This window comes from Marinobacter lutaoensis (genome assembly GCF_001981305.1).
In the GTDB taxonomy this organism is placed as follows: domain Bacteria; phylum Pseudomonadota; class Gammaproteobacteria; order Pseudomonadales; family Oleiphilaceae; genus Marinobacter; species Marinobacter lutaoensis.
On record NZ_MSCW01000006.1, the window covers coordinates 1 to 115,343 of the forward strand.

Annotated in this window: 92 protein-coding genes, 1 pseudogene, 1 CRISPR repeat array and 1 riboswitch (1 of these 95 running past the window's edge); of the genes and pseudogenes, 57 read left to right on the forward strand and 36 right to left on the reverse strand. The window is 64.1% G+C overall.

Annotation, left to right across the window (positions count from 1 at the left end; all coding sequences use genetic code 11):
- Positions 1-287 (reverse strand): annotated as a pseudogene (locus BTO32_RS08270) (formylglycine-generating enzyme family protein); the annotation flags it as partial.
- A 221-nt stretch (positions 288-508) separates the two neighbouring features.
- On the opposite strand from BTO32_RS08270, the gene BTO32_RS08275 reads away from it, so the two are divergent.
- The 23 genes from BTO32_RS08275 to cas6f all read left to right on the forward strand — a co-directional run bounded on the left by BTO32_RS08275 (position 509) and on the right by cas6f (position 27,790).
- Complete coding sequence (locus BTO32_RS08275) at positions 509-1,603, forward strand: AI-2E family transporter (protein WP_139339052.1); 1,095 nt, start codon at positions 509-511, stop codon at positions 1,601-1,603.
- A 141-nt stretch (positions 1,604-1,744) separates the two neighbouring features.
- On the forward strand, positions 1,745-2,890 hold the full coding sequence (locus tag BTO32_RS08280) for an alcohol dehydrogenase catalytic domain-containing protein (RefSeq protein WP_076724169.1): 1,146 nt from the start codon (positions 1,745-1,747) through the stop codon (positions 2,888-2,890).
- Positions 2,887-3,930: a proline racemase family protein gene (locus BTO32_RS08285; protein ID WP_076724170.1), complete on the forward strand. Its 1,044-nt coding sequence runs from the start codon at positions 2,887-2,889 to the stop codon at positions 3,928-3,930. The genes BTO32_RS08280 and BTO32_RS08285 overlap by 4 nt, the downstream gene beginning before the upstream one ends.
- A gap of 78 nt (positions 3,931-4,008) precedes the next feature.
- Entirely contained in the window at positions 4,009-5,658 is a 1,650-nt protein-coding gene (locus tag BTO32_RS08290) for an AMP-binding protein (protein ID WP_076724171.1), read from the forward strand.
- The gene (locus tag BTO32_RS08295; RefSeq protein WP_076724172.1) at positions 5,655-6,077 is read left to right on the forward strand and encodes a PaaI family thioesterase; all 423 of its coding nucleotides are present in this window, start codon (positions 5,655-5,657) and stop codon (positions 6,075-6,077) included. The genes BTO32_RS08290 and BTO32_RS08295 overlap by 4 nt, the downstream gene beginning before the upstream one ends.
- Before the next feature lie 79 nt (positions 6,078-6,156).
- A complete protein-coding gene (locus BTO32_RS08300) occupies positions 6,157-6,954 on the forward strand; it encodes an ABC transporter ATP-binding protein (protein ID WP_076724173.1) in 798 nt (265 codons plus the stop codon).
- Positions 6,951-7,673: an ABC transporter ATP-binding protein gene (locus tag BTO32_RS08305; RefSeq protein WP_076724174.1), complete on the forward strand. Its 723-nt coding sequence runs from the start codon at positions 6,951-6,953 to the stop codon at positions 7,671-7,673. The genes BTO32_RS08300 and BTO32_RS08305 overlap by 4 nt, the downstream gene beginning before the upstream one ends.
- 73 nt (positions 7,674-7,746) lie before the next feature.
- Complete coding sequence (locus BTO32_RS08310) at positions 7,747-8,961, forward strand: ABC transporter substrate-binding protein (RefSeq protein ID WP_076724175.1); 1,215 nt, start codon at positions 7,747-7,749, stop codon at positions 8,959-8,961.
- Between the two features lie 90 nt (positions 8,962-9,051).
- Complete coding sequence (locus BTO32_RS08315) at positions 9,052-9,939, forward strand: branched-chain amino acid ABC transporter permease (RefSeq protein WP_076724176.1); 888 nt, start codon at positions 9,052-9,054, stop codon at positions 9,937-9,939.
- A 2-nt stretch (positions 9,940-9,941) separates the two neighbouring features.
- A complete protein-coding gene (locus BTO32_RS08320) occupies positions 9,942-10,937 on the forward strand; it encodes a branched-chain amino acid ABC transporter permease (protein WP_076724177.1) in 996 nt (331 codons plus the stop codon).
- 85 nt (positions 10,938-11,022) lie between these two features.
- Positions 11,023-11,679: a CerR family C-terminal domain-containing protein gene (locus tag BTO32_RS08325; RefSeq protein ID WP_076724178.1), complete on the forward strand. Its 657-nt coding sequence runs from the start codon at positions 11,023-11,025 to the stop codon at positions 11,677-11,679.
- The gene (hlyD, locus tag BTO32_RS08330) at positions 11,676-12,653 is read left to right on the forward strand and encodes a secretion protein HlyD (RefSeq protein WP_076724179.1); all 978 of its coding nucleotides are present in this window, start codon (positions 11,676-11,678) and stop codon (positions 12,651-12,653) included. The genes BTO32_RS08325 and hlyD overlap by 4 nt, the downstream gene beginning before the upstream one ends.
- Entirely contained in the window at positions 12,650-14,332 is a 1,683-nt protein-coding gene (locus tag BTO32_RS08335) for an ATP-binding cassette domain-containing protein (RefSeq protein ID WP_076724180.1), read from the forward strand. The genes hlyD and BTO32_RS08335 overlap by 4 nt, the downstream gene beginning before the upstream one ends.
- Entirely contained in the window at positions 14,325-15,422 is a 1,098-nt protein-coding gene (locus BTO32_RS08340) for an ABC transporter permease (RefSeq protein ID WP_076724181.1), read from the forward strand. Before BTO32_RS08335 ends, BTO32_RS08340 begins: the two co-directional genes overlap by 8 nt.
- Position 15,423: 1 nt before the next feature.
- Positions 15,424-16,506: an ABC transporter permease gene (locus BTO32_RS08345; RefSeq protein ID WP_076724182.1), complete on the forward strand. Its 1,083-nt coding sequence runs from the start codon at positions 15,424-15,426 to the stop codon at positions 16,504-16,506.
- A gap of 117 nt (positions 16,507-16,623) precedes the next feature.
- Positions 16,624-17,769: an HlyD family secretion protein gene (locus tag BTO32_RS08350; RefSeq protein WP_076724183.1), complete on the forward strand. Its 1,146-nt coding sequence runs from the start codon at positions 16,624-16,626 to the stop codon at positions 17,767-17,769.
- Positions 17,766-19,292: a DHA2 family efflux MFS transporter permease subunit gene (locus tag BTO32_RS08355; protein ID WP_076724184.1), complete on the forward strand. Its 1,527-nt coding sequence runs from the start codon at positions 17,766-17,768 to the stop codon at positions 19,290-19,292. Before BTO32_RS08350 ends, BTO32_RS08355 begins: the two co-directional genes overlap by 4 nt.
- 129 nt (positions 19,293-19,421) lie before the next feature.
- Positions 19,422-20,399 (forward strand): type I-F CRISPR-associated endonuclease Cas1f, encoded by a 978-nt coding sequence (gene cas1f, locus BTO32_RS08360; protein ID WP_076724185.1) that lies wholly within the window; start codon positions 19,422-19,424, stop codon positions 20,397-20,399.
- Positions 20,396-23,698, forward strand: coding sequence for a type I-F CRISPR-associated helicase Cas3f (gene cas3f / locus BTO32_RS08365; RefSeq protein ID WP_076724186.1), 3,303 nt, complete (start codon positions 20,396-20,398; stop codon positions 23,696-23,698). Before cas1f ends, cas3f begins: the two co-directional genes overlap by 4 nt.
- A gap of 222 nt (positions 23,699-23,920) precedes the next feature.
- On the forward strand, positions 23,921-25,216 hold the full coding sequence (gene csy1 / locus BTO32_RS08370) for a type I-F CRISPR-associated protein Csy1 (protein ID WP_076724187.1): 1,296 nt from the start codon (positions 23,921-23,923) through the stop codon (positions 25,214-25,216).
- Positions 25,209-26,186: a type I-F CRISPR-associated protein Csy2 gene (gene csy2 / locus BTO32_RS08375; RefSeq protein ID WP_076724188.1), complete on the forward strand. Its 978-nt coding sequence runs from the start codon at positions 25,209-25,211 to the stop codon at positions 26,184-26,186. Before csy1 ends, csy2 begins: the two co-directional genes overlap by 8 nt.
- Position 26,187: 1 nt before the next feature.
- Positions 26,188-27,225 carry a type I-F CRISPR-associated protein Csy3 gene (gene csy3 / locus BTO32_RS08380; protein ID WP_076724189.1) on the forward strand — a complete coding sequence of 346 codons (1,038 nt, stop codon included), beginning with the start codon at positions 26,188-26,190 and terminating at the stop codon, positions 27,223-27,225.
- A gap of 1 nt (position 27,226) precedes the next feature.
- Positions 27,227-27,790: a type I-F CRISPR-associated endoribonuclease Cas6/Csy4 gene (gene cas6f / locus BTO32_RS08385; RefSeq protein WP_076724190.1), complete on the forward strand. Its 564-nt coding sequence runs from the start codon at positions 27,227-27,229 to the stop codon at positions 27,788-27,790.
- A gap of 138 nt (positions 27,791-27,928) precedes the next feature.
- A CRISPR array of direct repeats spans positions 27,929-30,178; the repeat unit is 28 nt; unit sequence CTTCGCTGCCGCGTAGGCAGCTGAGAAA.
- A gap of 92 nt (positions 30,179-30,270) precedes the next feature.
- On the opposite strand, the gene BTO32_RS08390 is transcribed toward cas6f, so the two are convergent.
- A complete protein-coding gene (locus tag BTO32_RS08390; RefSeq protein WP_076724191.1) occupies positions 30,271-31,623 on the reverse strand; it encodes an APC family permease in 1,353 nt (450 codons plus the stop codon).
- Between the two features lie 137 nt (positions 31,624-31,760).
- On the opposite strand from BTO32_RS08390, the gene BTO32_RS08395 reads away from it, so the two are divergent.
- Entirely contained in the window at positions 31,761-33,452 is a 1,692-nt protein-coding gene (locus BTO32_RS08395) for a DUF3592 domain-containing protein (protein ID WP_175618651.1), read from the forward strand.
- Here the strand turns inward: BTO32_RS08395 and BTO32_RS08400 are convergent.
- The 13 genes from BTO32_RS08400 to BTO32_RS08460 form a co-directional block, all read right to left on the reverse strand.
- Positions 33,430-34,194, reverse strand: a complete 765-nt coding sequence (locus BTO32_RS08400; RefSeq protein ID WP_076724192.1) for an SGNH/GDSL hydrolase family protein — start codon at positions 34,192-34,194, stop codon at positions 33,430-33,432. The genes BTO32_RS08395 and BTO32_RS08400 overlap by 23 nt on opposite strands.
- A gap of 5 nt (positions 34,195-34,199) precedes the next feature.
- Positions 34,200-35,825, reverse strand: a complete 1,626-nt coding sequence (locus BTO32_RS08405) for a phytoene desaturase family protein (protein WP_076724193.1) — start codon at positions 35,823-35,825, stop codon at positions 34,200-34,202.
- Positions 35,822-36,445, reverse strand: a complete 624-nt coding sequence (locus BTO32_RS08410; protein ID WP_076724194.1) for a TetR/AcrR family transcriptional regulator — start codon at positions 36,443-36,445, stop codon at positions 35,822-35,824. The genes BTO32_RS08405 and BTO32_RS08410 overlap by 4 nt, the downstream gene beginning before the upstream one ends.
- A gap of 171 nt (positions 36,446-36,616) precedes the next feature.
- Positions 36,617-38,305 carry an AMP-binding protein gene (locus tag BTO32_RS08415; protein ID WP_076724195.1) on the reverse strand — a complete coding sequence of 563 codons (1,689 nt, stop codon included), beginning with the start codon at positions 38,303-38,305 and terminating at the stop codon, positions 36,617-36,619.
- A gap of 53 nt (positions 38,306-38,358) precedes the next feature.
- On the reverse strand, positions 38,359-38,934 hold the full coding sequence (locus BTO32_RS08420) for a peroxidase-related enzyme (protein WP_076724196.1): 576 nt from the start codon (positions 38,932-38,934) through the stop codon (positions 38,359-38,361).
- A 65-nt stretch (positions 38,935-38,999) separates the two neighbouring features.
- Positions 39,000-39,908, reverse strand: coding sequence for a hydroxymethylglutaryl-CoA lyase (locus BTO32_RS08425; RefSeq protein WP_076724197.1), 909 nt, complete (start codon positions 39,906-39,908; stop codon positions 39,000-39,002).
- Positions 39,908-41,896, reverse strand: coding sequence for an acetyl/propionyl/methylcrotonyl-CoA carboxylase subunit alpha (locus tag BTO32_RS08430; RefSeq protein ID WP_076724198.1), 1,989 nt, complete (start codon positions 41,894-41,896; stop codon positions 39,908-39,910). The genes BTO32_RS08425 and BTO32_RS08430 overlap by 1 nt, the downstream gene beginning before the upstream one ends.
- Positions 41,897-41,901: 5 nt before the next feature.
- Entirely contained in the window at positions 41,902-42,705 is an 804-nt protein-coding gene (locus BTO32_RS08435) for an enoyl-CoA hydratase/isomerase family protein (protein WP_076724199.1), read from the reverse strand.
- Between the two features lie 14 nt (positions 42,706-42,719).
- A complete protein-coding gene (locus BTO32_RS08440; protein WP_076724200.1) occupies positions 42,720-44,327 on the reverse strand; it encodes a carboxyl transferase domain-containing protein in 1,608 nt (535 codons plus the stop codon).
- Positions 44,328-44,434: 107 nt separating this feature from the next.
- Positions 44,435-45,601 (reverse strand): isovaleryl-CoA dehydrogenase, encoded by a 1,167-nt coding sequence (locus tag BTO32_RS08445; protein WP_076724201.1) that lies wholly within the window; start codon positions 45,599-45,601, stop codon positions 44,435-44,437.
- A 55-nt stretch (positions 45,602-45,656) separates the two neighbouring features.
- The gene (locus tag BTO32_RS08450) at positions 45,657-46,097 is read right to left on the reverse strand and encodes a MerR family transcriptional regulator (RefSeq protein ID WP_076724202.1); all 441 of its coding nucleotides are present in this window, start codon (positions 46,095-46,097) and stop codon (positions 45,657-45,659) included.
- 193 nt (positions 46,098-46,290) lie between these two features.
- Positions 46,291-47,883, reverse strand: coding sequence for a fatty acyl-CoA synthetase (locus BTO32_RS08455; RefSeq protein WP_076724203.1), 1,593 nt, complete (start codon positions 47,881-47,883; stop codon positions 46,291-46,293).
- Positions 47,884-47,997: 114 nt separating this feature from the next.
- Entirely contained in the window at positions 47,998-48,858 is an 861-nt protein-coding gene (locus tag BTO32_RS08460; protein WP_217697014.1) for an AraC family transcriptional regulator, read from the reverse strand.
- Positions 48,859-49,030: 172 nt separating this feature from the next.
- Between BTO32_RS08460 and bktB the strand changes: the two genes are divergently transcribed.
- The 5 genes from bktB (at position 49,031) to BTO32_RS08485 (ending at position 54,961) form a co-directional block, all read left to right on the forward strand.
- Entirely contained in the window at positions 49,031-50,218 is a 1,188-nt protein-coding gene (gene bktB / locus BTO32_RS08465) for a beta-ketothiolase BktB (RefSeq protein ID WP_076724205.1), read from the forward strand.
- A 110-nt stretch (positions 50,219-50,328) separates the two neighbouring features.
- Positions 50,329-51,090 carry an SDR family NAD(P)-dependent oxidoreductase gene (locus BTO32_RS08470; RefSeq protein WP_076724206.1) on the forward strand — a complete coding sequence of 254 codons (762 nt, stop codon included), beginning with the start codon at positions 50,329-50,331 and terminating at the stop codon, positions 51,088-51,090.
- Between the two features lie 23 nt (positions 51,091-51,113).
- On the forward strand, positions 51,114-52,265 hold the full coding sequence (locus BTO32_RS08475; protein ID WP_076724207.1) for an acyl-CoA dehydrogenase family protein: 1,152 nt from the start codon (positions 51,114-51,116) through the stop codon (positions 52,263-52,265).
- 21 nt (positions 52,266-52,286) lie between these two features.
- Positions 52,287-53,468, forward strand: a complete 1,182-nt coding sequence (locus BTO32_RS08480; RefSeq protein ID WP_139339047.1) for an acetyl-CoA C-acyltransferase — start codon at positions 52,287-52,289, stop codon at positions 53,466-53,468.
- A gap of 149 nt (positions 53,469-53,617) precedes the next feature.
- On the forward strand, positions 53,618-54,961 hold the full coding sequence (locus BTO32_RS08485) for a sodium-dependent transporter (RefSeq protein WP_076724209.1): 1,344 nt from the start codon (positions 53,618-53,620) through the stop codon (positions 54,959-54,961).
- A gap of 40 nt (positions 54,962-55,001) precedes the next feature.
- Here BTO32_RS08485 and BTO32_RS08490 read toward each other — a convergent pair whose 3' ends face one another.
- A complete protein-coding gene (locus BTO32_RS08490; protein WP_076724210.1) occupies positions 55,002-55,280 on the reverse strand; it encodes an ACT domain-containing protein in 279 nt (92 codons plus the stop codon).
- Positions 55,277-56,977, reverse strand: a complete 1,701-nt coding sequence (gene ilvG / locus BTO32_RS08495; protein WP_076724211.1) for an acetolactate synthase 2 catalytic subunit — start codon at positions 56,975-56,977, stop codon at positions 55,277-55,279. The genes BTO32_RS08490 and ilvG overlap by 4 nt, the downstream gene beginning before the upstream one ends.
- A gap of 330 nt (positions 56,978-57,307) precedes the next feature.
- On the opposite strand from ilvG, the gene BTO32_RS08500 reads away from it, so the two are divergent.
- Both BTO32_RS08500 and BTO32_RS08505 read left to right on the forward strand, forming a co-directional pair.
- A complete protein-coding gene (locus tag BTO32_RS08500; RefSeq protein ID WP_076724212.1) occupies positions 57,308-58,390 on the forward strand; it encodes an efflux RND transporter periplasmic adaptor subunit in 1,083 nt (360 codons plus the stop codon).
- A gap of 3 nt (positions 58,391-58,393) precedes the next feature.
- Entirely contained in the window at positions 58,394-61,468 is a 3,075-nt protein-coding gene (locus BTO32_RS08505) for an efflux RND transporter permease subunit (protein ID WP_076724213.1), read from the forward strand.
- Between the two features lie 12 nt (positions 61,469-61,480).
- Here the strand turns inward: BTO32_RS08505 and BTO32_RS08510 are convergent, their stop codons facing one another.
- Positions 61,481-63,106, reverse strand: coding sequence for a methyl-accepting chemotaxis protein (locus BTO32_RS08510; RefSeq protein ID WP_076724214.1), 1,626 nt, complete (start codon positions 63,104-63,106; stop codon positions 61,481-61,483).
- Positions 63,107-63,179: 73 nt separating this feature from the next.
- On the opposite strand from BTO32_RS08510, the gene BTO32_RS08515 reads away from it, so the two are divergent.
- Positions 63,180-63,950: a pseudouridine synthase gene (locus BTO32_RS08515; RefSeq protein ID WP_076724215.1), complete on the forward strand. Its 771-nt coding sequence runs from the start codon at positions 63,180-63,182 to the stop codon at positions 63,948-63,950.
- Here the strand turns inward: BTO32_RS08515 and BTO32_RS08520 are convergent.
- The 3 genes from BTO32_RS08520 to BTO32_RS08530 form a co-directional block, all read right to left on the reverse strand.
- Complete coding sequence (locus BTO32_RS08520) at positions 63,932-65,431, reverse strand: amidase (RefSeq protein ID WP_076724216.1); 1,500 nt, start codon at positions 65,429-65,431, stop codon at positions 63,932-63,934. The genes BTO32_RS08515 and BTO32_RS08520 overlap by 19 nt on opposite strands.
- Positions 65,432-65,515: 84 nt before the next feature.
- Positions 65,516-66,295, reverse strand: coding sequence for a co-chaperone DjlA (gene djlA, locus BTO32_RS08525; protein ID WP_076724217.1), 780 nt, complete (start codon positions 66,293-66,295; stop codon positions 65,516-65,518).
- Between the two features lie 44 nt (positions 66,296-66,339).
- Positions 66,340-67,626, reverse strand: coding sequence for an MgtC/SapB family protein (locus BTO32_RS08530; RefSeq protein WP_076724218.1), 1,287 nt, complete (start codon positions 67,624-67,626; stop codon positions 66,340-66,342).
- Positions 67,627-67,915: 289 nt separating this feature from the next.
- On the opposite strand from BTO32_RS08530, the gene BTO32_RS08535 reads away from it, so the two are divergent.
- The 7 genes from BTO32_RS08535 (at position 67,916) to BTO32_RS08565 (ending at position 76,928) form a co-directional block, all read left to right on the forward strand.
- Positions 67,916-69,403: a SulP family inorganic anion transporter gene (locus BTO32_RS08535; protein WP_076724219.1), complete on the forward strand. Its 1,488-nt coding sequence runs from the start codon at positions 67,916-67,918 to the stop codon at positions 69,401-69,403.
- Between the two features lie 74 nt (positions 69,404-69,477).
- On the forward strand, positions 69,478-70,329 hold the full coding sequence (locus BTO32_RS08540; RefSeq protein WP_084206814.1) for a universal stress protein: 852 nt from the start codon (positions 69,478-69,480) through the stop codon (positions 70,327-70,329).
- Positions 70,330-70,503: 174 nt separating this feature from the next.
- Positions 70,504-71,655 (forward strand): cyclopropane fatty acyl phospholipid synthase, encoded by a 1,152-nt coding sequence (gene cfa, locus BTO32_RS08545; RefSeq protein WP_084206815.1) that lies wholly within the window; start codon positions 70,504-70,506, stop codon positions 71,653-71,655.
- Positions 71,656-71,861: 206 nt separating this feature from the next.
- Complete coding sequence (locus BTO32_RS08550; RefSeq protein WP_084206816.1) at positions 71,862-73,457, forward strand: peptide ABC transporter substrate-binding protein; 1,596 nt, start codon at positions 71,862-71,864, stop codon at positions 73,455-73,457.
- Positions 73,458-73,465: 8 nt separating this feature from the next.
- Complete coding sequence (oppB, locus tag BTO32_RS08555; protein ID WP_076724222.1) at positions 73,466-74,392, forward strand: oligopeptide ABC transporter permease OppB; 927 nt, start codon at positions 73,466-73,468, stop codon at positions 74,390-74,392.
- 7 nt (positions 74,393-74,399) lie between these two features.
- The gene (locus BTO32_RS08560; RefSeq protein ID WP_076724223.1) at positions 74,400-75,284 is read left to right on the forward strand and encodes an ABC transporter permease subunit; all 885 of its coding nucleotides are present in this window, start codon (positions 74,400-74,402) and stop codon (positions 75,282-75,284) included.
- An 18-nt stretch (positions 75,285-75,302) separates the two neighbouring features.
- The gene (locus tag BTO32_RS08565) at positions 75,303-76,928 is read left to right on the forward strand and encodes an ABC transporter ATP-binding protein (RefSeq protein WP_217697018.1); all 1,626 of its coding nucleotides are present in this window, start codon (positions 75,303-75,305) and stop codon (positions 76,926-76,928) included.
- Positions 76,929-76,956: 28 nt separating this feature from the next.
- Here the strand turns inward: BTO32_RS08565 and BTO32_RS08570 are convergent, their stop codons facing one another.
- Genes BTO32_RS08570 through BTO32_RS08580 form a run of 3 tightly spaced genes read right to left on the reverse strand, consistent with a single transcriptional unit; the run spans position 76,957 to position 79,294 of the window.
- Positions 76,957-78,150, reverse strand: a complete 1,194-nt coding sequence (locus BTO32_RS08570; RefSeq protein WP_076724225.1) for a BaiN/RdsA family NAD(P)/FAD-dependent oxidoreductase — start codon at positions 78,148-78,150, stop codon at positions 76,957-76,959.
- 41 nt (positions 78,151-78,191) lie between these two features.
- The gene (locus BTO32_RS08575) at positions 78,192-78,998 is read right to left on the reverse strand and encodes a PhzF family phenazine biosynthesis protein (RefSeq protein WP_076724226.1); all 807 of its coding nucleotides are present in this window, start codon (positions 78,996-78,998) and stop codon (positions 78,192-78,194) included.
- Positions 78,995-79,294: a hypothetical protein gene (locus BTO32_RS08580; RefSeq protein ID WP_076724227.1), complete on the reverse strand. Its 300-nt coding sequence runs from the start codon at positions 79,292-79,294 to the stop codon at positions 78,995-78,997. The genes BTO32_RS08575 and BTO32_RS08580 overlap by 4 nt, the downstream gene beginning before the upstream one ends.
- Positions 79,295-79,497: 203 nt before the next feature.
- Here BTO32_RS08580 and BTO32_RS08585 point away from each other — a divergent pair, with 203 nt between their 5' ends.
- A complete protein-coding gene (locus tag BTO32_RS08585) occupies positions 79,498-80,907 on the forward strand; it encodes an aminotransferase-like domain-containing protein (RefSeq protein ID WP_076724228.1) in 1,410 nt (469 codons plus the stop codon).
- Here BTO32_RS08585 and BTO32_RS08590 read toward each other — a convergent pair.
- Together BTO32_RS08590 and BTO32_RS08595 are read right to left on the reverse strand one after the other, a co-directional pair.
- The gene (locus BTO32_RS08590; RefSeq protein ID WP_076724229.1) at positions 80,904-81,548 is read right to left on the reverse strand and encodes a response regulator transcription factor; all 645 of its coding nucleotides are present in this window, start codon (positions 81,546-81,548) and stop codon (positions 80,904-80,906) included. The genes BTO32_RS08585 and BTO32_RS08590 overlap by 4 nt on opposite strands.
- Complete coding sequence (locus BTO32_RS08595) at positions 81,541-83,046, reverse strand: PAS domain-containing sensor histidine kinase (RefSeq protein ID WP_076724230.1); 1,506 nt, start codon at positions 83,044-83,046, stop codon at positions 81,541-81,543. The genes BTO32_RS08590 and BTO32_RS08595 overlap by 8 nt, the downstream gene beginning before the upstream one ends.
- 152 nt (positions 83,047-83,198) lie before the next feature.
- On the opposite strand from BTO32_RS08595, the gene BTO32_RS08600 reads away from it, so the two are divergent.
- Together BTO32_RS08600 and BTO32_RS08605 are read left to right on the forward strand one after the other, a co-directional pair.
- On the forward strand, positions 83,199-84,827 hold the full coding sequence (locus tag BTO32_RS08600; RefSeq protein WP_076724231.1) for an acyl-CoA synthetase: 1,629 nt from the start codon (positions 83,199-83,201) through the stop codon (positions 84,825-84,827).
- A gap of 95 nt (positions 84,828-84,922) precedes the next feature.
- Entirely contained in the window at positions 84,923-86,299 is a 1,377-nt protein-coding gene (locus BTO32_RS08605) for a solute carrier family 23 protein (protein ID WP_076724232.1), read from the forward strand.
- A 307-nt stretch (positions 86,300-86,606) separates the two neighbouring features.
- Here BTO32_RS08605 and BTO32_RS08610 read toward each other — a convergent pair whose 3' ends face one another.
- From BTO32_RS08610 to BTO32_RS08620, 3 genes are read right to left on the reverse strand one after another with little or no spacing between them, the layout of a single operon-like run.
- Complete coding sequence (locus BTO32_RS08610) at positions 86,607-87,101, reverse strand: hypothetical protein (protein ID WP_076724233.1); 495 nt, start codon at positions 87,099-87,101, stop codon at positions 86,607-86,609.
- Positions 87,092-88,441, reverse strand: coding sequence for an ATP-binding protein (locus BTO32_RS08615; protein WP_076724234.1), 1,350 nt, complete (start codon positions 88,439-88,441; stop codon positions 87,092-87,094). Before BTO32_RS08615 ends, BTO32_RS08610 begins: the two co-directional genes overlap by 10 nt.
- Positions 88,431-89,096 (reverse strand): response regulator, encoded by a 666-nt coding sequence (locus BTO32_RS08620; protein WP_076724235.1) that lies wholly within the window; start codon positions 89,094-89,096, stop codon positions 88,431-88,433. The genes BTO32_RS08615 and BTO32_RS08620 overlap by 11 nt, the downstream gene beginning before the upstream one ends.
- 163 nt (positions 89,097-89,259) lie before the next feature.
- Here BTO32_RS08620 and BTO32_RS08625 point away from each other — a divergent pair, with 163 nt between their 5' ends.
- The 8 genes from BTO32_RS08625 to BTO32_RS08660 all read left to right on the forward strand — a co-directional run bounded on the left by BTO32_RS08625 (position 89,260) and on the right by BTO32_RS08660 (position 97,753).
- Positions 89,260-90,564, forward strand: a complete 1,305-nt coding sequence (locus tag BTO32_RS08625; protein WP_076724236.1) for a ferredoxin reductase family protein — start codon at positions 89,260-89,262, stop codon at positions 90,562-90,564.
- A 76-nt stretch (positions 90,565-90,640) separates the two neighbouring features.
- The gene (locus BTO32_RS08630) at positions 90,641-91,024 is read left to right on the forward strand and encodes a PepSY domain-containing protein (RefSeq protein WP_076724237.1); all 384 of its coding nucleotides are present in this window, start codon (positions 90,641-90,643) and stop codon (positions 91,022-91,024) included.
- Between the two features lie 72 nt (positions 91,025-91,096).
- Positions 91,097-91,567: a DUF2271 domain-containing protein gene (locus BTO32_RS08635; RefSeq protein ID WP_076724413.1), complete on the forward strand. Its 471-nt coding sequence runs from the start codon at positions 91,097-91,099 to the stop codon at positions 91,565-91,567.
- Positions 91,568-91,589: 22 nt separating this feature from the next.
- Positions 91,590-93,815: a PepSY domain-containing protein gene (locus BTO32_RS08640; protein WP_076724414.1), complete on the forward strand. Its 2,226-nt coding sequence runs from the start codon at positions 91,590-91,592 to the stop codon at positions 93,813-93,815.
- Between the two features lie 204 nt (positions 93,816-94,019).
- A complete protein-coding gene (locus BTO32_RS08645) occupies positions 94,020-94,865 on the forward strand; it encodes a metal-dependent hydrolase (RefSeq protein ID WP_076724238.1) in 846 nt (281 codons plus the stop codon).
- A gap of 92 nt (positions 94,866-94,957) precedes the next feature.
- The gene (locus BTO32_RS08650) at positions 94,958-95,926 is read left to right on the forward strand and encodes a DegV family protein (protein ID WP_245820308.1); all 969 of its coding nucleotides are present in this window, start codon (positions 94,958-94,960) and stop codon (positions 95,924-95,926) included.
- Positions 95,927-96,044: 118 nt separating this feature from the next.
- On the forward strand, positions 96,045-97,100 hold the full coding sequence (locus BTO32_RS08655) for a hypothetical protein (protein WP_076724239.1): 1,056 nt from the start codon (positions 96,045-96,047) through the stop codon (positions 97,098-97,100).
- A 20-nt stretch (positions 97,101-97,120) separates the two neighbouring features.
- Positions 97,121-97,753, forward strand: a complete 633-nt coding sequence (locus BTO32_RS08660; RefSeq protein WP_084206817.1) for a LysE family translocator — start codon at positions 97,121-97,123, stop codon at positions 97,751-97,753.
- 3 nt (positions 97,754-97,756) lie between these two features.
- On the opposite strand, the gene fdxA is transcribed toward BTO32_RS08660, so the two are convergent.
- Together fdxA and mutS are read right to left on the reverse strand one after the other, a co-directional pair.
- Positions 97,757-98,080: a ferredoxin FdxA gene (gene fdxA, locus BTO32_RS08665; RefSeq protein WP_076724241.1), complete on the reverse strand. Its 324-nt coding sequence runs from the start codon at positions 98,078-98,080 to the stop codon at positions 97,757-97,759.
- Between the two features lie 164 nt (positions 98,081-98,244).
- Positions 98,245-100,899: a DNA mismatch repair protein MutS gene (gene mutS / locus BTO32_RS08670; protein ID WP_076724242.1), complete on the reverse strand. Its 2,655-nt coding sequence runs from the start codon at positions 100,897-100,899 to the stop codon at positions 98,245-98,247.
- Positions 100,900-101,242: 343 nt separating this feature from the next.
- Positions 101,243-101,357, forward strand: a riboswitch (guanidine-I (ykkC/yxkD leader).
- A 63-nt stretch (positions 101,358-101,420) separates the two neighbouring features.
- Between mutS and BTO32_RS08675 the strand changes: the two genes are divergently transcribed.
- The 7 genes from BTO32_RS08675 (at position 101,421) to atzF (ending at position 110,992) form a co-directional block, all read left to right on the forward strand.
- Complete coding sequence (locus BTO32_RS08675) at positions 101,421-102,461, forward strand: putative urea ABC transporter substrate-binding protein (protein ID WP_076724243.1); 1,041 nt, start codon at positions 101,421-101,423, stop codon at positions 102,459-102,461.
- Positions 102,462-102,503: 42 nt separating this feature from the next.
- Positions 102,504-103,322 carry an ABC transporter permease gene (locus BTO32_RS08680; RefSeq protein WP_076724244.1) on the forward strand — a complete coding sequence of 273 codons (819 nt, stop codon included), beginning with the start codon at positions 102,504-102,506 and terminating at the stop codon, positions 103,320-103,322.
- The gene (locus BTO32_RS08685; RefSeq protein WP_425435223.1) at positions 103,316-104,116 is read left to right on the forward strand and encodes an ABC transporter ATP-binding protein; all 801 of its coding nucleotides are present in this window, start codon (positions 103,316-103,318) and stop codon (positions 104,114-104,116) included. The genes BTO32_RS08680 and BTO32_RS08685 overlap by 7 nt, the downstream gene beginning before the upstream one ends.
- On the forward strand, positions 104,103-104,819 hold the full coding sequence (locus BTO32_RS08690) for an urea amidolyase associated protein UAAP1 (protein ID WP_076724246.1): 717 nt from the start codon (positions 104,103-104,105) through the stop codon (positions 104,817-104,819). Before BTO32_RS08685 ends, BTO32_RS08690 begins: the two co-directional genes overlap by 14 nt.
- A 10-nt stretch (positions 104,820-104,829) precedes the next feature.
- Positions 104,830-105,471 carry an urea amidolyase associated protein UAAP2 gene (locus tag BTO32_RS08695; RefSeq protein WP_076724247.1) on the forward strand — a complete coding sequence of 214 codons (642 nt, stop codon included), beginning with the start codon at positions 104,830-104,832 and terminating at the stop codon, positions 105,469-105,471.
- Between the two features lie 83 nt (positions 105,472-105,554).
- Complete coding sequence (uca, locus tag BTO32_RS08700; RefSeq protein ID WP_076724248.1) at positions 105,555-109,181, forward strand: urea carboxylase; 3,627 nt, start codon at positions 105,555-105,557, stop codon at positions 109,179-109,181.
- On the forward strand, positions 109,172-110,992 hold the full coding sequence (atzF, locus tag BTO32_RS08705; protein WP_076724249.1) for an allophanate hydrolase: 1,821 nt from the start codon (positions 109,172-109,174) through the stop codon (positions 110,990-110,992). The genes uca and atzF overlap by 10 nt, the downstream gene beginning before the upstream one ends.
- Before the next feature lie 135 nt (positions 110,993-111,127).
- Here the strand turns inward: atzF and BTO32_RS08710 are convergent, their stop codons facing one another.
- From BTO32_RS08710 to BTO32_RS08730, 5 genes are all read right to left on the reverse strand, one after another.
- Entirely contained in the window at positions 111,128-111,952 is an 825-nt protein-coding gene (locus tag BTO32_RS08710) for an HAD family hydrolase (protein WP_175618652.1), read from the reverse strand.
- A complete protein-coding gene (locus BTO32_RS08715) occupies positions 111,952-112,764 on the reverse strand; it encodes a carbohydrate ABC transporter permease (RefSeq protein WP_076724250.1) in 813 nt (270 codons plus the stop codon). The genes BTO32_RS08710 and BTO32_RS08715 overlap by 1 nt, the downstream gene beginning before the upstream one ends.
- A 9-nt stretch (positions 112,765-112,773) precedes the next feature.
- Entirely contained in the window at positions 112,774-113,646 is an 873-nt protein-coding gene (locus BTO32_RS08720; RefSeq protein ID WP_076724251.1) for a carbohydrate ABC transporter permease, read from the reverse strand.
- 78 nt (positions 113,647-113,724) lie between these two features.
- Positions 113,725-115,002 (reverse strand): ABC transporter substrate-binding protein, encoded by a 1,278-nt coding sequence (locus BTO32_RS08725; RefSeq protein ID WP_076724252.1) that lies wholly within the window; start codon positions 115,000-115,002, stop codon positions 113,725-113,727.
- On the reverse strand, positions 114,992-115,343 hold the end of the coding sequence (locus BTO32_RS08730) for an ABC transporter ATP-binding protein (protein WP_076724253.1). The gene runs 692 nt beyond the window's last position; 352 of the gene's 1,044 nt are visible here — the last part of the coding sequence; the start codon falls outside the window, past its right edge — the gene reads right to left on this strand; its stop codon occupies positions 114,992-114,994. The genes BTO32_RS08725 and BTO32_RS08730 overlap by 11 nt, the downstream gene beginning before the upstream one ends.

A 115,343-nucleotide genomic window follows, 5' to 3' on the forward strand; every position in this document is an offset into this window, starting at 1 on the left:
TCGGTGTCGTAATCGATCTGGCACATTTGGGTCGAGCCCGGCTCACAGGGCATGCCGAAGTCACCCATGACGAAGGTACCGCCTTCGATGAACACCATGTTGTCCAGAGCGCGAACCACCAGCTGGGTGACTTCGTGCTGTTTGCGGGTGGACAGGTCCGGATGATGTTCGGCGACCCGGGCCCGGATGTCGTTGATCTCCGACGGGGACAGGGACTCGCTGGTGATGGTTGGAGACGAGCAGGCGGTGAGGCCGGCCAGAAGGGTAAAGAGAACCGTTCTGCGCATAATTATGGGTATCCTCCCCAGAACGCGTTTCATCCTTGATTACCGGGGCATTCTAGCGCTCTGGAATGCTCGTGTCACCCGGGGGTGGCGGGAGGTCTGGCTGCGAAGGTCGCCGGCGTTGCTTGGGGCTGTAGGCAAGGTTGGCCTGTCGGGCGGCGGGCAGTAGACTGGTGCCTTTCCAATACACTGTCTGGAGGGGCCCGCAGACCATGGACGAACCGATGCCGGAACGCTCGACGAAGCACGAGGAGGGCGCGCGCCCCTGGGTCTCATCGGATCTGTCGACACCGGTGTACGGTCTGTTCACTCTGGGCATCCTGTACACCTTGTATCTGGCCCATCAGATCATCCTTCCGATCGTGCTGGCGGTCCTCGCCAGCCTGCTGCTGTCACCTCCGGTTCGCAAGGCTTATGTGAAGTGGCGCGTGCCCCGGGTCGTCAGCGCTCTGGTGATGGTGTTGCTGTTGCTGGCGCTCCTCGTTGGCGTGGGGTGGGCGGTGGCGACCCCGGCTCTGGAATGGGCGGAACGGGCACCTCAGGGATTGTCGAGGCTGCTGGTGGGGGAGAGCCCGATTCGGCAACAGCTTGATCGGGTGGCCCAGTCGGCGGAGGAAGTGGAGCGGTCGGTGCAGGAGTTTTCGGATTCGGGTGGAGAGGCGACCACCACGGTGGTACTGCAAACGGAGTCCTGGCGCAGCCAGGTGTTGGCGCAGGCGCGTAACCTCGTGGCCGGCCTGGCTCTGACGTTGGCCCTGACCTATTTCCTGCTGGTCAGTGGTGACCGGTTGATCCGCAACCTGGTCCGGCAGCTGCCCAGGCATCAGCGTAAGCGGGTGTTGCGGATAACCCATGACTCCCAGCACCAGATTGCCCAGTACCTGTGCGTGCTGGGCGTCAGTAACTCTTCCGTCGGCGTGATCACCGGTCTGATCTGTTGGGGCATTGGTTTGCCGGACCCGGCCGTCTGGGGCTTGGTCGCCGGTCTGGCGCGTTTTGTTCCCTACCTGGGCAACGTGCTGACACTGACGCTGCTGGCCCTGGTCTCGGTGGTTACCCTCGATGCCTATTGGATGATGGCGCTGGCGCCCCTCAGTTTCATGGCCCTGACCACGGTGGTGGGCTTTTTTCTGGAGCCGTGGATTCACGGCTTTCGCATGGCCATTAACCCGGTGGTGGTGTTCGTGTCGATCTTCTTCTGGGGCTGGCTCTGGGGGCCGGTGGGGGTACTGCTGGCGGTGCCCCTGATGACGGTGATTCAGGTGGTCCTGAAACAGATCCCCCGCCTGCGGCCGGTGTATCGGGTCATTGCCCGCTGAATACCCGCTGGGTCGGTCAGGGGTACCGGATGCCCGAAACCGGCCCTGACACGCCGGCCGATCTTTCCTATCCTGACCGTTTGAACGTCATTCACCGGGTCGTTGGTCGGCCCGGTCCATGGACAGGAGGTGATCGTGCCTATGATCCCGCGCACCATGAAAGCCATGGTTCTGACCGGTCACGGGGGCCTTGAGGCTTTGGAATACTGGGAGGTGCCGACACCCAGGCCGGCCCCGGGCGAAGTGCTGGTTCAGGTGACCGCTACCGCCAAGAACAACACGGACCGCAAGGCGAGGGAAGGGCTGTATCCCACCCGCAAGGGGGAAGTGACGTCCTTCCAGATGGGGGGCAGGCCCACTCTGACATTTCCCCGTACCCAGGGCGCCGACGTGGCCGGCCGGGTGGTGGCCGTGGGCGAGGGCGTCGACGAAAGTCGCATCGGCGAGCGGGGACTGCTGGATTTCAACCTTTATGCCGACGACCGACGGGACATCAACCTGACTCCGGACTATTACGGCCATGGGGCTGATGGCGGCTACGCCGAGTACGTGGCCGTGCCCTCGGACCAGTTTCATGCCATTCCCAATCCCGAGCTGAGCGATGCCGAAGTGGCGGCTCTGGGCCTGTGTTCGTACCAGACGGCCCTGCACATGCTGACAGCTGCCGATGTGCGGGCCGGCGAGCGCGTGCTGGTGACCGGTGCCAGCGGCGGTGTCGGTACCGCGCTGATCCAACTGTGCCGGATCCTGGGGGCCGAGCCCTATGCCCTGAGTACGCCGGACAAGGCCGAGGCCCTGCTTGGTTTGGGTGCCAAGGCGGTGCTGGACCGCTCCGACATGGCGGGTTTCGTGGCGCGGGTGAAGGCGTTGACCGGAGGCAAGCCGATGGACGCGGTGATGGACCTGGTTGGTGGTGATATGACCGACCGCTTCATCGACGCCATGATCTTCGATATGAACGCCCGGGACACCTACCCTCGTCTGAGCATTGCCGGTGCCAGCGGCGGCAACCTCAGTGAAATCCTGTGGACCCGCATCTATCTGTACCAAGTGCGGATCTTCGGCGTCTCCCACGGTACCCGGGACGAGGCCGAGCGGCTGATCAGATGGATTCGCGAGGGCAGGCTTAAACCCGTGCTGCACGGTACTTTCCGGCTGTCCGAGCTGCGCCGCGCCGAGGCTTATTTCGTGAACCGGGGCAGCCGTTATCTGGGCAAGATCGTTATCGTGCCCGACGCGCAGTGGCCGGCACATGGACAACGCCATGCCCTGGAGGCCGACGCATGAAACCGGAGCTGAGCCTGCAGTTGCTGGACACCCACGCCGGTGGCGATGTCAGCCGTATTGTCACCGGGGGAATTGACCCGCTGCCCGGCAGGACCGTGCGTGAGCAGATGGCGTATCTTCGGGATGATGCCGACGGTGTGCGCCGGTTGCTGCTGGCGGAACCCTACGGCATCCCGGAGATGTCGGTGGACCTGCTGGTTCCCGCCACCGACCCCAGGGCCGCTGCCGGATACATCATTATGGAGGTCATGGGGTACCCGATCTATTCCGGTTCCAACACCATCTGTACGGCCACCGCGGTGCTGGACGCCGGATGGGTGCCCAAGCGGGAGGGACGGCAGCGGTTTATGCTGGAGTCCCCGGCGGGGCTGGTCCAGATCGAGGCGGTGGTGCGGGACGGGGTGGTGGAAGCCGTCACCTGTGGCGGACTGCCCAGCTACATCCACACCCACCGCGCCCATATCGAGGTGCCGGACCTGGGCCGGGTGACGTACAGCGTTGCCTACAGCGGCGGATTTTACGCGCTGGTGGATGCCGCTGAACTCGGCTTCGACCTGACTCTGGACGAAGAGCGCGCCCTGGCGCGGACGGCCCATGCCATCGTGGAGGCCATCCAGGCCGAACAGGGGTTTTCCCACTACACCCTTGGGGATGTCGGCCCGCTGCCGTTCCTGCATTTCATGGGGCCGGAGGAACGGGTGGCGGAGGGTTACGTCCGGTCCCGTTCCGCCACCTACGTGCACCCGGGCGTGATTTGCCGCAGCACCACCGGCACCGGGACCTCTGCCCGCCTGGCCCTGATGAACCACGAGGGTCGCATCCGCCCGGGCGATCGCCTGGAGACCGTATCCCTGCGGAACACCGGATTTATCGGCCAGTTTTCCTCCGAAACCAGGGCGGGCGGCTACCGGGTGGTCAACAACACCATCACCGGACGGGCCTATGTCCTGGCGCGCTCGGAAATCGTCGTCAACTGTGACGACCCGCTGGTGGAATGCGACGGCCTGCACCACATTCTGTCGAGCCGGAACTCAACCTAAAGTTTACCTTTACGTAAAGTGCGGCCTGTGCTAAATCTGAACTCGTGCAATCGACCATAACAACAACAGGAGTTCACCATGAGCCTGCCGAACTACGCCGACGTATATGAGAATTTCGACCCCGACGCCCTGGCGGCGGAGATCCTGGACGGTCGCCTGGATACCGGCCTGAACGTATGCCATGAGATCTGCGACAAATGGGCGGCGGACCCGGGCAGGGTGGCGCTTTATTATGAAACCTCCGAGGGTGGTGATGGCACGCTGACCTTCGCCCAGCTGAAGGCCGCCTCGGCGCGCTTCGCCAACTATCTGCATGCCCAGGGGATCGGCAAGGGCGACCGTGTGGCCGGGTTGCTGCCCCGCGGGCCAGAACTGCTGATGGTGATTGCCGGCACCTTGCGCGCCGGTGCCGTCTACCAGCCCCTGTTTACCGCCTTTGGTTCCGGTGCCATTGAATACCGGCTGGAGCGGGCCGGCACCCGGCTGGTGGTCACCGACCCGGCCAACTACCCGAAGCTCGGTGACGTGAAGAACTGCCCGCCGGTGCTGTGCGTGAATGCCGCCGAGGCCGGTGCCGGGGTTCCAGATTTCGCCGAGACCCTGGCCGCGCAGTCCGACCGGTTCGACCCGGTCATGGTTACCGGCAACGATCCGTTCCTGCAAATGTTTACCTCGGGCACCGTCGGCAAGGCCAAGGGCGTGGCCGTACCGGCCAGGGCGCTGTTGCCGTTCTATGTATACATGAAGTACGCCATTGACCTGCGCGAGGAGGACCGCTACTGGAACGTGGCGGATCCGGGCTGGGCTTACGGCCTGTACTACGCAGTGGTCGGACCCTTGCTGATGGGGCATGCCACCCACTTTAACCCGGGCGCGTTCACCCCGGAGTCCACTTACGACATGATCCGCAAGTACAGGATCACCAACCTTGCCGCCGCGCCCACCGCCTACCGTTTGCTCAAGGCCAACGATCACGTCCTGCCGCCGGGTGAGAATCTGGGGCTGCGAGTGGCGTCCAGCGCCGGCGAGCCGCTAAACCCGGAGGTGGTCAACTGGATCCGCGACCGTCATTTCTGCCCAGTCAAGGATCACTACGGCCAGACCGAAACCGGCATGACCTGCTGCAACTTCCACGGGCTCGAACACCCCACCCGGCAAGGCTCTATGGGCTATTCCGCGCCGGGGCACCGGGTCGTGGCGCTGAACGAGAAATACGAGGAAGTGGGCGAGGGCGAGATCGGCCAGCTGGCGGTGGATCTCAACGCCTCGCCGCTGTTCCAGTTCGACGGCTACACCTGGGGCGAGAAGGACCCCTTCGTCAACGGTTACTACCTGACCGGCGACATGGTGATCTGCCATGGTGATGGCAGCTACTCCTTCAGCGGCCGGGATGACGACATCATCACCACCGCCGGTTACCGGGTTGGCCCCGCCGATGTGGAGAGTACCCTGCTGGAGCATCCGGCGGTGGCGGAATCCGGGGTGGTGGCCAAGCCGGACGAGAAGCGCGGTGCCATCATCAAGGCATACGTGGTGATCAAGGCGGGGCAGGAGCCGGCGGATGAGCAGGCTCTGAAGGACGAGCTGCAGGAGCTGGTGCGCCGGCGCCTGTCGACCCATGCCTACCCGCGCGAGATCGAGTTCGTGGACGAGCTGCCCAAAACGCCGAGCGGCAAGATCCAGCGTTTCATCCTGCGCAATCGGGCCAAGGAAGAGGTTGAGGCATGAAGGTCTCGCTGGAGGAACTGAAACGGTTTCTCACCGAGCAGTTCCCGCAGGGGGAAGCGTTCGGCACCCTGCAGGCGCTGGGGGACGGCTGGGCGGAGATGCGCCAGGAAGTGGACGCGTCTCACCTGCGGCCCGGAGGCACAGTCTCCGGGCCCACCATGATGGCGCTGGCGGACGTCGCCATGTACGCCGCGCTGCTCAGCCGGATCGGCCTGGTGCCGCTGGCGGTGACCACCAATCTCAACATCAACTTCCTGCGCAAGCCCGTGGCGCACGCCGCCATCCGGGCGCGGGCCAAGTTGCTGAAGGTGGGGCGCACCATGGGGGTGGGTGAGGTGTTCGTCTATTCCGAGGGCATGGAAGAGCCAGTGGCCCATGCCACCCTGACGTATTCGATTCCGCCGGAAAAATACCGCTAGCAGGTATTGACGTTTACGTATACGTCAATTTAATCTGTGAAAGTTGAAAAATACAACAATAACAAAAGGCAGATTTCGTATGACCGAAGCCTACGTGCTTGAAACACGGAACCTGGTCAAGGAATTCAAGGGATTCGTCGCCGTCAATGACGTCAACCTGAAGATCCGCCAGGGCGACATCCATGCCCTGATCGGCCCCAACGGCGCCGGCAAGACCACCGTGTTCAACCTGCTCACCAAGTTTCTGATCCCTACCCGCGGGCAGATCCTCTACAAGGGAGAGGACATCACCGCCCTCAAGTCCGCCACCATCGCCCGCAGGGGGGTGGTCCGGTCCTTCCAGATCTCGGCGGTGTTTCCCCATATGACTGCGCTGGAGAACATCCGCGTCGCCCTGCAAAGCTTTGAAGGCAACTCCTACCGGTTCTGGCAGTCCGGCCGGCGCCTGAACAGGCTCAACGAACGGGCCATGGAACTGCTGGACGCGGTGGGACTGACCGAGTTCGCCAACACCACCACCGTCGAGCTGGCCTACGGCCGCAAACGGGCGCTGGAGCTGGCCACCACCCTGGCCATGGAACCCGACGTGCTGCTGCTGGACGAGCCCACCCAGGGCATGGGCACCGAGGACGTGGAGCGAGTGGTGGCGCTGGTGCGCAAGGCCGCCGAGGGTCGTACGGTTCTGATGGTGGAGCACAACCTGAGCGTGGTCAGCAAACTGTGTGACCGCATCACCGTGCTGGCCCAGGGGGCGGTGCTCACCGAGGGTGACTACGCCACCGTGTCCGCGGACCCCCGCGTCCGCGAGGTCTACATGGGGACCGAGTCCAGCGGCGAGCGGGGCGCCGCGCCATCCGTTCCGGAGGCCGCCTCATGACCCATGCATCGAATCGCGAATACGAACAGCTCCGGATTTCAGGGCTCCATGCCTTCTATGGCGAGTCCCATATCCTGCACGGCATCGACTTGGTGGTGCATCGTGGTGAGCTGGTCACCCTGCTGGGCCGCAACGGCGCAGGCCGCAGCACCACCCTCAAGGCCATCATGAACATGGTGGGCCGCCGTACCGGGTCGATCATGGTCAACGGCGAGGAAACCATGGCCTGCGCGCCGCATCACATTGCCAGGTTGGGTGTCGGGTATTGCCCCGAGCATCGGGGCATTTTTTCCTCACTCAACGTCCAGGAGAACCTCACCCTGCCGCCGGTGGTGCGCAGCGGTGGCATGAGCCTGGAAGAGATCTACACCATGTTCCCCAATCTCTATGAGCGTCGCTTCAGCCAGGGCACCAAGCTCTCTGGCGGTGAACAGCAAATGCTGGCGATGGCGCGCATTTTGCGCACCGGCGCCAACATGCTGTTGCTGGATGAAATCACCGAGGGCCTGGCCCCGGTGATTGTGGAGAAACTGGGGGACGTGCTGGTGGCCCTGAAAAACAAAGGGCTGACCATCGTCCTGGTGGAGCAGAATTTCCACTTCGCCGCGCCGTTGGCCGACCGCCATTACGTGGTCGAACACGGCCAGATCGTTGAGGAAATCCGTGCCGATGAGCTCAGTGCCAAGCAATCGGTGCTGGACAGCTACCTGGGGGTCTGACCTTCCGGACGGCTGGTTTGAAACACGACAACAACAACCCGAACCAACGCAAGACAGTAGCGGAGATACAACAATGACAATGATGAAAAAGCTTCTGACCTCAGCCGTTGCCTCAGCCCTCATGGTGGGTGGCGCCCAGGCCGATATATCCGACAACACCATCAAAATCGGCTACCTGGCCGATATGTCCGGTACCTACCGCGACTTGGCTGGCCCGAATGGCCTGGCGGCGCTGAACATGGCGGTCGAGGACTTTGGCGGTAAGGTCAACGGCGCCAAGATCGAAGTGGTGAGCGCCGACGACCGCAACAGCCCGGACGTCGCCTCCAGTACGGTCCGCCGCTGGCTCGAGAACGACGATGTGGACCTGGTGGCCGGACTGGTGGCCTCATCCGTGTCCATCGCTGTCAGTGACATCCTGGAGGAGAACGACAAGCTGGGCATCGTGTCCGGTTCCGCCGCCTCCAGCATCACCAACGAGCACTGCACGCCCAACCACATCCACTATGTCTACGACACCTACCCGCTGGCCAACGGCACCGCGAGCGCGGTGGTCAAGGAAGGGGGCAAGTCCTGGTTCATTCTCACCGCCGACTACGCCTTCGGTCATGCCCTGGAAAGTGACGTGACCCGGGTGGTGGAAGCCAACGGCGGCGAGGTGATCGGGACCCTGCGTCACCCGTTCCCGACACCGGATTTCTCCTCCTTCATCCTGCAGGCCCAGGCCTCGGGCGCGGACGTGGTGGCCCTGGCCAACGCCGGTGCCGACACCACCAACGCCATCAACACCGCCAGCGAGTTTGGTATCACCCAGTCCGGCCAGACACTGGCAGCGCTGCTGCTGTTCCTGACCGACGTGCACGCCCTGGGCGTGGAAGCGGCCCAGGGGATCCAGCTCACCACCGGCTGGTACTGGGATATGAATGACGAAACCCGTGCCTGGTCCGACCGTTTCATGGAGAAAACCGGCGTCCGGCCGACCATGGTGCATGCCGGTATCTACTCCAGCACTCTGCAGTACCTGAAAGCGGTGGAGGCCACCGGTTCGGACGATGCCCAGACCGTGCGTAAGCACATGATGGAGACCCCGATCAACGACATGTTCGCCAAGAACGGCCGCATTCGCGCCGATGGCCGTATGGTGCACGACATGTACCTGGCCGAGGTGAAAACGCCGGCCGAGTCCAAGAGCGAGTGGGACCTGTACAAGATCCTGCGCACCATCCCGGCGGACGAAGCCTACCGTCCGCTCTCCGAGAGCAAGTGCCCGTTGGTTAGCAGTAAATAACCGGGCCAGCCCCGGGTCCGGCCACCGGCCGGTTTCCCGGGGCTCCGCAACGGCGACAACAACCTCCGCGCTGCCTCTGGAGTTTGCAACATGACCATGATTTTCGGTGTGCCCCTGGCGGTCCTTTCCGGGCAGCTGCTGATCGGGGTGATTAACGGCGCCTTCTATGCGCTGCTGAGTCTTGGCCTGGCGGTTATTTTCGGCCTGCTCAAGATCATCAACTTTGCCCATGGGGCGATGTACATGCTCGGCGCCATGGCAACCGTCATCCTGTTCGACGCCCTGGGCGTCAATTACTGGGTGGCGCTGTTCCTGGCCCCGCTTCTGGTCGGGGTGTTCGGCATGCTCGTCGAATACTTCCTGCTGCGCCGCATTGCCGGGCAGGACCATATCTACAGCCTGCTGCTGACCTTCGGCATCGCCCTGCTGGTGCAGGGCGTGCTCACCAACCTGTACGGTGTGTCCGGCCTGCGCTACGCCATGCCGGATATGTTCAAGGGCGGCATCAACCTCGGGTTCATGTTCCTGCCGTATTACCGGGCGTGGGTCATCGGGGTTGCGCTGCTGGTGTGCTTCGGTACCTGGTTCATGATCGAGAAAACCAAGCTTGGTGCCTATCTGCGTGCCGGCACCGAGGATGCCCAGCTGATGCAGGGGTTTGGCGTTAACGTGCCACTGCTGGTCAGCCTGACCTACGGCTTTGGTGTCATGCTCGCGGCCTTTGCCGGCGTGCTGGCGGCACCGATCTACTCGGTCACCCCGGTGATGGGCTCGCACATTCTGATCGTGGTCTTCGCCGTGGTGGTGATCGGTGGCATGGGCTCCATCGGCGGCGCCATCATCACCGGCGTGCTGATGGGCGTGATCGAGGGCCTCACCAAAACCTTCTATCCGCCGGCGTCGTCCGCGGTCATTTTCCTGGTCATGGTGGTGGTCCTGATGGTCCGGCCCACTGGCCTGTTTGGTAAGGAGGCGTGAGCATGACCCAGCCCGTCAACCCGGCAGACATTCACAACACCATCTTGGCTCAGCAAAAGGCGGAGGACCGCAAGAAACTGGCCATCAACACCGTCTTCATCGCCATCCTGCTGGTGGCGCCCTTTGTGCTGTACCCGGTCTTTCTGATGAAGATCTTGTGCTTCGCCCTGTTCGCGGTGGCCTTCAACCTGCTGTTTGGCTTCACCGGGCTGCTGTCCTTCGGCCATGCCGCGTTTCTGGCCACCGGAGGCTACACCACCGGCTATCTGCTAAGCCAACACTCGGGGCTGACCACCGAGCTGGGAATCCTGGCCGGTACCCTGGTCGCCACCGTTCTGGGCCTGGCCTTCGCACTGTTGTCCATCCGCCGCCAAGGTATCTACTTCGCCATGGTTACCCTGGCGCTGTCCCAGCTGGTGTTTTTCTTTTATGTGCAGTCGCCGTTCACCGGCGGTGAAGACGGCATGCATGGGATTCCCCGGGGTGAACTGTTCGGCCTGATCAGCCTGGAGGACAACCACAACATGTACTACTTCGTGCTGGCGGTGTTCATCGCCTGCTACGTGCTGGTACAGCGGGTGGTCAGCAGCCCCTTCGGACAGGTGCTCAGGGCCATCAAGCAGAACGAGCCCCGCGCCGTGTCCCTGGGCTACAACGTGGACCGCCACAAGGTGCTGGCCTTCGTGATCTCCGCCGCGCTGGCCGGGCTGGCCGGCTCCCTGAAGTCCGTGGTGTTCCAGCTCGCTTCCCTGAACGACGCCCATTGGCACATGTCCGGCGAAGTCATTCTGATGACCCTGGTGGGGGGCATGGGCACGCTGCTGGGGCCGGTGGTGGGGGCCACCTTCGTGGTCAACGTGGAATACCAGCTGTCCCAGGGTCCCCTGCGGGACTGGGTGGATCCGATCCTGGGCGGCATCTTCGTGCTGACGGTGCTGGCGTTCCGCAATGGCATCGTGGGCGAGATTCAGAAGTTCGTGCGCAGAAATCTCGGCTGAGAGTGGCGGCGCCGCCGACGGAGGTTGTCAGGCGCCGCTGCTCCGTCTATTCTCTATAGTTATTCAATCGAATAACTAAACTCTTATGTCCAAGGACTCCCGCAAGCGTCAGGGTGACCACACCCGCGACGCCCTGCTCAAGGCCGCGACCCGGGTGTTTGCCCAGGCCGGTTACCACGGTGCCAGCACTCGGGCGATCGCCCAGGCGGCGAACGTCAACCAGGCGTTGATCGGTTACCACTTCGGTAGCAAAGAGGCGTTGTATCAGGCCGTCTTTGTCTCGATCACCGAGGCGTTGGAACAGCGTATGGCTGCCCGGGTGGACACCCTGGAGGCGATGCTGGCGGCACCCGAGGTGCCGAGGCCGTCCTACCTGGCTGTGCTGGAAGGGGTCTGCGGTGGCATGGCCGAGCTGATGGTGCAGCCGGAAACCGAGTACTGGTCCCAGCTGATCCTGCGCGAGCAGCAGCAGCCGGGGCCCGCGTTCGAGGCCCTGTACGAGCGCTTCATGGGCCGGGTGCTGGACACCCTGACCCGGGTGGTGGCGCACCTGTGTCCGGCCCTTGACCGGAGAGATGTGAAACTGCTGGTGGTGTCCATGATCGGGCAGGTGATCGTGTGGCGCTTTGCTCGGGCCGGCATCCAGCGTCATCTGGGCTGGCAGCAGCCGGACATCGAGGCCATCAAGAATCGTCTGTTCACCAACATCCGCCTGTTGCTGCAAGAGGAACCTGCGCGATGAAAAAAGCATTGCTTGCTTTGCTGGTGCTGGCGCTGTTGGTGGCCAGCGGCTACGCCTGGTACCGCGGTCAGGACGCCGATGACGGGCCGTTGGTGCTTTACGGCAACGTGGACGTTCGGGAGGTGTCCCTTGGCTTTCGCCAGTCCGGCCGGGTGGCGCGGTTGTCGGTGGAGGAGGGGGACCGGGTCTCGGCTGGCCAGCTGCTGGCGGAACTGGACGATGAACCGTTCCAACACGCGGTGGCCGCGGCTCGGGCCCAGGTAGCCCAGGCCGAAGCGGCCCTGGCCCGGCTGGAGGCGGGCAGCCGGGCCCAGGAAATCGAGCAGGCCCGGGAGGCGCAGCGACAGGCGGCGGCGGTGTTCGCCAGCCGTGAACTGGCGTACCGGCGCCAGCGGGAACTGTCGGCCTCCGGCGCCACCAGTCAGCAGGCCCTGGACAGCGCCCGCTACGCCCTGGACGAGGCCCGGGCGCAGTGGGCGGCGGCCCGGGCCACCCTGTCGTTGCTGGAAGAAGGCGCGCGGCAGGAGGATATCGACGCGGCCCGGGCTCAGCTGGACCTGGCCCGGGCCGAGGCGGCCCAGGCGGACACGGCGCTGGCGGACACCCGGCTGATCGCCCCGAGTGACGGCGTGGTGCTGACTCGCGTGGTGGAACCTGGCACTGTGGTGCAGGCCGGTACCGCCGTCGTCAGCTTGGCACTGCGGGACCCGGTGTACGTTCGGGCTTACGTCAGCGAAGCCCGCCTGGGCGAGGTGCCGCCGGGAACGGAGGTCACGGTCACCACCGACAGCAGCCCACGTGCCTACGCCGGCCAAGTTGGCTTCGTCTCGCCCCGGGCCGAGTTCACTCCCAAGACCGTGCAGACGGAAGCGCTGCGGACCGAGCTGGTATACCGCCTGCGGATCCGGGTTCCGGACGCCGACGATCAGCTCTTGCAGGGGATGCCGGTCACCATCCGGCTCGGCCGGCCATGACCGCCATCGTTCTGGACGACGTGCACAAGCGCTTCGGCCAGGCCCGGGCCCTGCGGGGGATTTCCGCGCGCATCGCCGCCGGTCGCCTGACTGGGCTGGTGGGGCCGGACGGCGCCGGCAAGACCACGCTGATCCGGCTCATGGCCGGGTTGCTGACGCCGGATCAGGGCCAGCTCCGGGTGGCCGGGCTGGACCCGGTTCAGGACAGTGAGGTCCTGGCTGAGTCCGTGGGCTACATGCCGCAGCGGTTCGGCCTGTACGAAGACCTTACGGTTCAGGAAAACCTGCATTTGTACGCGGAACTGCGGGGGGTGGCGAAGGCGGACTACCGAGCCACCCTCGACCGGCTGCTGGCGTTCACCCGGCTGGAGCCGTTCACCGACCGCCTGGCCGGGCGCCTGTCCGGAGGCATGAAGCAGAAACTGGGTCTGGCCTGTGCCCTGATCACCTCACCGAAGGTGTTGTTGCTGGACGAGCCCGGGGTCGGCGTGGACCCGGTCAGCCGGCAGGATTTGTGGCGAATGGTCCAGGCGCTGACCGGCGAGGGCATGGCGGTGGTCTGGGCGACGGCTTACCTGGAGGAGGCTGAGCAGTGCGAGGAGGTGCTGCTGATGAACGAGGGCCGGCTGCATTTCAGCGGCCGCCCGGAGGCGCTGACGGAACGCCTGCGGCACCGGTGTTTTCGCCTGGCATCGGCCGGTGACAAGCGGGCGTTGCTGGCGCAGGTGCTGGCCAGGCCAGACGTCCGCGACGCCACCATCCAGGGCGAGTGCGTGCGTGTGGTACTGGCGGAAGGCACCACCGGGGCGGGGGCTGCGCTGGCTTCCCTGGGCGAGGTGTCCGCCGCGCCCCCGAGGTTCGAGGACGCCTTCATCGATCTGCTGGGGGGTGGCCCCGGCGGTCATTCCCCGCTGGCCGACCGGATGCCGGCGGTCACGACCCGGGGGGACCGGGTGTCCTGCCGCCATCTGACCCGTCGTTTCGGCGACTTCGTGGCGGCGGACGACGTCAGCTTCACCGTGCGCCCGGGGGAAATCATGGGCCTGCTTGGCCCCAATGGCGCGGGCAAGTCCACCACTTTCAAGATGCTGTGCGGCCTGCTTAAACCGTCCTCTGGCGAGGCGCGGGTGGCCGGCGTCGATCTCCGTCACGGCGCCAGCGATGCCAAACTTCGGCTCGGTTACATGGCCCAGAAGTTTTCCCTCTATGGGCTGCTGTCGGTCCGTCAGAATCTGTCTTTCTATGCCGGCGTCTACGGCCTGCGCGGACGCGAGAAACGGGCCCGTATCCGGGAGATGATCGAGGGATTCCAGCTGGAACCCCTACTGGACAGCGCCCCGGACCAGCTGTCGCTGGGGTTCAAACAGCGCCTGGCGCTGGCCTGCGCCTTGATGCACCGGCCACCGATCCTGTTTCTGGATGAGCCCACTTCGGGGGTGGACCCCATCACCCGCCGGGAGTTCTGGACCCACATCAATGGCCTGGTAAGCAAGGGCGTGACCGTCCTGGTGACGACCCATTTCATGGACGAAGCCGAATATTGCGATCGCGTCGCGCTGATGTACCGGGGCCGGGTGATCGCCCTGGACACGCCCGACGCCCTCAAGGCCCGGGCCGGCCAGGGCGCGAGCATGGAGCAGGCGTTCATTCACCTGATCGAGGCTCAGGCGCATGGCTAGCCGCCGCCTGCTGGCTCTGGTGAAGAAGGAAAGCCTGCAGATCCTGCGGGATCCGTCCGCCATGCTGATTGCCTTTGTGTTGCCGGTGCTGCTTCTGTTCCTGTTTGCCTACGCGGTGTCTCTGGATATCCGCCAGCTGCACCTTGGGGTGGTCCTGCAGACGGACAGCGCCCAGGCCCGGTCGCTGGCGGCGGAGTTTGCCGGCACGCCCTATTTCCGGGTACGGCCGGCCCGGGACCGGCGCGAGGTCGAGCCGCTGCTGGTGCGGGGCGAGCTTAAGGGTTACGTGCTCATTCCGGCCGATTTCGACCGTCGTCTGGCGCGTGGTGAGCCCCTGGTGCAGGTGGTGACCGACGGTACCCAGCCCAACACCGCCAGCTTCGTGGCGGGCTATGCCCGTGGGGTGTTGTCGAGTTGGCTGGCGGAACGGGGACTGTCGGTACCGGTGATGCTGGTCCCCCGGTTCTGGTTTAACCCGGAAGTGGAAACGCGCCGCTTCCTGGTGCCCGGCGCCATCGCCATCATCATGACCATGATCGGTACACTGCTGACGGCGCTGGTGGTGGCCCGAGAGTGGGAGCGGGGGACCATGGAAGCGCTGCTGTCCACCCCGGCCCGTATTCCCGAAATCCTGCTGGGCAAGCTGTTGCCGTATTTCGCCCTGGGCCTGGTGGCGACGCTGGGCAGCACGCTGCTGGCGATCCATGTGTTTGACGTGCCGTTGCGGGGCAGCTGGAGCACCCTGCTGCTGGTGTCCGCCTGCTTTCTGGTTCCCGCGCTGGGCCAGGGGCTGGTGATCTCGGCGCTGGCCAGGAATCAGTTCATCGCCGCCCAGGCCGCGCTGTTCTCGGGCTTTTTACCCGCCTTCCTGCTGTCCGGCTTCCTGTTCGAGATCGATGCCATGCCGGCGCCGATCCGCTGGCTGACGCTGATCGTGCCGGCCCGTTATTTCATCGAGTCCCTACACAGTGTCTTTCTGGTGGGGGATGTGTGGCCGCTGCTGCTGCGGGACATGCTGGCGATGCTGGCCATCGGCGCGGTGATGTTCGCGCTGGCCCGGGCCCGGACCCGCAAAAGCCTGGAGCCCTGACATGAATGCCTCGCGCCTGCTGGCCCAGGTTGTCAAGGAACTGCTGAGCCTGCTGCGGGACCCCCGCGCCCGGGCCATCCTGGTGCTGCCGCCGCTGTTGCAGCTGCTGATCTTTTCCTTTGCCGCCACCCTGGAAGTGCGCAACGCCACCATCGCCGTGTTCAACGAGGACCCGGGCCCGGCCGCCGAGGCATTCATCGCCGAGGTCAGCCACGCCAGCTTCGTGGGCGAGGTGATCCGCGTGCACGATTCCGGCCACCAGCGGCAGCTGTTGGAGCAGGGGCGGGTGCTGCTGGCATTGCACATCCCGGAAACCTTTTCCCGGGACCGGCTGGCTGGGGCGCCGGCAACCGTGCAGGTGCTGCTGAACGGCCAGAAGGCCAACACCGCCCAGGTCGCCCTCGGTTACCTGGAGGCGATGGCTTTGGCCCAGGACGGCCGGGTGGAACCGCTGGTGACGAGACATGACTTCAACCCCAACCTGATCTACCGCTGGTACGTGGTGCCGAGCCTGTCCGGGATTCTCTCCATGTTCATCGCGCTGGTGGTCACGGCGCTCTCCATTGCCCGGGAGCGGGAGCTGGGGACCTTTGACCAGCTGCTGGTATCGCCCACCACACCCCTGGAAATCATCCTCGCCAAATGCCTGCCGGCGGTGCTGGTCGGGTTCGTGATGGGGACGGTGATGATCAACGCGGCGCTGTGGCTGTTCCAGGTGCCATTCACCGGGTCGCTGGCTTGGCTGGCCCTGGCGCTGCTGCTGTTCATCGTTTCCGTGGTCGGCATCGGGTTGATGGTGTCGGCCATCGCCGAGACGCAGCAGCAGGCGATTCTCGGCGCCTTCGCCCTGGGCGTGCCGATGGTGCTGCTGTCCGGCTTTGCCACGCCGGTGGAGAACATGCCGGTGCCACTCCAGTGGCTGGCCCAGGCGATTCCCCTGACGCACTTTCTGGTGATCGTGCAGGGCAGTTTCTTAAAGGCCCTGCCGGCGGGTGCCGTGATCGCCCACCTGTGGCCGATGGCGCTGGCCGCGGTGGTAACCCTTTCCGCCGCCACCTTCGTGGTACGCCGGCGCCTGCACTGACCCGATGACTGTGGAAAACCGAAAGTCCCGGTTCCATGAAAAAATAAGCAAGCTTATAATTCTTTGCCTTTTGACAAGAACACAACAAATGACCAACCCATGCTTCGGGGAACGGACATGACACAAGACATCCACAACATCAAGGCGCTGCGTCGCCTGTCGGCGCTGTCCGGGCGGGCCACCCTGCGCTTTCTCCTACTGGTGATCGTCCCGCTCGTGGCCCTGGTGTCCGCGGGGACCCTTTATCTGCTGGGCGGCCGCTACGTCGAGACCGAGAACGCCTACGTGCACGCGGACAAGGTGTCGGTCGTGCCCGAAGTGGCCGGCACCATCCTTGAGGTGTCGGTGGTGGAGAATCAGCCGGTTCACGCCGGTGACCGGCTGTTCACCATCGACCCCAGCCGCTACCGCATCGCAGTGGCGCAGGCGGAGTCCGCCCTCGCGGACGTGCAGACCCAGATCGAGACCCTGAAGGCCCAGTACCGGGAGCAGGAGCAGCAGCTGCGCATTGCGCGCAGCAATCTGGAGTTCGCCCACCGCGAGTACCAGCGCCAGATGGAACTGGCCCGCAGTCATGCGGTGTCCGAGTCGGTGTTGGACAGCTACCGCCATCAGTGGGAACTGGCCCAGCAGCAACTGGCCCAGGCTGAAAAGGCGTTGGACCGGCTGCGGGCGGGCCTGGCCGGTGATCCGGACATCGCCGTAAGCGACCACCCCATGTACCGGAAAGCCGAGGCGGCCCTGGCGGCCGCCCGCCAGGATCTGGACGACACCGTGGTGGTGTCGCCGCTGGACGGCCTTGCCGCCAAGGTGCCGGTGGTGGGCCAGTACGTCGGCCCCAGTCGTTCCGCCATGACTCTGGTATCCTCCGATCGCGTTTGGATCGAGGCCAACCTGAAGGAAACCCAGCTGACCCATGTGCGCGAGGGCCAGCCGGTGACGATCGAAGTGGATGCCTACCCGGATCTGGAGCTGGAAGGTCGTGTTGGCAGCATTGCCGGCGCCACCGGCTCCGAGTTTTCGATCCTGCCGGCCCAGAATGCCACCGGCAACTGGGTCAAGGTGGTGCAGCGGGTGCCCGTGCGGATTGAGCTGGAGTCGCTGCCTGAGGCGGTTCGCCTGCGTTCGGGCCTGAGTGTGCTGGTGGAAATCGACACCGGCTGGCACCATCGCGGTCCCGGTTTCCTGGCGCCGGTGGTGTCCTGGGTGCGTGGCCTGGTTGGTAGCGCCACCGCGGCGGAACGGGACGGAGCGGAAGGGTGAACGCCCAGGCGACGGCGCCGGATACCGGCCTCAACCGCGCGCTGATCACCGTGTCGATCATGCTGGCCACCATCATGCAGGCGGTCGACACCACCATCGCCAACGTAGCCCTGCCGCACATGCAGGGCAGCATGTCGGCCACCTCCGAACAGATCGCCTGGGTGCTCACTTCCTACATCGTCGCCGCCGCCATCATGACCCCCATGACGGGGTTCCTTTCCGCCCGGTTTGGCCGCAAGCGCCTGTTCGTGGTATCCGTCACCGGCTTTACCGTGACCTCCCTGCTGTGCGGCGTTGCCGTATCCCTGGACCAGATCGTCCTGTTCCGGTTGTTGCAGGGGGTGTTCGGCGCCGGCCTGGTGCCGTTGTCCCAGTCTGTGTTGCTGGACACCTTTCCGAAGGAAAAACACGGTTCGGCGATGGCCATCTGGGGCGTGGGAGTCATGGTGGGCCCGATCCTCGGCCCCACCCTCGGTGGCTACCTCACCGAATACTACAACTGGCGCTGGGTGTTTCTGATCAACCTGCCGGTGGGCGTGCTGGCCCTGGCCGGCATCCTGATGTTCGTGCCGGAAACGGAGCGGATGCGCCGGCGCTTTGACTTGTTCGGCTTCACCCTGCTGTCGCTGGCCATCGGTTCGCTGCAGCTGATGCTGGACCGGGGCCAGAGCCTGGACTGGTTCTCGTCCCGGGAAATCGTCATTGAAGGCATCGTGTGCGCCGTGTGTCTCTACCTGTTCATTGCCCACATGCTGACGGCCCGGGATCCGTTCCTGGAACCGGGCTTGTTCCGGGACCGCAACCTGGTGATCGGCCTGGCCTTCATCTTCATCGTGGGCGTGGTGCTGCTGGCCACTCTGGCGCTGCTGCCCCCGTTCCTGCAAAGCCTGATGGGGTTCCCGGTGATCACCACCGGTGAAGTGCTGGCGCCCCGGGGCATCGGCAGCATGATCGCCATGCTGCTGGTGGGACGGCTGGTGAACCGGGTGGACGTGCGCTTGCTGGTGGGGTTCGGCCTGACCCTGACCGCCGTCTCGTTGTTTGAAATGTCGCACTTCAACCTGGAAATTGCGCCCATGGCCCTGGTGCGTACGGGCATCGTCCAGGGCCTGGGGCTGGGCTTCGTATTCGTGCCCCTGAGCACCATCACGTTCTCGACCCTGGATCACCGCTACCGCACCGAGGGGACCGCCATGTTCAGCCTGATGCGCAACATCGGTAGCAGCATCGGCATCTCGGTCATGGTGGCCTGGGCTGCCCGCAACACTCAGATCAACCACGCGGTGCTGGGCGAACAGCTCACCCCGTTCCGGGAACCGGTCCGGGCGTTGCTGGACATGCCCGCCCTCGGCAGCGATCAGACTCTGGCCTATCTCAATCAGGAGCTTACCCGCCAGGCCGCCGCCATCAGCTACCTCAACGACTTCCAGGCCATGGCCTGGATGACCCTGGCGGCGATCCCGCTGATTTTGCTGTTCCGCCGGGGCACTGCCCGCAGCGGTGAAGCCGTGGTCGCGGAGTAGGGCGCGGCGGCCACCGGCCGGCTCAAGCCCGGTCGGTGGCCCTGATGGTTGACGGCCGCTGTGTTATCGCTGATGTTGGACGTATGCCAAGATCGGCTGACTGACTAACCCTCGCGCGCGGGAGCTGCCATGGACGACGTTTCTCCTTCCGACCTGAAAACCATCCTCCATTCCAAAAGAGCCAATATCTATTATCTGGAACACTGCCGGGTCCTGGTAAACGGCGGCCGGGTTGAGTATGTCACCGATGAAGGCCGGCGTTCCCACTACTGGAACATTCCGATCGCAAACACCACCACGGTCTTGCTGGGGACCGGAACCTCCATCACCCAGGCCGCCATGCGCGAACTGGCCAAGGCCGGTGTGCTGGTGGGGTTCTGCGGCGGTGGCGGTACTCCGCTGTTCAGTGCCAACGAAGTGGATATCGACGTGGCCTGGTTTTCGCCCCAAAGCGAGTACCGGCCAACGGAGTACCTGCAGCACTGGGTGCGCTTCTGGTTCGATGAGGGCAAGCGTCTGGACGCCGCGCGCCTGATCCAGCAGGCCCGGCTTGAGCAGCTGCAGAAGCACTGGCTCGGCAACCGGTTTCTGAAAGAACAGAGGTTTGAGGTTTCATCCGGCCAGCTGGTGCCCCTGTTGGACCGGCATCGGGAATCTCTCCAGCGGGCCGCCAACGTCATGGAGCTGCTGACCGAAGAGGCGCGACTGACCAAACACCTGTTCAAGCTGGCGGCCCAGACGGTGGCGTACGGTGATTTCGTGCGCGCCAAGCGGGGCAGCGGCACCGATCCGGCCAACCGGTTCCTGGATCATGGCAACTACCTTGCGTATGGACTGGGGGCTACCGCGACCTGGGTATTGGGATTACCGCATGGTCTTGCCGTCCTGCACGGCAAGACCCGCCGGGGTGGGCTGGTGTTTGATGTCGCCGATCTGGTCAAGGACGCGCTGGTGCTGCCGCAGGCCTTTTTGTCCGCGGTAAAAGGGGAACAGGAGCAGGAGTTTCGCCGCCACTGCATTGAATCCCTGACCCGAGCCGAGGCGCTGGACTTTATGATCGAGACGCTGAAAGACATTGCCACTCGCGTTGGAGGGGGCGGGGCATGAACGTGCTACTGATCTCCCGTTGCAGCAAAAACGCGCTGACCGAGACGCGGCGCATACTGGATCAGTTTGCGGAACGCCGCGGCGAGCGCACCTGGCAAACGCCCATTACCTGGGATGGGCTGACGACGCTGCGTAAGTTATTGCGTAAAACCGCGCGCAAAAATACCGCCGTAGCCTGCCACTGGATTCGCGGTCGGGACCACAGCGAACTGCTGTGGATTGTCGGCGATGCCGGCCGCTTTAACGAAGAAGGTGCCGCGCCAACCAACACCACCCGGCGGGACATCCTGCGGCAGCAGGATGAGAACGATTGGCACACCGCGGAAGATATCAAGCTGCTGGCCGCGCTGGCCGCCCTGATGCACGATCTGGGCAAGGCCTGTGAGGCGTTTCAGCGCCGGCTTCAGGGCAGGGGCGAGGACGGGCCGAACATCTATCGCCATGAGTGGATTTCGTTACGTCTCTTTCAGGCCTTCGTCGGCACCGACAACGACGCCGGCTGGCTGGCCCGCCTGGCGGATGAGGGCATGGATGAGCACGCTTGGCTGGACGGGCTGACCCGGGATGGCCTTGATAAGGGGGAGCGCCACCCGTTCAGGACGATGCCGCCGCTGGCCTGTGCCATCGGCTGGCTGATTCTGACCCATCATCGCCTGCCCTGTCGCCCCGACCTTGAGGGCCTGAGAGAGATCGACCTTGAAGCGCCGCTGCTGGATCTGGACGCGCAGTGGAATCAGCGCCACGACGGTGACGACCCCCGCCCGATCCAACCCTACTGGACGTTTTCAGCCCGGCTTCCGGTCGCCACGGGACGCTGGCGCACCCAGGCCGCCAAATACGCACAGCGCCTGCAACAGCGTCTGGACCGGGCTGCCGATGGCTGGTTGGAGAACCCCTATGTCATGCACCTGGCCCGGTTGACCCTGATGCTGTCCGACCACCACTACTCGAGCCTCACCGAGCCGAGCGATCGCGTCCGAGGCGAGGCCGATTACCCGTTGTACGCCAATACCAACCGCAAGACGGGGGCGTTGTGCCAGCGCTTGGATGAACACCTGCTGGGGGTGGCCAGAATCAGTGGCCGCGTCAGTCACCACCTGCCGACGCTGAGCGACAATCTGCCCCGGCTGGCCCGGCATAAAGGCTTTCGGAAACGCAGCGCGGTGCCGCGTTTTCGGTGGCAGGATCATGCCTTTGATCTGGCCGAGGGACTGCGGGAAAAGGCGGAGCGTCAGGGGTTTTTCGGGATCAACATGGCCTCGACCGGATGCGGCAAGACCCTCGCTAACGGACGCATCCTGTACGCCCTGGCAAACCCCCGCAAAGGCGCGCGATTTTCCGTTGCGCTCGGGCTGCGCACCCTGACGTTACAGACCGGACAGGCCTATCGTGATCGCTTGAATCTCGGGGACGATGAGCTGGCCGTGCGCGTGGGGGGTAGCGCCAGCCGCCAGTTGCACGAATTCTATGAACGCCAGGCCGAGCAAAGCGGTTCCGCCTCCGTACAGGCCTTGGTTCCCGAGGACAGCCATGTGGTGTTTGAAGGCGGTTTTTCCGATCACCCGGTGCTGCAAACGGCCGGTCACGATGATCGCATCAAGGCGCTGATCTCGGCGCCGGTGTTGGTGTGTACCGTCGATCATCTGGTGCCGGCGACCGAGAGCGAACGGGGGGGCCACCAGATCGCCCCGATGCTGCGCCTGATGAGCAGCGACCTGGTGCTGGACGAAATTGACGATTTCGACCTGAACGATCTGCCCGCCCTGACGCGGTTGGTCTACTGGGCGGGCCTGCTGGGCAGCCGGGTTCTGCTGTCTTCGGCCACCCTGCCGCCGGCCCTGTCCGAAGGGCTGTTCCGAGCCTACAAGGCGGGCCGGGAGATTTACCAACGCAACCGGGGCGAACCGGGAACGCCTGTGAATATCTGCTGCGCCTGGTTTGATGAGCACGACCGCCAGCATCAGGATTGCGCGGATGAGCACGCGTTTGCCTCGGCACACCGTGCCTTTGTGGAACGGCGCCACCATAAGCTGGCGCAGGATCAGGTCCGGCGTCGTGCGCAGCTGGTGCGGTTATCGGCGGCCACTGACGAGGCGGAGACCGTACGTCAGCGCGTTGCATGGGACCTTCGGCAGCAGGCGTACCGGCTGCACCACGCTCACCATACCGTCGACCCCCACTCCGGCAAGCGGGTCAGTTTCGGGCTGATCCGGATGGCCAACATCGAGCCACTGGTCGAGGTGGCGCGGGCGATCTACCATCTCGGCGCGGAAGCTGGCACATGGATGCATCTGTGCGTTTACCACGCCCAGTACCCCCTGCTGCTCCGTTCCGCCATCGAGCAGCAGCTGGATGGCGCCCTGAACCGCCAGGACGCTCAGGCCGTGTTTGATCGGCCTGAGATTCGCGGCAGGTTGGATGCCCACTCGCAGCAGGATCAGTTGTTTATCGTTCTGGCCAGCCCGGTCTCGGAGGTGGGGCGAGACCATGATTACGACTGGGCCATCGTCGAGCCGTCGTCCATGCGCTCGCTGATCCAGCTGGCCGGGCGGGTGCGCCGCCATCGTGTTGGCCCTTGCGACTCGCCCAATATCGCACTGCTGCATACCAACCTGAAGGCCCTGGAGCGGCCGGGCCAGCCCGCTTTCTGCCGTCCCGGGTTCGAGGACCATGACCACCGGTTGAACAGCCATGACCTGGCTCGCCTCCTGCAACCGGAGGAGCGGGAGGTCATCGATGCGCGGCCGCGCATTCTGCCGCGAGGGGAACTCCGGCCCAGGGACAGCCTGGTCGATCTGGAACATGCCCGGTTGCAGGCGCAGATGCTGGCTGAGCCGGTGGCGCCGGCCACCCCGACGGGAAACCGCCGCCGACGCCAGCGTTCTATGGCGCCGCCGCTGTCGGCGGCCAGCTGCTACCGCCAGCCCGGTGCCATGCTCACCGCCTTGTTGCAGCGCAAGCAGCGCTTCCGCGCCAGCGCTACCCAGCAGGATGATCTGGTGTTGCTGCCGGATGATGACTGCCTGAACGTCAATCTGTACAAGGTGGAGTTCGACCGCAGTCAGCGTCGGGATCTCTACATTCCAGTAGACCACCTGTTCCACCCCGTCGAGCTGGAACCGGCCGAGGGCATCGTGACCTGGGGCGCGGAGGACTACTTGACAGCACTGCAGGCCCTGGCGGATGAGATGGGATTGACGCCGGACGTGTGTGCCCGGCGTTTCGGGACCCTGTCCTTGGATCAGAGCACCCAGGGCTGGGCGTTTCATCCGGCGCTGGGTTTTACGCGAAGGCGTTGAAAATAAAACGATCTAGCCCGCCAACTATTGATGCTGCCTGCGCGGCAGAAAGAAAAGCTAAACGCAATTTTTATCAGCTGTCTACTCGACAGTAGGGACACTGTAGTTGAAATTTTTTAAAAGTTAAACTCAATTGGTTGAAAATCTCATTGGGTTTACTAATTTTAGAAAAAGAGGGGAAGTTAATCCGCTTCTCTGGAGCGAACTCTAAGGAAGATCGTAATGAAAAGCCTAGTTCAGGAAGAAGGGCGAGCGCTGCGTCAGTTGATGCAGACGTTTATTGGCGACCGCCTGGCCGCCAAAGTGGAAAAACTGGAGCCCGATGACCCGAAATACGCGGAGCTTCAGGCGCAGTACCAATTCGACAACTGGATTGAGGACGCCGCCCGACGCGTCGGGCAACTGCAGGTGGTGACGCACACGCTGAAAGCGATCCACCCCGATGCCAAAGGCACCAATCTGTTTGTGCCCCCCGAAAACCTGCCGGATATTCCTGTGATTGGCAGCCACTTGCTGGGGGAGGACTACGCCACCGATGTGGTCGGGAACGCGGCGGCCCTGGACGTCTACAAGTTCCTGAAGCTCGAATATGAAGGCAAGACGCTGCTGGCCCGTGCCCTCGAGAAGGATCCTGTACTGCTGGCGGCGCTGAGCGATGATCCGGATCAGGCACGGGAGTGGGTACAATCCTTCGCCGCCATTACCCAGGCCAAAGGCAGTCATCGCAGCAGTACCCGAGCCAAACAGGTCTACTGGCTGGTCGGGGAGGACCCGACGCAGGATGATGATTTCCACCTGCTGGCGCCGCTGTACCCCTCCGCACTGGTCCATCGTATCTATCAGCGCATTCAGCACGACCGTTTCAGCGATGAGGCCAAGGCGGCTCGTCAGGCGCACCGTGAGAAAAAGCCTGCTGAAACGGGGTACGTGGACTACCTCCATCTGGCAACCCAGAAACTGGGGGGGACCAAACCGCAAAATATCTCCCAACTCAACAGCGAGCGTGGCGGCAATAACTACCTGTTGGCGTCCTTGCCGCCGACCTGGCATTCCCGCGACAACCGGCCTCCCTTGCATGTGGATTCTGTGTTTCCCCGCTTCATGCGCCAGCGTCAACCGCGCGGGTTGATGGAGACATTGCAGGCCTTTTTGCGCGGCAACCCGCCGGCCAACAGGCACACCCGTTTGCGGGTCGACGCCTTGGTCGATGCCCTGATCGAGGAGCTGATCCTGTTCAGCGCCCATCTCCATCAACTGGAGCCGGGCTGGAGCGCTGAGCCGGAGTGCCGGCTGGTTGAAGCGGAGCAACTGTGGCTGGACCCGGGACGAGCCGAGCAGGACGAGGCCTTTTCGGCGCGCCGAAGCGCGGGCGACTGGGTTGATGAGGTGCAAAATCGGTTTGCCAATCAGGTTAACCGGGCGCTGCGGGAGCTGCCCGTGGGAGACCACGAACAGCGCGAATGGCGCCGCCGTATCGACCGAAAACTGAATGCACTGCGGGAGGTGATCGATGACTGAACCCAGTACCCTGCTGATCCTGCCGCGGCTTCGAGTCCAAAATGCCAATGCGATTTCCGGCGTGCTGACCTGGGGCTTCCCGGCCATGACCGCCTTTGTGGGGCTGATGCACGCACTGGAACGCAAGTGCGTGGCCCATGGCCTGGAGGTGGCCTTCCCCGGTATCGGCGTTGTCTGCCATCAGCATGAGGCGCAGGTGACGACCGGTGGCTACACCCGTGCTTTCCACCTGACCCGCAACCCGGTGGACAAAACCGGCAAGACGGCTGCGATCGTGGAGGAGGGGCGTATCCACCTGGAGATCAGTCTGATCCTCGAGGTCGACTTGCAGGATATGCGCTTGAGTAGCGATCAGGATAAAGCGGAGTTTGCCGAACGGGTGGCGGAGCTGCTCACGACCCTGCGCGTGGCGGGCGGGACGATCCAGCCGCCCTTGCCGGGCAAGCGGCAGCACCGTCCCAGCCTGTTAGCGGTCGACTCGTCACCGGAGGTTCGGATGCGCCAGCTGCGCCGGCTCCGGCAACAGCTGCTGCCGGGATTCGCCCTGGTATTGCGGGACGACCTCCTGCAACAGCACCTCGGGACGATGCGGAAAACCGACCCCGACGCTGATCTGCTGGATGCCTGGCTGGATCTGTCACGTTTGAACCACGAATGCCGTGCAACGGACGAGGGTATCGAATGGCTCATCCGGCGTGACTACCCGGGCTGGCTGGTGCCCATTCCCATCGGTTTTACGGCACTGTCGGAACTGTATGGGGCCGGCGAAGTAGAAGCGGCTCGCGACCCAACGACGCCGTTCCGGTTCGTTGAAGGAATCTACTCCCTCGGTCAGTGGGTCAGCCCGCACCGCTTTAACGCTTTCAATGATTTCCTCTGGTATGTGGACAACGATCCGGATACCGGCATCTACCGCTTGAACAATGACTATCACCTGACTGCCCAGCGTGACGAAGAAAAGGAGCTTTGACATGGCCAAGCAAGAAACCCTGAAGACCGCCTCCGTACTGGCATTTGAGCGGAAATTGGATGTATCCGATGCCCTGATGTTTGCAGGAGACTGGTCGAATCGTGAGGATGCGGATCGCTGGCAGCCGGTGGAGGTCCGTGAAAAATCCGTGCGCGGAACCATTTCCAACCGCCTGAAAACCAAGGACCAGGACCCCGCCAAACTGGATGCCGCGATCGAAAACCCCAACCTGCAAACGGTCGACGTGGCCACCCTGCCCAGCGACTGTGACACCCTGATGGTGCGCTTCACGCTGCGGGTGCTGGCGGGTGCCGGCACCCCGTCTGCCTGCAACAATGCCGACTATCAGCAAAAGTTGAATGCGGTGGTGTCGGGATATGTCGAGCGGCACGGGTTTGGTGTGTTGGCGCAAAGGTATGCTGCCAACCTGGCCAACGGACGCTTTCTGTGGCGTAACCGCGTCGGTGCCGAGTCCGTCGAGGTGCAGGTATCCCGCCTTAAACAGGGAGCGCGCGAGCACAGCTGGCGCTTCGATGCGTTGAGTTATTCCCTGCGCGGTTTTGACCCGTCCGGCGACAACGACGAAGGACTCAAGGCCCTGGCCGCGCAGATCGAATCGGGACTGGCGGGCGAGCAGCACGTATTGCTGGAGGTGACCGCGTTCGCGCGCGTGGGAGCCGGGCAAGAGGTTTTCCCTTCCCAGGAGCTGATCCTGGACAAGGGCAAGGGAGACAAGAGTCGCACCCTGTATCAAATCAGCGGAATTGCGGGGCTGCATTCGCAGAAGGTCGGCAACGCATTGCGCACCATCGACACCTGGTACCCGGTGGACGGCGACATGCCGCTCGGCCCGATTGCGGTCGAGCCCTACGGCTCCGTCACCACGCAGGGCAAGGCGTACCGCCAGCCGAAAGACAAGGCGGACTTCTATAGCCTGCTGGACAACTGGGTGCTCAAGGACAAGGAGCCCACCGAAGGCGATCAGCACTTCGTAATGGCCACGCTGATCCGTGGCGGTGTGTTCGGGGAGGCTGGGTGACATGGATTACTACCTGGAAATCCGACTGCTGCCGGATCCGGAGTTTCCGCTCAGCTTTCTGTTTGGTGCACTCTACGGGAAATTGCACCGGGCACTGGTGACGCTGGAATCCGATGACATCGGCGTCAGCTTTCCGGACTACAGTCTGTCACCACGGGCTCTGGGCAACCGCCTGCGACTGCATGGAACCGAAACGGCCCTATCGCGGCTGATGGCTCAGGACTGGCTCAGAGGAATGGCCGATCACGTCCGGTATTCAGAGATCCTGCCGGTGCCGGACGCCGTGCACTACCGAACGGTTGCCCGGCGCCAGTTCAAAACCAGCAGCGAACGGCTGCGCCGGCGTCGCATGAAGCGCAAAGGCGAAACCCACGAACAGGCCGTCCGCGCCATCCCCGACAGCGCCGAGCAAACGCCGAACCTGCCGTTCGTGCATATGCGAAGCCAAAGCACGGATCAGCACTTTGTTCTGTTCATTGAACAAGGCGAGTTGAGAGACCAACCGAAGGCTGGCCAGTTCAACACCTACGGGCTCAGCCGACAGGCCACGGTCCCCTGGTTCTGACCCTTTTTTTGGCTGCAAAAAAGCACCTAATAAATCAAAGGCTTACCTGCCACCCTGAGCCCCCTGAGAAATAGGGGGCAGGCCCGATTTTATTGGGTTGTTCTTTAACAATCAGGACGTTATGGTTTTTTTGTTCTACTTCGCTGCCGCGTAGGCAGCTGAGAAATGCCACGCCTTCGGTGGCAGCGTCCAGAACGCCTTCGCTGCCGCGTAGGCAGCTGAGAAATTGTTAACCGTGCTGCTGCTGCTCTTTGATTTCTTCGCTGCCGCGTAGGCAGCTGAGAAAACGTCATCATAGGCGCGGTCACCCAGGGCCAACTTCGCTGCCGCGTAGGCAGCTGAGAAAAAAGACACGTCCAGCTCGTAGCGGGTGTCCGGCTTCGCTGCCGCGTAGGCAGCTGAGAAATTTTCGTCATCTGGTGTCGTGTAGCGCAGGAACTTCGCTGCCGCGTAGGCAGCTGAGAAACAGGACGATCACCAGTTCGCGCTCTCCCAGGACTTCGCTGCCGCGTAGGCAGCTGAGAAATTCTCGGATGAGGCGCTGGCGAAACGTCAACCCTTCGCTGCCGCGTAGGCAGCTGAGAAACGCATAATGTCCCGATTCGCTTCGTTCGTATCCTTCGCTGCCGCGTAGGCAGCTGAGAAATGTAATGCTGATTTCCGGTATCAACGAACTGTCTTCGCTGCCGCGTAGGCAGCTGAGAAATTGATGGCGCCGGCGGCGGTTTGGGCGATCACCTTCGCTGCCGCGTAGGCAGCTGAGAAACTATCCAAAAACCGACAAACCGAGTCAGAAAGCTTCGCTGCCGCGTAGGCAGCTGAGAAAAGCAGTTCATAAGCGCCGGATGAGGCCGCAATCTTCGCTGCCGCGTAGGCAGCTGAGAAAACCCAGTCACGCATCAGGGCGGATTGGGCATCCTTCGCTGCCGCGTAGGCAGCTGAGAAAATGCCCAGGGGCACCAGCAGCGCATACGGGCGCTTCGCTGCCGCGTAGGCAGCTGAGAAATCATGTCGCCGGTGTCGGTAATCCCGGCAACGCTTCGCTGCCGCGTAGGCAGCTGAGAAACTGAGGAAGGCCCGAGCAAGTACCTGGATACGACTTCGCTGCCGCGTAGGCAGCTGAGAAATATATGGCCCAAATGAATGGCGGCTTTAACATCTTCGCTGCCGCGTAGGCAGCTGAGAAATCACCGTGATACTCACCGGCACGAACCGCCCGCTTCGCTGCCGCGTAGGCAGCTGAGAAATGGGCGACCTTGCCTTGACCAGTCAGCGCATACTTCGCTGCCGCGTAGGCAGCTGAGAAAATCACCGCCGGAGCTGAGCACCACGCCCTGGTCTTCGCTGCCGCGTAGGCAGCTGAGAAACAAGTTCAAACGGTCGGCCGCCGCCGATCGGGCTTCGCTGCCGCGTAGGCAGCTGAGAAATGGACGAAGCCCGGGATCAGTTCCACGCGCACCTTCGCTGCCGCGTAGGCAGCTGAGAAAGAACTGGATTTATTCGCAGCCGAAAATGAGGACTTCGCTGCCGCGTAGGCAGCTGAGAAATGGACCTTGCCGCACCACACCGCGTCACTTGCCTTCGCTGCCGCGTAGGCAGCTGAGAAAGTCGCGCGCTTCGATGCCGAGTTCTGCCTGATCTTCGCTGCCGCGTAGGCAGCTGAGAAAATGCTCATCGTTGCGTTGGCGCGGCCGCAAGACTTCGCTGCCGCGTAGGCAGCTGAGAAATTTGAGCAAGTGGCCACCGGTGCGGCGCAGCGCTTCGCTGCCGCGTAGGCAGCTGAGAAATCTACCGCGCCCTGATCCACTCGCACCCAGTCCTTCGCTGCCGCGTAGGCAGCTGAGAAAATAGCGCCAAAGCGCTGAAAGGTGCTGATAAACTTCGCTGCCGCGTAGGCAGCTGAGAAAAAACGCCAGGCGGCCTCGAAAGGACAGGGACGCTTCGCTGCCGCGTAGGCAGCTGAGAAACAATGGCACCGCCGGCCACCGCGCCGATGATCCTTCGCTGCCGCGTAGGCAGCTGAGAAAAGGTTGTCGAGCGTGTCCTCCAGGTAATCGCACTTCGCTGCCGCGTAGGCAGCTGAGAAATGTAGGGCCCGGGAATGTGCGCCTGCCTGGCCCTTCGCTGCCGCGTAGGCAGCTGAGAAAAGGCTTCCCATGCTTCAAGCCCGGTTACCAGCCTTCGCTGCCGCGTAGGCAGCTGAGAAATATGCGATCGTTGAGCGATTGGGTAACCCACGCTTCGCTGCCGCGTAGGCAGCTGAGAAATCACGGGCAAACGCTGGCAACAGCGCCGGATATCTTCGCTGCCGCGTAGGCAGCTGAGAAATGAGTAGCGCAACATCCGCCATCATCGGTGCCCTTCGCTGCCGCGTAGGCAGCTGAGAAACACTTGATGTCACTGTTCCCACTGACACCCTCCTTTGTTGCTGTCTAGACAAGACAACCAGGCCCCATGGCGCCACAGGCTCACCCGGCCACTCAGGGGCCTGTTTTTTGGGGAGCGTCTTTCGCCAGGCGCCGTTGCCGCCGCGCGTAGCTCCAGGCGCCGATGCTCAGGAGGGCGTAGAGGGTGAGGATGAACACCAGTTGTTCCGGTTGGCGGGTGTATTCGTAGTAGAGGATGAGTACGGTGCCGGTCAGCAGGCCGGCGATGGAGAGTAGGGTGAGGGTCAGGGAGGAGCGGGTGCGGTGGCGGATTCGGAAGTTGGCGACGGCCATGAGGAGGGAGACCAGCAGGAAGGTGACGCTGCCGAATTCGAGGATCACCTGGAGGTTGCCGGCCAGGATCAGGAGGAAGGCGAGGGCGGCCATGGTGACGATGGCGGGCACCGGGATGCGGTTGTGACGTTGGGCCAGGAACGCGGGGAAGTAGCCGTCGTGGGCGACCACGGCCATTTGCCGGGAGGCGCCGAACACGGTGCCGCTGATGGCGCTGCTGGTGGCGAGCAGGGCACCGAGGATGACCAGGTCGGTGCCCCAGTGGCCGAGCACGTTGTTGGCGCCGGAGGCCAGGGCGTATTCCTTGTTTTGTACGATTTCGTCGAACGGGATGGCGAGGATGGCGCCCAGGGCGATCACCACGTAGATGAGGATGGCCAGGGCGATGGCGGCGTAGATGGCCCGGGGAATGTTGCGCTCCGGTGTGTCCATTTCGTTGACGGCGTTGATGACGAGCTGGAAGCCTTCGTAAGCCACGAAGGTGATGGAGGCGACGATCAGCAGGGTCATGGGGTTGACCGGTCCTTCGTCGGCCAGCAGGGCTGGCAGGGAGGTCTGGCTGTGGTTGATCAGCACGAACGAGATGATGGCGAGGATGACCAGCTTGGTGTACACCATGAGGTCTTCCAGTTTGCCCATGCCCCGCACCGAGAGCACGTTGATGATCGTGAACACGAGGATGATGCCGCCGGCCACCAGTTTGCGGGTCCACACGCTGTCGGCAAAGGCAAAGCCGCTGATGGCGTAAGAGGCGAAGGTGTAGGCGTACAGGGCCAGGGTGCTGATGTAGCCGAAGATGATCCACCAGCCGATGAGGGAGGCGGCAAACGGCGAGCCGGGGAAGGTGCGTTTGAAGAAGGCGTAGGTGGCACCCTCGTCCTTGTAGTACACCCCGAGCTGGATGTAGGCGTAGGCGGCGAGGGCGGCGATGAGCCCGCCGATCACGATCACCAGGGGCGTGTAGGCCCCCACCAGGGAGACGGAGATCCCCAGTACGGTAAAGATGCCGCCGCCCACCATGCCGCCCAGGGCGATGGCGATGAGTTCGGGAATGCCCAGAGACTTGCCCCGGGCGCGGTGGGTGGAGCGGTCGTGGTGGTTGTGGAACATCATGACGGGGCCTGAATCGGATCGAACGGGGAGTGTGAAGCGCAACGCCGCCTTCACGCCTTGGGCAAGGTATATTAACCTCCGTCCACCGTCTATGTTTCCCGTCACTTTCCCAGGCCATGAGGGCAAAGGAACATCCCGTGAAAAGCGGTCCCCATTCCCAGCAACGATCCTGGCGCGGAGCCCGCTGGTTCGGCCTCCTGTTTCTCATTCCGGGGCTGGCCGTGATTCTGGTTGGCCCGGTGCACACGCTGTACCAGCACCTGGTCACGGCCGGCTGGCAGCCGGTGCCCGCGGTGCTGGAGCGGGTGGCGCTGCGCAGCCACCAGGGCGACGATGGCACGACCTATTCGGTCGAGGCCGACTACCGCTACAGCTACGGCGGGCGCGACTACCGGGGGCACCGGGTCGGCTATGACTGGGGCAGCGACAACATCACCGATTACCACCGGGACCTGGTCCGGCGCCTGGAACGAGCCCGCGCGCAGGGCCAGGCTCGGGTATGGGTGAATCCGGACAATCCCTCGGAGAGCGTTCTGGTGCGGGAGCTGCGCTGGGCGAAGCTGGGGTTCATGACGCTGTTTGGTGGCCTGTTTTCGGCGGCGGGTCTGTTCATCCTGCGGCTTGGCCGGATCAGGACAGCGACCGAGGCGATGGCCCGGGGTGAGCCGATCTTGTCCTCGGAGCGCCACGGCCACTGGCTGTTCGGGTTCATGGCGCTGATGTTCCTGGGGCTGAGTCTGCCGGGTGTCCTGGCGATTCCCTCAGAGTTGAGGCAGGACAACTGGCCGATTCTGGCGGTACTGCTGTTCCCCCTGGTGGGCGGCTGGCTCGCCTGGCTGGGGTGGCGAAGCTGGCGTAACTGGACTTTTTACGGCCCGGCGCCGCTGGTGCTTGACCCGGCGCCGGGCCAGGCCGGAGGCGATGTGGGGGGACGCATCACCCTGGCCCGTCGGCTGGCGGGTGGCGACGGGTCTCTCACGCTTCAGTGCCTGAGGGTCCGCATCAGCGGTGGCAAGAACACCCGCCGGCACGAGTCGTTGCTGTGGCAGCAGGATCAGGTGCCGGAACTGCGACATGAGGCGCGGTCGACCGAGGTCTGGTTCCGGTTTTCACCCCCTGGCGACCTGCCGGCCACCGACGATGAGGGGCGGGAACAGGTGGTCTGGCGCCTGATGCTGACCGGGCCCCAAACGCCGGTGCCGCTGGAGCGGACCTACGAGTTGCCGGTGGTACAGGGCACGCTGCGTTCCTCGGTTCGGCTGAGCGACAGTCATGTGCGCCGCCAGGAGCAGCAGGCACGTATCCGTTCGGTGCAGGCCGCCGCTGAGCAGATTGACGTGCGCACCACGGCCGGGGGCGTGGAACTGATCAGCCGGGCCGGCCGCCACCGGGTGATGACAGCGATGTTGCTGCTGGTCGGGCTGATCTTCGCCGGTGTCGGCGTGGGGCTTTGGTTCAAGGCACCGGATGAAGGCGCGACGCTGTACCTGATGGCGGGGGTGTTCGGGCTGTTCGGGTTCCCGATGACCCTGGGCGGCCTGTTCATGGCCGGGCGGGGCCTGAGGGTTCGTATCGAGGGCACCCGGGTCACGGTCATCCGGTACTGGGCGGGGCGGGCGTTGTGGCAGCGACGGGGCGAGCTGGCCCGGGCCGATCAGCTGGTGCTTGCGTCCGGGGGCAGTCTGAACCGGGGCAACCGCACCATTGAGTACTTTGCCCTGGAAGTGGTCGATGGCTCCCGCCGCCTGCGTCTTGCCGAGGGCATTGCCGGGCGCCCGGCCGCTGAGGCGTTGCGGGACAGCTTGGTTACCTTGCTGCGGCTGTCGTAGCGCGGGCGCGGATTGTCGCCGCGCCCCAGCCCTGGTCGACCAGGGCTCCGGCGATGGCTTGATAACCGGCTTCGCTGGGGTGATACCCGTCCCGCGCCAGTAGCTCCGGCCCGGTCATCGCGGGGTAGCCGAGGTAGGCAAAGTCACGTGGCTGCTGCTGCGCCAAGTGCCGGTACTGGGCATCGAGCTGTCGCGCCCGCCACCCCAGCAGCTGGCGCAGGGGCGAAGGCAGGGCGGTGAAGCGATGCATCGGCGGCACGCTGAGCAGGTGCAGTGGCGTGTTGGCCAGCGCCGGCTGCCGGGCCACCAGCCGTTGTCGCAACGCCAGTAGCTGCTGTCGGAAACGGTGCCTTGGCGTCAGCCCGGTGGTGTCGTTTACCCCCATGCTCAGTAGCACCGCGTCCGCCGGCGGCAGGTCGACCTGCTCCAGCCGTTGGCTCAGGCGGGCCAGAGTGGCGCCGTTGATCCCGTGGGTGTGCCAGGCAATGGTCTGGCCGGTCACGCGGTGCAGCTGGCGGGCCAGTTCGCTGGCCAGGCCCTGTTCATGACGCGCCACGCCCACCCCGGCGGCGGTGGATTCCCCCAGCACCAGCAATTGGAATACCGGGGTGCCGGGCCCATGCTGACCCTGTGTCGGGCCGCTGGCCTCGGGCAGGCGCAGGGTGCGCTGGCGGGTGCGTTTGCCCTGGTATACCACGATGGGTGCCAGCAGGGCGGTGGTCAGCCAGAAGGGCAGATGCACGCTCGTTACCCCACGAACATGCGTTTGGCCAGGGGCAGCCCCCTGAGCCCGCTGACCGCGAGGGTGGTCAGAAGACCGCCGATCATCGCGCCCACCACGCCGCAAGTCATCACGTCCTGTCCGGTCAGGTACAGGCCGGGAATGCGGGTTTTCGGCTTCAGCCAGTCCTGTTCGAAACGCTCCGGGGTGTGGTCCAGACCGTAGATCTCGCCCTTGCGGTAACGGCAGAAATAGTCTGTCGACAGCGGTGTGGACAGCTCGTAGTAATCCACTTTGCCTTTCAGTTGGGGAAATTTCTCGTACAGCTTGGCGAGCAGGCGCTGGGCGTATTCTTCTTTTTTGGCTTCGTAATCTTCGCCGCGCTTGCCCCAAGGTTTGTCGGCCCAGTCGGCGTACCACGCGTAGGGGCCGGGCGCGACGATCTCGATGGTGGCCCGGCCGGGATAGCGTGCCGTGAAGGACGGGTCCTTGGCGGACGGGAAGGAAATGTAGACCAGCGGGAGGTCGGTCTGCTCCGGCGCCGCCATGAAGTCGCGGAGGTGGCGCTCGTAGTCCGGGCCGGGGTAGATCCAGTAGTTGGTTTTGGGCAGCCCGAGGTTTTCCGCGGTGTCCTGTAGGCCGATGTACAGGCAGTTGCTGGCCATGGAACGTTCCACGGTGCGCAGCTTCTGCCGGTAGTCGTCCCGGTGCGGCGCGGAGGCCGGCAGCAGGGTGTCAAAGGTGTTGAACACGCCGGCATTGCTGATCACCCGGGGCGCCCGCACCTCGGTGCCGTCGGCCATGCGTACGCCCACCGCCTTGCCCCGTTCGATCAGGATTTCGGCGACATCGGCGTAGGTGAACACCTCGCCTCCGCCGCGCTGGATGACCGGGATGATGGTCTTGGCGATTTCCGAGGCGCCGCCGATGGGGTAGTAGCCGCCATACAGGTAGTGGCGGGCGATCAGCGCGTGGATGATGAAGCTGGATTCCGCCGGCGGCAGGCCGTTGTCGCCCCATTGGCCGGTCAGTACCGCAATCAGTTCCTGATGACCGGTCAGGCTCTCCAGCACTTCCCGGGTCGGTTTGTTGAGGAACGCCGGCGCTCTGCGGTTCACCCGCTTGCGCAGCGGCCCGGCGACGAGATCCGGCAGCACCTTGCCCAGTACCAGCCCAGGCATGGCCTTGGCGACCTGGCGCAGATAGTCGAGGTAGGTGTCGATGGCCCGTTCCTCCCCGGGGAAAGCCCGTGCGAGTTCGGCTTTGAAAGCCTCGGGCCCGGCGACCAGATCCACGTGCCGGTCGCCCAGGAAGATTCGGTCGTAGTGGTCGTTCAGCGGCGCCCATTTCAGTTGGCCGTCGGTGATGTGGTCGAGCAGGCGCCTGCCCAGGGTCCGGTCCGAGCCCATGTCTCCGATGTAGTGCACGCCCACGTCCCACTCGTACCCGTTGCGGTCGTAGCTGTGGGTGAAACCGCCGGCGGTGTAGTGCTGCTCGAACACCACCACTTTTTTGCCCAGTTTGCTCAGGCAGGCGGCGGTGGTGAGACCACCAATGCCGGAGCCGATGACAATCGCGTCGTAGGGGCCGTCCAGGCGGTTGGCCCGGTAGCGGCGGCCAACTCGGAGGGTACTGGGTTTGGGGCTGCTCATGAGGTGAGGTCCTGTTGGGGGTGTTGTTGGTGATCGGATCGGGCGCCGTCCAGTAGAAGGGTCAGTACGCCTTCGGTCAGTAACGGTTCCGCCCGGGTGTCCGGCAGGTGGCCGTCGATGCTGAGCTGGGCCAGGCCGTGTACCAGTGACCAGGCGGCGGCGGTCATCAGGGCCAGGGGCAGGGGCTTCAGGTAGCCCGCGCTCTGGCCCCGGGCCACGGTGTCCTCCAGAACCTGGAAGGCGCCGCGGCCGGCCTCATCGAGGCGCGGGTGTACTCCCTTGGGTAGCACCCGGCCGCCGAACATCAGCCGGTACAGGTTGGGTTCGTCCCGGGCGAAGGATACGTACACCCGACCAATGTCGATGAGGGCCCGGCGGGGCTCGGACGGGTCCACCGCCCGCAGCCGCGCCCGCAATGCCTCGAAACCGGTGACGGCCAGCTCCGCCAGCAGGCTGTCCCGGTCGGAGAAGTGGCGGTACAGGGCCGGAGCGCTGACGCCGAGCCGCTTGGCCAGGGCACGCAGACTGATGGCGGTGTCGCCGTGCTCGCGCAGGGTGGTCATCGCCAGTTGCTGCGCCTGTTGTGCCAAGTCGCCGTGGTGGTAGGCTGGTCTGGCCATGGGCTCTCCTTTGAGCTTGAACCGGTGGTGCGAAGTTAACGATGATAACAATGTTAACGTCGATAACATCACGGTGAGCCGGTTGCCGTCAACCGTTTTTTGCTTTCCCACACAGCAAGAACCCCGGTCAGCGGCCGGGGTTCTTGCTTTTACTGGCAGGGTTGAGGGGCGTTACTTCTTCAGCCCCATTTCCTCGATGGAGATTTCCCGCATCTTGAACTTCTGGATCTTGCCGGTGACGGTCATCGGGAAGGAATCCACGAACTTGTAGTTCCTCGGGATCTTGAAGTGGGCGATTTTGCCCTTGCAGAAGGCCTGCAGGTCCTCGCCGGTAACCGGCTCGGCGTCCGGGCGCAGTTTCACCCAGGCAATCAGCTCCTCACCGTATTTCTCATCCGGAATGCCGGTGACCTGCACTTCCTCGATGGCCGGGTGGGTGTACAGGAACTCCTCGATTTCCTTCGGATAGATGTTCTCGCCACCGCGGATCACCATGTCCTTGATGCGCCCGACGATCTGGATGTAGCCGTCCTCGTCCATGGTGGCGAGGTCACCGGTGTGCATCCAGCCGGCCTCGTCGATGGCTTCGCGGGTTTTCTCCTCGTTGTTCCAGTACTTGAGCATCACGCTGTAGCCCCGGGTGCAGAGTTCGCCGATCTCGCCTCGGGGCACCACGTTGCCGGTGGCCGGGTCGATGATCTTGGTTTCCAGGTGCGGCTGGGTCCGGCCGACGGTGGTGACCTGCTTCTCGAACGGGTCGTTGGAGCTGGTTTGGGTGGAAACCGGGCTGGTTTCGGTCATGCCGTAGGCAATCTGCACTTCCTTCATGTGCATCTTGCTGTTGACCTTTTTCATGACTTCCGCCGGGCAGATGGAGCCGGCCATGATGCCGGTGCGCAAGCTGGACAGGTCGTAGGACTCGAACTCCGGTTCGGCCAGTTCGGCGATGAACATGGTCGGGACGCCGTACAGGGCGGTGGCCTTCTCCTGGTGCACGGCCTCCAGCACCTTTTTCGGTTCAAAGCCCTCGCTCGGGTAGATCATGGTGGCCCCGTGGGTGATGCAGCCGAGGTTACCCATGACCATGCCGAAGCAGTGATACAGGGGCACCGGGATGACCATGCGGTCCTTCTCGCTCAGGCGCTGGCTTTCACCCACGAAGTAGCCGTTATTGAGGATGTTGTGGTGGGTGAGGGTGGCCCCCTTGGGATTGCCGGTGGTACCGGAGGTGAACTGGATGTTGATGGGGTCGTCGAACTGGAGTTCGTCCTGGCGCTGTTCCAGCTGCGCCTGGCTGACCGCGCCGGCGTGGGAGAGGAACTCCTGCCAGGTCCACATGCCGTCGTGGCGGTCTTCGTGCACGTTGATCACCGCCCGCAGTTCCGGCACGGCTTCCGCCTTGAGCTTGCCGGGCGCGCTGCGCTTGAGTTCCGGCGCCAGCTCGTAAAGCATCGCCCGGTAGTTGGAGGTCTTGAAGCGGTCGGCGGTCACCAGCACGCTGATGCCGGCCAGGTTCATGGCGTACTGGAGTTCATGCACGCCGTAGGCCGGGTTGATGTTGACCAGAATGGCGCCCACCTTGGCGGTGGCGAACTGGGTCACGGTCCACTCGTAACGGTTCGGCGACCAGATGCCGACTCGGTCGCCCCGCTTGACGCCGATGGCCATGAAGGCCCGGGCGGCCTCGTTGACCTTTTCGACGAATTCCCGGTAGGTCCACCGGATGCCCTGATGCAGGCAGACCAAGGCCTCGTTGTCCGGGAACTGCTCGGCGGTGCGGTCGAGCATCTCGCCGATGGTCATGCCGAGCAGGGGAACCTCGGCGGTACCGCTGGTGTAGCTGGGTAGAGTCTTGCGCATATCTCTGCCTCCCATTGTTGTTGTAGTCGAGGGCGAGCAAGCGGTTAGGCTTGCTAGCGGCTCTGGCTGTGATATTCGGGGTTGGGTTGCATGTCGCTGGCGATCGCGACGCGGTTGGACATGTTGTAGAAGCCGACCAGGTTGCTCAGGTCCCAGATGGCCCGGTCGCTGAATCCGGCGTCCCGCAGGGCCTGGGTGTCCGCCTCGGTGACCTGTGCCGGGGTGCGGGTCAGTTTCGAGGCGAAGTCGAGCATGGCCCGCTGCCTCGGTTCCAGGCGCGCACTGCGGTAGTTCATCACCAGGTGTTCGCCCAGGGCGGGGTCGCCACTGAGAACGCGCACGGCGGCGCCGTGGGCCACCAGGCAATAGAAGCACTTGTTCTCCGAGGAGACCACCACGGCCACCATTTCTCGTTCCAGCTTGCTCAGCTCGCCGTCGCCGAGCATCAGCTCGTTGTACAAGCGGGTGAAGCCTTCCAGCTGTTTGAGGTTGTGGCTGTAAGCGGTGAGGACATTGGGGATCAGGCCGAGTTTTTCCTGGCAGATCTCAAAGTACTTGCGGGTGTCTTCCGGCAGGTCACTGAGTTCCGGAATCGGCAGATCGAGGGCCACGACGTTCTTGTTGTTCATGTTTGGCTTCCTGGTGTCTTTGTAGGATTCTGCGGCAGGCGCTTGTACCCGCCTGCCAGGGTCTGTCATTGGCAGTTGCCGCCCAGTGCCTGGCCAACCTTGGAGCCGTTGTGCCGGCCCAGCTGCTGGCATATCCAGTGGCCGGTTGCGACCAGTTTGTTGAGATCCACGCCGGTGTTGATGCCCAGACCGTTCAGCAGGTATAGCACGTCTTCGGTGGCCACGTTGCCGGAGGCGCCCTTGGCGTAGGGGCAGCCCCCCAAACCCGCCACCGAGGCGTCGATCACCGCCACGCCGTCTTCCAGCACGGCGTACAGGTTGGCCAGGGCCTGGCCATAGGTGTCGTGGAAGTGGGCGGCCAGTTTTTCGACCGGTACGTGCGCTGCGACGGCGTCGAGCATACGTTTGGCCTTCAGCGGCGTGCCGACGCCGATGGTGTCACCCAGGGAAATTTCGTGGCAGCCCATGTCGTACAACGCGCGGGCCACCTCGGCAACTTTGGCCGGCGCGATGTCACCCTCGTAGGGGCAGCCCATGACGGTGGAGACATAGCCCCGCACCGGAATGCCGTGGTTGCGCGCCGCTTCCACCACCGGGGCGAAGCGCTCCAGGCTCTCGGCGATGCTGCAGTTGATGTTCTTGCGGGTGAAGGATTCGGAGGCGGCGCCAAACACCGCCACTTCGTCCACGCCCGCCGCCAGGGCGTTCTCGAAACCCTTGAGGTTGGGGGTGAGGGCGGAGTAGCACACCCCGGGCTTGCGGTGGATGCCGGCCATCACCTCGGCGGCATCGCCCATTTGCGGCACCCACTTCGGTGACACGAAACTGGCCGCCTCGATGTGGGTCAGGCCGCAGTCGGCCAGACGGTCGATCAGCCCGGTCTTGATGGCGGTGGCGATGACCGGGCCGGGCTCGTTCTGCAAGCCGTCCCGGGGGCTCATTTCCACCAGCCGCACCTGTTTGGGAAATGCCATCACGCGCCCTCCCCGGTGTCGATTGCCATCAGCTCGGCGCCCTCCGGCACCTGGTCGCCTTCGGCGAAGAAGATCTCGGTGACGACGCCGTCGGCGGGAGCCTTGATGGCGTGTTCCATTTTCATGGCTTCCATGATGACCAGGGTCTGGCCGGCACTGACGCTGTCGCCCACCTTCACCTGGATGGCCACCACGGCACCGTTCATGGGCGCCGCGAGGCTGCCCTCGGAGGCCAGTTCCTCGAAGCCGTAGGTTTCCTGGTACAGCGAGCACTTGAAGGTGTCGCCCTCGTGGAACAACACCAGGTCGTCGTCGTGCAGATGGCCATGCACGCTGATGCGGTGGCCGTTGATGACGGCTTGCAGGTAGTCGTCGTCCAGGCGGGCGTTGAGATGGTAGGTGCTGTCGCCCAGGAGTACCAGGTAGCGGTCGTCCCGCTCCAGGATTTTCAGTTCGTGGATGTCGTCACCCACCTGCAGTTTGAGTGGCTGGGCGTACTCGGAGTTCATGCGCCAGCTGTTCTTGCGGCCGAACGGCGACCAGGGATCGGCGGTGACCGGTTCCGCCGACTTGCGTTGTTCCAGCACGAACGCGGCGGCCAGAACCAGCGCCTTGTCGGTGTCCAGCCGGGCTTTCGGGAACAGCAGCGACTCGTGCTGGCCGATGAAGTGAGTGGTCAGCTCCGCCTCGCGGAACGGCTGCGAATCCACCAGGGCCCGCAGGAATCGGATGTTGGTCCGGACGCCGGCAATGCGGTACTGCTCCAGGGCCTGGACCATGCGGTTGATGGCCTGCTCCCGGGTTTCGTCCCAGACGATCAGCTTGGCGATCATCGGGTCGTAATGGATGCTGATCTCGTCGCCTTCGGTGACCCCGGTATCCACCCGCACGTGGGCGGATTCATCCGGGGTGCGCAGGTAGCGCAGGGTACCGGTGGCGGGCAGGAAGTCCTGGTCCGGGTCCTCGGCGTAGATGCGGGCTTCCAGGGCATGGCCCCGGGTTTTCACCTGCGCCTGGGCCAGCGGCAGTGGTTCGCCCCAGGCCACCTTGAGCTGCCATTCCACCAGATCCAGGCCGGTGACCATTTCGGTGACCGGGTGCTCGACCTGCAAGCGGGTGTTCATTTCCATAAAGAAGAAGGAACCGTCCACGTCGTACAGGAATTCGACGGTGCCGGCACCCACGTAGTCAATGGCCTGGGCTGCCCGCACGGCGGCTTCGCCCATGGCCTGACGGACCTCTTCCGACAGTCCGGGTGCGGGGGCTTCCTCCAGCACCTTCTGGTGCCGGCGCTGCACCGAGCAGTCCCGTTCGGCCAGATAGATGCCGTTGCCGTGCCGGTCGCAGAACACCTGGATTTCCACATGCCGCGGTTGGGTGAGGTAGCGCTCGATCAGCATGTCGGGGTTGCCGAAGGCATTGCGGGCCTCGCGCTGGGCGGCGGCCAGGGCGTCGTCGAACTCGGCCAGGCGTTCCACCACCCGCATGCCCTTGCCGCCGCCACCGGCGACGGCTTTCAGCAGCAGCGGGAAACCGCACTTTTCAGCTTCCGCGCGCAGCAGGTCGGGAGACTGGTCGGCGCCATGATAACCCGGCACCAGCGGCACGCCAGCGGTTTCCATGATGGACTTGGCGGCGGATTTGGAGCCCATGGCGGCAATGGCCGAGGAGGGCGGCCCGATGAAAACCAGGCCATGGGCTTCGCAGGCCTCGGCGAACCCGGCGTTCTCGGAGAGGAAACCGTAGCCGGGGTGGATGGCCTGGGCGCCGCTGCGCTTGGCGATGTCGATGATGAGGTCGCCCCTCAGGTAGCTTTCGGCACTGGGCGCGGGGCCGAGCCGGAAGGCTTCGTCGGCCAGGGCCACGTGGCGGGCGTTGGCGTCGGCGTCGGAATAGACGGCAACGCAGCGGATCCCCATCCGGTGGGCGGTCTGGATGATGCGGCAGGCGATCTCGCCCCGGTTGGCGATCAGAATCTTGCTGAACATGGTGGTTATTCCTCCGGAACCCAGTTGGCCTTGCGCTTGTTGAGGAAGGCGCTGAGCCCTTCCTGGCCCTCTTCGCTTACCCGGATGTCGGCAATGCGCTGGGCGGTGTCTTCGATCACGTGGTCGTCGATCGGCGAGTGACTGACGGCGAACACCAGGTCCTTGGCCGCCTTCATTGCGTCGGGACCGTTCTTGGCCAGCTGTTGCAGCAGCTCGTCGCACCGTTGTTCCAGCGCGGCCATGTCTTCGCAGACGACGTGCACCAGGCCGTAATCCCGCGCCTGCCAGGCGCTGAACACTTCGGCGGACAGGAAGTAGCGACGGGCCTGGCGCTCGCCGATGGCGCGCACCACGTAGGGGCTGATGACGGCCGGGATGAGGCCGAGTTTCACTTCGCTCAGGCAGAAGCTGGACTGTTCGGTGGCCAGCACGATGTCGCAGCAGGCAGCAAGCCCCACGGCACCGCCGTAGGCGGCACCCTGGACCAGGCCGATCACCGGCTTGCTCAGGCCGTTGAGCACGGCCATCAGGCGCGCCAGCTGGCGGGCGTCGTCCAGGTTTTCCTGGCGGCTGTTGCCGGCCATGCGCCGCATCCACGCCAGATCGGCGCCGGCGGAGAAGTGCTTGCCCTCGGAGCGCAGAATCACCACCCGGGTGCCGGTGTCGGCGTTGACGTCGGTGAGGGCGTGAATCAGCTGCTGGATGATCACGTCGTCGAAGGCGTTGCGTTTGTCGGGACGGTTCAGCACGACCTCGGTGACGCCGCCGTCACGGCGACGGAGCAGAACCGCGGATTCCTGTTCGGTCATGGTGTTTCTCCCGGTTACATGCGGAACACGCCGAAGCGTGTCGGTTGGGCCGGCCGGTTCAGCGCGGCGGATAGGCTCAGCGCCACCACTTCTCGGGTCTGGGCCGGGTCGATCACGCCGTCGTCCCAGAGGCGGGCGCTGGCGTAGTAAGGGTGGCCCTGATGTTCGTACTTCTCGGTGATGGGGCGCTTGAAGGCGGCCTCGTCTTCCTCGCTCCAGCGTTCACCCTTGCGCTCCAGGCCCTCACGGCGTACCTGGGCCAGGACGTTGGCCGCCTGTTCGCCGCCCATCACGGAGATGCGGGCGTTGGGCCACATCCACAGGAAGTCGGGGCTGTAGGCGCGGCCGCACATGCCGTAGTTGCCGGCGCCGTAGCTGCCGCCGATGAGCACGGTGATCTTGGGCACTTCGGCACAGGCGACGGCCATGACCATCTTGGCGCCGTGCTTGGCGATACCTTCGGACTCATACTTCCGGCCGACCATGAAGCCGGTGATGTTCTGGAGGAACAGCAGCGGGATGTTGCGCTGGCAGCACAGTTCGATGAAATGGGCGCCCTTCTGGGCGGATTCGCTGAACAGGATGCCGTTGTTGGCGATGATGCCCACTGGGTAGCCGTGAATGTGGGCGAAGCCGGTGACCAGGGTCTGGCCGTAGTAGCGTTTGAACTCGTCGAACTCGGAGCCGTCGACGATGCGGGCGATGACGTCGCGCACGTCGAACGGCTTGCGCAGGTCGGTGCCGACGATGCCGTAGATTTCCTCGGCGTCGTACAGCGGTGCCTTCGGTTTCTGGACTTCCACGGGAACCGGTTTGCGGCGGTTGAGGTTGGCAACGCAGCGGCGGGCGATTTCCAGGGCGTGGGCGTCATTCTCGGCGTAGTGGTCGGCGACGCCGGAGACTTTGCAGTGTACGTCGGCGCCGCCCAGGTCCTCGGCGCTGACCACTTCACCGGTGGCGGCTTTCACCAGCGGCGGGCCGGCCAGGAAGATGGTGCCCTGGTTGCGCACGATGATGGACTCGTCGGCCATGGCGGGCACATAGGCACCGCCGGCGGTGCACAGGCCCATGACAACAGCGATCTGGGGGATGCCGGCGGCGGACATACGAGCCTGGTTGTAGAAGATGCGGCCGAAGTGGTCACGGTCGGGGAAGACTTCGTCCTGATGTGGCAGGTTGGCGCCGCCGGAATCGACCAGGTAGATGCAGGGCAGGTGATTCTGCATGGCGATTTCCTGGGCGCGCAGGTGTTTTTTGACGGTGAGCGGGTAGTAGCTGCCGCCTTTGACGGTGGCGTCGTTGGCGACGATCATGCACTCGACGCCGGACACCCGGCCGATGCCGGCGATGACGCCGGCGGCGGGCACTTCCTCGGCGTAAACGTTGTAGGCGGCAAACTGGCCGATTTCCAGAAACGGCGAGCCGTCGTCCAGCAGCCGGTTGATGCGCTCACGGGGCAGCAGCTTGCCACGGGCGACGTGGCGTTCCTGATAAGCGGGGCCACCGCCCTGCTGAATCTTTTCGACTTTTTCTCGGAGGTCGGCGACGGCTTGTTGCATGGCCTGATGGTTGGCCTGGAATTCGTCGGACCTTGGGTTGATTTTGCTTTGGAGCACGGTCATTGGTTCGTATCCCTCGGTTTGGGCGCGTCCGGGTCTGGCGGGGTGTTCTGGAAAGAGCACCCCGTCAGACCCTCGTCCAACCTTGTCGGTGGATTCGGTGCAGAGACTTACTTGTTCAGGAACAGCTCGCGACCGATCAGCATCCGTCGGATTTCAGAGGTTCCAGCGCCGATTTCGTAGAGTTTCGCGTCCCGCAGCAGGCGGCCGGTCGGGTATTCGTTGATGTAGCCGTTGCCGCCCAGCAGCTGGATGGCGTCCAGCGCCAGTTTGGTGGCCATTTCCGCGGAGTAGAGGATGGCGCCGGCGGCGTCCTTGCGGGTGGTTTCGCCCCGGTCGGCGGACTGGGCGACCATGTAGACGTAGGACTTGGCGGCGTTCATTTGGGTGTACATGTCGGCGACTTTGCCCTGCACCAGTTCAAATTCGCCGATGGCCTGGCCGAACTGTTTGCGCTCGCGGATGTAGGGGACCACCACATCCATGGCGGCCTGCATGATGCCCAGCGGGCCGCCGGACAGGACGAGCCGTTCGTAGTCCAGGCCGCTCATCAGGACGCGGGCGCCACCGCCCACTTCGCCCAGAATGTTTTCCTTGGGTACCGGGCAATCCTGGAATACCAGCTCACAGGTGTTGGAGCCACGCATGCCCAGTTTGTCCAGTTTCTGGTGGCGGCTGAAGCCGGGGAAGTCGCGCTCGACGATGAAGGCGGTGATGCCCCGGGATCCGCCCTGGGGATCGGTCTTGGCGTAGATGACGTAGACGTTGGCATCCGGGCCGTTGGTGATCCACATCTTGTTGCCGTTGAGGACGTAGTGGTCGCCGGCGTCACGGGCGGTGAGTTTCATGGAGACGACGTCGGAACCGGCATTCGGCTCGGACATGGCCAGGGCGCCGATGTGTTCGCCGCTGACCAGTTTGGGCAGGTATTTGCGTTTCTGTTCTTCGGTGCCGTTGCGGTGAATCTGGTTCACGCACAGGTTGGAGTGGGCGCCGTAAGAAAGGCCAACGGAGGCGGAGGCCCGGCTGATTTCTTCCATGGCGATGACGTGGGCCAGGTAGCCCATGTCGGCACCGCCGTACTCCTCCTTCACGGTAATACCCAGCAGGCCCATGTCGCCGAGCTTACGCCAGAGATCCATGGGGAACTCGTTGTCCCGGTCGATGTCGGCGGCCCGGGGCGCGATTTCTGCGGCGGCGAAGCTGTTGACTTGCTCGCGGAGCATGTCGAGGGTTTCACCAAGGCCGAAATTGAGCTCTGAGTACTGTGATTTCATTGTTGGCTACCTTTGTGTCTTGTGATTGTTGTCCCGCCAACCATGGTCTGCGGGGTTATGTCTCTTCGACTTCTTCCGGTGCCTCGGTCAGCCCCATGACTTGCTTCTTTTTCTGGAGCTCGGCCAGGGCCTCCCGGCAGCGCGCCTCGGCGGTTTCCATTTCCATCTCCGCCTGGGCGATGTCGTTCTTTTGTTGTTCCAGCTGGGCCCGTTTCTCCTCCAGGATCTTCAGCATTTTCTTCAGCTGTTTCTCATTCCCGGTCGGGGTTTCGTCCCAGAGGTCGAACAGTTCCTTGGTTTCGGCGAGGGAAAAGCCCATGCGCTTGCCGCGCAGAATCAGCTTCAGGCGAACCCGGTCCTTGGTGCTGAAGATCCGGGTCTGGCCCTTGCGCTTGGGTTTGAGCAGGCCCTGATCCTCGTAGAAGCGGATGCTCCGGGTGGTGACGTCAAACTCCTGGGACAGTTCGCTGATGCTGAAGGTGCGTTTTTCGGACATGGCGATTCCCCTTTTTTGACCTAGGTTAGATGAAGTTTACGTAAACGTAAAGTGGTTTCAGGGTGATTCTGTGGTGTCACGCACGGCGCGGGCGCGGCCGGCACGATCCGCGATCTTGCGGCATTGTAACAGGGGCGGAGGCGTCGGGGATCGGCGTCGTGGGCGCTGGGCGCGCCCACGGGCTGAGGGGGGATCAGTCGTTGGTGTCCAGAGGCGCGAATGTCTCCCGCAGTTTCCGTTTCAGGAGTTTGCCCGCCGTGTTTTTGGGGAGCTGGGGCACGAAGCGGATGTGCTTGGGCACCTTGAACGGGGCCAGGTTGGCGCGCGCGTGGGTCAGCAGGGATTCGGCATCCTCGGGGTGGCCGTCCTTGACCACCACCACGGCGCAAATGGCTTCGATCCATTTGTCATCCGGGACGCCGATCACGGCGACTTCGGCCACGGCGTCATGGCGATACAGCACGTCTTCCACGTCACGGCTGGCGACCAGGACGCCGCCGGTGTTCACCACGTCCTTGATGCGGTCAACGACATACAGATACCCCGCCTCGTCCCGGTAGCCGAGATCCCCGGAGTGGAACCAGCCATCCCGGAAGGCGTCCTCGGTGGCCTCGGGCTTATCCCAGTATCCGACCATGAGCTGGGGGGAGCGGTGGACGATTTCCCCCGGCTCCCCGGGTGGGCAGTCCTGTCCGGTCAGCGGGTCGACAATGCGGGTCAGCACCGTGTTCAGCGGACGACCGGCGGAGGTGGGCCGGGCGCCGTGCTCGTCCGGCAGGAGAACCGTGGCCAGGGGGGCAATTTCACTTTGGCCGTAACAGTTGTATAAGCCGGCATCCGGCAGCCGCCGGCCCAGCTCATCGACCACCTGGGCGGGCATGATGGAGGCCCCGTAGTAGAGCTTGGTCATGTGCCGGAGCCGGTCCTCGTCGAAGGCCGGGTGCCGCAGCAGGGAAATCCAGACGGTGGGCGGCGCGAAGAAGGCGTTCAGACGCTCTTCCGCCAGCAGGCTGAGAATGGCTTCGGGCGTGGGGGTGTGAATCAGTCGGCTGTAGCCGCCGGTGAGCAGCATGGGCATTGTGAACACGTGCATCTGGGCCGAGTGGTACAGGGGCAGGGCGGCCAGCGAGCGGTCGTCGGCCCGGATGTCCAGGTGGTACTGGCAGGCGCCGTACTCGGTCAGCAGAGAGCGGTGGGTGTGCATGGCCCCCTTGGGGTCGGAGGTGGTGCCGGAGGTGTAGAGAATCTGCACCACGTCAGTGTCCGTCAGCTCCAGCGTCGGTGGCGAGTCCTCGCCCGGCGCTCGGGCCATGGCCAGCACGTCCGGGTTGCCGCCGCCATGCAGGCTACCGGCGATGGCGATGTTCAGGTCTTGCTGGACGGCATCGACTTGGGGTTGCAGGTCCGTGTCGGCAAACAGCGCGTGACAGCCGGACTGGCTCAGTATGTAGGCGAGCTCCTGGTGCACCAGGGCATAGTTGACCGGAACATGGATCAGCCCGGCCTTGGTACAGGCCAGCCAGAGCAGGAGGTAGGCGTCGGAGTTTCGGCCATAGGCCGCGACCCGGTCACCCTTGTTCAGCCCGAGGCCGGTCAGCCGGTGGGCCAACCGGTTGCTGGCGAGCTCCAGTTCGGTGAAAGTCCAGAGGCGATCTCCGAACGCGAGCGCCGGGCGGCTGCCGTTGCGGGCGGCGGATCGGGCGACGGCATCGCCGATGGTGTTACGGGATGCCCGGTGAATATCGGCAGGCGTTGCGGCGGGGGTCGCGGCACGGGAGTCGGTCATGTATCCACCTCACATTCGTTGTTGTTGTCGGGGGTTCAGCCATTAATGCAGACGGCCCGGCTCCGGGGAATGACCGGACAGGTCGAAAAAGTTGACCCAAACGGACAGGACGGGTCAGTCGTTCCAGTGGGAGGGAGACTTGCCGGTCCAGCGCTTGAAGGCCCGGCAGAAGGAAGCGGTTTCCGAGAAACCCACCCGTTCGCTGATTTCGGCAATGGTGAGGTTCTCCGTGCTCATCAGCCGGATCGCGTGTTCCCGTCGCAGGGATGTCTTGATGTCGCGCAGGGAGGTGCCTTCCTCCTGGAGTTTCCGGCCGATGCTCCGGGGCGTCATGTGCAGCTGTCGGGCCAGCGCCTCCAGGCCGGGCATGTCGCTGTAACTGTAGGCCGACAGCAGGGCCCGCACCCGGTGGCCCAGGCTTCCGTCCTGGCTTGGCCGGTGCAGAATGTAGGCGGGTGCCGGATAGCTGAACCGGGTGGTGGCGAAGGGAATTCGCTGGCTGACCCACCAGCAGCTGAAGCGTTGCCACATCAGCAGCAGAAACTCCTGCAGCAGGTGGTCCGAATCCTGGCGGCTGTCGCGCAGGCTGAGGCGGAAAAACACCTGCCGGTCGCCCCCCGGGTCGTGGGGCTCGAAGCCGATGTCCAGATTGTCGCAGAGGGTCCGGTAAAAGCGTGCGCTTTTTCTCAGGATGGCGCCCAGGGTGGCTGAACCGAGGCAGTAGTCCGCCATCAGTGCAAAGGTGCCGAGGTGGCAGGCGTGGGTGGAAAAGCCCATGAACTCGTCCCGGGTGCACCGCCAGACGGTCTGGATCAGCCGGGTGAGCTGTGCTTCGGTGATGCGCCGGTCGGGCTGGCGCAGCCATTGCGCCGGGATACCGGCCTGCGCCAGCAGCGCCTCCGGCGGGTGCCCCAGGCGCTCCGCCCCCCGGACGGTGGCCCGCAGGTAGTGGTTGAGGATATGGGCTTTGGTCATGGTGTTGCGCAACGGGTTAATTTTTTCGGCTGCACGGGCCATTCCCGGCGGCCGGAATACGCGGTTAAATGGTGCGCCGCGCTGTCGCGTCATTTAATAACAAGGTCGTGTTGCCGGCAAACCCGTGGGGCGTGATCCGGCAGCCTGTTCCGATTGAGTGAGGAGATTCGATATGAAACTGCAAGACGTGGTGATCCTGGATGGCTGTCGCACCGCCATCGGGAGCTTTGGCGGCAGCCTGAGCAGTCTGGGGCCGGCGGAGCTGGGTACCTGGGCGGCGAAGGAGGCCATTCGGCGCTCGGGTGTGCCGGCGGAGGCCATCGATCACTCGGTGTTCGGCCACATCATTCCCACCGGGCCCCAGGATGCCTACGTGGCGCGCCACATTGCCCTGAATTCCGGGCTGCGGAAAACCTCGGCGGCCTTCAACGTCAATCGCCTGTGCGGCTCCGGTGTGCAGGCGGTGATCAGCGCGGCGCAGATGATTGCTCTGGGGGACAGTACCCTGGCTCTGGCCGGCGGTGCCGAGAGCATGAGCCAGGGGGCCTACGTCATGCCGAACGTGCGCAAGGGCCTGCGCATGGGCGACGGCAAGGTGATCGACATGACCGTGGGCACTCTGACCGATCCCTTCGGCAGTGGCCATATGGGCATGACCGCCGAGCGGATCGCGGAGCAGTACGGTCTCAGTCGCGAGGACCTGGATGCCTTCTCGGCGGAAAGTCACCGCCGGGCGGCCGAGGCCATCGAGAAAGGCTATTTCAAGGACCAGATCGTGCCGGTCACCGTGCGTCAGGGCCGCAACGAGTTCGTCTTCGAGCAGGATGAGCACGTGCGTCCGGGTACCACGGCGGCAAGCCTGGCCGGTCTCAAGCCGGTGTTCAAGCCGGATGGCGTGGTCACCGCCGGCAACGCCTCTGGCATCAACGACGGCGCTGCCGCCCTGGTGCTGACCCACATCGCCGAGGCCGAGAAACGTGGCCTGACGCCCCGTGCCCGGCTGCTGGGGTACGCGTTCGCCGGGGTTGAGCCGGGGGTCATGGGGCTGGGGCCGATTCCGGCGGTGCGCCGGGTATTGGAGAATACCGGCCTGTCGGTGGACGACCTGGACGTGATCGAATCCAACGAGGCGTTTGCTGCCCAGGCGCTGGCGGTCAGCCGCGAGCTGGGGTTGCCGGAGGACCGGGTGAACCCCAACGGCGGCGCGGTCGCGCTGGGGCATCCGGTGGGGGCGACCGGTGCCATCCTCATCGTTAAGACCCTGGCGGAGCTGGAGCGTCGGGGTGGCCGTCGCGGCCTGATCACCATGTGCATCGGAGGTGGGCAGGGCATTGCCCTGATCATCGAACGGTTCTCCTGATCGATGTGGCGGTTTCCTTTTCGGGGTTGAATTAGGTAAAGTTTACGTAAACGTAAAGCCTGGTTCGGCTCCGTACGGTGCCGTCGCTTCGATAACAAGGAGAAAAATCGATGGATTTCAAAAATGTAGCCGCCATCGTTACCGGTGGCGCCTCTGGTCTGGGCGAGGGCGCGGCCCGAGCCCTCGCCGCCGCCGGCTGCAAAGTCGCGATCCTGGACCTGCAAGAGGAACGGGGTCGTCAGGTCGCCGCCGATCTCGGCGGCCTTTTCGTTCACTGTGATGTGACCTCCCCCGAAAGCGCCGAAGCGGCCCTGGCCGCGGCCCGCGAGGCCCATGGCCCCTGCGGTGTCGCCGTCAACTGCGCCGGCATTGCCCCGGCCGCCCGGATTCTGGGCCGGGACGGCGTCATGCCCCTGGACACCTTCCGCACGGTGGTTGAGGTCAACCTCATCGGCACCTTTAACATCCTGCGTCTGGCCGCCGCCGATATGGCCACCCGCGAGGCCAATGCCGACGGCGAACGGGGCGTGATCATCAACACCGCGTCCATCGCCGCCTACGAAGGCCAGATTGGCCAGGCCGCCTACAGTGCCTCGAAGGGAGGCGTCGTCTCCCTGACGCTGCAGGCTGCCCGGGAGCTGGCCCGGGAGGGCATTCGTGTCAACACCATCGCACCGGGCCTGTTCATGACGCCGATGATGGCTGGCATGCCCCAGGAGGTCCAGGACAGTCTGGCGGCCACCCTACCGTTCCCGAAACGGCTGGGCCGACCCGAGGAGTTCGGCCTGATGGTGGATCAGATCGTGCGCAACCCGGTGCTCAATGGCGAGGTGATCCGCCTTGACTGCGCCCTGCGCATGGCGCCCAAATAACCCGTCAACCGCAGGTGATCGTGATGACACAGGCAGTGGATCAAGAAGAGCTGGCGTTGTTTCGGGAGTCCGTGGTCAAGGCCCTGGAGACCGAAGTGACGCCCCATTACGAGCAGTGGGAAAAGGCCGGCATCGTCCCCCGCGAACTCTGGCAGACGCTGGGCAACGCCGGCATGCTGTGCGTGGATGTGCCCGAGGCCTGGGGTGGCTGCGGCGCGCCCTTCCTGTATTCGGTGGTGGTGGGGCAGGAAATGGCCCGGCTCGGTTTCGGGGCCCTGTCCACCAATGTGATGGTGCATTCGGACATCGTTGCGCCCTATATCAGCCATCTGGGCAATGACGAGCAGCGCCGGCGGTGGCTGCCGGCCATGGTGTCCGGCGAGGTGGTGGGGGCCATTGCCATGACCGAGCCCGGGGCCGGCAGCGACCTGCAGGCGATCCGGACCACGGCGGTGCGCCAGGGTGACGAGTACGTCCTGAACGGCTCCAAGACCTTCATCACCAACGGTCAGCACGCGGACATGGTGATCGTCGCCGCCAAGACCGACCCGGCCGCCGGGGCCAAGGGCATCAGCCTGTTCCTGGTCGACACCTCCCTGCCCGGATTCAGCCGCGGCCGCAATCTGGACAAGATCGGCCAGCACTCCGGTGATACCTCCGAGTTGTTCTTCTCCGACCTGCGGGTGCCGGCTTCGGCGCTGCTGGGGGAGGAAGGCCAGGGCTTCATCTATCTGATGCGGGAATTGCCCAGAGAGCGACTGGTGATCGGCGCCCTGGGGGTGGCCGCGGCCCGTGGCGCGCTGGACCTGACCCTGCGCTACGTACAGGAGCGGGAACTGTTCGGCCAGAAGCTGGCGCAGTTGCAGAACACCCGCTTCGAGATCGCCCGCATGGAGACCGACTATCAGGTGAACCGGGCGTTCGTGGACGAATGCATCGCCAAGTACGAAGCCGGCACGCTGGATGCGCCCACCGCCTCCATGGCCAAGTACAGCGCCACCGAAATGCAGTGTCGGGTGGCGGACGGCTGCCTGCAGCTGTTCGGGGGCTACGGTTACACCACCGAGTACCCGATTTCCCGGGCCTTCATCGACGCCCGGGTGCAGCGGATCTACGGCGGTACGTCGGAAGTCATGAAAGAAATCATTGCCCGCTCCGTTCTGGGCCGGGCCTGAGGCATTGAGAGAGGATAGATGATGAGCACCAACGACGTTGTGATTGCAGGCTCTGCGCGTACCCCGATGGGGGGGCTGATGGGGTCACTGAGTAGCGTACGCTCGCCGGAACTGGGTGCGGTCTCGATCCGCGCCGCCATTGAGCGCGCCGGCCTGACGCCGGCCGACATTGACGAGGTGGTGATGGGCTGTGTCCTGCCCGCCGGCCTGGGCCAGGCGCCGGCGCGTCAGGCTTCCAGAGGTGCCGGCGTGCCGGACAGTTCCGGCTGCACCACGGTCAACAAGATGTGCGGCTCCGGCATGCAGGCGGTGATCATGGCCCACGACCAGATCAAGGCCGGCACCAATAACATCATGATCGCCGGTGGCATGGAGAACATGAGTCAGGCCCCGTACCTGCTGCCCAAGGCCCGTGGCGGCATGCGGATGGGCCACGGCCAGGTGCTCGACAGCATGTTCCTGGATGGCCTGGAAGACGCCTACGAAGGCGGACTGATGGGCGTGTTTGCCCAACGCACCGCCGACAACGAAGGCATTACCCGGGAGGTGATGGACGAGTTCGCCATCGGCTCCCTGACCAAGGCCCTGGACGCCATCAAGAACGGTTGGTTCGAACCGGAAATCGTGCCGGTCACGGTGCCGGGCCGGGGAGGCGAGACGGTGGTGGATACCGACGAACAGCCGGGTAATGCCAAGCCGGAGAAAATCCCCCATCTCAAGCCGGCGTTCGCCAAAGACGGCAGCGTGACCGCCGCCAATTCCAGCTCCATCAGCGATGGCGCTTCTGCGCTGGTGCTGGCGTCCGCAGCCGAAGCCGAGGCCCGTGGTCTGACGCCCCAGGCGCGCATTGTGGCCCACGCCACCCACGCCCGGTTGCCGGCGGAGTTTACCCTGGCGCCCATCGGTGCCATCGAGAAGGTGTTGGCCAAGGCGGGCTGGAGCGTCGACGAGGTGGATCTGTTCGAGATCAACGAGGCCTTCGCGGTGGTCACCCTGGCGGCAATGAACGCGCTCAAGCTGCCGGCGGAAAAGGTCAACGTCTACGGCGGCGCCTGCGCGCTCGGCCACCCGATCGGGTCCTCCGGTTCCCGCATCCTTGTCACCCTGATCAACGCCCTGAAACAGCGGGGTCTGAAGCGTGGTGTGGCGTCCCTGTGTATTGGCGGTGGTGAGGGCACCGCAGTCGCGATCGAACTGATCTGACGCGACGGCTCGGGCCGGGGGGGGGCTCCGGCCCCATAACCGTCTCCAATCGTGCCCCTCAAATGCCCGGATTGACCCCGGTCATGCGTCTACCTCGTTAATTTGTTAGCCTCCCAATCCTATGTGCCGGTCAGGAAAAGGAGGCCACCTTGGCAAAGCGTCACGAGTTTATTGACGAATCCAGAAAGCAATGGAGTTCCGAGCCGGCGTTCGTTGCCTCCATGGCGGCCGCGGCGGTTGGGCTCGGAAACCTCTGGCGTTTCCCCTACATGGTCGGAGAGAACGGCGGCGGAGCGTTTGTCGTGGCGTACCTGCTGGCGCTGGTGGTGGTCGTACTGCCGATCATGATTCTTGAAGTGGCCGCGGGCCGGCTGTCCAAGGGCAGCAGCGTTCATACCTACCGGCAGGTCAACCGGTTTGGCGCGGTGTACGGCTGGTTTGTTGTGGCCATCACCACCGCCATCACCAGCTACTACCTGGTGATCACGGGGTGGACACTCGGCTACGCCGTAGATGCTGCCACCGGCAATTTGCGAGCGTTTGGCGACTTCACCGCCGGGTACAACTCGCTGTGGTATTTCGTCTTGGTGACGGCGCTTGGCGCGGTCATTCTGGCCCGGGACGTGACCGCCATCGAGTGGTTGTCCAAACTTCTGATGCCAGTGTTGATCGTCGTGATGATCGGCCTGGTGTTTCTGGCCAGCCGAACCCCGGGCTGGGAGCAAACCAAAGTGTTCTTTTTCCGGGTGGACTGGAGCCGCCTGACCGATGGTACGCTCTGGGCATTTGCCTTTGGTCAGGCCTTTTACAGCTTGGCCATCGGCCAGGGCTATCTCGTCACTTACGGCAGCTTCATTCCCCGGCAAACCCACGTTCCCAGAGCCTGTCTGATTGTGGCCGGTACAGAAACCAGCGTCGCGCTGCTGGCCGGCTGGATGATCTTTCCGTTTGTGTTCAGCCTGGGCATGGCGCCGGCGGAGGGCAGCCAGCTCGCCTTCGTTACTCTGCCTCGGGTGTTTGAGGGCATGGCCGGCGGCTACTGGATCGGTACCTTGTTTTTCGGATTGTTCTTTCTGGCCGCGTTCAGCTCGAGCCTGGCCGGTCTGAAAGTGATGGTTGCCGCGGTAGCGGAGGAATTTCGGCTGAGCAACGGCCAGGCGGTAGCCATTGTTACGCTGGTTATGCTGGTGCTCGGCACCGCTTCGGCGCTGAGTTTTACGCCGCTGGAATGGCGTATTGCGGGTGAACCGGTGCTGGATGTGATTGACCGTGTCGCTGGCGGCAACGTCATCATATTCTCCGGTGTGCTGGGGGCGGCCCTGTTCTGCTGGTTCATCCCGCCCGGGAAAATCCGGACCGTCCTGGGCACCGAGACACGGTGGTGGGAGTGGCGGATGTATCTGATTGGCCGCTACCTGCCTGTGGCCATGCTGCTCTGGGTGGTGGTGAGCTACGCACTGTCACAGGTTGGGGTCGTTCCCGCCCCCCGGTAAAGACGACGCGGCGCCGTCTGTATTGGGGGCGGTACCGGGTTCAGGCGGTGCGGGGCCGGGCCAGTGACGGCATCGCCAGACAGACCTCGGCAACCGAGTGCAGCTTTTCCAGTTGCGCCTGCAACATGGCAATAGGGCGCGCTCCTTCCAGCGTTAACGCAATCTCCAGGTGGTCACCGGCGGTGTGTACAGCCATCTGGTGAATGCGGAAGCCGCGCACCCGCACCACCTGGCACAACCGTTCCAGCGCGGCGGCTTCCTGGGTCATACGGCAATGGATCTGGTAACTGGGGGCGGATGACGGATTGTGGGTGTTCATGCAACTTGCTCCTTACTGGCGTTGGTGGTGCGTCGGGGTTGGTCGATCATCTCGCGGTTGCTGGCGCCGGGCTTGACGATGGGCCAGACGTTGTCCTCGCGGGCAATGGCCACATGCAGCAGCATCGGTCCCCGGTAGGCCAGGATGGTCTCGATGCCACGGCGGATCTGATCGGTGCGTTCGATGTGCAGGGCCGGAATGTCGAAGGCCCGGGCCATGGCGACAAAATCGGGGTTGTCGTCCAGGTCGATCTGGCTTTCACGGTTGTTGTAGAACAGCTCCTGCTGCTGGCGGACCATGCCCAGGCACTGGTTGTCCAGAATGATCAGCTTGACCGGCAGCTGGTAGCGCCGGATGGTGGCCAGCTCCTGGGCGTTCATCATGAAGGAACCGTCGCCGCTGACGTTGATCACTGTGGCCTGGCGGTCGGCGAACTGCGCGCCGATGGCCGCCGGCAGGCCGAAGCCCATGGTGCCGAGGCCGCCGCTGGTGAGATGGTGGCGCGGATGGTCGAAACGGTAGTGCTGGGCAACCCACATCTGGTGCTGGCCTACGTCGCAGGCAATGAGGGTGTCGTCGGGAGCGATCCGGGACAGTTGGCGCACGAACGCCGGCCCGGTGATGGGGGCGTGCGGCTCCTCGTTGTCCGCCGTGGCAAAACCACCGGTGGTGCGCCATTCCCGGCATTGTTTGCGCCACGGCTCAATGGCCAGAGGTGTTTGCCGCAGGGCCTCGGTGAACGCGCCCAGGATGGCATTCAGGTCACCGCGCAGGGCGACGTCCGCCGGGCGCAGCTTGCCGATTTCGGCGGCGTCCGCGTCGATGTGGATCAGCCGGGCGTTGGCGGCAAACCCGTCCAGCCGGCCGGTGGCGCGGTCGTCCAGCCGGGCGCCGATCACCAGCAGCAGGTCGCATTCGTCCACCGCCCGGTTGGCGGCGCGGGAGCCGTGCATGCCCAGCATGCCCAGATCGTCCGGGTTGTGCTTGCCGGCGTTGCCAATGCCTTTGAGGGTGGTGACGCCGGGCAGCCCGGACGCCTCGGCGAAGGCGCGGAAACTCGCTTCCGCGTGCGCCAGCGACACGCCACCACCGCTGTACAGCAGCGGCCGGCGGGCGTCGCGCAGCAGCGCCAGGGCCTCGCGGATGTCCGGGCAGGCCGGTTCCGGCCGCGGGGGACGGGCGGGTGCCCGGGTCTGTACTTCGGCCAGCAGAAGGTCCTTGGGAATGTCGATCCAGACCGGTCCCGGCCGGCCGCTCTGGGCCAGGTTGATGGCGTCCTCCAGAATGCCAGGCAGGGCGTTGGCGTCTTCCACCAGGTAGCTGTGCTTGACGATGCCCAGGGTCATGCCCAACACGTCGGTTTCCTGGAACGCGTCGGTGCCGATCAGTGGTGCCGGTACCTGGCCGGTGATGACCAGCAGTGGCACCGAGTCCCGGTGGGCGTTGGCAACGCCGGTAATCAGGTTGGTGGCACCGGGGCCGGAGGTGGCGATGCACACGCCCAGCCGGCCGCTGGCCCGGGCGTAGCCGTCGGCGGCCAGGGCACAGGCCTGCTCGTGGCGGCACAGCACGTGTTCCACCCCCACATCATCCACCAGGGCGTCGTAGAGCGGCATGATGCAGCCGCCGGGGTAGCCGAACACGGTGGTGATCTGGTGGCGGTGAAACGCCTCGAGAATGTGCTGTGCGCCGTTCATGGTCGTTTTTCCTTTTTCTCTGCCGCAAAAAGCGAAGCCCCCGGGACCTTGCGGTGCCGGGGGCTTCTGGTGTCTCGTCGGGTTTCTGTTATTTCAACCGTTTGTCCACGCAAAAGCCCCCGGATGGCACCACGACCACCAGGACAAGCTTCACAAGGACCACAACCACGTTGAAATTCATGAAATCGACATTCCGTTCTGAATTCGTCAGATCAATGTGTGTAGAATCTAACCCACGTTTTTGGCCGGATGCAACCGCTTTCCGGCGTTTTTTTCACCGGCGGGCGGATGGCCCGCCGTCATTCATCGTGCAGGCGTGGCGAGAAATCTATGACGAGGGCGAGATGGGGCAGCCTGGGGCTGGCCCTGCTGGTGGTGGTTTTGCTGGTTGTATGGATGGCGACGGGCGACCTGAAGGAGGCCTCGCGGGAGCCCCCGGAGCCTGCCCCCGCCGCCACGCGGGAACCGACCCGGGTCCAGGTGTCGACGGTATCGGCCCAGACCTATGAGCCGGGCATCTGGCTGCAGGGGCAGCTGGAACCCTGGCTGGCGGTGACCGTCAGCGCCCAGGTGTCGGGCACGGTCACGGAGATTCCGGTGGCCCTGGGGGAGACGGTGGCCCGGGGCCAGGTGCTGGCGCGGCTGTCGGATGACGGCCGTTCCGCCGTGGTCGAGCGCTGGCAGGCCCGGGTGCGCAAGCTGGAGGCGGACGTGGCCGCCGCCCGCCGCCTGCGTTCGGACAATTATACCGCGCAGAGCGAACTGCTGAATCTGGAAAGTGAGCTGGCGGCGGCCCGGGCGGAACTGACCGCGGCCCGGCTGGCGGTGGCGCACCTGTCGCCCACGGCCCCGTTCGACGGCATCGTCAATGCCCGGGCCGTCGATCCGGGGAGCCTGGTCCAGGTGGGTTCGCCCCTGTTCGACCTGGTGCGCATTGACCGTCTCAAGGCCACCGGCCAGGTGCCGCAGTCGTCGGTGGGTCAAGTGTCGGTGGGGCAGGCGGTGACGGTCCAACTGCTGGACGGGGACTTGCTGCATGGCACGGTGACCTTCGTGGCTGCCGCCGCCGACCCCGAGACCCGCAGCTTCCCGGTGGAAGTGGCGGTGGACAACCCGGACCTCAAGCGGGTGGCGGGCGGCTCCGCGAGCCTGCGAATCGCCCTGCCGGAGGTGCGGGCCCTGTTCCTGTCACCGGCCTATCTGAGCCTCGATGACCAGGGCCGGCCGGGGGTGAAACACGTGGCTGGCGACAACCGCGTGGTGTTTACGCCGGTGCGCCTGCTGAGCGTCGCCACCGACGGCGCCTGGGTGGCCGGCTTGCCCGAGGAGATCCGCCTGATCACCCGGGGGGGCGGTTTCGTCCAGGCGGGTGAGCGGGTGACGCCGGTGGACCTTGCGGATGACCGGGGCTGAACCATGCGCGCCTTGATTCTCGCGGCCATGAGCCGCAGCCGCACGACCCTGCTGACCTTGCTGTTCCTGATCCTCGGCGGGATTGCCGCGTTTGTGAGCATCCCGAAGGAAGCCAACCCGGACGTCACCATTCCGATGATTTACGTTTCCATGACGCTGGAAGGCATCAGCCCGGAAGACGCGGAGCGTTTGCTGGTGCGGCCCATGGAACAGGAACTGCGTTCTCTTGAAGGCATCAAGGAAATGCGGGCCAACGCCTCGGAAGGGTATGCGTCGGTGATGCTGGAATTCGACGCCGGCTTCGATCCAGACAAGGCGCTGCAGGACGTGCGTGAGAAGGTGGACACTGCCCGCAGCAATCTGCCGGACGAAGCGGATGAACCCCGGGTTCACGAAATCAACGTGTCGCTGTTTCCGGTCATGTCCATCGGGCTTTCCGGCCCACTGTCGGAGCGGGAGCTGATCACCATCGCCCGGCGCCTGCAGGATGCCATTGAAGCGATTCCCGAAGTGCTCGAGGTGGACATCGGCGGCGACCGGGAAGACCTGCTGGAAATCGTGGTCGATCCCCAGGTGCTGGAAAGTTACGGCATCGACTTCGATCAGCTGGCAACCCTGGTGACCCGCAACAACCAGCTGGTGGCGGCGGGCTCCCTGGACACCGGCCATGGCCGCATGGCGCTGAAAGTGCCCGGGGTGATCGAGAACATCGAGGATGTCATGTCGATGCCGGTGAAGGTATCCGGTGATACCGTGGTCACCTTTGGCGATGTGGCGATGCTCCAGCGTACCTTCAAGGATCCGACCGGCTTCGCCCGCATCAACGGCGAACCGGCGCTGGTTCTGGAGGTGTCCAAACGGTCCGGCGCCAATATCATCGAGACCATCGCCAAGGTCCGTGAGCTGGTGGAGCAGGCCCGCCCCCGGTTGCCGGACACCCTGGACATCCGCTACATCATGGATCAGTCGGAGGAGGTCCAGGACATCCTCCGTGATCTGCTCAACAATGTGCTCACCGCCATCGTGCTGGTGATCGTGGTGGTGATCGCCGCCATGGGGCCGCGTTCGGCGCTGCTGGTGGGGCTGACCATCCCGGGCGCGTTTCTCACCGGCATCCTGGTGATCTGGAGCCTGGGGGTCACCCTCAACATCGTGGTGCTGTTCAGCCTGATTCTGGTGGCCGGCATGCTGGTGGACGGCGCCATCGTGGTGTCGGAACTGGCGGACCGGAACCTGTCGGAAGGCCGGACGGTCCGCGAAGCCTGGAGCGAGGCGGCCATCCGCATGGCTTGGCCGATCATCGCTTCCACCGCCACCACCTTGGCGGTATTCGTGCCGCTGCTGTTCTGGCCCGGGGTGGTGGGCGAGTTCATGAAGTTCCTGCCGATGACCGTCATCATCTGCCTGGCCGCCTCCCTGGCCATGGCCCTGGTGTTCCTGCCGGTGCTGGGCGGCATCAGCGGCGGCCGGCGACCCCGGGCGTCGGCGGCCCCGGGACTCTGGACACGGCGTTATCGGGCGCTGCTGGCAGCGCTGCTGAACGCACCGGGGGTGACGCTGCTGGGCGCGCTGACGGTGATCGTCCTGATCTACGCCGCCTACGGCCGCTTCAACCACGGCGTTGAATTCTTCCCGAGCGTGGAACCGGATTCGGCCCAGGTGCAGATTCGCGCACGGGGTGACCTGTCGGTGTGGGAGCGGGACGCCATTGTCCGGGACGTGGAGCAGCGCCTGCAGGGCATGCCCGAGGTGAAAGCGTTGTACGCCCGCTCCATGGTGACCGTCAGCACCCAGATGGCGCCGGACGTGATCGGTGTGCTCCAGTTCCAGTTCAACGACTGGTATACCCGGCGCCCGGCCAGTGCCATTCTGGAGGATTTTCGGGCGCGCACCCGGGGCATCCCCGGCATTGAGCTGGAATTCCGGGAACAGGAAGATGGCCCGGCCGAAGGCAAGCCCATCGAGATTCGCATCGGCAGCCGGGAAAACGACGCCATGAATGGCTACGTGGATCGGGTCGAGGCCAGGATGCGTGACCTTGGCGGCTTCGTCGACATTGAGGACGACCGCAGCCTGCCGGGCATCGAGTGGCGCCTGAAGGTCGACCGGGAGGCGGCGGCCCGGTTCGGCACCGACGTGCTGAGCATCGGCAGCGCGGTGCGGCTGGTCACCAATGGCCTGGTCATCGCCACCTATCGCCCCGAGGACGTCCGTGACGAAGTGGACATCGCGGTCCGGGTGCCGAACCGCTGGCGGGCGTTGGATCAGCTGCAGCGGCAGACCCTGAACACCTCCCGGGGGCAGGTACCGCTGGCCCAGTTTGTCACCCTGGAGCCCGGTGACAAGACCGGCAGCATTGTCCGCGTGGACGGCGTGCGGACGGTGACCATCCAGTCCAATCTGGCGCCGGGGCGTCAGGTGGAAGAACGGCTCCGGGCCCTGGCCGCCGAACTGCCGGATCCGCCCGATGGCGTCACGGTGACCTTCGCCGGCGAGAGCGAGGACCAGCAGCAGGCCGCGTCGTTCCTGGGCTCGGCTTTCCTGGTGGCCATCGGCCTGATGCTGCTGATCCTGGTGACCCAGTTCAACTCCCTGTATCAGACCTTCCTGATCCTGTCTGCCATCGTCCTGTCCACCGCCGGCGTGCTGATCGGCCTGCTGGTGACCGGTCAGCCGTTCGGCATCGTCATGGTCGGCATGGGCATCATCGCCCTGGCGGGCATTGTGGTGAACAACAACATCATTCTGATTGACACCTACAACCAGATGCGTCAGGACGGCATGCCGGCCTACGAGGCGGCGCTGGAAACCGGCTGCCTGCGCCTGCGCCCGGTGCTGCTGACCGCGGTCACCACGGTGCTGGGCCTGATGCCGATGGTGCTGGGCGTGAACGTCGACCTGCTGACCCCGTCACTGGGGCTGGGCGCGCCGTCGACCCAATGGTGGACCCAGCTCTCCAGCGCCATCGCCGGAGGTCTGACCTTCGCCACCGTGCTCACCCTGCTGCTGACCCCGGCCCTGCTGGTGCTGGGGGAGAAAGCAGGGCAGGGGATGCGTCGCCTGTGGGGGCGGGCTTAGGGGAGGCCGGGGTTACTGGCGGATTCGGCTGGCCAGTTCGTGGGCGCCTCGGGCCATGGCCTCCAGTTCCGGAACCGAGCGCAGATTTTCCTCGGCGGCCTGGTGCATGGCTTCGGAGAGTTCCGCCACTTCGGTGATGTTGCGGTTGATGTCCTCGCTGACGCTGGTCTGTTCCTCGGCGGCGGTGGCGACCTGGGTGGTGGCGTCGTTGACCCGGGCCATGCGCTGGTTGATGTCCCCCAGGGTTTCCCGAACCGTCTCCACCGTTTCGCCACTTTCCCGGGCCACGATTTCGGAGGCCTGCATATAGTCGGTGGCGTCCTGGGAGGCCGCGGCGATGGCTTCGATGATTTCGTCGATTTCCACCGTGGCCTGCTGGGTCTTGGCGGCGAGGTTGCGCACTTCGTCCGCCACCACCGCGAAGCCCCGTCCGGCCTCGCCGGCGCGGGCGGCTTCGATGGCGGCGTTGAGCGCCAGCAGGTTGGTCTGGTCGGCGATTTCCCGGATCACCTGCATGACGTCGCCCACCCGCCGGCCGTCGCTGGCCAGCCGGTTGACGGTTTCCGCCGAACTGCGGATCTGGGTCGTCAGCCGGTTCATGCTGTCCACCGCCCGGTGAATCTGGCGGTCGGCTTCTTCGGTTTGGGCGGTGGTTTCCTCCACCTGGGCGGCCACCGAGGCGGCGTGCTTGGCAACGTCCTGGGCGGTCGCCGACATTTCATTCATGGCGGCGGCGACCTGGTCGATGCGCTGGTGGGCCTGGTCGGACAGCCGGGACACCTGGTCGGCGTTGCGGCGGATCAGGTCGCCGGTGCGGGCGAGCTGTTCGTTGTTCCGGGTCATCAGGCTGCCGGTTTCGGACATGAATCGGTGCAGGGCACGGGCGGTGTCCGCCAGACGTCCGAGCTCGTCCTGGCGCTGGAGGGTGACCGGTTGGGTCAGGTCGCCCTGGCCCAGGCGGTTCATCTGGGCGATCAGCTGTTGTGCGGGCCGGACCACGGAGCGCATCAGGACGATGACGCAGGCCAGGGTGCCCAGCAGGATGGCGAGGAACATCAGCACGCCGTTGCGGGTGGCGTCGGCGGCTACGCGGTTGTTCAGGTGCTCGGCCCGGGCCATGCCGAGGTCGCGGATGCGTGCGGCAGCCTGTTCGATCAGCTGGGCGGGTTCGCGGTCGATGCCGGTCACTGCGGCGTCGCCGGCGGCGGGGCGGTAGCCGGCGTCCACGAACGCCTGGAAGCCGCTCCGGTAAGCGTCGCCCATCTGCCGGTGGGCGCTTTGAAAACGGCTCATCAGCTGCCGCGCCTCGGGGTCGGTCAGCTGCGGAATCAGGCGTTCCAGCCGGGCCTGGATCCGGCTTTCCTGTTCCTGGAACTGCCCCCAGTACTTCTGCCGCCGGCTGTCGTCGGCGCCCCGGAGCAGCACGTTCTTCCATTCCTGCACCTGGGTCTTGAATGCCACCAGGATGTCCTGGGCTTCCAGGGCCAGGGGCATCTCGGCACCGGCCAGGCGGCTGTAGTCGTCGTTGGCGTCCAGGGCGTTTTTAAGACTGTAGCCCGCGGCAAGGGCAACCACGAGGTTGGTGGCGATTACGATGGTGAGCACCCGGTTCAGGATGCTGCGAAAATACCAGTTCATCCGGTGTGTCCTGTGATGGCGTGTAAACAGGGGGTATTATCCACAAATTCTGAAACGCGTCTGTTGGGGTTTTATGACGTTGGGTGAGGCATTGGCGGGAGGCCACGGTGACAATCCGCTGGCGGAACTGTATCGGGACGAGGCGCTGCTGATCGTGCACAAGCCGGCCGGTCTGTTGGTGCACCGCAGCCCGATCGACCGCCATGAGACGGAGTTCGCGCTGCAGTATGCGCGATCACTGAACGGGGGCCGGCGGGTGTACCCGGTCCACCGGCTGGACCGGCCCACGTCCGGTGTGTTGGTGTTCGCCCGGGATCCGGACACGGCCCGTGCTCTGGGGCAGGCGATGATGGCGGGGCGGGTGCGCAAGACCTACCTGGCCGTGGTGCGCGGCTGGCCAGCAGCATCGGGGGTGATCGACCATCCGCTGCGGGATGAACCGGAGGACCGGCGCCTGAAGGACCGGGCGCAGACGGTCCGGTCTGCGGTGACCCGGTTCCGGACCCTGGCGACCACTGAGATTCCGGTGGCCATCGAAACCTATCCCACCAGCCGCTACGCTGTGGTGGAACTGTTCCCGGAAACCGGTCGCAAACACCAGCTGCGGCGCCACATGAAACACATCAGTCACCCCATCATCGGTGACGCCAATCATGGCCGTGGCCGGCACAATCGCTACTTCGCGCAGCGGTTTGGCGAGGGGCGGCTGATGCTGGCGGCCACCCGCATCGAGTTCGAGCATCCACGGGATGGCCAGTGGCTGTCGGTGTCGGCTCCGCTGGAGGCCAGCTTTCGGCGGGTTCTGGAGATTTTCCCCGGGTTTTCCTATCCGCCATCCCCGTGAGCCGGTTCGGCCCGGCCGGGGCTCCGGTGCCCGGTCTCCCCGCCGGTGGCCCAGAGCGACGGCCAGGGGACGTCGGCTTCCAGGGCATAGGCCAGTTCCAGCAGTGTCCGCTCGCCGCCGTGTGGCGCCATGAACTGGATGGCAACGGGCAGCCGGTCGTCGGTCAGGCTGGCGGGCAGGGCGATCGCGGGGGCACCGGTGGCGTTGGCCAGGGGCGTGAAGCCCACGTAGCGGGTCAGTCGCTCGAACAGGGTGTCGAACGGAAGGGTGGGTGCCAGGTAACCGAGTGGGGGCGTGACATGACCCAGCACCGGGGTCAGGACCGCATCGAACCCAGCCATGGCCCGGGCGTAGGTTACCCGGGAGTGTCTCAGGCGCCAGAGGGCTGCGGGCAGTCGCCAGAAGTTTGCCCGGAAACGCCGGTCCAGGCCAAGGGTCAGGCCGTCGACCCGGTGCTTGTCGAAATCCGGGGCCAGCAGCGTGCGGCCCCGGGCCCGCACGCCGAAGGCCAGCATCGCCCAGTACAGCGCGAAGTCTTCCGGGAAAGACGACGGGACGGGCACGGCCATGGGCTCCAGTCGGTGGCCCAGGCGCTCCAACTGGCGGGCGGTGCGCTCCACCGCTGCCCGGGTGACGTCGTCGGTGCGGTGGCCGTTGATGGAGTCAATGACCAAGCCTATCCGGAGCGTGCGGCGGGGAGGGCCGAGGACGGTACCGACCGGGGGCAGCGCCGGATTTCGGTAGCTTCGCTCTGCCTGGGCCAGGAACTGGGCGGTATCCCGGACGGTGCGGCTGACGATGCCATCGGCGATGATGGCGATGGGCAGGGCCGCGTTGGCCTCGTTATCCACCAGTCGGCCCCGACTGGCTTTCAGACCCACCAGGCCACAGCAGGCGGCGGGGATGCGAATCGAACCGCCGCCGTCGTTGGCGTGGGCCACCGGCACCACGCCGGCGGCCACCAGTGCCGCCGAGCCTCCGGACGAGGCGCCGGTGGAATAGTCCAGGTGCCAGGGGTTGCGGGTCGGCGGCGCATGGGCCGGTTCGGTGGTGGCATTGAAACCGAATTCCGGCAGGCTGCTCTTGCCCAGGCACAGAAAGCCCTGAGCCAGCATCTGTCGCACGAACGGGCTGCTGTCGCGGGCCGGATGGGGGGGCACGGCGGCGGAACCGTGCCGGGTCGGCAGCCCGGCGAGGTCCAGGTTGTCCTTGATGTAGGTGGGCACGCCCAGAAAAAAGGGGGCGTCGGCCGGCGGCGGGCGTTGGTCGAGTCGCGTCGCGGTGGCCAGCGCCTGTTTGTGGTTCCGGGCGACGATGGCGTGCAGGTTCGGGTCGACCCGCTCGGCCCGGGCGATGGCGGCCTCGGTCACTTCCCGCACCGACACTTGGCGCCGGCGGAGTCGCTCGGCCAGGGCGGTGGCGTCATCGAGGCCGAGGGCGTCGTCGGTAAAGGCGGATACGGTCTTGGATGGGGCCGGCATGTGAAACGCTCCCTGTGGCTGTGCGCTCCACTTTACCCCGGCCCCGGCGCCAGGCTCATGTCATTTCGGGTAGATGAGCCGGGCCTAGGAGGCCTTCCGGCGCGCGTCCTTGATCACGTCGTAGGCGTGGCTGATTTCCCGGGTGCGCTCCTCGGCCAGTTCCCGCATGCTTTCCGGCAGCCCCTTGCCGGCCAGTTTGTCCGGGTGGTTCTCGCTCCTCAGTTTCCGGTAGGCGCGCTTAACCTCGGCATCGCTGGCGGACGGGCGAACGCCCAGCACTTTGTAGGCATCCTCCAGTTGCTGCGAGTGGGAACGGCCGCCGCTGCCGGACTGACCGGCGTAGGCGCCCCTCAGCATGGCCTCGAGCTGGTCCACCTGGCTTTCCGGCAAACCCAGGCGTCGGGCAATGCGCACCAGCATCTCATGCTCCTGGGGGTGGACCACACCATCGGCCGCCACCGCCGATACCTGCACCTGCAGGAACATCTGCAGCAGCGCCGGCTGGCCGCCGCAGGCCCGCAGGAAGCGATCCAGCTCCGCGTCCAGGTCGAAGCCCGGGGATTTACCCCGGTTGAATGCCTGCTTGGCCGCTTCCCGCTGCGTGCCGTCGAGACGGAATCGCACGAACATGGCCTCGGCCATCTGGATTTCGTCCCGGGTGATCACACCATCGGCCTTGCACAGGGCGCCCATGACGGAAAACACCGACTCCAGGAAATGGTTTTGCAGGTCCCGAATCTTGCCGACCAGCCGGGACTTGGCCTGGTGCAGGAAGAAGGCACCGAGGGCGGCGCCGACCAGGAAACCGGGGAAACGACCAAAGGCGTAACCAATCAGGCCGCCGAGGAACATGGCTAATAGCATCAGGATGTCCTTGCTCTAAAACACAACTGCCAACTATACGTGGTTCATGCCGCCTGGAACCAGGCCACCGCCAGCCCCGCCGAGAGTGACACCAGCATCGGCCCGGCCACCATCAGACCGGTTCGGCGATTGCCGACTCCCCAGGCCAGCGCCGTTTTCACCAGGTTGTTGACGGTGGCGGCGATAACGATCCCGATCACCGCCGTTTCCATAGCCAGGGACTCGGTGGACATACGGGTCAGGGACAGGGTGATGGCGTCCACATCGGCCATGCCGGAGCTGGCCGCCAGTACGTAGATGCCGGTGTCTCCCAGCCCGCGCTCCAGCCATTCGCCGAGTACCAGTATGGCGGTCAGCAACAGGCCGAACATCAGTGCCGAGGTGAGTTCCAGCGGGTTCTGGCTGAGCCGGGGCTGGGACACCTGGAGCTCTCCGGCGTGCCGGCGCCAGATGACGATCGCCGGTCCGTACAGCAGCACCGTCATCACCGCCACCGGCCAGGCCAGCTGTGGCAGCAGCTCCCGGTTGATGATGAAGCAGAACACCAGAATGCGGGGAAACATGGTGCCGCAGGCCAACAGGATTCCGGCCGCGAACTGTGGGCTCAGTTCCGGCACCCGGGCCGATTGCCGGGCAAAGTGCAGAGTCAGCGCGGTGGAAGAGCTCAAGCCGGCGAACAGGCTGGTGAACAGGATGCCCTTGCGCGCGCCCGCCACCCGGATGGCGAAATAGCCGATGAATGACACCGAGGCGATCAGCACCACCATCCACCAGATTTCCCGGGGGTTGAGTACGCCGCCGGGCCCCAGCCGCGCGTCCGGCAACAGCGGCAGCATCACCACTGAAATCAGCAGCAGCTTGAGCGCGGCGTCCAGCTCGTGGGCCTTGAGCTTGCGGACCCAGCCGTGGATCTCCGGTTTGTTGTCCAGCACGATGGCGGTCACCACTGCGGCGGCGGTGGCCATCACTACGTCCACCGCCACCGCAATGGCACCGAAACAGAAGGTCAGTACCATGCCGACGGTGCTGGTGATGCTGAAGTTGCGGATGTGCTCCAGACGCTCGCTGTAGGCGACGATGCCCATGGCCACCACCCCGAGCAGCAGCACCGGAAACGCCCAGGGTGTGACCTCCCGCGCCAGGACCGCCGAGATCCCGCCCAGCAAGCCGATCAGGGCGAAGGTGCGGATGCCGGCGATGCGCTCGCCGGATTTCTGGTCGCGGGTGTCCCAGCCCCGTTCCAGACCGACGATGGCACCGAGCAGCAGGGCCACGGCCAGGTTCAGGGTGTCGCGGTTGGTGGCGAGGAATTGGCTGGCGACGTCGTCCATGGTGGGCGCGGGCTCCGGTTCACCGGGTGGGGTCGGGGTGGGGCGGGTGGCATCCGCCTCCGTTCAGCACGGAGTGTTACCGAAATGACGATGGTTTGCCAGCCTGGCGGGCGCGCCTTACGTTTGCCGGCGCCTTCTGGTAAGCTTCGCGCCCCTCGACCGGCGGCCCCTGGCGTTGTCATCGGCCCGTCCGTCGAGTTCCCCGAAGGCTCCCCACCGGCTGCCGGCGCCCGGGCGCGGCCATGCGGTCCGGTTGCTTGTTGTCGCTAGAAAACGGATCCCCCAAGCTATGGTGAACACCCTCAAGACTCAGTGGTTTTCCAACATCCGTGGCGATGTCCTAGCCGGCATTGTCGTGGCCCTGGCCCTGATACCGGAGGCCATCGCCTTTTCCATCATTGCCGGGGTTGACCCCAAGGTGGGGCTGTACGCCTCGTTCTGTATCGCCGTGGTGATTGCCTTCGCCGGCGGCCGGCCGGGTATGATTTCCGCCGCCACCGGGGCGATGGCGCTGCTGATGGTGACGCTGGTCCGGGAGCATGGATTGCAGTACCTGCTGGCGGCCACCCTGCTGACCGGGGTTTTCCAGATCCTGGCCGGATACCTCAGGCTGGGCGGGCTGATGCGGTTTGTTTCGCGTTCGGTTGTCACCGGGTTCGTCAACGCGCTGGCGATCCTGATTTTCATGGCCCAGCTGCCGGAGCTCACCCATGTGACCTGGCACGTCTACGCCATGACGGCGGCCGGTCTGGGCATCATTTACCTATTCCCGAAAGTGCCGGTGGCGGGTCGACTGGTGCCGTCGCCTTTGGTCTGCATCGTGTCGCTGACCGCCGTCAGCATGGCCCTGGGCCTGGACATCCGGACGGTCGGGGATATGGGCGAGCTGCCCGACACCCTGCCGGTATTCCTCTGGCCGGACGTGCCCATGAACCTGGACACCCTGTGGATCATCCTGCCCTATTCCCTTGGCCTGGCGGTGGTCGGGCTGCTGGAAACCATGATGACCGCCACCATTGTCGACGACCTGACCGATACCCACTCCGATCGCAACCGGGAGTGCAAGGGGCAGGGCCTGGCCAACATCGCCGCCGGTCTGCTCGGTGGCATGGCCGGCTGCGCCATGATTGGCCAGTCCATCATCAACGTGAAGTCCGGTGGCCGTACCCGGCTGTCCACGCTGACCGCCGGTGTGGTGCTGCTGATCATGGTGCTGGTGCTCGACGACATCCTGGTGCAGATTCCCATGGCGGCACTGGTGGCGGTGATGATCATGGTGTCCATCGGCACCTTCAGCTGGGGTTCGATCCGTGACCTGAAGCGCCATCCGCTCTCCACCAACGTGGTCATGGTGGTGACCGTGGCGGTGGTGGTGGCCACCCATAACCTGGCGTTCGGGGTTCTGGCGGGCGTGCTGCTGGCTTCGCTATTCTTTGCCAACAAGGTGGGGCATTACCTGGTGATTGCTCCGGAGTGGGACGAGGCAAGCCAGACCCGCACCTACCGGGTGGTGGGTCAGGTGTTCTTTGCCTCCACAGAGAAATTCCTGGCCGCCTTCGATTTCCGGGAGGCGGCGGAGCGGGTGGTCATCGACCTGAGCCGTGCCCATTTCTGGGATATTTCCGCGGTGGCGGCGCTGGACAAGGTGGTGATCAAGTTCCGCCGGGAAGGCGCGGACGTGGACGTGGTCGGGCTCAACCAAGCCAGCGCCACCATCGTCGACCGCTTCGGCGTGCATGACAAACCCGGAGCCGTCGAACAGCTGATGGGGCACTGAGCCGGGGATTTCCGGGCGCAATGTGCCCGTGGTTGCCATACTGGCAGAAACGGACAAATGTGAGGCTAGGTAGTATGTTGCAGGTTGTGGCGTGTGTCGACGGTTCGCGGGCGGCGCCGGCGGTGTGTGATTACGCGGCTTGGGCGAGCCGGCATGTGGGGGCGCCCCTGCTGCTGTTGCACGTTCTGGACGAGGCCCGGTATCCGGTGGAGCCGGACCTGGCTGGCAGCATTGGCCTGGGCAGTCGCGAGCAGCTGCTGCATGAGCTGGCCGAGCTGGACCGCCGCCGTGCCAAGCTGGCCCTGGAACACGGCCACCATCTGCTGGAAGAAGCCGAACGCCGGGTACGTGCCGCCGGGGTGGAGGCGGTGACCCGTCGCCAGCGCCATGACTCCCTGCCGGAATCACTGCTGGCCCTGGAGGATCAGGCCCGGCTCCTGGTCATGGGGTTGCACGGTGAAAGCAGCTCCGGGGCCGACAGCCACGTCGGCAGCCAGCTGGAAACGGTGATCCGCAGCGTACACCGGCCGATCCTGCTGGTGCCTGACGAGTACACGCCGCCGCGCAGCGCCATGTTCGCCTTCGACGGCAGTGCCACCGGCTTCCGTGCCGTCGAGCTGCTGGCCGCCAGCCCCCTGCTGAAGGGGCTGCCGCTGCATCTGGTCATGGTGGGGCCGGATACCGGCGATCGCCGGGAGCAGCTGCAACAGGCCCGGACGCGGCTGTCCGACTGGCAGGCGGAATTGACCCTGGCCATCCGCCCCGGCGATGTCGAGCCGACCCTGCATGCCTATCAGGAGGAACACGACATCGATCTGCTGGTGATGGGCGCCTACGGTCACTCGCGCCTGCGTCAGTTCCTTCTGGGCAGCACCACGACCACCATGCTGCAGACCGCTACCCGTCCTCTCGTGATCCTGCGCTGAGCCTGCCTGCTAACCCTGGCCGGGCGTCCATGTCCGGCTATGGCTCCGATTAAGAAAAACAACCGCGCCTCCGCCGATTTTTCACTATCTTTTAAAAGATAGGTTGACCGTGATTCATCGTAGCGATGTGTCCGTACGCAAACCGGAAGGGAGGAAGCTGTTTTGTCCCGAGTCATGTCTGGCCAGCCCGGCACCCAGGTGTCCGAGGCGCGGTTGTCTTCGTCTGAGCGTTACCTGGCGGAATTGCTGAGCGAGGCGGGTATCACCCTGGGGGGAGACCGGCCGTGGGATGTGCGGCTGTTACGGCCCGGTGTGGCGGACCGGGTGTTCGCCCAGGGCAACCTCGGCCTCGGCGAAAGTTACATGGACGGTGACTGGACGTGCGACCGGCTGGATGAATTCTTTCACCGGCTGCTGCGCGCCGGTCTCCAGCACCGGGTGTCGCCTGCCCGGGTCGCGTTTCATGTCCTCAAAGCGCGGCTGCTGAACCGGCAGAACCGGCGCCGGGCCTGGCAGGTGGGTGAACAGCACTACGACCTGGGCAACGCGTTCTACCAGGCGATGCTGGACCCGCGCATGACCTACACCTGCGGCTACTGGCGCGAGGCCGAAACCCTGGCCCAGGCCCAGGAGGCAAAGCTGGACCTGATCTGCCGCAAGCTGGGCCTTGAGCCTGGCATGCGGGTGTTGGACATCGGCTGTGGCTGGGGCAGCTTCATGGGCTATGCCGCCGAGCGCTACGGCGTCGAGTGTGTGGGGGTCACCATTTCCCGGGAGCAGGCGGCCTGGGCTGAACAACGGTACGCCGGTCTGCCACTGGAGTTTCGCCTACAGGACTATCGGGAAGTCGAAGGCGAGTTCGACCGGATCGTGAGCGTGGGCATGTTCGAGCACGTCGGTCGCAAGAACTACCGCACCTACATGGAGGTGGCGCACCGTTGCCTCAAGGACGGCGGCCTGTTCCTGCTGCACACCATCGGCAGCAACGACCCCTCGCCGGGCTCCGATCCCTGGATCGACAGGTACATCTTCCCCAACGGCGAACTGCCGACCCTGGCCCAGATCAGCCGTGCCGCCGAGCGCCTGTTCATTGTCGAGGACCTTCACAACTTCGGCGCGGACTACGACCGCACCCTGATGGCGTGGCACGCCAACTTCCAGGCCGCCTGGCCCCGTTTCCGGGAGCAGCTGGGCGAGCGTTTCCACCGGATGTGGGAATACTATCTCCTATCCTGCGCCGGTGCCTTCCGCGCCCGCGACCTGCAGCTCTGGCAGTGGGTCCTGGCCAAGGGCGGCGTACCGGGCGGCTATCGTCGCGAGTCGTGAGCCGGCCTCAAGGCGGGGCGGGCGTTCACCATGGCGGCTGGGTCGGCCGCCATTTTGTTAGTTTTTGAAATTATTTGTTTTTTTCTGGTTGGTATCGAAAATCAGAATAGGGGGTATGTCGTATTTCAATTGCGTGAAACTTCGGCGCCTTCCTACACTGCGGTTCGTTATTCATGATCAAACGGGATCATTGAGGACAACCAAGGATGAAGAAGAAGCACCGTAGAAACACGTTGAAGAACATGCTGCTGACCGTGCTGTCGGTCCTTTCTCTGGGGCTGGCGAGCATCAGCGGGGCACAGACCCTGCACCGCGGGATCGGGGGAGAGCCGGGAACCCTGGATCCCAACCTGGTATCCGGCAACTGGGAAGATATGGTGGTGGGCGACCTGTTCCTGGGGCTGGTCACCGACGCGGCGGATGGCCGGGTCATCCCGGGCGCGGCGACCGACTGGACCGTCAGCGACGACGGAACGGTCTACACCTTCCATCTCCGCAAGGACGGCAAGTGGTCGGATGGCCAACCGGTTACGGCGCATGACTTCGTCTTCTCCCTGCGCCGGGTCATGGATCCGCAAACGGCCTCCACCTATGCCTACATCCTGTACCCCATCAAGAACGCCGAGGCGATCAACACCGGCAAGATTCGGGATCTGAGCCAGCTGGGCGTGCGTGCGATTGACGACTACACCCTGGAAATCACCCTGGAATCCTCCACACCGTATTTCCTGGAACTGCTGACCCACTACACGGCATTCCCGATTCCCAAGCATGTGGTGGAGAGGTACGGTAAGGACTGGGTCAAGCCCGGTCACCTGGTTTCCAACGGTGCCTATAAGCTGGTGGAATGGCTGCCCCAGACCCACATCAAGGCGGTCAAGAATGAGTGGTTCTACGATGCTGACCATGTGGCCATCGACACCGTGTTCTACTATCCGACCGAGGACCGCTCCGCGGCGCTGAAACGTTTCCGCGCCGGTGAGCTGGACCTGAACTATGAATTCCCGATCGACCAGTACGACTGGCTCAGGGAGAACATGCCGGAGGAGACGGTGGTCAGCCCGCAGCTCGGCGTGTACTACTACCCGCTCAACCTCCGCAACCCGAAATTCCAGGATGTGCGGGTGCGCAAGGCGCTGTCCATGGCGATCAATCGCGAGGTGATCACGGACAAGATCCTCAAGACCGGCGAGGTGCCGGCCTACAGTTTCGTGCCGCCGGGCATTGGTGACTACCGGATTCAGGAGCTGGACTTCAAGGGCATGCCCTATAACAAGCGCCTGGAGGACGCCCGCAAACTGATGGAAGCGGCTGGCTACAGCGAGGATCGCCCGCTGGAGCTGGTGCTGCGCTACAACACCCACGATGCGCATAAGAAAGTGGCGGTGGCCGTGGCGGCGATGTGGAAGGCCATCCACGTCAAGACTCAGCTGTTGAACAGTGAAGTGGCGGTGCACTATGCCGAGCTGAAGGAGGCCAATTTCGAAGTGGCCCGTGCCGGCTGGGTCGGGGACTACGCCGATCCGCAGAACTTCCTGAGCCTGCTGGAACCGACGCCGAACAACTACGGCGGTTATAACAACGCGCAATTCAACGCGCTGATGAAACAGGCCGCCGAGACCCAGGACAGCACCCAGCGGACCCGCCTGATGGAACAGGCTGAGCGCATCGCCATGGACGACTACGCGACCATCCCCATCTACTATTATGTGGCCACCAACCTGGTGAGCCAGAAGGTGAAGGGGTGGGTGCCGAACGTACTGGACAAGCACCGTACCCGCTGGATGAGTATCGAGCGCTAGTTCCGGCCATGCTGAGTTACGCGTTCAAGCGCCTGGCGCAGTCGATACCGACGCTGTTCATCGTCATTACGATCTCGTTCTTTCTCATGCGCCTAGCGCCCGGCGGCCCCTTCGACGGCGAGCGCAAGCTGCCGCCGGAGATCGAAGCCAACATCCTGGCCGCCTACAACCTGGACAAGCCCCTGTACTGGCAGTTTTTCGACTACCTTGGCGGGATTCTGCAGGGCGACTTCGGTCCCTCCTTCAAGTACAAGGACTTCACCGTCTCCGACCTGATCTGGGCGGGCTTCCCGGTCAGCCTGGAGCTGGGCATGTGGGCGATGCTGCTGGGCGTGGTGTTCGGGGTCAGCATCGGCTGTTACGCCGCCCTGAAACAGAACACCCGCCTGGACTATCTGATGATGGGGGGCGCCATGGCGGGGATTGCCATCCCCAACTTCGTGATGGCGCCGATCCTGACCCTGGTGTTCGGCGTCTACCTGAGCTGGCTGCCGGTCGGCGGCTGGGACAGTGGTGCCGTGGCCAACAAGGTGCTGCCGGTCATCGCCCTGGCACTGCCGCAGATCGCCTACATCGCGCGCATGACCCGCGGCAGCATGATCGAGGTGATGGGCTCGCACTTCATTCGCACCGCCCGCGCCAAGGGCCTGAGCGAGCGCAAGGTGGTGCGCCGTCACGCGCTCAAGTCGGCGCTGCTGCCGGTGGTGTCCTACCTGGGTCCGGCCACCGCCGGCATCATCACCGGCTCGGTGGTGATCGAGCAAATTTTCGGCATTCCCGGCATTGGCCGTTACTTCGTGCAGGCAGCCCTGAACCGGGACTACACCCTGGTGATGGGCACGGTGGTGTTTTACGGCGCCCTGATCATCCTGTTCAACCTGGTGGTGGACCTGATCTACGGTCTGCTGGATCCTCAGATTCGTTACGATGACTGACGGGCCGATGACGACAGCGACTGCAACTGCAACTCAAACCGTCCGGGGCGAGAGCCTGATCCGGGATGCCATGCGCCGCCTGGTGCGCAATCGGGCGACCATGGTCAGCCTGATCCTGCTGGCCCTGATCGTTCTGGCCTCGTTTCTCGGTCCGGTACTGCTGGGTACCGAAATCGATGATGTGTACTGGGACTACATGGGCGGGCCGCCCACCTGGGACGGCCAGCATTGGTTCGGCACCGACAGCAATGGCCGTGATCTGCTGATCCGTACCCTGTACGGCGGCCAGATCTCGCTGACCGTAGCGCTGGTTGCGACCTTCGTCAGCCTGATCATCGGGGTGACCTACGGGGCCATTTCCGGCTACGTCGGCGGCCGTACCGACAACCTGATGATGCGCTTCGTCGATATTCTCTATTCACTGCCGTTCATGTTCCTGGTGATCCTGATGATGGTGGTGTTTGGCCGCTCCATCCTGTTGATCTATATCGCCATCGGCGCGGTGGAATGGCTGGACATGGCGCGCATCGTCCGGGGCCAGACGCTGGCGCTGAAACGGCGGGAATTCGTGGCGGCGGCCCACGCCCTGGGGGTGAGCGACACCGGCATTCTGCTGCGCCACATCGTGCCCAACGCGGTGGGGCCGGTCATCGTCTACGTAACCCTGACAGTACCCAAGGTGATCCTGCTGGAAAGCTTCCTGTCCTTCCTGGGCCTGGGGGTGCAGGAACCGATGACCAGCTGGGGCGTGCTGATCAGCGAGGGCACCGCCAGCATGGAGAGCGCCCCCTGGATGCTGTTCTTCCCGGCACTGTTCCTGGCCGTCACCCTGTTCTGCCTGAATTTTATTGGCGACGGCCTGCGCGATGCCCTCGACCCGAAGACCCGCTAACCCTGGAAGGGATGGATGATGGCCGAGCAACCGATTCTCGAAGTGGAAAACCTGCACGTGGATTTCGCCCTGCATACCGGCACGGTATCGGCGGTGAAAGGCGTGAGCTTCAGCCTGAGCAAGGGGGAAACCCTGGCGCTGGTGGGGGAGTCCGGCTCCGGTAAGTCGGTCACCGCCCTGTCGATCCTGCAGCTGTTGCCGCCGGTGGCCCGTTACCCCCAGGGCTCGATACGTTACGACGGTCAGGAAATGCTGGGCGCCCGCCCCGGTACCCTGCAGACGATTCGCGGCAACCGGGTGGCGATGGTGTTTCAGGAACCGATGACCTCGCTCAACCCGCTGCAGACGGTGGAGCAGCAGGTGGCCGAAGTGCTGACGGAGCACCGGGGCATGGACCGGAAAGAGGCCCGGGCCCGGGTACTGGAGCTGTTCCGGTTGGTGGGCATTCCCGATGCCGAGCGGCGCCTCTCGGCCTATCCCCACGAATTGTCCGGCGGCCAGCGCCAGCGGGTTATGATCGCCATGGCCTTGGCCTGCGAGCCGGACGTGCTGATCGCCGACGAACCGACCACCGCCCTCGACGTCACCATCCAGGCGCAGATCATGGCGCTGCTGAAAGATCTGAAGCAGCGCTTCGGCATGGCGATGCTGTTCATCACCCATGACCTGGGCATCGTGCATCACTTCGCCGACCGGGTGTGCGTGATGCGCCTGGGCGAAGTGGTGGAGCAGGGCAGCACCCGGGAGGTGTTCGCCAACCCCCAGCACCCGTACACCCGCGAGCTGCTCGACGCCGAGCCCCACGGGCACAAGGAACCGCCCCCCGAGGACGCGCCGGTTCTACTCGAAGCGCGCGATGTGAAGGTCTGGTTCCCGATCCGCGGTGGTTGGTTCAGCCGGGTGACCGGGCATGTCAAGGCGGTTGACCGGATCAGCCTGACCCTGCGGGAAGGACAGACCCTGGGCATCGTCGGCGAGTCCGGCTCCGGTAAGTCCACCCTGGGCAAAGCAATTCTGAAACTGCTGGACAGCGACGGCCGCATCCGCTTCGAGGGCGCGGCCATCGATGGCCTGTCCCCCCTGCAGATGAAGCCGTTGCGCCGGAAAATGCAGGTGGTATTCCAGGATCCGTTCGGCTCCCTGTCTCCACGCATGACCATTGGCGAGGTGATTGCCGAGGGCCTGAAGGTACACGAACCGCTGATGAGTGCCCGGCAACGGGAGGCCGCTGTGATCCAGGCACTGGAGGAAGTGGCCATCGACCCCGGCCTGCGCAACCGCTATCCCCACGAGTTTTCCGGCGGCCAGCGCCAGCGCATCGCGATTGCCCGGGCCATGGTGCTGAAGCCGAAATTTCTGCTGCTGGACGAGCCGACCTCGGCGCTGGACCGCTCTGTTCAGGTGAAAGTGGTGGACCTGCTCAAGGCTCTGCAGCGCAAGTACGGCCTGACCTACCTGTTCATCAGCCATGACCTGGCCGTGGTGCGGGCCATGGCCGACGAAGTGATCGTGATGCAGCACGGCCGGGTGGTGGAACATGGCCGCGCCGAGCAGATCTTCCACCATCCGCGGCAGGATTACACCCGACAGCTGCTGGCGGCGTCCTTCGACCTGGAACTGACCGACGGCGCCCGGGTGGCCTGAGGCGTCGTCCTGCCACCGGCCCGGTCCCTCACACGGCCTGCCCCGCGGCCACGCCCGAGGCCCAGGCCCACTGAAAGTTGTGGCCCCCGAGGTGGCCGGTCACGTCCACCACTTCACCGATGAAAAACAGGTTGGGGCGGTCCAGCACCGCCATGGTCTTGGACGACAGCTGGCGGGTGTCGACACCGCCCAGGGTGACTTCGGCGGTGCGGTAGCCCTCGGTTCCCGCCGGCTTGACGGTCCACTGGCTCAGTGCCTCGGCAACCCGCTCCAGGTCGGCGTTCCGGTAGCCCTGCAGAGGACCGCGCCAGCCCTGGAGTTCGGCGAAGGCCTGGGCAAAGCGCCGGGGCAGGCGCCGGGCCAAGTACTGTTCCACCGTGGCCTGGGGTTTTTCCCGACGCAGCGTGGCCAGATCGTCCCGGGGCTGACGGGACGGCACCAGGTTGAGGTTCAGCGCGTCGCCGGGGTGCCAGTAGCTGGAAATCTGGAGCATGGCCGGGCCGCTGAGCCCCCGGTGGGTGACCAGCATGGGCTCCCGGAAACGCTGGCCGCGACAGCTCACCTCCACCGGGCAGCTGATGCCGGATAACGGGGCCAGGTGTGCCTTCAGTTCCGGGTGCAGGGTAAAGGGAACCAGGCCCGCCCGGGTGGGCCGCACCGCCAGCCCAAACTGCCGGGCCACGTCGTAGCCAAAGCCGGTGGCGCCCATGGTCGGAATCGACAGGCCGCCGGTGGCGATCACCAGGGCGCTGCACCGGAGTGCCCCGGCACCGGTGGTCAGCCGGTAGCCGTCACCGTCGTCCCGGATGGCCTGGACGTCGGTCTTCATCCGGATCTCGGCGCCGGCCCACTCGCACTCGGTCAGCAGCAGGCTGACGATGTCCCGGGCGCTGTCCCGGCAGAACAGCTGGCCGGGTGCTTTCTCCTCATAGGCCACGCCGTGGCGTTCCACCAAGTCCAGAAAGTCCTGGGGTGTATACCGTTTGAGGGCCGAGATGCAGAAGTGGGGGTTGTCGGACAGGAAATTGGCCGGCGTGCTGTTGAGGTTGGTGAAGTTACAGCGGCCGCCGCCGGACATGAGGATTTTCTTGCCCGGCCGGTTGGCGTGGTCCAGTACCAGTACGCGGCGCCCCCGGTAGCCGGCGGTGGCCGCGCACATCAGGCCGGCGGCGCCGGCGCCGATGATGATGACATCGTAATGGGGAAGGGACTCGCTCGTCATGACTGCCTGCCGCTGTGAAAACGGCCGGCAGTATACCAGCCTCAGGGCAGCTGCACCGAGCCCTCCATATAGAACGCCGCCTGTCCGGAGATGTCGACCCGGTCGCCCCGGTCGTGACAGCGCAGCACGCCGCCCCGGGCCGACAGTTGCCGGGCCTCCAGGCGCTCACGGCCAAGCCGCTTGGACCAGTAGGGGGTCAGGACGCTGTGGATCGAGCCGGTGACTGGATCTTCGTCAATTCCCGCGCCCGGCGCGAAATAGCGGCTGACGAAGTCACAGTCCTGACCGGGTGCGGTGATGATCAGCCCTTGGTTGCCCAGGCCGGTCAGCCGGCGCAGGTCCGGCCGCGCGGCCCGGACCGCCGCCTCGTCCGGCAGCACCAGCAGGTAGTTGGTGTCGGCGGGCACATAGAAGGCGGTGTCCGGGGCGCCGTCGGGGGCCTCGCGCAGTGTCGCGGGCGTGGCCACGGACTCGAACGCCAGGGCCGGAAAGTCCAGGGTCAGCCACCCGTCGGTGTCCCGCCGGACGCCGAGGAGGCCGCTTCGGGATTGGAACCGGACCGTCGGTTGCGACCAGCCCCGGCGGTTGAACAACACCCAGGCGCTGGCCAGGGTGGCGTGCCCGCACAGGGGGACTTCGGTGGTGGGGGTGAACCAGCGGATGTGAAAATCCGCCGGTTCGGATTCCGGCAACGGGACCAGGAACGCCGTTTCCGAGAGGTGGTTTTCCTGGGCCAGGGCCTGCAGGGTTTCATCCGGCAGCCAATGCGACAGCGGCATGACGGCGGCGGGATTGCCCCGAAACGGTTGGTGGGTGAAGGCGTCGACCTGGTAGATCGGGAGGTTCATGGCGTGTTCTCCGGATGGGGGTGGGTAACGTAGTGGCGGGCCTTGTCTCGGGCGAACCGGGCCAGCTCCGACTCACTGTACAGGTGAATCTCCGGCAGGGCCCGCTGGTGGGTGACCACCCAGTGGCCCGGTCCGTGCCGGTTGACCCGGAACCCCAGTGCATTCAGCCACTGGCGGGTTGCCCGGGGGCTGGTTGGGGCGGTGTCGTCGGGGCCGGACAGGCCGAGAACGTCCTGCCGGTTTTCCCGAAACGGACCGCGGACCAGAATGGGCCGGGACGTGGACGCGATTCCCATCGTGAAACTCCTTCTTCGGTTGACCTGTGATCTATTTTCCGGTGGGGCTGGCGGCCATAACAGATCCAGCTAACCTGTTTTTGCATCGGTACAGATGTCTTTTCGAAGGTTCTGTGCCGGTTCAATCCCCAGGCAACTGTACTGCCCGGACAGGCGGCGGTTCTGGTGCAATGGGGGTCTGTCTGGCGAACCGGGGGTGAATCATGGGTATCCTCTACAATCAGGTGGCGGACCGGATCCAGGCGCTGATCCGGGAGGGCGTGTACCGGGAAGGTGACCGCTTGCCCGGCGTGCGGGTACTGAGTCGTCAATTCGGGGTGAGCGTATCGACCATCCTCCAGGCCCATCAGACCCTGGAGGCCCGGGGCTATCTCCAGGCCCGGGAGCGCAGCGGCTATTTCGTGCGCCGGCCGGCGAGGGAGCTGCCTGAGCCGAACATGCCCCGGCACCGCAGCCGCCCGGTGCCGGTGAGTGCCCGGGAAATGACCCTGGACCTGTGCGCGGACGAGCAGAAGCGCATGGTGCCTCTGGCCACCGCCATCCCGCACCCGGATTTCCTGCCGCTGCGGCAGATCCAGCAAAGCACTCTGTGGGCCGCCCGGCGCGGTCTGGAAACGCTGGACTATGCCTTTCCCGGAAAGCTGGAGTTTCGGCGCCAGGTCGCCCAGCGGATGGCCGCGATCGGTGTGCCAGTGAGCCCGGACGAGGTGCTGGCGACCAACGGCGCCCAGGAAGCCATCATCCTGGCACTGCGGGCGGTGACCCAGCCCGGGGACATTGTGGCGGTGGAGTCGCCGTCCTTTCCCGGCATCCTCCAGGCTCTGGAGGTGGTGGGCCTGCGGGTGATCGAAATCCCCACCCATCCGTCGGAGGGGCTGAGCCTCGAAGGTCTGCAGGTGGCGCTGGAGCAGTGGCCGCTGAAGGCCTGCGTGGTGGTGACCAATCACAGCAACCCGATGGGTGCGCGGATGCCGGACGCGCGCAAGCGCCAGCTGGTGTCGATGCTGGCCGCCGCCGGCGTGCCGCTGATCGAGGATGACATCTACGGCGATCTCTACTATGCCGGGGAGCGGCCGCGCCCGGCCAAGGCATTCGACCAGGCCGACAACGTCATCTATTGCAGTTCCTTTTCCAAGACCGTCTCGCCGGGTCTGCGGTTGGGCTGGATGATTCCCGGTCGCTACATGGCCGGCGCCCGGCAGCACAAGTATTTCGTCAATCTGGCCACTTCGACGATTCCGCAGCTGGCGGTGGCGCACTTTCTGGAACAGGGTGGCTACGACCGCTACCTGCGTGCGGCCCGGCAGCACTACCGGGACGCATCGGAGCGGCTGCGCGCGGCGGTGGCCCGGGCCTTTCCCGAGGGCACCGCGGTCAGTCGCCCGCAGGGGGGCTTCGTGCTTTGGGTGCAGTTGCCGGATGGGGTATCGGGCACCGAGGTGTTTCAGCGGGCACGGGCGGAAAACATCAACGTGGCGCCCGGCCGGATGTTCTCCACCACCGATAAATTCGAGAACTGTCTCCGCCTGAACGCCGGCAACCCCTGGACGGCCACCATTGAGAACGCGGTGACCCGGCTGGGCACCCTGGTCCAGGCACTCGCCGGGCGCTAGCGGTTCTCGCGCAGAGCCAGCGGATCAAGCAAGCCGGCGGCGATGGCCATGCCGGTGACGTCCGGCAGCCGGTCCGCGCCGAGGCGTTTCATCACCCGGGCCCGATACAGGTCGATGGTCTTGACGCTGACCCCCAGCTGATCGGCGATTTCACGGCTGGTATAGCCCTGCGCCAGGGGCAGGAACACGTCCCGCTCGCGCCGGGTGAGGGCCTCGATCCGCGCCTGGAGATCGGGGGCGTCGCCCGGCCGGTGGGCGGACGGCGGATGCCGTTGCAGGGCCTGCTGCACGCTGTCCAGCAGCAGCTGTTCGTTGAAGGGCTTCTCCAGGAAGTCGAAGGCGCCGGACTTGAACGCCCGGACCACGATGGGAACATCGGCGTGACCCGAAACGAAGATGATGGGAATGGCCAGCCCCCGTTTCTGCAGTTCCTCCTGCACATTCAGGCCGCCCAGGCCCGGCATGCGCACGTCCAGGATGACGCAGCCGGCGCCGGTATCGGTGACCGAGTCCAGAAACTGGCGGCCGTCCCGGTAGGCCTCAACCCGGAGGCCCACGGATTCCAGCAGCCACTGGGTGGACTCCAGCATGCCGGCGTCGTCATCGACCACATAGACGGTGGTGGCGGAAGGGTCAGTCATCGGTTGGTGTCTCCTTGGCCGTCGTCAGGGGTTTGGCCGGGTGGTTGGGAAAACGGCAGGTGAGGGTCAGACCGCCCCCGGGGGCCCGGCGGGCGTCCAGGAATCCGCCGAAGCCCTCGATGATGGAGCGGCTCATGGACAATCCCAGCCCCAGCCCCTGGGGCTTGCTGGTGTAGAAGGGCTGGAACATCTGGCGGATGCCCTGCTCGTCCAGGCCGGGGCCCTCGTCGGTGACCTCGATGACCGGTTCACCATCGGCGTTGAGGCCGGTGGCCAGGATGATTTCGGGCATCCGCCGGGCGTCGTCCCGGGGGCCCTGGGCGTCGGCGATGGCTTCGATGCCGTTGCGGACCAGGTTGATCAGTACCTGTTCCAGCAGCATCGGGTCGGCGGTGATCACCGGCTGGGCGTTGGCGGGTTGTTCCCGGATTCGCACCCGGTTCTTGTCCGCCTCCCACTGGCACAGTTTCGCGACGTTGGCGATCACCTCGTTCAGGTCGATCGGAGCGGTGCGTTTCTGGCCCTTGCGCAGAAACGCCCGCAGACGCTTGATCACTTCCGAGGCCCGGTTGGCATGGTGCACGATCTTCTGCAGGCCGTCGTCCACCCGGTCCAGGCACTCGGGACGGCTCCGCGCCTGCTTCAGGTAGCGCTGGCTGGCGCTGGCGAAGTTGACGATGCTGGCCAGCGGCTGGTTCATCTCGTGGGCGATGCTGGAGGCCAGCTCGCCCAGGGTCGCCAGGCGCGCAGCGTGGGCCAGTTCATCCGCCAGGCGGCGGCTGTTTTCCTCTGACTGCACCCGGGCGGTGATGTCCCGGGACACGCTGATCACCTCCACCACGGCACCGGTATAGGTTTCCCGTATCGCCCGGCTGGCCACCTCGAACCAGCGTTCACTGCCGTCCCGGTGCCGGATTTTCAGGGTCATGGTGGCGTAGCCCTCGTCACGCAGCCGGTTGCGGACGTCCGTCAGTTGCTCGGCGAAGGAAGCGTCGCCCTGGACAATGGCTTCCAGGGGTTGTCCCCGCAGTTCCTCGGGCCAGTAGCCCAGCAGCCGCCAGGACGCTGGGGTGGCGTCGATAAACCGGCCGTCTGGCGCGTGACGGGAGATCAGGTCGGTGGTGTTCTCGGTGATCAACCGGTACAGGCGGTTGGACTGCACTGCCTGGTCGTGGAGTCGAAGCTCTTCGGTGGCGTCCCGGCCCCGTGCCAGCACCTGGTCCGTATCGGTGTCCGGAATGAAGGTCCAGAGCAGGATGTAACCGGCGACTCGGGATTCCACGGCGTCGATGGCGCGTCCCTGTTGCAAGCAGGCGCGCACCAGGGCTGGGGTGTTCGCCGGCAGCAGCTCGGTGGCCCGGGCCACGCCGGCGGTGGCCCGCAGGGTCTCGGCGGCGGTGTTGGCCCGGAGCGCCCGGCCGGCCGCGTCCAGAATGAGGCCAGGTTGCGGGTCGCGGCTGGGCAGGCTAAACCCAAGGGGGGAGGCGTCTCGGATCATGTCGTTATGTTTATAGAATATATACTATAAGACCTTGGTGTAATTTCTAGTATTGTTCCCATTAAATACTATCTCCGCCACTTGGAAGTCTAGCTATGTTAACGAATTCCTGACGACGCCATAAGAACAACAGAACCGGAGAGGACCACACCATGACCTCGATTTTCGATCAGGGCCTGCCGCCCGTCGCCGCCAACCACGCCGTTCTGTCGCCCATCGACTTTATTGAGCGCACCGCCAGCGTATACCCGGACTACCCGGCCATCATTCATGGCGCGATTCGCTACAACTGGGCCCAAACCTACGAACGTTGCCGCCGCCTGGCATCCGCGCTGAAGGGGCGGGGCATCGGGCGGGGCGATACCGTGGCGGTGATGCTGCCCAACATTCCGGCAATGGTGGAATGCCATTTCGGCGTGCCCATGATCGGCGCGGTACTGAACACCCTCAATGTCCGCCTGGACGCCGACGCCATCGCCTTCATGCTGGAACACGGCGAGGCCAAGGTGGTGATCGCCGACCGGGAATTCGGCCAGGTCATCAAGGATGCCATCCGCCACCTTGAACACAAGCCCCTGGTCATCGACGTCAACGACCCGGAATACGGCGAAGGGGTTCAGGTCAGCGACCTCGACTACGAGGCCTTCCTCCAGGAAGGTGACCCCGGCTTCCAGTGGCAGTTCCCGGACGACGAGTGGGACGCCATTTCCCTGAACTACACCTCCGGCACCACCGGCAATCCGAAAGGCGTGGTGTACCACCACCGGGGCGCCTACATCAATGCCCTGGGCAACCAGGCGGTCTGGTCCATGGGCATGCACCCGGTGTATCTGTGGACCCTGCCGATGTTCCACTGCAACGGCTGGTGTTTCCCCTGGACCGTGACCGCCATGGCCGGCACCCACGTGTGCCTGCGCCGGGTGGACCCGGAGAAAATCCTGCAATTGATCCGTGACCATCAGGTCACCCACATGTGCGGTGCCCCGATCGTGCTGAACGCGCTGCTGAACGCCCCGGCTGCCGCCAAGGCGGGAATCGATCACGAGGTCAAGTCCATGACCGCCGGGGCTGCACCCCCTGCCCAGGTGATTGGCGCGGTCGAGGAAATGGGCATCAAGGTGACCCACGTGTACGGCCTGACCGAAGTGTATGGCCCGGTGACCGTGTGTGCCTGGAAGTCCGAGTGGGACGAACTGCCGCTGGAGCAGCGGGCCCGTATCAAGGCCCGTCAGGGCGTCCGTTACCACACCCTGGCCGGCATCATGGTGGGCGATCCAAACACCATGGAACCGGTGCCCAGGGACGGCAAGACCATCGGCGAGATCTTCCTGCGCGGCAACACCGTCATGAAGGGCTACCTGAAGAACCCGACCGCGACCGAGGAAGCGTTCCGCGGCGGCTGGTTCCATACCGGAGACCTGGCGGTGTGGCACGAGGACGGTTACATGGAAATCAAGGATCGACTCAAGGACATCATCATCTCCGGTGGCGAGAACATTTCCACCATCGAGGTGGAGGACACCCTGTACCGTCATCCGGCGGTGCTGGAGGCGGCGGTGGTGGCGCGGCCGGACGAGAAGTGGGGCGAGACGCCTTGCGCCTTTATCACCCTCAAGCCGGAGGCCGGGGAGGTCACCGAGGACGACATCATCAATTTCTGCCGTGAGCATCTGGCCCGGTTCAAGGTGCCCAAGACGGTGATTTTCACGGATCTGCCCAAGACCTCCACCGGCAAGATCCAGAAGTTCGTGCTGCGGGACCAAGCCAAGGCACTGAACTGACCCTCCTGCCGGCCGTGCCGTGAGGCGCGGCCGGAATCCGACACAAAAACAACAGTATCGGCTCGTGCCTCCGGCGCGGGCCCGGAGATCGACGTATGCAAATCTACCACCGCAACAACGGCGAAGAGCAGCCCTGCTGGCCCCTGGGCCCGTTCCGGATCCGGCTCCCGTTCGTCCATTACCGCTGGGAATTCGCGGAGATGATCCAGGCGCTGATCATGTTCGTGGTCAGCCTGGCGATGATTCCGCTGCTGGAGAAGTATCTGGGGGTGCCCTACGACGTGGCGCTGGCCTATGTCGTTATCTGCGGTATCGGCTTCATGCTGCCGGCGTTGCTCGGCGTGCCCCTGGTGCCCGGCTGGATCACCCCGGGCATTCCGGTGGTGCTGCTGTTCCTGGGGGACTACCAGCCCGGCCCCGAGGCGATCCAAGCGCTGTTCGCTTTGCAGTTTCTGGTGTTCGTGATTTTCCTGGTGCTGGGTCTGACCGGGCTGGGCAGCAAACTGGTGGATCTGATTCCCCGTTCCATGAAGGGCGGCATCATCATTGGTGCGGGCATCGCCGCGCTGATGGGCGAAATCGAGGCCGGCGGGCGTCTGGCCAACACCCCGATCTCCCTGATCGTCGGCGGTCTGGTGTGTCTGTACCTGATGTTCTCGGCCTCGTTCAAGGGCTTCGTTGAGAGCAACTCCATCGCCCGCAAGATCGCCAATTACGGCATGGTGCCGGGCATGGTGGTGGCTATCCTGGTGGGCTTTGCCACCGGTGAGTACGCGGTACCGAATGTGGAGTGGGGCATTACCAAACCGGCCTTCGATGAACTCTGGAACTACCTGCCATTCGCGGTCGGCTTCCCGGATGCCTCGGTGTTCCTGTACGCCATCCCAACCGCCGTGATTGCCTATGTGATTGCCTTTGGCGATATCGTGGTGGGCCAGTCGCTGATGAACCGTGTCGACCACCTGCGCAAGGACGAGGTCATCGACAACAGTGTCGACCGCATCCATCTGGTGACCGCGATCCGCAATGGCATGCACGCGTTCCTGGCACCGTATCCGGGCCTGGCCGGCCCGATCTGGACGGCGGTGACTGCCACCATGGCCGAACGCTACAAGTACGGCCGCAACGCGATGGATTCCATCTACAGTGGCGGCGGTACCTTCTGGATCACCGGCTTCATCGCGCTGTTCATTCTGCCCCTGGTGAGCTTCTTCCAGCCGGTGCTGCCCATCGCGCTGTCCCTGACCCTGCTGCTGACCGGTTACATCTGCCTGATGGTCGGGCTGGAGCAACTGGAGAACAACACCGAACGGGGCATCGCCGGCACCATGGGCGTAGTCCTGGCGGTCTACGGCGCGGGCTGGGGCCTGGCCACCGGCGCGGTGCTGTACTTCCTGATTGAGCGTACCCACCTTCTTGGCTTCACCCCGGACCCGGAAGCGCCAGGCGCGGAGCCGGTCAACGAGCACTGAAACCGATGCCGCCACGTTCGGCGGCGGCATCTACCCCCTGTGTGTCCTTGGGAGGCCTGAGCGCCTCCCTTTTTTGTTCGGGCAGATTCAGTGCCCGTGTTTACCCGCACCGGCTGCACCGTGAACGGCTTCGACGTAATGGATGTAATTGGGCGAGTTGCTCCAGTGTCAGGTTGGAGTTCAGGTAGGGTTTATCCTCTTCCATAAACCGGGCCAGTTCTTGTTTCAGGTGCTGATCAAACTCGGGAAGTGTGGTGTCGTTCAGTAACGCAGCCTGGTCGGCAGCCAGCCCCGTGAATATAGCCGGTTACCGGAGCGCGTTAACCGTCAGGAAGTTGATGAACAGAAATCCGGTCACCGCACCGGCCCCGGCCAGCAACGGTGAGGTCAACACGCCCGGATGGTCACGTTCGTTCAGAATCCGGAGCTTTACGTCGCTTGGCTGCAAATAGTACTCGACCAGGAAAATGGCACCGACAACCCAGAACAGGAGGGTATGCACGAGGTGCTCCTTGCGCAATCGAAACTCCCGACACATCAACGCCCGGGCGTATAAGAAGAGCGTGCCTGCCTGCAGCAATCCGATAAGGGTGCCGAGGTAAGCCAGATTGGGATGTTCGAGCGCCAGACCGCTGCTATAGAGAAAAATCTCTCCAAGTCCGGCTGCGAAGAAAATCAGTGTCGCAACAAGCAGCTGATTGCTTACCAGTCGAATATTGGAGGGAAGCAACAGGAACGTGGCCAGGCTCAGCGCCTGGATAATGCTGGTCAGCAGAATGAGGTCGTTCAGAGTCAGGTACACGGGCCAGAATTCCCGCCGGCATGGGTAACATTGACCTCGGCCTCAAAACCATCCGCCCGCCCGCTTGCCGGAGAACGCAAATGCAAGGTCATGCCGGAGCCTGAAGCAATGGCATCAGCAATGGCGAGTCCGAGGCCGGAGCCCGCTGCCTTGGTGTCGTAGCGGGAAAAACGGTTCCGGAGCAAGGCCAGTTGGTCAGGTGGCACGATATCGCCGCCGTTGCAGACTCTCAGGATGCCTGCGCCGGTCAAGGACACGTCCACGGGTTGTTGTTTATCGCCGTGCTTCAGGGCGTTTTCGATCAGGTTACGGATAAGAATGGCAAAAACATCCGGATCAAGGAGGGATTGCACCTCACCCTCTGGCAGCGTGAGCCGAATCCGGTCGGGCGTTCGAGATTCAAAATCCCGGGCGATCATGGCGAGTATCGGCACAAGGTTATGGGGACTCTGTGACAGGGCTCCACCACCCTCGGCTTTGGCCAGCTCAAGCAGCTTTCCGGACAAGGTGGACAGGCTGCGCAGCGCCTCTTCAATTTCAACCACATTCTTTCGCAGGTGTTGATCCTCGAGTTGCGTTTTCAGCCGTTGCACCTTGGCCAGTGCCGTGGCCAGCGGTGTGCGCAATTCGTGCGCGCTGTTGGCGGTGAAGCTCCGTTCTGCGTCAAGTGCGCGGTTCAGTCTCTCCAGCAGCCGGTTGACGGCAACCGCTGTGGGTTCGAATTCCTCGGGTAGCCCATCCTGGTTGACGGGGGAGAGGTCGCTCGCGCCCCGGGATTCAATCGACTGCTGGAATTCGACGACCGGGCGCAGTGACAGCCTTAACACCCACCAGATACCGAACAGGCTGACCGGAATCAGGATGAACAGGGGCGCCAGCAAAGCCAGGCCGGCCTCAAGAGCGGCCTCGCGCCGGTGGGCCAGTGGCTCGGCGACTTCGATGTAAATGGTATCGCTGACCGCCGAGGCTCCATAAATGCGGTGGGTGGGAGTGTCGGTGAAGCCTTCACGGGGCAGAGCAGCGAAGACATCGGGGTCCGCATCGTGGGACTGAAGCAGGAGGGCTCCCTGGCGATCCCTGACCACATAGGTGAGGTACTCGTCATGTTCCTTCAGGGCCGGTGCGGTCCGGCTCCCGGTAGCGGTTTCCCGGTTCAGGATGTCTGTCACAGCCAGTGGCAGAATGCGTTGGGCAGTTTCTTCAAGGGCGCTGTCGAAGACTTCGTTCATTTCATGCTGTGCCACCAGCCCGGACGCAGCAACACCAAGCAGCCACAGCAGGGTGGCTCCCAGAGTCAGACCAACGCCAAGGCGTTTTTGCAGGCTTCGGTTATGTCTCATCGGTTTCCAGGCGGTAGCCCATGCCCCGGACCGTTACGATGGCGTCGCGCCCGAGCTTTTTTCGCAAGCGGCTGATATAGACTTCAATGGTGTTGCTCTCGATTTCGGCCCCGAAGGCATACAGTCTGTCTTCCAGTTGCTGCCTTGAGAGCAGTATCCCTGGCCGCTGGAGGAAGCCCTCAAACAAGGCCCACTCGCGGGCTGTCAGTTCCACCGGCTGGCCGTTGCGCTGGATTCGGTGATCGTGCAGATCCACCTCCAGGTTGCCCACCCGTATCAGGGGGTTCGGGTTGCCCCGGTAACGACGGGCCACCGCGGCCACACGTGCGGACAATTCGGAGAGATCAAAGGGTTTGATCAGGTAGTCGTCCGCACCGGCATTCAGCCCGTTGATGCGATCTGAAACCTGGTCCCTGGCTGTGAGGATAATCACCGGGGTGCTGTTTCCGCTGGCTCTGATGGTTTTCAGAAAATCCAGACCATGGCCATCCGGGAGCATCAGGTCGAGGAGTATCAGGTCGTAAGTGGTGGTCCGCAAACTGTTCTGGGCAAACCGGAGAGACTGCACCCAGTCCACCGCATGGCCGTCCTCGGTGATCTGGGCTCCCACGGCCTCACCCAGCCCCTCGGTATCTTCCACCAGCAATATTCGCATAGCCCACCTTTGATGCGATTTGAGAGAAAGATACTACAGCCAGGACCTGACAGCAGCCTGAAAAGTCAAGGATTGGTCCTGTTTCTCTTCGGCTTCAGCTGGCTGTCAGGTTCCGGCGTTAGCCTGATCCTGAACATTCCCGGAGCTGATCAGAGGAGAAACCATGATCCGGCTGATATTACCGTTCGTGCTTGTCGTTACCGGCCTGTGGGCGTGGAGCCTGGCAACAACCGGCGGGCCCTGGTCTGTCTATGATCAGGGGCTGCTGCTCAGCGGGTGGTTATCCATTGCGCTGTTGTCTCTGACCATGATGCTGGCCCTTCGTCCTGCGTGGCTTGAGCGGCCTCTGGGCGGACTGGACAAGATCTACCGTACCCATAAGTGGGCGGGTATTCTGGCTGTGACCTTTGCGGCGGCCCACTGGTTGATCGAGATGGGTGACGATGCCATTGAAGAAATTTTCGGCGGTATCAGCCGGCTCGACGACCTGCACTACAGTGGGCTGATCGAGGTCATGCGCGATGCAGCAGAGGAAGTGGGTGAGTTTGCCATTTACCTGTTGTTCGCCATGTTGCTGATCACGCTGTGGCGAAAGTTCCCGTATCGGTACTGGCGCTATCTGCACCGGGCGATGCCCGCACTTTACCTGCTGCTGGCGTTTCATGCTGCCTGGCTGGCTCCGCTGGACTGGTGGCGGCAACCCATCGGTTGGCTGATGGCCGCTCTGTTGGCCGGCGGCAGTCTTGCCAGCGTGTTGTCACTGGCCGGAAGGGTCGGTCGCCATCGTCAGGTTCAGGGCACGATTGCAAGCATCGATACCCCGGAACCCAACATCACCGAGGTGACGCTGGACCTGGGTCAGGCCTGGAAGGGGCATAAGCCCGGACAGTTTGCCCTCGTGACGTTCAACAAGCTGGAAGGTTCGCACCCCTTCACCATTGCCAGTGCCGATGGCGGTGATGGCCAGGTCACATTCCTGATCAAGTCTCTCGGCGACTTCACCCGCAACCTCGCCCATAAGATCAGGGTGGGTCAGCGGGTGACCGTGGAAGGCCCTTACGGTTGTTTCGACTTCAATCGAAGGAATCGCAAAGCCCATCAGATCTGGATTGCCGGCGGTATTGGTGTAACGCCCTTTCTGGCCTGGCTTGAAGCGGCGGGTGCCGCCAACCAGCCGACACCCGAAGCCGACCTGCATTACTGCACCCGTAACGCATCCCGGGACCCCATGGTCGAGCGGCTTCAGGCCCTTTGCCGTGATTTCCCCGGCATCAGACTCCAGATTCACGACAGCAGCAAAGGGGAGAGCCTTTCGGCAGAAACCCTGTCCGCCAATGAACTCTTGGGTGCCCGGGCCGAAGTCTGGTTCTGTGGCCCGGCCGGGCTGGGGCAGGCTCTGGAGCGGGGATTAAGGGCGGCACCGTTGCGTTTGTCGCGCTTCCATAAGGAAGCCTTCCAGTTCCGTTAACCATTGCCGGGGCGTTCAGGCCACTGTCAGGTCCGCGCCCCAGAATAGCTGCAGTGGATTCAACAGGAGATATCCCATGAAAACCAAACCTGTGATTATCAGCCTCGCGCTATTTTGCCTCAGCGCACCGGTGCTGGCGGACGATGACTGTGACGACCCGATGGCTGACTGGCAGCCACGGGAGCAGCTGCGTCAGAAACTGGAGGCGGAGGGCTGGACGGTATACCGCATCAAGGTGGATGACGGTTGTTATGAAGTGAAGGGGCTGGCCCCGGACGGATTTCGTGCCGAGGCTTCCTTTGCACCGGCTTCCCTGGAACTTATGGAGTTGGAGCGGGAAGACGACGATGACAACAGGGATGAGTGGAGTGACGGTACAGCCGGGGACCAGGCTCAGGCCGATCGTCCGGTTCCCCGCAACGGCATCGTCAAGGGCCGTCCGACAATGACGGTGGAATAACCCGCCCATTGTTTTAACCAATGTTTTTGCAATTCAGCGTGATGCCGGAAGTACGGTATGAAGAGGTACGGTATGAAAAAGATTCTTCTTGTTCTGGGCCTGGTTGTCTCGGTCACGTTGCCCGCGTTTGCGCAGGCTCGTGAAGTCACTTTCACAACCGAGCTATACGATTACGGCGGAGATGGTGCCTACATGGCCCTTTACCTGACGGATGAGGCAGGCGCGTACCAGGGCACCCTCTGGGTCGCCGGGAAAAAGTCCAAGTACTACAAGCACCTGAGCGGCTGGGCCCGCGGCAGCCGACTGGACCCCGCCGAATACGACGGGCTGACAGGAGCGAGTATCACCAGTGGCCGAACCCTCAAGATCACGCTGGATCTCGATGATACGCTGTTCGACAGCGGCTACGAAGTCCGTGTCGACACAGCAGTTGAGGATATGCGCGACAATCGCGCCGATATCGCGCTTCCATTGACCACCGACGGAGCGGGCACGGCGGTTTCCGGACACGGTTACGTTCGCTCATTCCGTTACGACTTTTAATGCATAGCCGGGAGCAAGAATGATGTTGCGTAAATGGCATGGGCTGCCCGGTCTTATTGCAGCGTTGGTCCTGGTGACACTGGCTGTCACTGGTGCGATCCTGGGCCTTGCGCCGGCGCTGGACAGGGCCGGCGCTGTGGTGCCCCCGGCCGGGGAGGTTAGCGTTGCCGAGCTGGCAGGACGGGTGGTTGCAAACTATCCGGGTACGGAACAGATTGTGCGCGAACTCTCGGGCCAGGTGATCGTTTATTACAGTCAAAATGGCCAGGCCGGGGCCGATCTCATCAACCCGGTGACCGGCGACAGCCTGGGGGCCTATCAGCCATCGGCGTTTTTTGTCTGGATCAAAAACCTGCATCGTTCATTCTTGCTGGATACACCAGGCCGGATGATGGCAGGCATCTCGGCCGCATTGATGCTGGTTGTTTGCCTGTCTGGCCTGGTGTTGCTGGCCCGTCGTTGCGGTGGCTGGAGAGCATTGATGCGGCCAATGGCCGGCACTGGCAGTAAACGCCTTCACGCCGAAATCGCCCGGCTGGCGGTTTTGGGGCTCCTGTTGTCGGCACTGACCGGCAGTTTCCTTTCGGCCCAGCGATTTGGTCTGCTGCCCGAGGTCTCCGACCTGGGGCCAGGCTTCCCGGCTGAGGTTTCCGGGGGGCAGCCCCGTCCTGTAGACCGGCTCCAGGCACTCTCCGAGGTTGATCTTAACGATCTCCGGGAACTCGTGTTTCCCTATCCTGATGACCCTCAGGACGTGTACTCCCTGACCACCTCGGGGGGCTCCGGGTTCGTTGATCCGGCGACCGGTGAGCTGCTGCAGTTCCAGCCCCGGTCCAACGGCAGTGTTGTCCAGCAATGGATCATGAGGCTGCATACCGGTGAGGGGCTTTGGTGGCTGGGCCTGATACTTGGTGTGGCTGCGCTTGCCGTGCCGGCACTATCGGTAACCGGAGCCATCGTTTGGTGGCAGCGGCGTCGGTCGTCATCACAGGCAGTTAAAAATGCCCCTGCAGCCGAGGCCGATGTGATTGTCCTGGTGGGGTCGGAGGGCGGTTCAACCTGGGGCTTTGCCCGTGCGTTGGAGCAGGGGCTGACCAGTGTCGGCTTTCAGGTACATTGCGCGGAGATGAACGCGCTGGAGACGACGTATCCTGAGGCGTCTTTGTTGCTCGTGCTGACCTCCACCTACGGTGATGGCGATGCCCCGGCATCTGCGCGGCGATTCATGGTTCGGCTTCGCGATTTCAGGGCCTGTAACGCGTTGAAATATGCTGTGCTTGGGTTCGGAGATAGGCAGTTTGCGCATTTCTGCCGGTTTGCGTTGGAAGTCGATGCGGCACTCGCCGGCAAGGGCCTGAGCAGAATTCAGCCCGTTGAGCTGATTGACCGCTGTTCCGCTGAACGATTCAGTGACTGGGGTGAGGGGCTGGGCACTGCGCTCGGCGCTCCGCTCTCACTGAGCCATGATCCGATGCCGCCACGCACCTCCCGGCTGGAACTTGCCGGGCGTGTTGATTACGGCCTGGCGGTACAGGCACCGACCAGCATCCTGCGTTTCCGGCTGGCAGGCGAGGGGCAACGCTGGCAATCCCGGTTTTTCCGGTCTGGCAGCAATAGCCTGCCAACGTTTGAGGCGGGTGACCTGCTGGGCATTCTGCCGCCCGGCAGTGAGGAGGCCCGGTTCTACTCACTGGCTTCGTCCTCCAGTGACGGGGTGCTGGAGATCTGTGTGCGCAAACAGCCGGGTGGTCTTTGTTCCGGTTACTTGCATGGCCTGCAACCAGGGGAGTGTATTGATGCCTTCATCCGTCACAATCCGGAGTTCCGCCCGGCCACTGGCCCGGTTCCGGTCATCATGATTGGTGCCGGTGCAGGGATCGGCCCGTTGATCGGATTCATCCGGAAAAATACCGCCCGCAATCCCATGTACCTGTACTGGGGCGGGCGAAGCCCGAATTCGGATTTTCTCTATCAGCCGGAGCTGGGGCATTACCTTGAGGATCAACGGCTGACGGGCTTGAGCACCGCCTTCTCAAGATCCGAAGAAAAGGCTTATGTGCAGGACAGGCTCCTGCAGGATCAGACAGCCTTGCGACAGATGGTTGATACCGGAGCCCAGATTCTGGTGTGTGGCGGCAGGGACATGGCTGCCGGAGTAAAGCAGGTTCTGGAAGAGATTCTCAGACCGTTGCGCCTGGAGGTGGACGACTTGAGAGCGCAGGGGCGTTATCTGGAGGACGTGTACTGAGCTGGGTGTGGCCTTGATCCTGATCGTTACAGGCGGGAAATCAGCGTGGTGTATTGACAATTTGTCATATCGTGACAAATTGTCTCATTTATCTTAATCCTGTCTATTCGGCAGAATCCCGGTGAGGTTAAACTGGTTTTACCGGTTAAAAAATAGACGAAGTCCAATGCGCTGATAACAATAACCTGACGACAGGAGGCCACCATGTCAGTCAGCTCGACCCCGGAAGGGGTGTCTGTCTCACCCCGGCACATCCACTTTGACGTCAGCGAGGATCTGAAATCCTTCTGGCATGGCAACAACGCCTTCCGCACCGCGTTTTTCAATGCATTGTCCCTGCAATTTCCCGACGGTGAGCAGCAGTTCATCAATGCCGTGCGCCTGTACCGGGACCGCATTGACGATCCCAAGCTCAAGCAGGAGATCCGGGGCTTTATCGGCCAGGAGGCCCTGCACAGCCGGGAGCACAAGAGCTATAACGAGGCACTGAAGGCCCGTGGTTATGACATTGAGGCCATCGATCGGCGCTTCCGGAAGCATATGGAGTGGGTCGCAAAACTGCCCCCGAGCCGCCAGCTGGCCGGCACCTGCGGGGCAGAACACTATACTGCTGTCCTGGCCAACGCGATCCTGAAGAATCCGGAGTGGATGGACGGCGCGACACCGGCGATGAAGCAGCTCTGGCGCTGGCACGCCATCGAGGAAACCGAGCACAAGTCCGTCGCCTTCGACGTTTACCGCGCCTGTGTCGGCAATGAGACCCTGCGCCGGGTGGTGTTCCTGTTCGTGACCTGGAACTTCTTCAAGTACACCTTCCTGAACACCTGCAGCCTGCTGCGCACCGACGGCAAGCTCTGGAGCCTGCGGACCTGGCTCGGTGGCCTGAATTTCCTGTGGGGGCGGCCCGGAGTCATCCGCCGCTGCCTGCCGGAGTTTCTGGCTTACCTGCGCCGGGACTTCCACCCCTGGCAACAGGACAACCGCGACCTGCTCCGGCGCAACCTGAAGGAACTGGAGGCGACGGCCGGGTCCGGTGGTCCGGGGTGCTGAAATCCTGCGCGGCATGTGCAACACTGTCCAGTCAACAACAATAACAGCGGGCCGTTCCAGGAAGGAGGGGCCCGGAGCTGGAGGCGCCCACCATGTCCACCCCGTCCGCCATGAGAGTCGGTCTGATCGTCGACTCCGCCTGTGATCTTCCCTACGAGTTCCGTCGCAAGCACGACCTGTTCATTCTGCCGGTGACCGCCGTCATCGATGGCCAGACCTACGTCGATACTCACGACCCGGTGCGCACCCAGGAGTTCTATCAAAGTGGCCTGTTGCAAAAGGGTCACCATGCCGAGACCCGCGCCTTCACCACCGAGCAGATCTACAGCTTGTTCATGGAACAGATCGTGACCCAGTTCGATATCGCCATCTGCGAGACGGTGACCCGCAGCCGGAGCCAGATCTTCCAAAATGCCACCGAGGCCATGAACGCGGTCATGGCCAATTATGAGCAGGCCCGGGCGGCGGCGGGCCGGACCGGCAAGTTTTCCATGCGGGTCATCGACAGCAAGCAGATCTTCGCCGGCCAGGGTCTGCTGGCCGCCCACACCCTGCGTCTGATCGGGCAGAAACTGTCCAAGAACGCGCTGCGCCACGAGGTAGAAACTTTCACCGACCGGATCTACACCTGCGTCATTCCCAGGGATTTGCACTACATCCGGGAGCGGGCCCGGCGCCGGGGCGACAAGAGTGTGTCGGCGCTGGTGGCGTTTCTGGGCAAGGCTCTGAACATTACCCCGGTGCTGTTCGGCCAGGGTGCCGAGGGGCAGCCGGTGGCCAAGACCCGCAGCTTCGAGGTGGCGGTGGAAAAGGTGATGAACTACGCCACCGCCCGGGTCGAGGCGGGATTGCTGACCCCCTACGTCAGCCTCTCCTGCGGCCTGACCTGGACGGAGATCGAGGACTTGCCCGGTCTGAACCGGCTGCGCGACGCCTGTGAGCGCCATGGCGTGGAGTTGCTGCTGTCGCAGATGGGCATCACCAGCAGCCTCTACATTGGCCCCGGCAGCCTCTGCTTGGCACTGGCCGCCGAGCCCCATGCGTTCGGCGACTTCCAGTAATCCGGGGGCGCGGTCGGGCGTGCTGACGCCGGCGCCCGGGTATTTCGGCGAACGCCGGCCCGTGGGGGGCGTGTTAGCCTAGCGTTCCATTGTTTTCCGACCGCACAAGGATACCGCCATGACCCAGACCCATGCCCCCCTGGCCGAGGCTCTGCTCGAAGCGCACGTCAAGCACGAACTGGCGGCGCTCAAGGGCACGCGGCTGAAACGTTTCGTGGAAAAGGAACTGGACGCACTGCTGGACCATGCCGGCCGCGTCACCCTGAGCCGGCTCAGCAGCCCGGAACAGGTCATGGGCGTGATCCGCCGGGTGGTGGTGAACATGGAGCTGGACGCCGGCGTGCCGGAGCTGGCGGCGGAGATGGCGACCCGGGTCCTGAACGCGGAGGCCCAGTCCCGGACCCGGCTGGGCGACATTATCTCCCGCGAGCAGGTCGCCGGCTTCCTGGAGCAGGCGCTGACCCTCCGGCACCAGCGTGAGCGGGTGATCGGGGAAATCATGGCGCATCCGGTGTACCAGGAGCTGGTATCCAACCTGGTGTACCACGGCTTGGTGAATTACCTGTACGAGGACAACCTCATCGCCCGCTCGGTGCCGGGGGTCGGCTCGATGATGAAGTTCGGCAAGCGCATGGCGAACAAGGCGGTGCCGGGGCTGGACGAGACCTTCGAGCGCCGGGTCAAGGCATGGCTGGCGGACAGCCTACCGGGCTTGATCCGGCGCAGTGAGCAATTTCTCAATCAGGCGCTCAGCGACGATGAGCTGCGCGACACCATCATGGCGGCCTGGGTGGCGCTGGAGGACCGGACCCTGGCCGACCTGCAGGACGGGCTGGGGGACCTGGAGCTGCAGGAGTTCGTGGTGCTCGGTTATGAGTTCTGGTTGGCATTCCGAAAAACCGGCTACTTCGAGGCCTGCGCCGAGACCGTGGTGCGCCATCTGTTCGAGCGCTATGGGGCGCAGCCGGTGCAGACCCTGTTGCGGGACCTGGGCGTGACCCGCGATCTGATCTGGGCGGAGATCGACGCCTACGGTTTCCCCCTCATGGACGTGCTGCGCGAAGAGGGCTATCTTGAAGCCCTGGTGCGTCGCCGGCTGGCTTCCTTCTATCGCTCGGCGGCGGCGCGGAACCTGCTGTCGGGCGCGGCTGGAGCTCCGGAGTCTGGCGGCTGACTGAAGTGCGAGGTACGCCGTTGCCGGACTTGATCTGGGCCTATCTGGTGGCCATTACCCTGCTGACCGTTTCCCCGGGCGCCGATACCCTGTTGGTGGTGCGCAACACCGGCCGGGGAGGGGTTGTTGATGGCTGTGTGACCAGTCTCGGAATCTGCCTGGGGCTGTTCGTGCACGCCACCCTGTCGGCTCTGGGCATTTCGGTGCTGCTGGTGGAGACCGCCTGGGCATTCACCCTGCTGAAATGGGCGGGGGCGCTCTACCTGATCTGGCTGGGGCTGGGCTCGCTGCGGCGTGCCGTGGCCCGTGTGGGGCCGGCCGCTGAGGCGGTGGCCCCGCCGCCCGGCCGGCGTCCGCTGGGCATTGGCCAGGCCTTGCGGGAAGGGCTGTTGTCAAATCTGCTCAATCCCAAGACGGCGTTGTTCTACATGGCCCTGCTGCCGCAGTTCATCGATCCGGCGGGCAGTGCCTTTCAGCAGTCCCTGTGGCTGGCGGCGGTGCATTTCGGGGTCGCCATGATCTGGCAGTGCGGTCTGGCCTGGGCGGTGGGGCGGTTTCGCGGGCTCGGGAGCAGTGAGCGCCTGAGACGAATGCTCGGGACGCTCACCGGCGGGTTCTTCGTGGCGCTGGGGGCGAAGCTGGCGCTGAGCTGAGACTCAGCGCTCCAGATACTGCAGCTTGTTCGGCTTGCCGTCCCATTCCGCGGCGTCCGGCAGCGGGTCCTTTTTCTCGGTGATGTTCGGCCATTTCTGTGCCAGCTCGGCATTGATCTCGATGAATTGCACCTGATCTTCCGGCAGCTCGTCCTCGGAGAAGATGGCCTCGGCCGGACACTCCGGCTCGCACAGGGCGCAGTCGATGCACTCGTCCGGATCGATGACCAGGAAGTTGGGACCTTCGTAGAAACAGTCCACCGGGCAGACTTCCACGCAGTCCGTGTATTTGCACTTGATGCAGTTATCAGTAACGACAAACGCCATACTCAGCTCCCTGGTCTATTGCAAGGTTCGGTCTCATCAGGAGCGCATCACAACAGGCCCCCACTTATCGTTTTGTGCGCGATATTGTAGGGAGCGGCCCCCCCAGGGGCAAGCGGCGCCCGGTCATATCCTTATTCCGCCGGCCAGGCACCGCGGGCCGGATCTCAACGCTCCAGCAGGGCCTTCAGCTCATACAGCCGGTTCAGGGCTTCCCGGGGCGTCAGCTCATCCGGGTCCAGTGTTTTCAGGGCTTCCTCCACCGGGCTGGGTTCCAGGCTGGCGAACATGTCGCCCTGAACCGCCACGGGTTCCCGGATCGGCTGCGCCGGCGACGGGCATCCGGGGTGGCCACCCCTGGCGGCTTGCGGCGGTGTCTGGGCCGGCCGGCCGGCACCGGGAACCATGGGTGCGGCCTGGCTCTCCAGATGCGCCAGCTGTGCCTTGGCATTGCGGATGACGTCCTGGGGCACGCCCGCCAATTTGGCCACCTGCAGGCCGTAACTCTGGCTGGCCGGGCCGTCGTGCACGTTATGCAGGAACACGATGGCGTCGTCGTGCTCGGTGGCGGTCAGGTGTACGTTGACGGCGTGCTCCAGTTCGTCCGCCAGCTGCGTCAGCTCGAAATAGTGGGTGGCGAACAGGGTGAAACAGCGGATTTCCCGAGCCAGGTGCTCCGCCGTGGCCCAGGCCAGCGACAGGCCGTCGAAGGTGCTGGTGCCCCGGCCGACCTCGTCCATCAGGACCAGGCTGTGCTCGGTGGCATTGTGCAGGATGTTGGCGGTTTCCGTCATTTCCACCATGAAGGTGGAGCGGCCGCCGGCGATGTCATCGGAGGAACCCATGCGGGTGAAGATCCGGTCCACCGGACCGATCACCGCGCGGGTGGCGGGCACGAAGCTGCCGGTGTAGGCGAGCAGGGCGATCAGCGCCGCTTGGCGCATGTAGGTGGATTTACCGCCCATGTTCGGGCCGGTGATGACCAGCATTCGCCGCTTCGGATCCATCAGCAGGTCATTGGGCACGAAGGGCTCATCCAGCAGCTGCTCGACCACCGGGTGGCGCCCCTCCTCGATATCGAAGCCGGGGGCGTCGGAGAACTCCGGTGGTGCGAAACGGAGGCTGGTGGCCCGCTCGGCGAAGTTGCTCAGTACGTCCAGCTCCGCCAGTGCCTGGGCGGCATCCTGAAGCGGCGCCAGCTCGGCCGCCACGGTTTCCAGCAGCTCGTCGTACAGTGCCTTCTCCCGGGCCAGGGCCCGGCTCTTGGCGCTCAGGGCCTTGTCTTCGAATTCCTTCAGCTCCGGGGTGATGAAACGTTCGGCGTTCTTCAAGGTCTGGCGGCGGATGTAGTCCGCCGGCGCCTGCTCCGACTGGGCCCGGCTGATTTCAATGTAATAGCCGTGCACCCGGTTGTAACCCACCTTCAGAGTGCTGATGCCGGTGCGCTCCCGTTCCCGGGTTTCCACGTCCAGCAGATACTGGCCAGCGTTCTCGCTGATGTTGCGCAACTCGTCCAGCTCCTCGTCGAAACCCTCGCGGATTACGCCGCCATCCCGGATCACCACCGGTGGGTTGTCGATGATCGCCCGCTCCAGCAGGTCTGCCAGTTCCGGGTATTCACCGATGGTATCGGCCAGTTTGGCCACATGGGGGGACGCCACCGGCGTCAGGGCTTCCTGGAGCGACGGCAGCACCTGAAAGGCATCCCGCAGCCGCGCCAAGTCCCGGGGCCGGGCCGAACGCAGGGCCACCCGGGCCAGGATGCGCTCGATGTCGCCCACCTGTTTCAACAGGTCGTGCACCGGCTCATAGTGGAAACCATCCAGCAGGGCCGCGACCGCCTGCTGGCGCTGGCGTACCACGGCCACGTCCCGCAGCGGCCGGTTCAGCCAGCGACGCAACTCGCGCCCGCCCATGGCGGTGGCGGTGCGGTCCATGACCCAGGCCAGGGTGTGCTGGTGGCCGCCCATCAGATTGGTATCGATTTCCAGATTACGGCGGCTGGTGGCGTCCAGAATCACCGCGTCTTCGCGCCGTTCGCGGCTGAGTTTTCGGATATGGGGCAGGGCGGTGCGCTGGGTTTCCCGGGCGTACTGGAGCAGGCAGCCGGCGGCGCAGATCGCCAGTTTCAGATCCTCGCAGCCAAAGCCGGTCAGATCCCGCACCTGCAACTGCTGAGTCAGCAGCCGGTGAGCGGTGTCCGCTTCGAACAGCCAGGGCCCCTGCCGGCGTACGCCGGTGAACCCTTCCAGCAGCTCGCCGTAGGGAAAGTCCTCACTGATCAGAATTTCCGCCGGACGCAGCCGCTGCAGTTCTCCCTGCAGGGCTTCCGTGCCTTCCAGCTCGGACACGGCAAAACGGCCACTGGAAATGTCCAGCGAGGCAAATCCGAACTGCTCCTTGTGGCTGTGGATGGCCACCAGCAGATTGTCCCGCCGCTCTTCCAGAAAGGCATCGTCGCTGAGAGTGCCCGGAGTGACGATGCGTACCACCCGCCGCTCCACCGGCCCCTTGCTGGCAGCCGGATCCCCGATCTGCTCGCAGATGGCAATGGACTGCCCGGCCCGCACCAGGCGCGCAATGTAACTTTCCGCGGAATGATAGGGCACACCCGCCATGGGAATCGGACTGCCGCCGGACTGGCCGCGCGTTGTCAGCGTGATGTCCAGCAGCTCCGCCGCCTTTTTGGCGTCGTCATAGAACAGCTCATAGAAGTCCCCCATGCGGTAGAACACCAGCTCGTTGGGGTGCTCCCCCTTAATCCGGAGGTACTGCCGCATCATCGGCGTATGCTTGGAAAGATCTGTCTGGGCTGCTGACATGAGACGTGTCCGGTTTGCCTTGTTCGGGATTCTGAATGAAACAGGGAATTGTAAGGAAAAAGGGGAGTGGGAGGAAATGAAGGGGTGGATTCTGGTGCGCGTATCTTTTTTGTCCCGGCTTTCGTTCCGGCGTACCAGGAAGGGCCAGGGGCTGGCGGGCCCCGGAATTGTGCGCAACCTGCTGAATGTGAACACATCTGGTGCAAGCTTTGTCCCTGCCGCAAAACCGGCTGTTTACCTGATTTTCTAACATATTGTTTGTATGACTTTTTTTGAGTTCGGGCCTGGTGCGTGCTTTTACGTGGGTGTCCGTACTCCTGACACTACGTGACAGACAATTTGGAAAATGGAGCGCTAGGGTTCCGGCTGCCGATACCGACAATCAGAGGCAGCGACTGGTCCGAGAGCACTCGACCTTTCAGTGAAAGGTTACACGGCGGGACAAAAGCCCGGGAGGACTGAAGGCGTAATGCCGGGGGTACTCCATGAGCAACCGACCGAACCGAACTGAGAGGTGCGCTATGAAGCGACTTTCCATTCTCCTGCTCTTTCTGCTGCTGTCCTCGACAGCTTCCGCCCGCGACAGTTTCCGAGTCTGCTGGTCCATCTACGTCGGCTGGATGCCCTGGGCCTATGGTGCCGAGCAGGGCATCGTAAAGAAGTGGGCTGACAAATACGGCATTGATATAGAAGTTGTTCAGATCAACGACTACATCGAGTCCATCAACCAGTACACCGCAGGCGAATTTGATGCCTGCACCATGACCAACATGGATGCCCTGACCATCCCCGCCGCCGGAGGTGTGGACAGCACCGCTCTGGTGGTCGGCGATTTCTCCAACGGCAACGACGGTATTGTGCTCAAGGGCAAGGACTCCCTGGAGGATATCAGGGGGCAGTCCGTGCACCTGGTGGAACTGAGCGTATCCCACTACATGCTGGCACGGGCGCTGGAATCCGTGGGACTGAGCGAGCGTGACATTCAGGTGGTCAACACCTCCGACGCGGATCTGGTGGCAGTCTACGGAACGGATGAGGTGACGGCGGTGGCCACCTGGAATCCGCTGCTGAATGAAGTGGCCTCCATGCCGGACAGTCACAAGGTGTTTGACTCTTCCCGCATCCCCGGCGAAATCATCGACCTGCTGGTGGTGAACACCGAAACCCTGGAACAGAACCCGGCCCTGGGCAAGGCGCTGACTGGTGCCTGGTACGAGATCATGGCCGTCATGAGCGGTGAGGATGATGCCGCCAGGGCCGCCAAAACCTATATGGCGCAGGCGTCGGGTACGGATCTGGCCGGTTACGAAGCCCAGTTGGCCAGTACGGAAATGTTCTATACCCCGGCCGCGGCCCTCGAACTGACCAACAGTCCCCGCCTGAAAACCACCATGCAGAATGTGGCGGAATTCTCCTTTGAACATGGTCTGCTGGGAGAAGGTGCGCCCGATGCCACTTTCATCGGTGTTGAAACCCCCGCCGGTGTTTACGGCAATCCGCAGAATATCAAGCTGCGCTTCAATCCGACCTACATGCAGATGGCCCTGGATGGCAGCCTCTGACCCCCGGTTATGAACAGGGGCCAGCCCCCTCAAGGATTAAGCATGAAACGACTGATCAACCAGACCCCGGCACCGGTAACCCGTGCCCTGCTTGGCCTGCTGCCCTTTGTTCTGCTGGTTATTGCCTATGTGCTGGCCTCCGAGGCCCGTCTGGCTGAAAACCCGGCGGACAAGCTGTTGCCAAGCTTCACCCAGATCGGTGACGCCATTTACCGCATGGCCTTTGAACCCAGCAAACGGACCGGGGAATACCTGCTGTGGGCGGATACCGCCAGCAGTCTCAGCCGGCTGGCACTGGGAGTGCTGATTGCGGCCGCCATTGGTCTGGTGCTGGGCCTGTTCACCGGAGCCCTGCCGCTGGTATCCGCCGCGGCCAGTCCGCTGCTGACGGTGGTTTCCCTGATTCCGCCACTGGCGATTCTGCCGGTGCTCTTCATCATCTTCGGGCTGGGTGAGGTCTCCAAGGTGGCCCTGATCGCCATCGGCATCACCCCCTATATCGCCCGGGATCTGCAGCGCCGCACCCGGGAAATCCCGTCAGAACAGCTGGTCAAGGCGCAGACCCTGGGTGCCGGTACCAGTCAGATCATCTGTCGGGTGCTCCTGCCCCAGCTGATGCCGCGGCTGATCGATGCGGTCCGCCTCTCGCTGGGGGCCGGCTGGCTCTTCCTGATCGCGGCGGAGGCCATTGCCGCCACCGACGGGCTGGGTTACCGCATTTTCCTGGTCCGCCGCTACATGGCGATGGATGTGATTCTGCCCTATGTGGCCTGGATCACCCTGCTGGCATTTCTGATTGACCTGCTGCTGGCGGGCCTGAGCCGGCGTCTCTACCCCTGGCAGAGTAAAGGAGCCTGGTGATGATTGAAGCCCGCAACCTGTGGAAGAAGTACGGCGACAAGGTGGTTCTGGAAAGGATCAGTGTGCAGGTCGAGGAGGGGGAGTTTGTCACCCTGGTGGGTACCTCCGGCTGCGGCAAGAGCACCTTCCTGAAAATGCTGCTGGGCACTGAAACCCTGACCCGGGGTGAACTGCTGCTGGATGGCAGTCCGGTCCCCGGTGAACCGGGGCCGGACCGGGGCATTGTCTTCCAGCAGTACTCGGTGTTCCCGCACATGACGGTACTGGAAAACGTAATGGCCGCCCGCGGTTTTGCCAGGCCCGGACTGACCGGCCTGCTGTTCGGCGCTGCCCGCCGTCAGGCCCGGGAGGAAGCCCTGGCGATGCTGAAGGAAGTGGGTCTGGAGCACGCCAGCGCCCTCTATCCGGCGGAACTGTCGGGCGGCATGCGCCAGCGTCTGGCCATTGCCCAAGCCCTGCTGGGCCGCCCCCGCATCCTGCTGCTGGATGAACCCTTCGGCGCCCTGGACCCGGGCATCCGGGCGGACATGCACGAGCTGGTTCTGCGCCTCTGGCGGGAATACAAGCTGACCGTCTTTATGGTGACCCATGACCTGAAGGAGGGGTTCTATCTGGGCACCCGCCTCTGGGTGTTCGACAAGGTGCGTCACGATCCCCAGGCCCCGGACGCCTATGGAGCATCCATCACCTACGACCTGCCGGTCGGGCAGGTGGACAGAAGCACACTGGATGAAATTGACCGTGATCTCACACTGACAGCGAAAGAAACGGAAAAGCACTATGAAAATCACTGAATACACCACGGAAATTGCACCGGGTGGCCACTGGTCACTGCGGCTGCGCAGAGGCACCCGGATGCGTCTGACCGATCTGGAAGGCGGCGCCAATGTGGGCATGCTCTTCTACAACCCGGAAAACCTGCTGGAGCGCTATAACGCGCCGGACACCCTCAAATGCCAGCACACCTTCAGGCTGACCCGGGGCAACTGCCTCTACTCCGACATGGGGCGCATCTTCGCGTCCATTGTGGAGGATACCCTGGGCTGGCATGAAACCGTCTGCGGCAACAGCCGGGCGGATCAGGTGGCTGAGCGCTGGGGCCAGCGGGATTATCAGCACGACCGCAATGACTGGCATCAGAACGGCCATGACGCCTTTCTGGTGGAGCTGGCCAAGTATGGCCTGGACCGTGCCGACATGGCCGCCAATGTCAACTGGTTCAGCAAGGTGGTCACCGATGCCGACGGCAATATGCGTCTGGTCGAAGGCCACAGTACGCCGGGCAGCCAGGTCACCCTGAGATTTGAGATGGACACCCTGGTGCTGCTGCACACCTGTCCGCATCCGCTGAATATGGCAGACAGCTACCCGCGCAAGCCGGTCCGGATAGAGCTGGGCCGGGCAGAGCCGGTCAGGGAGGATGATATCTGCCTGAACCACTGTCCGGAAAACCGCCGCGGCTTCCAGAACAACGCACTTTACTACTTCGGCCAGTGAGGAGACGATCATGCTGACAGAAAGTACACGCCTGCCGGAACAGGCCTCTGCCCGCCACACTGTCCCCGCCGGGGATTACTACATCGGTATCCTCAGAGCCGGCCAGACCTTGCGCATTTTGGATCTGGAGGGCAACCAGGCCGCCGATACCCTGTTCTACAGTGCCGCCGATCCCACGGAGCGCTACAGTGCCATGGACACCATCCGGGAACAGGGCAATGTCTACCTCACCACAGGTTCGGTGCTGCGCTCCAATGAAAACCGGCCCATGCTGGAGATAGTGGCCGATACCTGTGGCCGCCACGACACCCTGGGCGGGGCCTGTGCCACCGAGAGCAACACCGTGCGTTACGACCTGGAAAAGCGCTGCATGCACGCCTGTCGGGACAGCTGGATGCTGGCGATCTCCGAGCATCCCGAGTATGGCCTGGACAAGGGGGACATCACCCACAACATCAACTTCTTCATGAATGTGCCGGTGACGGAAGAGGGCGGCCTGACCTTTGCGGACGGCATCTCGGCCCCGGGCAAGTATGTGGAGCTGACCGCCTGCATGGATGTGATCGTACTCATCTCCAACTGCCCCCAGCTGAACAACCCCTGCAACGGCTATAACCCGACGCCGATCGAACTGCTGGTCTGGGACAACTGACGGCCGGATTACATCTGAAGACCCTTCAGCGGACGACCGCTGTCGCAGCATATATCACGGGACGACCCGTGCCAGGATCTGCAATGTTCAATAAAGTACTCATTGCCAACCGGGGCGCCATCGCGACCCGCATCATCCGTACTCTGAAACGCCTGGGCATCGCCTCTGTTGCCGTCCATGCCGACTGTGACGCCGACAGCCTGCATGTGCGCCAGGCCGACGAAGCCTGGAACCTGGGCGAGGGCGGGGCGGCGGACACCTATCTGAATATGGACCGTCTGCTGGAGATTGCCGCACAAAGCGGTGCCCAGGCGATCCATCCCGGCTACGGCTTTCTCAGTGAAAATGCCGAATTTGTGCAGCGCTGCGAGGCCGCAGGAATCGCCTTTATCGGTCCCCGCCCGGATCAGATGGTGGATTTTGGCCTCAAGCACCGGGCCCGGGAGCTGGCGGAAGCGGCCGGAGTGCCCCTGCTGCCCGGCTCCGGACTGCTCACCGATCTGGCCGCGGCCAAAGCCGAAGCGGAGCGGATCGGTTATCCGGTCATGCTCAAGAGTACCGCCGGTGGCGGCGGCATCGGCATGCAGCTGTGTGAGGATGAGGCGGGACTTGCGCGGGCCTTCGAGTCGGTCAAGCGACTGGGGGCCAACAACTTTGCCAATGACGGGGTGTTTCTGGAGAAGTTCATCGCCCGGGCCCGACATATCGAAGTGCAGGTGGTGGGTGACGGTGAAGGCCGGGCACTGGCGCTGGGGGATAGGGACTGCTCCAGCCAGAGGCGCAACCAGAAGGTGGTGGAAGAATGCCCCGCCCCCAACCTGGACGATGCCCTGCGGGAACAGATCCAGCGCACGGCGGAACGCCTGCTTGCCAGCGTGAACTACCGCAACGCCGGGACGGTGGAATTTATCTATGACGCGGATGCCCGGCAGTTCTACTTTCTGGAGGTGAACACCCGCCTGCAGGTCGAGCACGGGGTGACCGAAGAAGTCTATGGCGTGGATCTGGTGGAGTGGATGCTGCGCATCGCTGCCGGTGAAGCGCCGGATCTGGAAGCGGAGCGGCAGCGACTCAAACCGGCCGGCCACGCCATTCAGGTCCGCCTCTATGCGGAAGATCCCTGGCGAGACTTCCAGCCCTGTGCCGGTCTGCTCAGCCAGGTGAGTTTCCCCGAAGGGGAGGGCATCCGCATCGACCACTGGATCGAATCCGGCATCGAAGTCCCCCCCTTCTTTGATCCCATGCTGGCCAAGGTGATTGTGCACGCGGAGAACCGCAGTGCCGCCCTGACAAAACTGCAGCAGACCCTGGCGGAGATTCAGCTCTACGGCAGCGAGACCAACCTGGAGTATCTGCGCGCCCTGACCCGTGACCCCGTATTGCAGCGGGGTGAGGTGACCACCGCTTACCTGAACAGTTTCGAATTCCGTCCGGCACGGGTGGATGTGATGGCCGGGGGCACCCAGACCACCCTGCAGGATTTTCCGGGCCGCCGGGGATACTGGGATGTGGGGGTTCCCCCGTCCGGAGCCTTTGACAACCGTTCCTTCCGGCTGGCGAACCGGCTGCTCAACAATCCGCCGGAGGCGGCCGGACTCGAGATCACCCTGCAGGGCCCCACCCTGAAATTTGCCACGGATACCCAGATCGCCCTGACCGGTGCCCCGGTGGACGCCAGACTGGACGGGGAGCCGGTCCCGCTTTGGCAGGTGGTGGATATTGCGGCCGGACAGACCCTGCAGCTGGGCCGTATCCGCGAGGCGGGTGCCCGGGCCTATCTGGCGGTGCGGGGCGGCTTTCAGTGCCCGCCTTATCTGGGCTCCCGCGCCACCTTTACCCTGGGCCAGTTCGGTGGCCACAACGGCCGGGCCCTGCGTGCCGGTGATGTGCTGCATCTGGATGCTACGGCCAAACCCGTTGCTCCGGCCACTGTCCCTGAAAGCCTGCGCCCCGAGATCGGCAACCGCTGGGAACTGCGGGTGATCTGCGGCCCGCAGGGGGCGCCGGACTTCTTTACCGAAGCCGATATCCGCACCTTCTTCGATACCGACTGGGAGATCCACTATAACTCCAGCCGTACCGGCATCCGCTTGATCGGCCCCCAGCCACAGTGGGCTCGGAAGGATGGCGGCGAAGCCGGCCTGCACCCCTCCAACATCCACGACAACGCTTACGCCTTCGGTACCGTGGATTTCACCGGCGACATGCCGGTTATTCTCGGCCCGGACGGCCCCTCGCTGGGCGGCTTCGTCTGTCCCGCCACGGTGATCACCGCGGATCTGTGGAAGCTGGGGCAGCTGCGGGCCGGAGACCGGGTGCGTTTTGTGCCGGTGACTCAGGCCGATGCGGTGGCCCTGGAAGCGGCCCAGAATCGTGCCATCGAAACCCTGACGGAGGTACCGGCTCCCTGGCAGCCGGTTGCGCCCCGCTCGCCGGTCCTGGCCCGCTTTGATGCCGCAACCTTTGGCGACGAAATTGTCTGCCGCGCCGCCGGCGACCACTTCCTGCTGGTGGAATACGGCCCCCAGGAGCTGGATATCCGCCTGCGTTTCCGTGCCCACGCGCTGATGCAGTGGCTGCAGCAGCATCCCCTTGAGGGCATCCATGAGCTGACCCCGGGTATCCGCTCCCTGCAGATCCATTACGACAGCCAGACCCTCAGTCAGCAGGCACTGCTGGCCCATGTCGAACGGGGAGAAAGGGAGCTGTCCACCCGGCTGACGGAGCTGAGCGTGCCTTCCCGGATTGTCCACATTCCCCTGTCCTGGGATGACGTGGCCTGTCGGCTGGCGATTGAAAAATATGACCAGTCGGTACGCAAGAACGCCCCCTGGTGCCCGAGCAACCTGGAATTTATCCGCCGGATCAACGGGCTGGACAGCATCGAGGCGGTCAAGGAGATCGTCTTCAGCGCCTCCTACCTGGTGATGGGGCTGGGGGATGTGTATCTGGGGGCTCCGGTGGCCACACCCGTCGACCCGCGCCACCGGCTGGTGACCACCAAATACAACCCGGCCCGCACCTGGACCGCGGAAAACTCGGTGGGGATTGGCGGCTCCTACCTCTGTGTCTACGGCATGGAGGGGCCGGGGGGTTACCAGTTTGTGGGCCGCACCCTGCAGATGTGGAACCGCTACCGCCGCACCGCGGAGTTCGAAAAGCCCTGGCTGCTGCGCTTTTTTGACCAGATCCGCTTTTACGAGGTCAGCCACGAGGAGCTGCAGCAGATCCGGCGGGATTTCCCCCAGGGGCGCTATCCGCTGAAGATTGAGGAAAGCCGCTTCTCCCTGGCCGAGTATGAGCAGTTTATCGCCGCCAACCAGGACGAAATCCGGGCCTTTACGGAAGCGCGTAACCGGGCCTTCCGGGAGGAGCTGGAGCGCTGGCATGCCAACGGCCAGTTCAATTTCGAAGTGGAAGAGCCGGAGACAGAGATCAGCGAACAGGACTGGCCCGAGGATGCCACCGTGGTGGACAGCCCGGTTTCCGGCAGCGTCTGGCAGACCGAGGTGCAGCCGGGCGATACGGTCAGGGCGGGCCAGCCCCTGATGATACTGGAGTCCATGAAGATGGAGGTTCCCATCCACGCCCCCTGTGACGGGGTGGTCAGCCAGCTGCTGCTGGCGGCCGGCAGTCGGGTCAGCGCCGGGCAGGCGCTGGTGGTACTGGAAGATGAAGCGAGCCTGAAGGCAACAGGAGAATGCGCATGAAAACCGATATGACCATCAAGGCTCTGCAGACAGCCTACGCCGAGGGGCGGACCACACCGGCACAGGTGATGGCACAGATCCGCCAGCGTGCCGCTGAATATGAGAAGCGCAACATCTGGATACACCTGCTAAGTCGCGCTGAGCAGAAACCCTGGCTGGATGCCCTGGCGGACAAGGATCCGGCCCGGCATCCGCTCTGGGGCATTCCCTTTGCCATCAAGGACAATATTGATCTGGCCGGCATCCCCACCACCGCCGGCTGCCCGGCCTTTGCCTATACCCCGGAAGCCTCGGCACAGGTGGTGCAACAGCTGATCGACGCCGGCGCCATTCCGGTGGGCAAGACCAATCTGGACCAGTTCGCCACCGGCCTCAACGGTACCCGTTCCCCCTACGGACCCTGCCGCAACGCCTTTGATCCGGAGTACATCTCCGGTGGCTCCAGTTCCGGCTCCGCTGTGGCGGTGGCACTGGGGCTGGCCAGTTTCAGTCTGGGCACGGACACCGCCGGCTCCGGACGGGTGCCCGCCTGTTTCAACAATCTGGTGGGGCTCAAGCCCACCAAGGGGCTGCTCTCATCCACCGGGCTGGTACCCGCCTGCCGCTCACTGGACTGCATCAGCATCTTTGCCCTTGATACCGATGATGCGGACCGGGTGCTGGCCTGTGCCGAGGGCTTCGACCCGCGAGACGGCTACAGCCGCCGCAACCGCTTTGACAACAGCTCCCGCCAGTACGGCCTGCACACCGGCCCCCTGCGTCTGGGTATTCTGGCCGACGACCAGCTCAGATTCTTTGGCGACAGGGACTACGAACAGGCCTACCGACAGACTCTGACAGCGCTGGAACAGGCGGGCGTGGAGCTGGTGACCATCGACTATGCCCCCTTCGACGAGGCCGCCCGGCTGCTCTACGAGGGGCCCTGGGTGGCGGAGCGCTACATCGCCTGTGAACCCCTGCTCAAACGGCAGCCGGACGCCATCCACCCGGTGGTGCGGGCCATTGTGGAACCGGGCGGAGAGCCGCGGGCCACGGATCTGTTCCGGGCTCAGTACCGGCTGCAGGAACTGCGGCTGGCCTGCATGGCTCAGATGGAAGGGCTGGACTGCCTGCTGACCCCCACCGCCGGTCGGCTGTTCACGGTGGACGAGATGCTGGCCGAGCCCATTCTCTACAACGCCCAGCTGGGCTACTACACCAACTTTATGAACCTGCTCGACATGACCTCGGTGGCCGTGCCTACGGCCTTTACCGCCCGGGGCCTGCCCTTTGGCGTAACCCTGGTGGGGGATCACTTCAGCGACCGCATGCTGCTGTCCATTGCCAACCGCATCCGCCAGATCCTGCCCCTGCCCCTGGGGGCTCTGGAGATTGCCGGCAGCGCAACGGCCGCGCCGCCCTGCAGGGACAGCCGGTATACGGAGCTGCTGGTGTGCGGTGCACACCTGGAGGGACAGCCGCTGAACTGGCAGCTGACCGAGCGCGGCGGCCGCCTCAAGGCCTGCACCACCACTGCCGCAAGCTACAGGCTTTACGCCCTGGCCGGGGGACCGCCACAGCGCCCGGCGCTGGTCCGGGACGAGCAGCAGGGGGCGGCCATCGAGGTGGAGATCTGGTCCCTGCCCACGGCGGAGCTGGGCAGTTTCGTCGCCGCCATTCCCGCGCCCCTGGGCATCGGCAAGGTGGAACTGGCGGACGGGCGCTGGGTCAGTGGTTTCATCTGTGAAGCTTCCGGCCTGAGCGGCGCCACCGACATCACCGCCTGCGGTGGCTGGCGAGTATGGCTGCAAAGCCAGTCCACCTGCAGCTGATGCAGTAGCATCAGCTGCCACCAGAGTGTCGGCGGGTCCTGCAAGCGATTGCCCGGTACGGGGGCGCTGAGCGATCAGGGCCGGGCCTGCGGCAGGGGATGAGAAGGTAGCGGCGGAAGGCGGCCTAGGGAGTCTTTATTTGAGCAATCGTTCGACAAATTCGGCAAAACCGAATCCTCCGCTGGCCGAAGTGATATAGCGCGGGGGGTGGGGCAGGCTGTCCAGAAAGGGGGCGATGTTGGCCACGCCCACACTGTAGGGGAAGTGGGCAAACATGGCGGCATCGTTGCCGGAATCACCGATAAAGGCCACTTCATGGGTGGAGATCGGCTGTCCGCTTCTGGCTGCTTCCTGTTCCAGCCAGGCCTGAGCGGTGCTGGCCTTGTCGTAATCGCCCAGCCAGGCGTTGATGTGAATGGAGCTGAGGCGCGCCTGTACGCCGGCCTGGTGCAGCAGTGTCAGCAGCCGCTCCCGCTCTTCCCGGCTGGCCTGCCACTGCTGGCCGATGTCGAAGGCGATATCGGTCTCCCGATAGGGCTGGTCGTCGGTGGGGCGGGCAAAGTCATGCTGTGTGCTCAACCGTTGCTGCAGGCGCTGCAGCAGGGCGCGGTTGCGGGTTCTTTCCACCAGTGGCTGCCGATAGGTGCGCTTCATGGTGCCCCGATCATCGGGCTGGATCCAGAAGGCGCCGTTTTCACCGATCACGGCGCTTACCGGCCAGGTGCGGGCGATGCAGTCGCACCAGCCGGCGCAGGCGCCGGTGACCGGAATCACCTGAATGCCGGCACGCTGCAGCCGATCCAGCGCGACGAAGGTCTCCACCGGCAGGCGGCCCTGCCAGGTCAGGGTGTCGTCCACGTCAGTGAACAGATAGCGGATGCGGTGTTCCAGCCGCTCCGGCAGGGGGCCGGGCCTGGGGGGTTGAGTCGGTGTTACATCCTCGGGACAGGGTGCGGGCATCATTTCAGTCCTGCATGCATAAATGAGTGGACAAAGCGGCGCTGGAACAGCAGAAACAGGGCCAGCAGTGGGCTTATGGCGATCAGAGTACCGGCACAGATCACCGGCCAGTCGACGCCGGATTCAGGGGCGCCAAAGATTGCCAGCCCCACGGTCAGGGGGCGGCTCTGTTCGGTGTTGGTCACCACCAGCGGCCAGAGAAAGTTGTTCCAGTGGTGGCTGACGGAGACCAGACCGTAGGCCAGATAGGTGGGTTTGGCCAGGGGGACGTAGACCTTCCACAGCACCCCCAGACGGGAGCAGCCCTCCAGTCGTGCGGCGTCCTCCAGCTCCTGGGGCACACCCTTGAAGGTTTGCCGCAGCAGAAAGATGCCAAAGGCGCTGGCCATGTAGGGCAGCCCCACGCCGAGTGGCGTGTCGATCAGGTCCAGCCCGGCCAGGGTACGGTAGTTTTCCACGATCAGGATCTCCGGTACTACCATCAGTTGCAGCAGAACCAGAGCGAACACCATACCCCGGCCGGGAAAGGGCATCCGCGCCAAGGCGTAGCCGGCAAGGGTACAAAGTAGCAGTTGCCCGGCCAGAATCAGGCCGGTAATGATCAGGGTGTTCAGCATGTAGGTGACAAAGGGTGCCTGCTGCCAGGCGGTCACAAAGTGTTCCCCGGTCAGGGGGGCGAAAGGATCAAAATGGGTGGTGAACTGTGCTCCATGGGTGGCGGCCCAGAGTGCGTAGATCAGGGGCATGATCCACAGCAGCCCCAGCCACCAGGCGGCAGCGGTGGTGAGAGCTCTGGTCAGACGATTAGTCATGGCAGCTCCTTAGCGATAGTGGATACGACGTTCAAGCAGGGTGAACTGCAGCAGCGCCAGCAGGATCAGCAGTACCAGCAGCACCAGGGTGAGGGTGGCGGCATAGTTGCTGTCGAAGAAGGCGAAGGCGTTTTCGTAGATGTAGTAGAGCAGCAGATTGGTGGCGTTGTTGGGGCCGCCCTTGGTCAGGATGAACAGGTGGTCCACCAGCTTGAAGGCGTTGAGCACGGCGTTGACCAGCACAAAGAGGCTGGTTGGCATCAGCAGGGGCAGGGTCAGGCGGCGGAAACGGTACCAGGGACTGGCTCCTTCCAGCGCCGCCGCAGCGTAGAGGTCGGGGTTCAGTCCCTGGAGGGCCGCCAGGTAGAAGATCATGAAGAAGCCGGCCTCCTTCCAGATGGTCATCAGCATCAGGCTGGGCAGGGCCCAGTCCGGATCCCCCAGCCAGTTGATACTGTCCAGCCCCAGGCTGCCCAGCAGTTGGTTGAACAGGCCGATCTCCGGGCTGTAGAAGAACAGCCAGATATTGGCGACGGCAATCATGGGCAGCATGGTGGGAGTGAAATAGGCCAGCCGCAGAGCGGTGCGGCCGCGAATCCGGCTGTTGACCCACAGGGCCATCACCAGGGCCAGTACCATGGAGGTGGGTACCGTGCCCAGGGCGTACCAGAGGTTGTTGCTCAGCGCCTGCCAGAACACCTCGTCATCCAGCAGCATGCGGTAGTTGTCGAGCCCGGCAAACTCGGCCTGTTCGCCGCTGCGGGCGGGCAGGTACAGGGAGTGCCAGAGTGTGCTCAGAGCGGGTATATGGGTAAAGGCCAGTAGCATGACCAGTGCCGGCAACAGCATCAGCCAGGCGTGTAGCCAGGTACGTTGGTTCATCGGGTCACCCTGGAGAGAGTCGAATACCGGAGAGCCTGGGGCGCTTGCTCACCCCAGGCGGTTGGATCAATACCGGAATCAGTAGCGGGACAGTATGCGCTCTGCCTGTTTCTGGGCCGCATTCAGCGCGGCCTCCGGTTCGGCCTGGCCGTTCAGAACCGACTGGATGGCGTCATCCAGCAGTTTGCGGATGCGACCGGCCTGGTGGGTGGCCAGCTCGGCGGTAGCGTACTTGAGCTGATCCCGAGCCACTGCCGCCTGCGGGAACTCCTTGATATACCGGCTCAGGGCCTCGGTTTCATAGGCAGCCGGGCTGACGCCAATGTAGCCAGTTTCAATGCTCCAGTGAGCAGCCTGTTCTGGAGAGGTCATGAAGCGGACCAGTTTGAGGGCAGCACGGCGCTCTTCCGGGGTCGATTGTTTGAAAATGTAGAAGTTGCCGCCTCCTGTGGGTGAGCCGAAGTTCTTGCGAGCCGGCAGCATGGCAACACCAAAGTCAAAGTCCGCATTCCTTTTGACCGCAGTCAGACTGCCGGTAGAGTGCCACATGATGGCGGTTTTCTGTTCCAGGAAGTTCTGGCGCAGGGTGCCCCATTCAATGGTTCCTTCCGGCATGACACCGTATCGGCTGCCCAGGTCACGCCAGTACTCCAGGGCCTCAACCACGCCAGGCTTGTTGAACCATGTCTGGTTGCCAGCACTGTTCATCAGCACTTCGCCGTTCTGTTTGGCCAGGGCGCCAAACATCCAGTAGGGGTAGCCGGTGGAGGGAATCATGACACCCCAGCGCTCCACCTGCCCCCTGGCATCGGTCTTCACCAGCTTCTGCCCCATCTCGACCAGTTCATCCCAGTTTTGCGGGGGACGCTCCGGGTCCAGGCCGGCCTCGCGGAAGGCATCCTTGTTGTAGTACATCACGATGGTGGAACGCTGGAAGGGAATACCGTAGGTGACGCCATCCACCTTGCCGTTTTCCATCAGGGCGGGATAAAAGCTGTTGAGCCACTGGCGCTCCTCGTCCGTTTCCACCAGCTCATCAAAGGGGATGATCGCGTCCTGGTCCATCAGTTCGTGAACATCGATGGAGAACATGACCGAAAGCTGAGCCGGCTGACCGCTTTTCAGTGCTGCCAGCGCCTTGACCCTCGCGTCATTGTAGTTGCCGGCATAGATGGCATTGACCTCGATCTCCGGGTTCTGCTGTTCAAACTGCTCGATCATGCCATCCACCACCTGAGTGAGGGGACCGCCGACAGAGACCGGGTAGTACATGGTCAGTTCAGTCTTGGCCTGGGCGGCAATGGCGACCAGGGAGGCAAGGCCAGCGGCCAGCAGACGTTTGGTTCTAGACAACATGGGTAGGCTCCGTTTGTATCAGTGGATGGTCGGGTGTTGCAAAATCCCTGTTCAGTCGCTCTCCGCTGTGGAGACAGAAGTGGTGCTCCTGGGTCGAGGGCCAGGCGAGCTTCAGTTCGCTGTGCAGCGCCAGGCACTGATGGCCGGGCAGGCGCAGCTTGAGGATCTGGTTGTCGTGCCCGGGCAAGGCCGCATCGATAATGGTGTCGGCCCCTTGGTAATCGACATGCACAACCCGCGCGTCTACCCCCTGCTGTTGCAGGGTCACATGTTCCGGACGGATGCCGAGCAGCCGTTCGCCACAGCGGATGAGGTTCATGGGGGGGTTACCGATGAAACGG

Coding starts and splice junctions, on each gene's coding strand:
- BTO32_RS08325 (WP_076724178.1), top strand. CDS start 11,023: ATGTCCAAGGACTCCCGCAAGCGTCAGGGTGACCACACCCGCGACGCC.
- oppB (WP_076724222.1), top strand. CDS start 73,466: ATGCTGAGTTACGCGTTCAAGCGCCTGGCGCAGTCGATACCGACGCTG.
- ilvG (WP_076724211.1), bottom strand. CDS start 56,977: ATGAACGGCGCACAGCACATTCTCGAGGCGTTTCACCGCCACCAGATC.
- csy1 (WP_076724187.1), top strand. CDS start 23,921: ATGAAAAGCCTAGTTCAGGAAGAAGGGCGAGCGCTGCGTCAGTTGATG.
- csy3 (WP_076724189.1), top strand. CDS start 26,188: ATGGCCAAGCAAGAAACCCTGAAGACCGCCTCCGTACTGGCATTTGAG.
- djlA (WP_076724217.1), bottom strand. CDS start 66,295: ATGCTATTAGCCATGTTCCTCGGCGGCCTGATTGGTTACGCCTTTGGT.
- BTO32_RS08690 (WP_076724246.1), top strand. CDS start 104,103: ATGAAAATCACTGAATACACCACGGAAATTGCACCGGGTGGCCACTGG.
- BTO32_RS08630 (WP_076724237.1), top strand. CDS start 90,641: ATGAAAACCAAACCTGTGATTATCAGCCTCGCGCTATTTTGCCTCAGC.
- BTO32_RS08715 (WP_076724250.1), bottom strand. CDS start 112,764: ATGACTAATCGTCTGACCAGAGCTCTCACCACCGCTGCCGCCTGGTGG.
- BTO32_RS08315 (WP_076724176.1), top strand. CDS start 9,052: ATGACCATGATTTTCGGTGTGCCCCTGGCGGTCCTTTCCGGGCAGCTG.
- csy2 (WP_076724188.1), top strand. CDS start 25,209: ATGACTGAACCCAGTACCCTGCTGATCCTGCCGCGGCTTCGAGTCCAA.
- BTO32_RS08445 (WP_076724201.1), bottom strand. CDS start 45,601: ATGAAATCACAGTACTCAGAGCTCAATTTCGGCCTTGGTGAAACCCTC.
- BTO32_RS08615 (WP_076724234.1), bottom strand. CDS start 88,441: ATGAGACATAACCGAAGCCTGCAAAAACGCCTTGGCGTTGGTCTGACT.
- BTO32_RS08455 (WP_076724203.1), bottom strand. CDS start 47,883: ATGACCGACTCCCGTGCCGCGACCCCCGCCGCAACGCCTGCCGATATT.
- BTO32_RS08680 (WP_076724244.1), top strand. CDS start 102,504: ATGAAACGACTGATCAACCAGACCCCGGCACCGGTAACCCGTGCCCTG.
- BTO32_RS08515 (WP_076724215.1), top strand. CDS start 63,180: ATGACGTTGGGTGAGGCATTGGCGGGAGGCCACGGTGACAATCCGCTG.
- BTO32_RS08335 (WP_076724180.1), top strand. CDS start 12,650: ATGACCGCCATCGTTCTGGACGACGTGCACAAGCGCTTCGGCCAGGCC.
- BTO32_RS08535 (WP_076724219.1), top strand. CDS start 67,916: ATGGTGAACACCCTCAAGACTCAGTGGTTTTCCAACATCCGTGGCGAT.
- BTO32_RS08695 (WP_076724247.1), top strand. CDS start 104,830: ATGCTGACAGAAAGTACACGCCTGCCGGAACAGGCCTCTGCCCGCCAC.
- BTO32_RS08520 (WP_076724216.1), bottom strand. CDS start 65,431: ATGCCGGCCCCATCCAAGACCGTATCCGCCTTTACCGACGACGCCCTC.
- BTO32_RS08635 (WP_076724413.1), top strand. CDS start 91,097: ATGAAAAAGATTCTTCTTGTTCTGGGCCTGGTTGTCTCGGTCACGTTG.
- BTO32_RS08510 (WP_076724214.1), bottom strand. CDS start 63,106: ATGAACTGGTATTTTCGCAGCATCCTGAACCGGGTGCTCACCATCGTA.
- cas6f (WP_076724190.1), top strand. CDS start 27,227: ATGGATTACTACCTGGAAATCCGACTGCTGCCGGATCCGGAGTTTCCG.
- BTO32_RS08675 (WP_076724243.1), top strand. CDS start 101,421: ATGAAGCGACTTTCCATTCTCCTGCTCTTTCTGCTGCTGTCCTCGACA.
- BTO32_RS08425 (WP_076724197.1), bottom strand. CDS start 39,908: ATGGCATTTCCCAAACAGGTGCGGCTGGTGGAAATGAGCCCCCGGGAC.
- bktB (WP_076724205.1), top strand. CDS start 49,031: ATGAAACTGCAAGACGTGGTGATCCTGGATGGCTGTCGCACCGCCATC.
- BTO32_RS08620 (WP_076724235.1), bottom strand. CDS start 89,096: ATGCGAATATTGCTGGTGGAAGATACCGAGGGGCTGGGTGAGGCCGTG.
- BTO32_RS08530 (WP_076724218.1), bottom strand. CDS start 67,626: ATGGACGACGTCGCCAGCCAATTCCTCGCCACCAACCGCGACACCCTG.
- BTO32_RS08505 (WP_076724213.1), top strand. CDS start 58,394: ATGCGCGCCTTGATTCTCGCGGCCATGAGCCGCAGCCGCACGACCCTG.
- BTO32_RS08645 (WP_076724238.1), top strand. CDS start 94,020: ATGTCAGTCAGCTCGACCCCGGAAGGGGTGTCTGTCTCACCCCGGCAC.
- BTO32_RS08450 (WP_076724202.1), bottom strand. CDS start 46,097: ATGTCCGAAAAACGCACCTTCAGCATCAGCGAACTGTCCCAGGAGTTT.
- cfa (WP_084206815.1), top strand. CDS start 70,504: ATGTCTGGCCAGCCCGGCACCCAGGTGTCCGAGGCGCGGTTGTCTTCG.
- BTO32_RS08580 (WP_076724227.1), bottom strand. CDS start 79,294: ATGGGAATCGCGTCCACGTCCCGGCCCATTCTGGTCCGCGGTCCGTTT.
- BTO32_RS08435 (WP_076724199.1), bottom strand. CDS start 42,705: ATGACCGAACAGGAATCCGCGGTTCTGCTCCGTCGCCGTGACGGCGGC.
- BTO32_RS08275 (WP_139339052.1), top strand. CDS start 509: ATGCCGGAACGCTCGACGAAGCACGAGGAGGGCGCGCGCCCCTGGGTC.
- BTO32_RS08595 (WP_076724230.1), bottom strand. CDS start 83,046: ATGATCCGAGACGCCTCCCCCCTTGGGTTTAGCCTGCCCAGCCGCGAC.
- uca (WP_076724248.1), top strand. CDS start 105,555: ATGTTCAATAAAGTACTCATTGCCAACCGGGGCGCCATCGCGACCCGC.
- fdxA (WP_076724241.1), bottom strand. CDS start 98,080: ATGGCGTTTGTCGTTACTGATAACTGCATCAAGTGCAAATACACGGAC.
- BTO32_RS08310 (WP_076724175.1), top strand. CDS start 7,747: ATGACAATGATGAAAAAGCTTCTGACCTCAGCCGTTGCCTCAGCCCTC.
- BTO32_RS08650 (WP_245820308.1), top strand. CDS start 94,958: ATGTCCACCCCGTCCGCCATGAGAGTCGGTCTGATCGTCGACTCCGCC.
- BTO32_RS08295 (WP_076724172.1), top strand. CDS start 5,655: ATGAAGGTCTCGCTGGAGGAACTGAAACGGTTTCTCACCGAGCAGTTC.
- BTO32_RS08285 (WP_076724170.1), top strand. CDS start 2,887: ATGAAACCGGAGCTGAGCCTGCAGTTGCTGGACACCCACGCCGGTGGC.
- BTO32_RS08290 (WP_076724171.1), top strand. CDS start 4,009: ATGAGCCTGCCGAACTACGCCGACGTATATGAGAATTTCGACCCCGAC.
- atzF (WP_076724249.1), top strand. CDS start 109,172: ATGCGCATGAAAACCGATATGACCATCAAGGCTCTGCAGACAGCCTAC.
- hlyD (WP_076724179.1), top strand. CDS start 11,676: ATGAAAAAAGCATTGCTTGCTTTGCTGGTGCTGGCGCTGTTGGTGGCC.
- BTO32_RS08590 (WP_076724229.1), bottom strand. CDS start 81,548: ATGACTGACCCTTCCGCCACCACCGTCTATGTGGTCGATGACGACGCC.
- BTO32_RS08405 (WP_076724193.1), bottom strand. CDS start 35,825: ATGAGCAGCCCCAAACCCAGTACCCTCCGAGTTGGCCGCCGCTACCGG.
- BTO32_RS08720 (WP_076724251.1), bottom strand. CDS start 113,646: ATGAACCAACGTACCTGGCTACACGCCTGGCTGATGCTGTTGCCGGCA.
- mutS (WP_076724242.1), bottom strand. CDS start 100,899: ATGTCAGCAGCCCAGACAGATCTTTCCAAGCATACGCCGATGATGCGG.
- BTO32_RS08565 (WP_217697018.1), top strand. CDS start 75,303: ATGGCCGAGCAACCGATTCTCGAAGTGGAAAACCTGCACGTGGATTTC.
- BTO32_RS08475 (WP_076724207.1), top strand. CDS start 51,114: ATGACACAGGCAGTGGATCAAGAAGAGCTGGCGTTGTTTCGGGAGTCC.
- BTO32_RS08420 (WP_076724196.1), bottom strand. CDS start 38,934: ATGAACAACAAGAACGTCGTGGCCCTCGATCTGCCGATTCCGGAACTC.
- BTO32_RS08410 (WP_076724194.1), bottom strand. CDS start 36,445: ATGGCCAGACCAGCCTACCACCACGGCGACTTGGCACAACAGGCGCAG.
- BTO32_RS08415 (WP_076724195.1), bottom strand. CDS start 38,305: ATGCGCAAGACTCTACCCAGCTACACCAGCGGTACCGCCGAGGTTCCC.
- BTO32_RS08300 (WP_076724173.1), top strand. CDS start 6,157: ATGACCGAAGCCTACGTGCTTGAAACACGGAACCTGGTCAAGGAATTC.
- BTO32_RS08340 (WP_076724181.1), top strand. CDS start 14,325: ATGGCTAGCCGCCGCCTGCTGGCTCTGGTGAAGAAGGAAAGCCTGCAG.
- BTO32_RS08305 (WP_076724174.1), top strand. CDS start 6,951: ATGACCCATGCATCGAATCGCGAATACGAACAGCTCCGGATTTCAGGG.
- BTO32_RS08560 (WP_076724223.1), top strand. CDS start 74,400: ATGACGACAGCGACTGCAACTGCAACTCAAACCGTCCGGGGCGAGAGC.
- BTO32_RS08440 (WP_076724200.1), bottom strand. CDS start 44,327: ATGACCGTGCTCCAAAGCAAAATCAACCCAAGGTCCGACGAATTCCAG.
- BTO32_RS08625 (WP_076724236.1), top strand. CDS start 89,260: ATGATCCGGCTGATATTACCGTTCGTGCTTGTCGTTACCGGCCTGTGG.
- BTO32_RS08480 (WP_139339047.1), top strand. CDS start 52,287: ATGAGCACCAACGACGTTGTGATTGCAGGCTCTGCGCGTACCCCGATG.
- BTO32_RS08430 (WP_076724198.1), bottom strand. CDS start 41,896: ATGTTCAGCAAGATTCTGATCGCCAACCGGGGCGAGATCGCCTGCCGC.
- BTO32_RS08570 (WP_076724225.1), bottom strand. CDS start 78,150: ATGACGAGCGAGTCCCTTCCCCATTACGATGTCATCATCATCGGCGCC.
- BTO32_RS08585 (WP_076724228.1), top strand. CDS start 79,498: ATGGGTATCCTCTACAATCAGGTGGCGGACCGGATCCAGGCGCTGATC.
- BTO32_RS08490 (WP_076724210.1), bottom strand. CDS start 55,280: ATGAACACCCACAATCCGTCATCCGCCCCCAGTTACCAGATCCATTGC.
- BTO32_RS08350 (WP_076724183.1), top strand. CDS start 16,624: ATGACACAAGACATCCACAACATCAAGGCGCTGCGTCGCCTGTCGGCG.
- BTO32_RS08320 (WP_076724177.1), top strand. CDS start 9,942: ATGACCCAGCCCGTCAACCCGGCAGACATTCACAACACCATCTTGGCT.
- BTO32_RS08600 (WP_076724231.1), top strand. CDS start 83,199: ATGACCTCGATTTTCGATCAGGGCCTGCCGCCCGTCGCCGCCAACCAC.
- BTO32_RS08605 (WP_076724232.1), top strand. CDS start 84,923: ATGCAAATCTACCACCGCAACAACGGCGAAGAGCAGCCCTGCTGGCCC.
- BTO32_RS08640 (WP_076724414.1), top strand. CDS start 91,590: ATGTTGCGTAAATGGCATGGGCTGCCCGGTCTTATTGCAGCGTTGGTC.
- BTO32_RS08725 (WP_076724252.1), bottom strand. CDS start 115,002: ATGTTGTCTAGAACCAAACGTCTGCTGGCCGCTGGCCTTGCCTCCCTG.
- BTO32_RS08460 (WP_217697014.1), bottom strand. CDS start 48,858: ATGACCAAAGCCCATATCCTCAACCACTACCTGCGGGCCACCGTCCGG.
- BTO32_RS08500 (WP_076724212.1), top strand. CDS start 57,308: ATGACGAGGGCGAGATGGGGCAGCCTGGGGCTGGCCCTGCTGGTGGTG.
- BTO32_RS08390 (WP_076724191.1), bottom strand. CDS start 31,623: ATGATGTTCCACAACCACCACGACCGCTCCACCCACCGCGCCCGGGGC.
- BTO32_RS08575 (WP_076724226.1), bottom strand. CDS start 78,998: ATGAACCTCCCGATCTACCAGGTCGACGCCTTCACCCACCAACCGTTT.
- cas3f (WP_076724186.1), top strand. CDS start 20,396: ATGAACGTGCTACTGATCTCCCGTTGCAGCAAAAACGCGCTGACCGAG.
- BTO32_RS08280 (WP_076724169.1), top strand. CDS start 1,745: ATGATCCCGCGCACCATGAAAGCCATGGTTCTGACCGGTCACGGGGGC.
- BTO32_RS08550 (WP_084206816.1), top strand. CDS start 71,862: ATGAAGAAGAAGCACCGTAGAAACACGTTGAAGAACATGCTGCTGACC.
- BTO32_RS08345 (WP_076724182.1), top strand. CDS start 15,424: ATGAATGCCTCGCGCCTGCTGGCCCAGGTTGTCAAGGAACTGCTGAGC.
- cas1f (WP_076724185.1), top strand. CDS start 19,422: ATGGACGACGTTTCTCCTTCCGACCTGAAAACCATCCTCCATTCCAAA.
- BTO32_RS08655 (WP_076724239.1), top strand. CDS start 96,045: ATGACCCAGACCCATGCCCCCCTGGCCGAGGCTCTGCTCGAAGCGCAC.
- BTO32_RS08540 (WP_084206814.1), top strand. CDS start 69,478: ATGTTGCAGGTTGTGGCGTGTGTCGACGGTTCGCGGGCGGCGCCGGCG.
- BTO32_RS08710 (WP_175618652.1), bottom strand. CDS start 111,952: ATGCCCGCACCCTGTCCCGAGGATGTAACACCGACTCAACCCCCCAGG.
- BTO32_RS08470 (WP_076724206.1), top strand. CDS start 50,329: ATGGATTTCAAAAATGTAGCCGCCATCGTTACCGGTGGCGCCTCTGGT.